General features: G+C 72.4%; 109 protein-coding genes and 1 pseudogene (1 of these 110 cut by a window edge). 64 read left to right on the top strand and 46 right to left on the bottom strand.

All coding sequences use genetic code 11. The features are described from left to right. Positions 1-348: the 3' portion of an NAD(P)H-dependent oxidoreductase gene (locus OG937_37715; GenBank protein WUD77038.1), read on the top strand. The gene continues 309 nt to the left of window position 1, outside the view; the window shows 348 of its 657 coding nt (coding positions 310-657); its start codon lies beyond the left edge, outside the window; its stop codon occupies positions 346-348. A gap of 44 nt (positions 349-392) precedes the next feature. On the opposite strand, the gene OG937_37710 is transcribed toward OG937_37715, so the two are convergent. The 3 genes from OG937_37710 to OG937_37700 form a co-directional block, all read right to left on the bottom strand. After that, positions 393-1,628, bottom strand: coding sequence for an epoxide hydrolase 1 (locus OG937_37710; protein ID WUD77037.1), 1,236 nt, complete (start codon positions 1,626-1,628; stop codon positions 393-395). Positions 1,629-1,712: 84 nt separating this feature from the next. Continuing rightward, on the bottom strand, positions 1,713-2,171 hold the full coding sequence (locus tag OG937_37705; protein ID WUD77036.1) for a nuclear transport factor 2 family protein: 459 nt from the start codon (positions 2,169-2,171) through the stop codon (positions 1,713-1,715). Positions 2,172-2,220: 49 nt separating this feature from the next. Next, on the bottom strand, positions 2,221-2,595 hold the full coding sequence (locus OG937_37700; GenBank protein ID WUD77035.1) for a nuclear transport factor 2 family protein: 375 nt from the start codon (positions 2,593-2,595) through the stop codon (positions 2,221-2,223). 168 nt (positions 2,596-2,763) lie between these two features. Between OG937_37700 and OG937_37695 the strand changes: the two genes are divergently transcribed. Beyond that, positions 2,764-3,381, top strand: a complete 618-nt coding sequence (locus OG937_37695) for a TetR/AcrR family transcriptional regulator (GenBank protein ID WUD77034.1) — start codon at positions 2,764-2,766, stop codon at positions 3,379-3,381. Positions 3,382-3,434: 53 nt separating this feature from the next. Here OG937_37695 and OG937_37690 read toward each other — a convergent pair whose 3' ends face one another. Continuing rightward, on the bottom strand, positions 3,435-4,541 hold the full coding sequence (locus tag OG937_37690) for a histidine kinase (protein ID WUD77033.1): 1,107 nt from the start codon (positions 4,539-4,541) through the stop codon (positions 3,435-3,437). Positions 4,542-4,729: 188 nt separating this feature from the next. Further along, complete coding sequence (locus tag OG937_37685; GenBank protein WUD77032.1) at positions 4,730-5,572, bottom strand: helix-turn-helix transcriptional regulator; 843 nt, start codon at positions 5,570-5,572, stop codon at positions 4,730-4,732. Positions 5,573-5,674: 102 nt separating this feature from the next. Between OG937_37685 and OG937_37680 the strand changes: the two genes are divergently transcribed. The 5 genes from OG937_37680 to OG937_37660 all read left to right on the top strand — a co-directional run bounded on the left by OG937_37680 (position 5,675) and on the right by OG937_37660 (position 9,869). Continuing rightward, entirely contained in the window at positions 5,675-6,478 is an 804-nt protein-coding gene (locus OG937_37680) for an SDR family oxidoreductase (GenBank protein WUD77031.1), read from the top strand. 121 nt (positions 6,479-6,599) lie between these two features. Continuing rightward, complete coding sequence (locus OG937_37675; protein ID WUD77030.1) at positions 6,600-7,091, top strand: FBP domain-containing protein; 492 nt, start codon at positions 6,600-6,602, stop codon at positions 7,089-7,091. A gap of 286 nt (positions 7,092-7,377) precedes the next feature. Further along, on the top strand, positions 7,378-7,974 hold the full coding sequence (locus OG937_37670; GenBank protein ID WUD77029.1) for a WHG domain-containing protein: 597 nt from the start codon (positions 7,378-7,380) through the stop codon (positions 7,972-7,974). Then, the gene (locus OG937_37665; GenBank protein ID WUD77028.1) at positions 7,971-8,813 is read left to right on the top strand and encodes an alpha/beta hydrolase; all 843 of its coding nucleotides are present in this window, start codon (positions 7,971-7,973) and stop codon (positions 8,811-8,813) included. The genes OG937_37670 and OG937_37665 overlap by 4 nt, the downstream gene beginning before the upstream one ends. A 123-nt stretch (positions 8,814-8,936) precedes the next feature. After that, positions 8,937-9,869 (top strand): hypothetical protein, encoded by a 933-nt coding sequence (locus OG937_37660; protein WUD77027.1) that lies wholly within the window; start codon positions 8,937-8,939, stop codon positions 9,867-9,869. 72 nt (positions 9,870-9,941) lie between these two features. On the opposite strand, the gene OG937_37655 is transcribed toward OG937_37660, so the two are convergent. Further along, positions 9,942-10,490 (bottom strand): YciI family protein, encoded by a 549-nt coding sequence (locus OG937_37655; protein WUD77026.1) that lies wholly within the window; start codon positions 10,488-10,490, stop codon positions 9,942-9,944. Positions 10,491-10,606: 116 nt separating this feature from the next. Here OG937_37655 and OG937_37650 point away from each other — a divergent pair, with 116 nt between their 5' ends. Beyond that, positions 10,607-11,500 (top strand): polysaccharide deacetylase family protein, encoded by an 894-nt coding sequence (locus tag OG937_37650; GenBank protein ID WUD77025.1) that lies wholly within the window; start codon positions 10,607-10,609, stop codon positions 11,498-11,500. A gap of 81 nt (positions 11,501-11,581) precedes the next feature. On the opposite strand, the gene OG937_37645 is transcribed toward OG937_37650, so the two are convergent. Beyond that, positions 11,582-12,913: an FAD-dependent monooxygenase gene (locus tag OG937_37645; GenBank protein WUD77024.1), complete on the bottom strand. Its 1,332-nt coding sequence runs from the start codon at positions 12,911-12,913 to the stop codon at positions 11,582-11,584. Positions 12,914-13,491: 578 nt separating this feature from the next. Between OG937_37645 and OG937_37640 the strand changes: the two genes are divergently transcribed. From OG937_37640 to OG937_37630, 3 genes are all read left to right on the top strand, one after another. Continuing rightward, positions 13,492-13,983: a cupin domain-containing protein gene (locus tag OG937_37640; GenBank protein ID WUD77023.1), complete on the top strand. Its 492-nt coding sequence runs from the start codon at positions 13,492-13,494 to the stop codon at positions 13,981-13,983. A 449-nt stretch (positions 13,984-14,432) separates the two neighbouring features. Beyond that, a complete protein-coding gene (locus tag OG937_37635) occupies positions 14,433-15,092 on the top strand; it encodes a hemerythrin domain-containing protein (GenBank protein ID WUD77022.1) in 660 nt (219 codons plus the stop codon). A 485-nt stretch (positions 15,093-15,577) separates the two neighbouring features. Beyond that, positions 15,578-16,579: a helix-turn-helix domain-containing protein gene (locus tag OG937_37630; GenBank protein ID WUD77021.1), complete on the top strand. Its 1,002-nt coding sequence runs from the start codon at positions 15,578-15,580 to the stop codon at positions 16,577-16,579. Here the strand turns inward: OG937_37630 and OG937_37625 are convergent, their stop codons facing one another. From OG937_37625 to OG937_37615, 3 genes are all read right to left on the bottom strand, one after another. After that, entirely contained in the window at positions 16,580-17,653 is a 1,074-nt protein-coding gene (locus OG937_37625; GenBank protein ID WUD77020.1) for a serine/threonine-protein phosphatase, read from the bottom strand. It abuts the gene before it with no gap. A 214-nt stretch (positions 17,654-17,867) separates the two neighbouring features. Next, a complete protein-coding gene (locus OG937_37620; GenBank protein WUD77019.1) occupies positions 17,868-20,654 on the bottom strand; it encodes an AAA family ATPase in 2,787 nt (928 codons plus the stop codon). A gap of 168 nt (positions 20,655-20,822) precedes the next feature. Further along, entirely contained in the window at positions 20,823-21,536 is a 714-nt protein-coding gene (locus OG937_37615) for a hypothetical protein (GenBank protein WUD77018.1), read from the bottom strand. A gap of 476 nt (positions 21,537-22,012) precedes the next feature. On the opposite strand from OG937_37615, the gene OG937_37610 reads away from it, so the two are divergent. After that, positions 22,013-22,705, top strand: coding sequence for a hypothetical protein (locus OG937_37610; protein ID WUD77017.1), 693 nt, complete (start codon positions 22,013-22,015; stop codon positions 22,703-22,705). Positions 22,706-22,804: 99 nt separating this feature from the next. Here OG937_37610 and OG937_37605 read toward each other — a convergent pair whose 3' ends face one another. Together OG937_37605 and OG937_37600 are read right to left on the bottom strand one after the other, a co-directional pair. Next, positions 22,805-23,257 (bottom strand): MarR family transcriptional regulator, encoded by a 453-nt coding sequence (locus OG937_37605; GenBank protein WUD77016.1) that lies wholly within the window; start codon positions 23,255-23,257, stop codon positions 22,805-22,807. After that, on the bottom strand, positions 23,254-23,736 hold the full coding sequence (locus OG937_37600; GenBank protein WUD77015.1) for a MarR family transcriptional regulator: 483 nt from the start codon (positions 23,734-23,736) through the stop codon (positions 23,254-23,256). The genes OG937_37605 and OG937_37600 overlap by 4 nt, the downstream gene beginning before the upstream one ends. Positions 23,737-23,968: 232 nt before the next feature. Here OG937_37600 and OG937_37595 point away from each other — a divergent pair, with 232 nt between their 5' ends. Genes OG937_37595 through OG937_37585 form a run of 3 tightly spaced genes read left to right on the top strand, consistent with a single transcriptional unit; the run spans position 23,969 to position 29,046 of the window. Further along, positions 23,969-24,910: an ABC transporter ATP-binding protein gene (locus OG937_37595; GenBank protein ID WUD77014.1), complete on the top strand. Its 942-nt coding sequence runs from the start codon at positions 23,969-23,971 to the stop codon at positions 24,908-24,910. Further along, entirely contained in the window at positions 24,907-26,265 is a 1,359-nt protein-coding gene (locus OG937_37590) for an ABC transporter permease (protein ID WUD77013.1), read from the top strand. Before OG937_37595 ends, OG937_37590 begins: the two co-directional genes overlap by 4 nt. Before the next feature lie 6 nt (positions 26,266-26,271). Beyond that, positions 26,272-29,046: a phosphoesterase gene (locus tag OG937_37585; protein WUD77012.1), complete on the top strand. Its 2,775-nt coding sequence runs from the start codon at positions 26,272-26,274 to the stop codon at positions 29,044-29,046. 77 nt (positions 29,047-29,123) lie between these two features. On the opposite strand, the gene OG937_37580 is transcribed toward OG937_37585, so the two are convergent. After that, positions 29,124-29,825 (bottom strand): alpha/beta fold hydrolase, encoded by a 702-nt coding sequence (locus tag OG937_37580; protein ID WUD77011.1) that lies wholly within the window; start codon positions 29,823-29,825, stop codon positions 29,124-29,126. A 144-nt stretch (positions 29,826-29,969) separates the two neighbouring features. Here OG937_37580 and OG937_37575 point away from each other — a divergent pair, with 144 nt between their 5' ends. The 3 genes from OG937_37575 to OG937_37565 all read left to right on the top strand — a co-directional run bounded on the left by OG937_37575 (position 29,970) and on the right by OG937_37565 (position 32,763). After that, positions 29,970-30,482, top strand: coding sequence for a cupin domain-containing protein (locus tag OG937_37575; GenBank protein WUD77010.1), 513 nt, complete (start codon positions 29,970-29,972; stop codon positions 30,480-30,482). Positions 30,483-30,776: 294 nt separating this feature from the next. Further along, complete coding sequence (locus OG937_37570) at positions 30,777-31,658, top strand: IS982 family transposase (protein ID WUD79012.1); 882 nt, start codon at positions 30,777-30,779, stop codon at positions 31,656-31,658. A 166-nt stretch (positions 31,659-31,824) separates the two neighbouring features. After that, positions 31,825-32,763, top strand: a complete 939-nt coding sequence (locus OG937_37565; protein WUD79011.1) for a GNAT family N-acetyltransferase — start codon at positions 31,825-31,827, stop codon at positions 32,761-32,763. A gap of 231 nt (positions 32,764-32,994) precedes the next feature. On the opposite strand, the gene OG937_37560 is transcribed toward OG937_37565, so the two are convergent. From OG937_37560 to OG937_37550, 3 genes are all read right to left on the bottom strand, one after another. Then, positions 32,995-33,471 carry a DUF3558 domain-containing protein gene (locus OG937_37560; GenBank protein ID WUD77009.1) on the bottom strand — a complete coding sequence of 159 codons (477 nt, stop codon included), beginning with the start codon at positions 33,469-33,471 and terminating at the stop codon, positions 32,995-32,997. Between the two features lie 203 nt (positions 33,472-33,674). Further along, entirely contained in the window at positions 33,675-34,775 is a 1,101-nt protein-coding gene (locus OG937_37555; GenBank protein ID WUD77008.1) for a PLP-dependent cysteine synthase family protein, read from the bottom strand. 518 nt (positions 34,776-35,293) lie between these two features. Continuing rightward, a complete protein-coding gene (locus tag OG937_37550) occupies positions 35,294-35,653 on the bottom strand; it encodes a metalloregulator ArsR/SmtB family transcription factor (GenBank protein WUD77007.1) in 360 nt (119 codons plus the stop codon). A 61-nt stretch (positions 35,654-35,714) separates the two neighbouring features. On the opposite strand from OG937_37550, the gene OG937_37545 reads away from it, so the two are divergent. Both OG937_37545 and OG937_37540 read left to right on the top strand, forming a co-directional pair. Beyond that, complete coding sequence (locus OG937_37545; protein ID WUD77006.1) at positions 35,715-36,827, top strand: cation diffusion facilitator family transporter; 1,113 nt, start codon at positions 35,715-35,717, stop codon at positions 36,825-36,827. 277 nt (positions 36,828-37,104) lie between these two features. Then, positions 37,105-37,839, top strand: coding sequence for a hypothetical protein (locus OG937_37540; protein ID WUD77005.1), 735 nt, complete (start codon positions 37,105-37,107; stop codon positions 37,837-37,839). 19 nt (positions 37,840-37,858) lie between these two features. On the opposite strand, the gene OG937_37535 is transcribed toward OG937_37540, so the two are convergent. Then, positions 37,859-38,800 carry an SDR family oxidoreductase gene (locus tag OG937_37535; GenBank protein ID WUD77004.1) on the bottom strand — a complete coding sequence of 314 codons (942 nt, stop codon included), beginning with the start codon at positions 38,798-38,800 and terminating at the stop codon, positions 37,859-37,861. 195 nt (positions 38,801-38,995) lie between these two features. On the opposite strand from OG937_37535, the gene OG937_37530 reads away from it, so the two are divergent. Then, complete coding sequence (locus OG937_37530; protein ID WUD77003.1) at positions 38,996-39,667, top strand: DUF402 domain-containing protein; 672 nt, start codon at positions 38,996-38,998, stop codon at positions 39,665-39,667. A gap of 21 nt (positions 39,668-39,688) precedes the next feature. Here the strand turns inward: OG937_37530 and OG937_37525 are convergent, their stop codons facing one another. Beyond that, positions 39,689-40,633: a helix-turn-helix domain-containing protein gene (locus OG937_37525; protein WUD77002.1), complete on the bottom strand. Its 945-nt coding sequence runs from the start codon at positions 40,631-40,633 to the stop codon at positions 39,689-39,691. 232 nt (positions 40,634-40,865) lie between these two features. Here OG937_37525 and OG937_37520 point away from each other — a divergent pair, with 232 nt between their 5' ends. Then, positions 40,866-42,065: an MFS transporter gene (locus OG937_37520; protein WUD77001.1), complete on the top strand. Its 1,200-nt coding sequence runs from the start codon at positions 40,866-40,868 to the stop codon at positions 42,063-42,065. A gap of 60 nt (positions 42,066-42,125) precedes the next feature. Here the strand turns inward: OG937_37520 and OG937_37515 are convergent, their stop codons facing one another. Further along, entirely contained in the window at positions 42,126-42,785 is a 660-nt protein-coding gene (locus OG937_37515; GenBank protein WUD77000.1) for a hemerythrin domain-containing protein, read from the bottom strand. 465 nt (positions 42,786-43,250) lie between these two features. Between OG937_37515 and OG937_37510 the strand changes: the two genes are divergently transcribed. Next, on the top strand, positions 43,251-46,301 hold the full coding sequence (locus OG937_37510) for an AAA family ATPase (GenBank protein WUD76999.1): 3,051 nt from the start codon (positions 43,251-43,253) through the stop codon (positions 46,299-46,301). Positions 46,302-46,416: 115 nt separating this feature from the next. Next, positions 46,417-46,992, top strand: coding sequence for a TetR/AcrR family transcriptional regulator (locus OG937_37505; protein ID WUD76998.1), 576 nt, complete (start codon positions 46,417-46,419; stop codon positions 46,990-46,992). Between the two features lie 21 nt (positions 46,993-47,013). On the opposite strand, the gene OG937_37500 is transcribed toward OG937_37505, so the two are convergent. After that, a complete protein-coding gene (locus tag OG937_37500) occupies positions 47,014-47,715 on the bottom strand; it encodes an alpha/beta hydrolase (protein ID WUD76997.1) in 702 nt (233 codons plus the stop codon). Positions 47,716-47,764: 49 nt separating this feature from the next. Then, entirely contained in the window at positions 47,765-48,310 is a 546-nt protein-coding gene (locus tag OG937_37495; protein ID WUD76996.1) for an MOSC domain-containing protein, read from the bottom strand. Between the two features lie 164 nt (positions 48,311-48,474). Here OG937_37495 and OG937_37490 point away from each other — a divergent pair, with 164 nt between their 5' ends. Beyond that, positions 48,475-49,290 (top strand): class I SAM-dependent methyltransferase, encoded by an 816-nt coding sequence (locus OG937_37490; protein WUD79010.1) that lies wholly within the window; start codon positions 48,475-48,477, stop codon positions 49,288-49,290. Positions 49,291-49,620: 330 nt separating this feature from the next. Continuing rightward, a complete protein-coding gene (locus OG937_37485) occupies positions 49,621-50,877 on the top strand; it encodes an MFS transporter (protein WUD76995.1) in 1,257 nt (418 codons plus the stop codon). A gap of 28 nt (positions 50,878-50,905) precedes the next feature. Here OG937_37485 and OG937_37480 read toward each other — a convergent pair whose 3' ends face one another. Next, positions 50,906-51,793: a LysR family transcriptional regulator gene (locus OG937_37480; protein ID WUD76994.1), complete on the bottom strand. Its 888-nt coding sequence runs from the start codon at positions 51,791-51,793 to the stop codon at positions 50,906-50,908. 275 nt (positions 51,794-52,068) lie between these two features. Between OG937_37480 and OG937_37475 the strand changes: the two genes are divergently transcribed. The 4 genes from OG937_37475 to ligA all read left to right on the top strand — a co-directional run bounded on the left by OG937_37475 (position 52,069) and on the right by ligA (position 56,520). Next, a complete protein-coding gene (locus OG937_37475; protein WUD76993.1) occupies positions 52,069-52,908 on the top strand; it encodes an alpha/beta hydrolase in 840 nt (279 codons plus the stop codon). 62 nt (positions 52,909-52,970) lie between these two features. Then, entirely contained in the window at positions 52,971-53,975 is a 1,005-nt protein-coding gene (locus OG937_37470) for a nitronate monooxygenase (GenBank protein WUD76992.1), read from the top strand. Between the two features lie 19 nt (positions 53,976-53,994). Beyond that, positions 53,995-54,420: a hypothetical protein gene (locus OG937_37465; protein WUD76991.1), complete on the top strand. Its 426-nt coding sequence runs from the start codon at positions 53,995-53,997 to the stop codon at positions 54,418-54,420. 66 nt (positions 54,421-54,486) lie between these two features. After that, positions 54,487-56,520, top strand: a complete 2,034-nt coding sequence (ligA, locus tag OG937_37460) for an NAD-dependent DNA ligase LigA (protein ID WUD76990.1) — start codon at positions 54,487-54,489, stop codon at positions 56,518-56,520. A gap of 44 nt (positions 56,521-56,564) precedes the next feature. Here the strand turns inward: ligA and OG937_37455 are convergent, their stop codons facing one another. Further along, positions 56,565-57,962 (bottom strand): D-alanyl-D-alanine carboxypeptidase, encoded by a 1,398-nt coding sequence (locus OG937_37455; GenBank protein WUD76989.1) that lies wholly within the window; start codon positions 57,960-57,962, stop codon positions 56,565-56,567. A gap of 255 nt (positions 57,963-58,217) precedes the next feature. Between OG937_37455 and OG937_37450 the strand changes: the two genes are divergently transcribed. The 5 genes from OG937_37450 to OG937_37430 all read left to right on the top strand — a co-directional run bounded on the left by OG937_37450 (position 58,218) and on the right by OG937_37430 (position 62,197). Then, positions 58,218-58,937, top strand: a complete 720-nt coding sequence (locus tag OG937_37450; protein ID WUD76988.1) for an SDR family oxidoreductase — start codon at positions 58,218-58,220, stop codon at positions 58,935-58,937. A 44-nt stretch (positions 58,938-58,981) separates the two neighbouring features. Beyond that, a complete protein-coding gene (locus OG937_37445; protein WUD76987.1) occupies positions 58,982-59,734 on the top strand; it encodes an SDR family oxidoreductase in 753 nt (250 codons plus the stop codon). Positions 59,735-59,753: 19 nt separating this feature from the next. Beyond that, on the top strand, positions 59,754-60,602 hold the full coding sequence (locus OG937_37440; protein ID WUD76986.1) for an oxidoreductase: 849 nt from the start codon (positions 59,754-59,756) through the stop codon (positions 60,600-60,602). 75 nt (positions 60,603-60,677) lie between these two features. Continuing rightward, complete coding sequence (locus tag OG937_37435; protein WUD76985.1) at positions 60,678-61,001, top strand: PadR family transcriptional regulator; 324 nt, start codon at positions 60,678-60,680, stop codon at positions 60,999-61,001. Then, on the top strand, positions 60,998-62,197 hold the full coding sequence (locus OG937_37430; GenBank protein WUD76984.1) for a hypothetical protein: 1,200 nt from the start codon (positions 60,998-61,000) through the stop codon (positions 62,195-62,197). Before OG937_37435 ends, OG937_37430 begins: the two co-directional genes overlap by 4 nt. Positions 62,198-62,312: 115 nt before the next feature. On the opposite strand, the gene OG937_37425 is transcribed toward OG937_37430, so the two are convergent. From OG937_37425 to OG937_37405, 5 genes are all read right to left on the bottom strand, one after another. Then, the gene (locus tag OG937_37425; protein WUD76983.1) at positions 62,313-62,879 is read right to left on the bottom strand and encodes a DUF4352 domain-containing protein; all 567 of its coding nucleotides are present in this window, start codon (positions 62,877-62,879) and stop codon (positions 62,313-62,315) included. Between the two features lie 105 nt (positions 62,880-62,984). After that, the gene (locus OG937_37420; protein ID WUD76982.1) at positions 62,985-63,767 is read right to left on the bottom strand and encodes a phosphatase PAP2 family protein; all 783 of its coding nucleotides are present in this window, start codon (positions 63,765-63,767) and stop codon (positions 62,985-62,987) included. A 28-nt stretch (positions 63,768-63,795) separates the two neighbouring features. Then, on the bottom strand, positions 63,796-64,749 hold the full coding sequence (locus tag OG937_37415; GenBank protein WUD76981.1) for a YihY/virulence factor BrkB family protein: 954 nt from the start codon (positions 64,747-64,749) through the stop codon (positions 63,796-63,798). Between the two features lie 42 nt (positions 64,750-64,791). Further along, positions 64,792-66,495: a diacylglycerol kinase family protein gene (locus OG937_37410; protein ID WUD76980.1), complete on the bottom strand. Its 1,704-nt coding sequence runs from the start codon at positions 66,493-66,495 to the stop codon at positions 64,792-64,794. 70 nt (positions 66,496-66,565) lie between these two features. Next, complete coding sequence (locus OG937_37405; GenBank protein ID WUD76979.1) at positions 66,566-67,141, bottom strand: universal stress protein; 576 nt, start codon at positions 67,139-67,141, stop codon at positions 66,566-66,568. Positions 67,142-67,466: 325 nt separating this feature from the next. Here OG937_37405 and OG937_37400 point away from each other — a divergent pair, with 325 nt between their 5' ends. Both OG937_37400 and OG937_37395 read left to right on the top strand, forming a co-directional pair. Next, positions 67,467-69,023 carry an MFS transporter gene (locus OG937_37400; GenBank protein WUD76978.1) on the top strand — a complete coding sequence of 519 codons (1,557 nt, stop codon included), beginning with the start codon at positions 67,467-67,469 and terminating at the stop codon, positions 69,021-69,023. Between the two features lie 200 nt (positions 69,024-69,223). Beyond that, positions 69,224-69,973, top strand: a complete 750-nt coding sequence (locus OG937_37395) for a hypothetical protein (GenBank protein WUD76977.1) — start codon at positions 69,224-69,226, stop codon at positions 69,971-69,973. A gap of 68 nt (positions 69,974-70,041) precedes the next feature. On the opposite strand, the gene OG937_37390 is transcribed toward OG937_37395, so the two are convergent. Beyond that, positions 70,042-70,893 carry an NmrA/HSCARG family protein gene (locus tag OG937_37390; GenBank protein WUD76976.1) on the bottom strand — a complete coding sequence of 284 codons (852 nt, stop codon included), beginning with the start codon at positions 70,891-70,893 and terminating at the stop codon, positions 70,042-70,044. A gap of 244 nt (positions 70,894-71,137) precedes the next feature. After that, a complete protein-coding gene (sigJ, locus tag OG937_37385; GenBank protein ID WUD76975.1) occupies positions 71,138-72,076 on the bottom strand; it encodes an RNA polymerase sigma factor SigJ in 939 nt (312 codons plus the stop codon). A gap of 356 nt (positions 72,077-72,432) precedes the next feature. On the opposite strand from sigJ (OG937_37385), the pseudogene OG937_37380 reads away from it, so the two are divergent. Further along, positions 72,433-73,945, top strand: a pseudogene (locus OG937_37380) (cytochrome b). Between the two features lie 230 nt (positions 73,946-74,175). Here OG937_37380 and OG937_37375 read toward each other — a convergent pair. The 3 genes from OG937_37375 to OG937_37365 form a co-directional block, all read right to left on the bottom strand. Beyond that, complete coding sequence (locus OG937_37375) at positions 74,176-75,093, bottom strand: hypothetical protein (GenBank protein WUD76974.1); 918 nt, start codon at positions 75,091-75,093, stop codon at positions 74,176-74,178. A 95-nt stretch (positions 75,094-75,188) separates the two neighbouring features. Then, entirely contained in the window at positions 75,189-76,118 is a 930-nt protein-coding gene (sigJ, locus tag OG937_37370; protein ID WUD76973.1) for an RNA polymerase sigma factor SigJ, read from the bottom strand. Between the two features lie 118 nt (positions 76,119-76,236). Continuing rightward, positions 76,237-76,503: a WhiB family transcriptional regulator gene (locus OG937_37365; GenBank protein ID WUD76972.1), complete on the bottom strand. Its 267-nt coding sequence runs from the start codon at positions 76,501-76,503 to the stop codon at positions 76,237-76,239. Positions 76,504-76,974: 471 nt separating this feature from the next. Here OG937_37365 and OG937_37360 point away from each other — a divergent pair, with 471 nt between their 5' ends. From OG937_37360 to OG937_37350, 3 genes are all read left to right on the top strand, one after another. Further along, positions 76,975-79,515, top strand: coding sequence for a SpoIIE family protein phosphatase (locus OG937_37360; GenBank protein ID WUD76971.1), 2,541 nt, complete (start codon positions 76,975-76,977; stop codon positions 79,513-79,515). A gap of 441 nt (positions 79,516-79,956) precedes the next feature. Further along, a complete protein-coding gene (locus tag OG937_37355; GenBank protein ID WUD76970.1) occupies positions 79,957-81,438 on the top strand; it encodes an aldehyde dehydrogenase family protein in 1,482 nt (493 codons plus the stop codon). Positions 81,439-81,493: 55 nt separating this feature from the next. Further along, entirely contained in the window at positions 81,494-83,011 is a 1,518-nt protein-coding gene (locus OG937_37350) for an FAD-dependent oxidoreductase (GenBank protein WUD76969.1), read from the top strand. Positions 83,012-83,112: 101 nt separating this feature from the next. Here the strand turns inward: OG937_37350 and OG937_37345 are convergent, their stop codons facing one another. Beyond that, entirely contained in the window at positions 83,113-84,765 is a 1,653-nt protein-coding gene (locus OG937_37345) for a thiamine pyrophosphate-binding protein (protein ID WUD76968.1), read from the bottom strand. A gap of 286 nt (positions 84,766-85,051) precedes the next feature. Here OG937_37345 and OG937_37340 point away from each other — a divergent pair, with 286 nt between their 5' ends. From OG937_37340 to OG937_37325, 4 genes are all read left to right on the top strand, one after another. Then, positions 85,052-85,192 carry a hypothetical protein gene (locus OG937_37340; protein ID WUD76967.1) on the top strand — a complete coding sequence of 47 codons (141 nt, stop codon included), beginning with the start codon at positions 85,052-85,054 and terminating at the stop codon, positions 85,190-85,192. Positions 85,193-85,255: 63 nt separating this feature from the next. Beyond that, positions 85,256-85,561, top strand: a complete 306-nt coding sequence (locus OG937_37335) for a hypothetical protein (GenBank protein WUD76966.1) — start codon at positions 85,256-85,258, stop codon at positions 85,559-85,561. 53 nt (positions 85,562-85,614) lie between these two features. Then, complete coding sequence (locus tag OG937_37330; protein WUD76965.1) at positions 85,615-85,833, top strand: hypothetical protein; 219 nt, start codon at positions 85,615-85,617, stop codon at positions 85,831-85,833. Positions 85,834-86,213: 380 nt separating this feature from the next. Continuing rightward, on the top strand, positions 86,214-87,356 hold the full coding sequence (locus OG937_37325) for a glycosyltransferase (protein WUD76964.1): 1,143 nt from the start codon (positions 86,214-86,216) through the stop codon (positions 87,354-87,356). An 82-nt stretch (positions 87,357-87,438) separates the two neighbouring features. Here OG937_37325 and OG937_37320 read toward each other — a convergent pair whose 3' ends face one another. Continuing rightward, on the bottom strand, positions 87,439-87,993 hold the full coding sequence (locus OG937_37320; GenBank protein ID WUD76963.1) for a DoxX family protein: 555 nt from the start codon (positions 87,991-87,993) through the stop codon (positions 87,439-87,441). Positions 87,994-88,196: 203 nt separating this feature from the next. On the opposite strand from OG937_37320, the gene OG937_37315 reads away from it, so the two are divergent. Next, positions 88,197-88,721, top strand: coding sequence for an ATP-binding protein (locus tag OG937_37315; GenBank protein ID WUD76962.1), 525 nt, complete (start codon positions 88,197-88,199; stop codon positions 88,719-88,721). Between the two features lie 110 nt (positions 88,722-88,831). On the opposite strand, the gene OG937_37310 is transcribed toward OG937_37315, so the two are convergent. Continuing rightward, complete coding sequence (locus OG937_37310; GenBank protein ID WUD79009.1) at positions 88,832-89,221, bottom strand: hypothetical protein; 390 nt, start codon at positions 89,219-89,221, stop codon at positions 88,832-88,834. Positions 89,222-89,409: 188 nt separating this feature from the next. On the opposite strand from OG937_37310, the gene OG937_37305 reads away from it, so the two are divergent. The 6 genes from OG937_37305 to OG937_37280 all read left to right on the top strand — a co-directional run bounded on the left by OG937_37305 (position 89,410) and on the right by OG937_37280 (position 94,504). After that, positions 89,410-90,378: an alpha/beta hydrolase gene (locus OG937_37305; protein WUD76961.1), complete on the top strand. Its 969-nt coding sequence runs from the start codon at positions 89,410-89,412 to the stop codon at positions 90,376-90,378. A 177-nt stretch (positions 90,379-90,555) separates the two neighbouring features. Beyond that, entirely contained in the window at positions 90,556-91,686 is a 1,131-nt protein-coding gene (locus tag OG937_37300; GenBank protein ID WUD76960.1) for a serine/threonine-protein phosphatase, read from the top strand. A gap of 105 nt (positions 91,687-91,791) precedes the next feature. Next, complete coding sequence (locus OG937_37295; protein ID WUD76959.1) at positions 91,792-92,085, top strand: metalloregulator ArsR/SmtB family transcription factor; 294 nt, start codon at positions 91,792-91,794, stop codon at positions 92,083-92,085. Then, positions 92,082-92,480 carry a VOC family protein gene (locus OG937_37290; GenBank protein ID WUD76958.1) on the top strand — a complete coding sequence of 133 codons (399 nt, stop codon included), beginning with the start codon at positions 92,082-92,084 and terminating at the stop codon, positions 92,478-92,480. Before OG937_37295 ends, OG937_37290 begins: the two co-directional genes overlap by 4 nt. Before the next feature lie 80 nt (positions 92,481-92,560). Continuing rightward, on the top strand, positions 92,561-93,520 hold the full coding sequence (locus tag OG937_37285; protein WUD76957.1) for an SDR family NAD(P)-dependent oxidoreductase: 960 nt from the start codon (positions 92,561-92,563) through the stop codon (positions 93,518-93,520). A gap of 498 nt (positions 93,521-94,018) precedes the next feature. Beyond that, entirely contained in the window at positions 94,019-94,504 is a 486-nt protein-coding gene (locus tag OG937_37280; GenBank protein WUD76956.1) for a hypothetical protein, read from the top strand. Positions 94,505-94,964: 460 nt separating this feature from the next. Here the strand turns inward: OG937_37280 and OG937_37275 are convergent, their stop codons facing one another. Both OG937_37275 and OG937_37270 read right to left on the bottom strand, forming a co-directional pair. Next, entirely contained in the window at positions 94,965-95,510 is a 546-nt protein-coding gene (locus OG937_37275; protein ID WUD76955.1) for a hypothetical protein, read from the bottom strand. A gap of 307 nt (positions 95,511-95,817) precedes the next feature. Continuing rightward, positions 95,818-95,970, bottom strand: a complete 153-nt coding sequence (locus OG937_37270) for a hypothetical protein (GenBank protein WUD76954.1) — start codon at positions 95,968-95,970, stop codon at positions 95,818-95,820. Between the two features lie 253 nt (positions 95,971-96,223). Here OG937_37270 and OG937_37265 point away from each other — a divergent pair, with 253 nt between their 5' ends. Then, complete coding sequence (locus OG937_37265; protein WUD76953.1) at positions 96,224-97,498, top strand: helix-turn-helix domain-containing protein; 1,275 nt, start codon at positions 96,224-96,226, stop codon at positions 97,496-97,498. Between the two features lie 29 nt (positions 97,499-97,527). On the opposite strand, the gene OG937_37260 is transcribed toward OG937_37265, so the two are convergent. Beyond that, a complete protein-coding gene (locus tag OG937_37260; protein ID WUD76952.1) occupies positions 97,528-98,667 on the bottom strand; it encodes a VanZ family protein in 1,140 nt (379 codons plus the stop codon). Positions 98,668-98,913: 246 nt separating this feature from the next. Between OG937_37260 and OG937_37255 the strand changes: the two genes are divergently transcribed. The 4 genes from OG937_37255 to OG937_37240 all read left to right on the top strand — a co-directional run bounded on the left by OG937_37255 (position 98,914) and on the right by OG937_37240 (position 100,451). Next, the gene (locus OG937_37255; GenBank protein WUD76951.1) at positions 98,914-99,060 is read left to right on the top strand and encodes a hypothetical protein; all 147 of its coding nucleotides are present in this window, start codon (positions 98,914-98,916) and stop codon (positions 99,058-99,060) included. 189 nt (positions 99,061-99,249) lie between these two features. Continuing rightward, complete coding sequence (locus tag OG937_37250) at positions 99,250-99,669, top strand: hypothetical protein (GenBank protein ID WUD76950.1); 420 nt, start codon at positions 99,250-99,252, stop codon at positions 99,667-99,669. Between the two features lie 16 nt (positions 99,670-99,685). Then, complete coding sequence (locus OG937_37245; protein WUD76949.1) at positions 99,686-99,979, top strand: hypothetical protein; 294 nt, start codon at positions 99,686-99,688, stop codon at positions 99,977-99,979. A gap of 82 nt (positions 99,980-100,061) precedes the next feature. Continuing rightward, entirely contained in the window at positions 100,062-100,451 is a 390-nt protein-coding gene (locus OG937_37240; GenBank protein WUD76948.1) for a hypothetical protein, read from the top strand. A gap of 4 nt (positions 100,452-100,455) precedes the next feature. On the opposite strand, the gene OG937_37235 is transcribed toward OG937_37240, so the two are convergent. Then, the gene (locus OG937_37235; protein ID WUD76947.1) at positions 100,456-100,656 is read right to left on the bottom strand and encodes a hypothetical protein; all 201 of its coding nucleotides are present in this window, start codon (positions 100,654-100,656) and stop codon (positions 100,456-100,458) included. A gap of 133 nt (positions 100,657-100,789) precedes the next feature. Here OG937_37235 and OG937_37230 point away from each other — a divergent pair, with 133 nt between their 5' ends. From OG937_37230 to OG937_37220, 3 genes are read left to right on the top strand one after another with little or no spacing between them, the layout of a single operon-like run. Continuing rightward, a complete protein-coding gene (locus OG937_37230; protein ID WUD76946.1) occupies positions 100,790-100,999 on the top strand; it encodes a ferredoxin in 210 nt (69 codons plus the stop codon). Further along, on the top strand, positions 100,989-102,356 hold the full coding sequence (locus OG937_37225; protein WUD76945.1) for an FAD-dependent oxidoreductase: 1,368 nt from the start codon (positions 100,989-100,991) through the stop codon (positions 102,354-102,356). The genes OG937_37230 and OG937_37225 overlap by 11 nt, the downstream gene beginning before the upstream one ends. Positions 102,357-102,390: 34 nt before the next feature. Then, the gene (locus OG937_37220) at positions 102,391-103,596 is read left to right on the top strand and encodes a cytochrome P450 (protein WUD76944.1); all 1,206 of its coding nucleotides are present in this window, start codon (positions 102,391-102,393) and stop codon (positions 103,594-103,596) included. A gap of 15 nt (positions 103,597-103,611) precedes the next feature. Here the strand turns inward: OG937_37220 and OG937_37215 are convergent, their stop codons facing one another. Then, the gene (locus OG937_37215; protein WUD76943.1) at positions 103,612-104,160 is read right to left on the bottom strand and encodes an ABATE domain-containing protein; all 549 of its coding nucleotides are present in this window, start codon (positions 104,158-104,160) and stop codon (positions 103,612-103,614) included. 113 nt (positions 104,161-104,273) lie between these two features. Here OG937_37215 and OG937_37210 point away from each other — a divergent pair, with 113 nt between their 5' ends. Together OG937_37210 and OG937_37205 are read left to right on the top strand one after the other, a co-directional pair. After that, complete coding sequence (locus OG937_37210) at positions 104,274-104,699, top strand: hypothetical protein (GenBank protein WUD76942.1); 426 nt, start codon at positions 104,274-104,276, stop codon at positions 104,697-104,699. A gap of 159 nt (positions 104,700-104,858) precedes the next feature. Then, entirely contained in the window at positions 104,859-106,430 is a 1,572-nt protein-coding gene (locus OG937_37205; GenBank protein ID WUD76941.1) for a hypothetical protein, read from the top strand. A gap of 39 nt (positions 106,431-106,469) precedes the next feature. On the opposite strand, the gene OG937_37200 is transcribed toward OG937_37205, so the two are convergent. Then, complete coding sequence (locus OG937_37200; protein WUD79008.1) at positions 106,470-107,234, bottom strand: TIGR04222 domain-containing membrane protein; 765 nt, start codon at positions 107,232-107,234, stop codon at positions 106,470-106,472. A gap of 314 nt (positions 107,235-107,548) precedes the next feature. Here OG937_37200 and OG937_37195 point away from each other — a divergent pair, with 314 nt between their 5' ends. Then, complete coding sequence (locus OG937_37195; GenBank protein WUD76940.1) at positions 107,549-108,205, top strand: lytic transglycosylase domain-containing protein; 657 nt, start codon at positions 107,549-107,551, stop codon at positions 108,203-108,205. 119 nt (positions 108,206-108,324) lie between these two features. On the opposite strand, the gene OG937_37190 is transcribed toward OG937_37195, so the two are convergent. Beyond that, positions 108,325-108,834 (bottom strand): LLM class flavin-dependent oxidoreductase, encoded by a 510-nt coding sequence (locus tag OG937_37190; protein ID WUD79007.1) that lies wholly within the window; start codon positions 108,832-108,834, stop codon positions 108,325-108,327. Between the two features lie 31 nt (positions 108,835-108,865). On the opposite strand from OG937_37190, the gene OG937_37185 reads away from it, so the two are divergent. Continuing rightward, positions 108,866-109,336: a cupin domain-containing protein gene (locus tag OG937_37185; protein WUD76939.1), complete on the top strand. Its 471-nt coding sequence runs from the start codon at positions 108,866-108,868 to the stop codon at positions 109,334-109,336. 22 nt (positions 109,337-109,358) lie between these two features. Here OG937_37185 and OG937_37180 read toward each other — a convergent pair whose 3' ends face one another. From OG937_37180 to OG937_37170, 3 genes are all read right to left on the bottom strand, one after another. Further along, positions 109,359-109,592 (bottom strand): hypothetical protein, encoded by a 234-nt coding sequence (locus OG937_37180; GenBank protein WUD76938.1) that lies wholly within the window; start codon positions 109,590-109,592, stop codon positions 109,359-109,361. Between the two features lie 28 nt (positions 109,593-109,620). After that, positions 109,621-110,391, bottom strand: coding sequence for a hypothetical protein (locus tag OG937_37175; protein ID WUD76937.1), 771 nt, complete (start codon positions 110,389-110,391; stop codon positions 109,621-109,623). A gap of 112 nt (positions 110,392-110,503) precedes the next feature. Then, positions 110,504-112,714 (bottom strand): AAA family ATPase, encoded by a 2,211-nt coding sequence (locus OG937_37170; protein WUD79006.1) that lies wholly within the window; start codon positions 112,712-112,714, stop codon positions 110,504-110,506. Between the last annotated feature and the right edge of the window lie 577 nt (positions 112,715-113,291).

Genomic DNA, 113,291 nt, shown 5'->3' with positions numbered 1-113,291 from the left:
CTGGACCACATCATGATCGTCGGCAGGACGATCGGGCTGCCCGGCCCCGCTCCCAGCGCCGGGCGCCCCGCCGTCGTCGTCTCCGCCCGGGGCGGCGGCTACGGTCCCGGCGCGCCCCAGCACGGCAAGGACTTCCTGATCCCCGCGCTGGAGACCATCCTCGGCGATCCGCGGCTGATGGCCCTGGACGTCCGCCCCATCACGCCCGAACTGACCTATGCGCCCACGGTGCCGTCGCTCGGGCACCTGCTCCCCGAGCACCGCGCCTCACTGGAGGATGCGCACGCGCGGGCGCGCCGTCAGGCGGTGGAGGTCGCCGCGCTCACCGCCACCCGGTCGACCACCTGACCGGGTCCGTCCAGGACGCGCTGCCCGTGAAGGGGCAGCGGGGGTCAGCGCACCTTGCGGAAGGTCTCGCGGACGTCGTCGATGTAGGCCCCGGGATTCTCGTAGTGGCCGAAGTGACCTCCCTTCGGGTGGGCGTTGACGTTGACCACGTTGAACGAGTCGTAGGATGGGCCGTGCACGAAGGCGGCGATGCGCTCCTCGACCGTGCGGACACCGGGCGGGTAGACGTCACCGAGCAGGAAGGTGAAGCCCGCCGGTGCCTCGACCACCGGCCGGCGGTCGTGCGACGGCGCCCAGGGGTGGCGGACGGTGTTGCGGTACATGCGGATCGAGGTGCCGATGGACTGGGTCACCCAGAAGACGGTGGCCTGGGTCAGGACGAAGTCCCGGGAGAAGACGGCGTCGAAGTCCTCGTTCTTGTCGCTCCACTTCTTCCACCGCTGCAGCAGCCAGGCGAGCATGCCGACCGGGGAGTCGTTCAGACCGTGCGACAGGGTCGACGCGTCCAGCATGTGCACGGCGACGTGGGAGGCATAGGTGGAGTGGAACTTCATGATGTCCGCCCGCAGTTCGGGTGAGGCGTCCGCGGGGATGGGCTGGCCCATGGTCAGGTCCCAGTAGCGGTCGTGCTGGAAGAGTCCCGGCGGCAGGTCGTGGCCGAAGTGCAGGGCGATGAGGCTGTCGGCGTACTTGTGACCCAGGGCGCTGGTCACCAGAGCGCCGTAGTCGGAGCCCAGCGAGCCGTACTTCTCGTAGCCGAGCACCTCGGTCATGAGGGTGTGGAGGACGTCGGCGATCTTCCAGTAGTTCAGGTCGCCCCGCGTGAGGGGGGTGGACCAGGCGAAGCCGGGAAGGGTCGGCATGATGACGTCGAAGGCGTCGGCCGGGTCCCCGCCGTGGGCGGCGGGGTCCGCCAGGGGGTCGAGGAGCGGGTAGCTGAACTCACCGGGCCACGGCCAGCCGTGCAGGACCAGCAACGGGGTCGGGCTCGGGCCCTTGCCGGGCTTGCGGACGAAGTGGACGGGAGTGCCGTCGATCTCCACCGTGAACTGCTCGTGCCCGTTCAGCCGCTTCTCGGCCGCGCGCCAGTCGAAACCGTCCGCCCAGTACTCGACCAGCGGCTTGAGGTAGGCGGTGCTGACACCGTAGTACTCCTCCTCGTTGTCCAGGTCGTCGAAGAAGCGGGTCTTCCTCAGGCGGTCGGTGAGGTCGTCCAGGACGTCCTGCGCCACGTCGATGGTGAAGCGTTCCGGCGACGGAACCGTGTTCTTGTCGGTCATGGGTGCGCTGCTTTCTCGGGAAGGTGGGGCAGGTGCTGAAGGGGGGAAGGGGGGAAGGTGCGGTGCCCCGGGAGGGGGACACCGTCAGTAGCTGAAGTCCAGGCGCAGCCGGGTCTGTTCGAGTTCGGCGATGTACCAGGTGTCGCCGGTCCTGGCGAAGCGGGCGTGGTAGTGGCCGTAACCGTGCATGCCCTTGAACGGGAAGTCCGGGTTGACCTCGGCGTCCTCGGGCCGGGTGATGAGGTCCTCCATCGACCAGGTGCCGCGGGCGCCGGTCCCCGACTCGACGTCGATCTCGTCGGAGAAGAGGTGGTGGACCAGGACGTCGTCGGGACCGCTGCTCCCGCCGATCGTGGCGGCGATCTCCTCACGACCGGTCATCCGCAGCCACACCGAACCGTCGGGCTTGCGTGGGGTGAACGTGCCGTCGGGAGTGAACAGGCCGGCCAGGTCCTGCCACCGCTTCTGGTCGGCGTAGCGGACGTACCGCGCCATCAGGCGGCGCAGTTCTTCGATCGTCGTCAGGCGTTCGACGTCGTTCATGTGGTGCTCCTCACGGGTTCGGGACGGTCACTCGGCAGCGGTCGGTGGCTCAACTGAGGAGCGAGCGGGCGTAGTCGGGGTTGGTGTAGTCGCGCCAGGCGGCGATCCTGCCGTCGCGGACCTCGTAGACGGCCATGTTCATCACGGGGGCCAGTGGCCCGCCGGGAAGGGCGAGGCCGTGGACCTGCTCGGCGATGACGATGTCGCCGTTGACGGCCTGGTGGACCGTCTCGAACCTGACCTGCTCGAAGGTGCCGAAGACGTTCCGCCACATCTCCAGCAGGGCGTCCCGGCCCCGGATCTCGTCGTCGCCGTAGTTGCGGAAGACGACGTCGGTGTGGAGGAACGGCAGCAGGCGGTCGGTGTCCTTGGTGTTGAACGCCTCGACGAAGGTGCGGACCAGAGTGTCGTTGTCGACGGACATGGAATTCCCTCGCTTCCCGCCGCGCGCGCTGGGGCGCGCGGCACCCGGGAGCAGATTGGACCGCTTGGTCCATCTGCTGTCTGCCGCCAGCATGGGCGGCACAAATTGGACCCGCAAGTCCAAAAAGCGAGATGTGGACCACCCGGTCCAGCGACCTATAGTGACGCCATGCTGACCAAGAAGGGCGCGGCGACCAAGGCACGCATCATCGACGCCGCCGCGCAGCTCGTCGCCGTCAAGGGCGCGGCCGAGACCTGTCTCGACGACATCCGCGCCGCCACCGGCACGAGCAAGAGCCAGCTGTTCCACTACTTCCCGGAGGGCAAGACCCAGCTCCTGCTCGCCGTCGCTGAGGACTGTTCACAGCGCGCCCTGGAGGACCAGCGCCCCCTGCTCGACCAGCTCGACAGCTGGGAGTCCTGGGAGCAGTGGCAGGAGCTGATGCTCCGGCTCCACACCCCCGACAACGACTACTGCCCGCTGACAGCGCTCACCCGCCAGTCCCCGCGGACCGTCCCGGGCATCCAGGCGCTCATCGCCGACCACCTCGAACGCTGGCACGCAGCCCTCGCCAAAGGCTTGACGGCCATGCGGACCGACGGGCTGCTCCGCGAGGACGCCGATGTCGACGAGCTCGCCACAGCGGTCCTCGCCGCCGTCCAGGGCGGAGCGGTGATGGGGCAGATCACCGGCTCCACGGTCCCCCTGCGCACCGCCCTCAAAGTGGTGCTCGACCACCTGCGGACCTGGGCACCCCCGGATCCGGCCCTTCCCGCCATGCGGTAGCGACGGCACGCGTGGCGCGCCGGCGGGGTACCAGGCTCTGGAACGCCGCCCGGCTACCAGCCAGGTTCGCCCGGTGAAGGCGTGGCCGTCTCGACCGGCAGATCCAGACGCAACTGGTAGCCACCGTCAGGGGTGGGACCGCAGACGAGGGAGCCGCCGAGCAGCGCCGCACGCTGGCGCAGGCCCGTCAGGCCGTAACGGGCGCTCGGCAAGGGGAAGGTCGGCCGGTCGGGGGCGCTGTTGGTGACCATGACATGGGCGGTCGCATCGGCGTGCCAGACCCGAATGGTCGTGGCGGCACCCGGGGCGTGTTTGCGAACGTTGGTCAGCCCTTCCTGGACGGTGCGGTAGATGGCGCGCTGCGCGGAAGGGGCGAGGTCGCCGGGAAGGTCGACGGTCAGCTCGGCGTCGATGCCGCTGCCGCCGACCAGGCGCTCCAGATCGGCCACGGACGGCTGCGGGGTGAGCTCGGTGAGGCGACCACCGGAAGCACGCAGCACGCCGACCATGTACCTCAGCTCGTCCAGGGTCTGCACACTCAGCCGGCGGATCGTGCCAGCGGCGTCCTTGGCCTGGGCGTCACCCGTACCGACCTGGAGGGCGCCGGCCCGCACCGCGATCAGGCCGACCTGGTGGGAGACCACGTCGTGCATCTCCCGGGCGAGCTGGGCTCGCTCGGCGGCCAGAACGGTCTGGGCGATCAGCAGCCGTTCGTGCTCGCGAGCCTCGGAGACTTCCACGATGCGTCGCGACAGGTCCCGGCGGGCTTGGACCAGTTGCCCGAGGAAGGCCGCCGCGGCCGCGGTCGCCGCCGTGTAGGTCAAGGTGACCAGGTCCTCCGCCGACAGGTTCGGCGCCAGGTCGCACAGCGTGAAGGCCACCACGCCGAGCGCCAGGATGAGGCGCCTGCGCGACACGGATGCGAGGGTGTACAGCGCTGCGAGCGATGCGAAGATCGCGTCGGAGAAGAAGACGGCCGGCAGGGTCACGAGGAACGTCGGCAGCGGCAGGCCGTGCCGCAGCAGGAGCGCGAAGGCCCCGCTCACCGCGCATGCGAGTTGCAAGGGTTCGTCGATGTGGACATGGACCCAGACGTCGAAGAGCGCGACGAGGACCAGAGCGCCGTCAAGGACGACGGACGGCGGGCGTCGGAGATTCACCTGACCTCCTGGTCCCTCGACGGCCGCATGCCGCGCCCGTGTTCTCCCGGCGTCACGCGGGCCTGGACGTGCAGGGCGCCGGGCACCGAGGACAGGTGCCCGGTACGTGCGGGGCGCCGTCAAGTCCCCTCTGGACAACAGGAGCGTTACTGATCGTAACAGGAGGAAGCGGAACTCCCGGGGCCCGGTCAGAGATGCGGCGCGGCGTTCCAGCTGGCCAGGAGCGGCAGGACCCGGGCGGTGGAGGAGTCGGGGTCGGCGGTGTAGACGACGAGGCGCTGGTCGGGCTCGTGGGGCGCGCGGACGATCTCGATGTCGAAGGACATCGGGCCCGCCGTGGGGTGCTGGATGCGCTTGGTCACCGACGCGTAGTCGCGGACGGCGTGGTCGTCCCACCAGCGGGCGACGTCGGCGTCGGTGGTGCGCAACTCGTCGACGAGCGCGGTGAGGCGGTTGTCGTGCGGGCGGCGGGCGGTCTCCCGGCGCATCGTGGCGACGGTGGCCGAGGCGAAGTCCTGCCAGTTCACGATCCGTTCGCGGGCGACCGGGTCCTGGAACATGTAGCGGACGAACGACGTCCCCGGCTCCAGCGGACGGCCCAGCACCTCCACGAGCAGGGCGTTGCGGGCCAGCACCTCGCCGCGGTGGCCGAGCAGCAGGACCGGGACGTGGTCGAGCGTGCGCATCAGCCGCAGCAGCCCGGGATCGGGGCGCTGCACCGACTGCGGGGTCGCGGCGCGCCGCCGCACGGTGGGTGCGGCGAGGTCGCGGAGATGCGCGTGCTCGACCTCGTCCAGGCGTAGCGCCCGGGCCAGCGCGTCGAGCACCTCGTCGGAGATGTTGGCCTGGCGTCCCTGTTCGAGCCGGCTGTAGTAGTCCGGGCTCAGGCCGGCGAGCACGGCCAGCTCCTCGCGCCGCAGCCCCGGCACCCGCCGGGCCCCGGGGAACGCTTCGATGCCCGCCTGGGAGGGGGTGATGCGGTCCCGGCGGGAGCGGAGGAACGCCCCGAGCGCGGCGCGGTCGCGTGGCATGGCTCCAGGGTAGGCGGCACGCCGTCGCCCTGGGTGGTCCTGCCATGCCCAGGTACGTCCTGACCTGGCCCGATGCCGGCGGGCCGCCGTAGACAGGGACCCATGACCACTTCTCTTCACACCACAGACAGCACACCCTCCACCCCCGGTTCCCGGCTGGCCGGCCGCACCGCCGTGATCACCGGCTCGACCAGCGGGATCGGTGCGGCGATAGCCCGCACGTTCGCCGGCGAGGGTGCCCACGTCGTCGTCAGCGGCCGGCAGGGATCCCGCGGCAAGGAGGTCGTCGAGGACATCCGGCGGGCCGGCGGCCGGGCCGACTTCGTCGCGGCGGACCTGGCAGGCAGCTACGAGCAGCTGCGGGCCTTCGCCGCGGAGGCCACCGACGTGCTCGGCGGACGCGTCGACATCCTGGTCAACAGCGCGGGCATCTACCCGGCGACGGCGACCGAGGACCTGCCGGACGCCGACCTGGACGCCATGCTCGCTGTCAACGTCCGCGCCCCGCATGTGCTGGTCGCCGCGATGGCGCCGGCCATGGCCGAGCGGGGCAACGGTGTCATCGTCACCATCGGCTCCTGGATGGCCCAGGTCGGCAGCCCCTACGCGGCGATGTACACCGCGACCAAGGCGGCGGACGAGCAGCTCACCCGCAGCTGGGCCGCGGAGTACGGCCCGCGCGGCGTGCGGGTGAACGCCGTCGCGCCCGGGGCGACCCTCACGCCGGGCAACGAGGCGGCCCGTGCGGAGCTCGACGCGATGACCGCCGCCACCCCGGCAGGCGTGGTGATCCGGCCCGACGACATCGCCAAGGGCGTTCTGTACGTCGCCAGCGACGACGCGGCCATGGTCCACGGCATCACGCTCTACGTGGACGGCGGAATCTCCGCCACCCGCCCGAACTGACCCCTCCGGCGCCCCGCCGCCTTCCCGGCGGCGGGGGTGCGGGAACCAAAGCCTTCTTACCATCCAGTGATGATTATTAAGAACTTGCCTAATTGCTTTAGGCAAACTAGCCTGCCGCCTCATGAAGCCGTTGACCGAGCAAGAGATCCGCAGCGCGTTCGTGAACTGCACCAAGGGCGAGGCCAAGCGCCTGTTCGTCCCCCGTGACCTGGCCGAGCAGCCGTGGGAAGACCTGGACTTCCTCGGCTGGCGGGACCCCCAGGCCCCCGACCGGTCCTACCTCGCCACCGAGCTGGACGGCCGCACGGTGGCCCTCGCCCTGCGCACCTCGGGCCCGGCCTCCTGGCAGGCACGGCTCAGCATGTGCTCGATGTGCCTGACCACCCACTCCGGGGGCGTCTCGCTCATGGTCGCCGCGAAAGCCGGCAAGGCCGGGCAGCAGGGCAACACCGTGGGCGCCTACATGTGCAGCGACCTCGCCTGCCCGTTGTACGTGCGGGGCATGAAGGACGCGGGCATCGGCGCGCGGCTCCACGAGACGCTCACCCTGGAGGAGAAGATCCAGCGGACCGTCGCGAACCTCGCCGCGTTCATCGCCAAGGTCACCATGTGAGCGAGGCGGCCTCACGGACCATTCCCTGGGTGAGCTCCCACCTCTTCGTGTTCGAGCCCGCGGGGGACGGCTGGCGCCTCGCCGAGGACCTGACCACGGCCGAGCGGGACAACGGCTGACATCCCGGGCGGCAGAGCCTCCCCGCCAAGGACCCCGCCCGCACCACCTCGGGGCAGAGAACCCGTGCTGCCACGCCGGGAAGCTGCTCGGGCATGCGGATAACCCTTCGCGCAACCTAGGACCCCTAGGTTAAAGTGAGGGCTCCTAGGAGCAAGCGGGAGGGTTCATGGTGCGAGCCGGACTGACGGCGGAACGGGTGACGGTCGCGGGCGCCGAGCTGGCGGACGAGGTCGGACTCGACCAGGTGACCATGTCCCAGGTCGCCCGGCGGCTCGGCGTCAGGGACGCCAGCCTCTACACGCACGTGCGCAACCTTGAGGACCTGCGCGGACGGATCGCGCTCCTGGCCGCCGACGAGAAGACCATCCGCATCGCCGAGGCCACCGCGGGCCGGGCCGGCAAGGACGCGCTCATCGCGTTCGCCAACGCCTGGCGCGAGTACGCCCACCAGCACCCCGGCCGCTACACCGCGACGCAGACCCCCCTGCAGATCGACCCCGAACTGGCCGCCAAAGCCCGCGGACCACGACGCGCCGTCGAGCTGACCTACGGCATGCTCCGCGCCTACGGACTCGCAGAGCCCGACCTCACCGACGCCGTACGGCTGCTGCGCAGCACCTTCCACGGGTTCGTCGCCCTGGAGGCCGCCGGCGGCTTCGCCCACCGGCGCTCACCGCAGCAGTCCTGGCTCCGCGCCCTCGACGCCCTGCACCACCTCCTGGAGCACTGGCCCCCGTCCCGAGAAGGAGAAGCAGCCCCATGACGACCGACCTCTCCACCGGCAGCCTGCGCGTGAACGGCGCGACCCTGCACTACGAAGTCCGCGGCCGGGGCCCCCTCCTGCTCCTGATCGCGGGAGGAACCGGCGGCGCCGCGACCTTCGACGACATCGCCGACGACCTGGCCGCCGCGTACACGGTCGCGACCTACGACCCGCGCGGCATGTCCCGCAGCACCCTCGACGACCCCGACGCGGAACAGCACGTCGCCGAACACGCCGACGACGCACTCCACCTCCTCGACCTGCTCTCGCCCGACGAACCCGCCCGCGTCTTCGGCGCCAGCTCGGGCGCGATCACCGCCCTCCACCTGCTCACCACCCACCCCGAACGCGTCGCACGCCTCGTCGCACACGAACCGCCGGTCGTGGACGTCCTCCCCGACGCCCCCGAACACCGCGCACTCGTCGCCCGCGTGCGGGACACCTTCCGCGCCCAAGGGCTCAAGGCGGCGATGGCCGCGTTCGCCGAGGGCATGAGGAAGGACGACGACACCACCGACCCGAAGCCCGAGGTCAAGCTGCCGCCACGAGCGGCGGCGCGGGTCGAGCGGACCATGGGCAACCTGCCCCTCTTCGTCGGCCGCATCGTGCCCGCCTTCATGTCCTACGCCCCCGACACCGGCCGCCTCAAGGCGCTGTCGGACCGGGTCGTGCTCGCCGCCGGCCAGGACTCGCGCGGCGAGCTCCCCCACCGCGCGGCGGCCTCCCTGGCCGAGCACCTCGGCACGGAACTCCGGTACTTCCCCGGCAGCCACATCGGCCTGACGACACACCCCACCGAGTTCGGTAAGCACCTCCGCGAGGCCCTCGGCACCCAGTAGACCCGCGTCCCCGACCCGATTGGGCGCCGTGCGGCTGCGGGAAGGCCGGGGCGGTTGTTCGATGGGCGGCAACGGTCCCCGGCGCGCCCCGTGCGGGGCCGACGGCCGGGCAGGTGGTGCACCGTGGCAGGCAAGGACGCTCCCGCCGACCTCGACTCGGTCGCCGACGAGCTGTACCGGCTGCCGCCCGCGCAGTTCACCGCCGCCCGCAACGCGTACGCGCAGGCCGCCAGGAAGGCCGGCGACCGGCCCCTCGCCGACCGGATCGCGGCCCTGCGCAAGCCCACCACCTCGGCCTGGGCCGCCAATCTGCTGGCCCGCGAACGCCGGGACGAGATCGGGCCGCTCCTCCAACTCGGCGAAGCACTGCGGCAGGCCCACCGCAGCCTGGACGGAGAACAACTCCGCCGGCTCAACCGGCAGCAGCGGGAGCTCGTGCAGGCACTGTCCGGGCAAGCCGGACGACTGGCCGCGGAAGCCGGACAGCCCCTCGCCGGCCAAGCCGTGCAGGAAGTGGAGGAGACCCTGCACGCCGCACTGGCCGACCCCGACGCCGGCGCGGCGTTCGCGGAGGGCCGCCTGACCAAGCCACTGTCGGCGACCGTGGACATCACCGGCCAGGCCACCACCGCCCAGGGCACGCACCGCACACCACCCGCCCCCGTACGGGCGAAGAAGAAGCCGGCACGGACCGCCGAGGACACGGAGCGGGCCCGCCGCGATGCGGAGCGACAGCGCCGACGCGAGGAAGCCGAGCAGGCCGGACAGCAGGCCCGCCGGGCGGAGCAGGAAGCCGAGGCCCGGGCAGCGGCCGCCCGGGAAGGCCTGGACGCGGCGGACCGGCACCGCGACGAGGCCCAGGCCCGCCTCGACGGACTGCTCGGGCAGGTCAAGGACGCGGAGCAGACCGTACGGGCAGCCCGCGACGGCCAGGGCCAGGCCCGACGGCTGCTGCGTGAGGCCGACAAGGCCGCCCGCGACGCCCGCCGCCGGGCCCATGAAGCGGCCGCCCACGCCGACCGGCTGATCGCACGCCTCGACGATCCGGACCCCTGACCGGAACCCTGGAGGGTCACGCCCGGCCCTCGCGCTCCAGGCCTGACGGCCCGGAGCCCCCGCCCCCTCACATCACGACCTGCCGCCGAACTGCCAGTTGTGGACCTCGATCCCGGCGTACGCGTCGGGGGTCAGGACAGCGCGCGCGGCGTCCCCGTCCGGTGCCCGGACCAGTGCCGCCGTCCCGAGCCACGTGCTGCCGTCGTCGGACAGCAGGGGCCCGTACGCGATCAGGTCGTCCCGCGTGGGCGGCACGACGAGGTCGGCTCCCCGGCCCGTCCCGAGGCCGAGCACCAGGTACCGGTTGCCGCCGGTACGGCCACCGGGGAAGTCCCACATGGTGCGCCCCAGCAGGTTGCGCCACCGGCGCACCAGCACGTCCCGGTACACGCCCGCCTGGTAGCCGGGCTCGTCGAAGGCGAACGCGCGGGCAGCGGCAGCGTTCGGCAGGTCGACTATGTGCACGCTGCCGGTGGGCTCGCCGTCCTCGGCGGTGAGGGTCGGGCCGCGGGCGATCATCTCCTTCTCGTACTGGTCCATGTACGACCAGTGCTGCTCCAGCAGCTCTTGACGCAGCGTCAGCGAATCGGGCCGGTCACGGTGGTAGCAGAAGAACTCCATGCGCACACTCTCCCCCAGCGCAGGCCCGACCCGCTCGAACGCACCGGCGCCGTCCGGCCACGCCAAGGCGGTGATATTCCGGTGCGTGACGTCCGGCCGCCGCTCAGACTGCGGGCATGGACGAAACCACCGGGTCCGCAGCCGTCACGCCGGCACAGTCGTCGAGCGAGTTGCTGGGGTATCCGCCCGATGCCCGGCTCCTGATCGTCAACTGCGATGACTTCGGGATGTACCCGGCGATCAACGCCGCCGTGATCGAGTCGCTCGAAGAAGGCATCGCCAGTTCGTGCAGCCTGATGGTCCCGTGTCCCGCGGCGCCGCAGGCCATGCAACTGCTCGGCCGACGCCCCCACATCCCGTTCGGCATCCACCTCACCCTGGTGTGCGACCTCCCCGGCCTCCCATGGGAGCCACTGACCGCCAAGGAACGGATCCCCTCACTGCTGGACCCCACGGGCGCGCTGTTCGCGCCGACGGCCGCCGGACGGACGGCGTTGCTCGGCCAGGCTCGGCTCGATGAGGTGGCGCTCGAGTTCCGCGCCCAGATCGATGCCGTCGCCGACGCCGGGCTCACGCCGACCCACCTGGACTTCCATTGCCTCGCCGATGGCGGCCGCGAGGACATCCTCGACCTGACCGTGGCGCTGGCTGCCGAGTACGGACTCGCGGTCCGGGTGTGGCTCGAACCCAGGCGCAGCACGATGCGGCAACGCGGACTGCCGGTCCCTGACCACGACTTCCTCGACAGCTTCTCCCTCGACATCGAGGGAAAGGCGACCCGGTACGCCGACATGCTGCGTGCCCTGCCCGCCGGGCTCAGCGAATGGGCCGTGCATCCCGGTCTGGGCGATGAGCGGTCGCAGGCCGTCGACGGTGGCTGGCTCGTACGCCGCACGGACTACGCGTTCCTCACCTCGCCGCAGGCCCGTGCTGTTCTGCGTCAGGAGGGCATCCGCGTGATCGACTACCGATCGGTCCAGCGGGCCTGGTGCACGGACCCCGCGCGGTGAACGGGGTCCACGACGGCCGCGGCACAGTGGTCACACCGGCCACAGAACCGTCGACACCGTCGTGGACGTACCGTGCACGGCTCAGGAGTTCGCGGACTCCCGGACGTTCACGGCGATGGCCCGCTCGAGGAGGGCGGGGTCGGCGAGCGACATCGGATGGGCCAGGCCGTAGAAGACCGCCGTGCTCGCTTCGGCGATCGTCACGTCCGTGAGCGAGGCCTGTGCGAGCTGAGCCATGGCCCAGCGCTGGCGCTGCACCTCCTCGGGCACCTCGGCCCCCTCGATCGCGTCGCGGAGGGCGGCGTCCGAGCCGGCCGAGACGGCCCACATGGCGTCGACGGCCACTTCCTGCAGGGCGAAGAACTCGGTGGCCGGTTCGCCGGGTTCGATGCCACCGCCCAGGTATTCGGACAGGCAGGAGGCGTGGAGGGCGGCGGACATCATGCCCTGCGCATAGGTGGCGTTCAGGGAGGCCACCGCGTCGCCGACGCCGACCAGGCCGGCGGGGTAGCGCGACAGCCCCGTGAAATCACGGCGCCGGCTGTCCGACTGGTGGAAGGTCAGGACGTCCCGGGTGACGGCGCCGCTGGTCACCTCCCCGAAGGGATACGGCAGCTTCCCGCACAGCGCGCGGAACTCCTCGATCGACCGGGGAGGCCGGCCCTCCGCGTAGGTGGTGAGCCCCACGAGCCACTGGTCGTCCTCGACGGGCTTGGCCAGGGCCACGGCCAGGCCGCCCGGCCCGGGCGGCAGCGTGAACCGGGCGCCCGTGAAGGACGGCTCCTCCGTGTGCGGGCCGGTCCGCTCGAAGAGCGCCGTCGCGTAGTGGGCCCCGGTCTGCATGCGCTGCAGCCGGGGCCTGTCGAAGCCCGCCTGCTCGACCCAGTCCGAGGACTTGGTGGCGCGCCCCATCGCGTCCACCACGAAGTCGACGGGCAGCACGCCGGCGACACCGTCGACGACGTACCGCACGGCGTCCACCGCACCGCTGTCGTCGTACTCCAGGCCCGTCGCCTGTGCCGCCACGGTCTCCACGTTGGGCAGGGCCAGGACCCGGCTACGGATGCGCGACTCGAGGAAGGGGCGGGTGCAGAAAAGGAACTCGGTGTCTCCGGTGCGGAGTTGCTCCCTGCCGTCGACGTACATGGTCATACGCCGGGGCCCGAGCAGGACGCCGCCCAGTTCCCGCGCCTCCCGCGTGAATCCCGGCAGCCACCGCTCCAGTTGTACGAGCCCGCCGGCCTGCAACCCGTGCACCTGACGATCGTGGGGAACGCCCGCACGGGGGTGTCCCTGCGTATTCGTCTCGTCCCGCTCGACGATCACAACGGTCCGGGCGTGGTCCGCGAGGACCCGGGCCGCCAGAAGGCCGGCGACACTGCCACCCAACACACACGCTGTGTCGAACAGCATGGGGGGATGCTCGGGCACGTCCGACCTGACGATCCTGTCGTACACGGTCATGGGCGAGACAGCCACACACTCTCCTTGGCCCCGATGGCTGCGCGCACCACCCTTGGGCTTCTCTCAGTGGGCGGCCTGCGCTCGGCCGACCGATCCTGCGCGAGCTACGATCGCGACCATCCGCCTGGGCACAGACACTCCGTCAAATACCTTTTAGTGAGGGTCTGTTGCCTTCGAACTTCGGATGGCGCGTCGGAGCGTACGGCAACCTGCTTGATGCAGCAAGCATATGTGCGGCCCCCACGAGCGGTGAGCCCGCCGAGGGGCCCTGACACACCCCCCTCGGCGGGGTGGCCGACGCTTGAGCCGACGCGCCCCGCAACGATGGCAAAGCGTGGGACGGCCCAGCTGGGCTCAGCCGCCTTCTACTTGACGAGTCAAGCTGACTCATGGTTACTTGACGCCGCAACGACTGCGCGCCCCTCGCCGCCCCTTCCCCCCCCTCTCGTTACGGCCGGGACTCCCGGCGACCCACGCATGCGGCGTCCCCGCATGCGCGATCCCACGACTTCGCACAGGAGCGAGAATTGGCAACCCCCGAGCAGTACAAGAGCGGTGCACTGTACGTCCGTTCCACCGAGGGACCCGTCAAGTGGGTGGCCGGTGACGAGTACACCATCAAGGTCAACAGCAAGGAGACCGGCGGCCGGCTCGGCTTCGTCGTCGCCACCGTGCCCTCGGGCAACGGACCGATAGCGCATCTCCACGAGCACAACGACGAGGCGTTCTACGTCCTCGAGGGCGAGCTGGAGTTCCTGGACGGCGAGAACACCTTCGTCGCCTCGGCGGGAGACTTCGTCTTCGTTCCGCGTGGTGTACGGCACCGGTTCAAGAACATCAGCGACCGCGAGGCCAAGATGGCCTTCTTCTTCACCCCGGGCGGCCCCGAGAACTTCTTCCTCGACTTCGGGGACGACCCGCTGCCCGGGCACTCGCCGCGCCTGTGGACCCCGGAGGATTTCACTCCGGAAATGATCGCGGTCAACGAGGCCATGGGGAACGTCATCCTCCCCGAATGACGGGTCCGGCCCCACGGCCGGAATACGACAGCCGTCCGACGGTCACCACCCAAGCCCCTCTGCCTCCCGAAGGGGACCGTGCCCGCCGGCGAATCTCGGCTCGCACCGCGCGGCCCCCGCACCGCCTCACCAGCGGGGACGAGGTCAGACGACCCATGCGGCGGCCGCGACGCAGGGGCATTTGACGCATGCGGCAGCCCCGGCACCGGTGCCACAGTGGTCTGGGCAGCGGACGAGGCCTCTGACCTGCGCTTACCCCTGCCCCGATCACCCTGCGCACTCCGTGGCACCCGGCGGCACCCGCCGGGTGCCACCGCAGACGGACCCGTATGCCACCGGACCGCCGGCCCGCGCGCAGGGCCACGCCCGACACGGGCCGCGTCGTCCCCTCCCGGGATGCCAGGCGGCCGCACAAGGAAGAGACAATGGCTCCACTCGTCAATGAACCCATGGCCGATACGCGCGACATGTACATGGCCCACACTGCGCTGCGCCGGGAGTTCAGGCTGCTTCCCGACCTCATCCGGTCCGTCGCACCGGGCGACGCCCGGCGCGCGGAGGTCATCGGTGCCCACGCGGCGCTGGTGTGCCGGGTCCTGCACACGCACCACGAGGGCGAGGACCTGCTGCTGTGGCCCAAGCTGGCCGAGCGCGCCGGTGTGGAGGCGGAGGCACTCGTGCCGACGATGGAGCAGCAGCACCACGCCATCGACGCACTGCACGGCGAGGTGACCGGACTGCTCGGGGGATGGCGCTCCACCGGGCGGGGAGGCGAGGAGCTCGCGGACGCGTTCGAGCGGCTGTTGACCGTGCTCGTCCGGCACATGGCGCTGGAGGAGAAGGAGATCCTGCCGCTGGCCGCGAAGCACGTGACCGCGGCGGAATGGCACCAACTCGGCGAGCACGGGATGGCGAGCACGCCGAAGAAGGATCTGCCGCTCGTCTTCGGCATGGCGATGTACGAGGGCGACCCGGAGACCATCAAGGCGGTGCTGGCGACGGCCCCGCTGCCCGTCCGGCTGATCGTCCCCGTCCTGGGACGCCGCCGGTACGCGTCCCACGCCCGGCAGGTCCACGGAACGGTCAGGCCTGCGCGCGTCGGTTCCTGACACACCCGCCGGTTCCCCGGCCGGGACCGGGGCGCCAGGGCCGAGGCACCGACCTCGGCCCTGGCGCCGGCCCGGAGGAACGGCCCGTGCACAAGCGGGCGGATGCGGGCGGATGCGCGCGGATGCGTTCGCTTTCCCTGCCGGACCCCTCTCCCACCGAATACGACGACACAATCCCGCCCTATTCCGATTCCACTCGGCATCCGGTTCGCACATGTGAATCAATTGTGAGATTTCTCTCAATACACATTCCGCGTGCATATTGCCTTATGTGATAAATATCCCAGCAGCGGGAATTCATGTTTGCGGATGTCCCCACAATATCTGCGGGTGTCCCGCACTCCCCGCCGGAAGGGCCGCCGATGGCCTGGGCAGGACCCTACGGTGGCCGCGATGGGGGTTCCCCGAGTGGGCCGCGCGTGACGCGGAATGCGCCGCCCGGGCCCCGGGGAACCGGGCAACTCCTCACAGTTCGCGAGGACATCGTGATCGAAGCATTCTGCACAGACATCCAACCGCCCGCCGAGCGGGCCGAGTACTGGAGGGACGCCGTACGCAGGGCGTTCACCCGGCTGGAGATCCGCACCGAGGGGACGGCCGAGCTCCACGGGGCGATACGCCAGGCCTCCGTCGCCGGCGTCCAGGCCGGCTTCCTCGAAGCGAGCCCGCAACGGATGGCACGTACCGCGCCGCTCATCGCCGCCGACGGCGACGGCTCGCTCATCGTGAGCCTGCAACACGCCGGCGGCAGCGTCGCGGCCCAGGACGGCCGGGAGACGCTGGTGGCCGCCGGTGAATTCGTCATCCTCGACAGCCGCAGGCCGTACGTCCTGGACTTCGCCGGCCCCGTCCAGCAGCACGTGGCCACGGTCCCGCGCCAGCTGCTGGACCTCCCCGACTCGCTCCTGCGCCTGGCCACCGGCCGGACCTATTCCCCCGGCCACGGGATCGGCGGGATCCTCGCCTCATACGTCGACGGGCTCGTGACGACGACGGAACACTGCATCTGCGCACAGGACGCGAAGCGGTTCCTGCGGCAGGGCATCGTCGACGTGCTCACCGCCCTGGTCGCCCTGGAGGGCTCCTCAGGGGAGCAGGCCGCGGTGGAGCGGGCCCTGCTGCAGCGCGTCCGTGCGTACGTCCGCGCCCACCTGGACGATCCCGCGCTCTCCCCGGCGTCGGTCGCGATCGCGCACCACATCTCCGTCCGCTACCTGTACCAGCTCTTCCAGGACGAGCCCATGACCGTCGGCCGCTGGATCCAGCGCCTGAGGCTGGAAGCCTGCCGCAGGGACCTCGTACGGCCGGAGCTCGCGGGACAGACGGTGGCGGCGATCGCGCACCGGTGGGGCTTCGCCAGCCACGCGCACTTCAGCCGCACCTTCCGGGCGGTCTACGGTCTCTCCCCGGCGGAGTGGCGGCAGGCCGGCGCCCTGCAGGTCGCACCCCTCCAGGCAGCCGGCCTCCCCCAGCAGACCGACAGGTGATCAGTCCTGCCGCAGCTGCCCCGCGTCCTCGCCAAGGGCCTCACCGGCGGGCCGGGGCAGCGCGGCGGCGGCCGGCTCCTCCATCCGGGTCAGCGCGACCATCGCGAGATCGTCCTCCGGGAGCGCACCGGCGTGGTCGACGAGGTCCCGGAGGATCTCCCCGAGCGCTTCCGGCAGGCATTCGTGGTGGGCCGGGCCCTGCCGGACCCAGCGCCACGCCGTCGCGCGGTCCATCAGCGGGTAGCAGTGCCCCGCGGCGTCGCGGGCCTCGACGAGCCCGTCGGTGTAGAGCAACAGCGTGTCTCCGGGGGCCAGTTCGAAGCGTTCCTCGATGGCCCCGCATTCCCGCAGAGCACGCAGTCCCAGCGGGGGTGACGGGCAGCCCGCCACAAGGGCGACGCTCCCCCCGCGGGCCCGTACGGGCGGCGGATGGCCGTGGTTGACCATGCGGGCGAACCCCTCGCCGTCTCTTACCTCCAACAGCAGCGCGGTCACGAAGCGTTCGTCCGTGTCGCGGACGGCGCCCTCGACTTCGGCCAGGTGGCGCAGGAAGCTCTCCTCCAGCCGCGCCGACAGCTCCGCCAGGGTCGCCGCACGCGGGGCCCATTCGCGGAAGGCCCCGAGCACGGCCGCGACGTCCTCGAACGTGGGCAGGCCCTTGCCGCACACGTCACCGATGATCAGGCGGGTCGTCCCGCCTTTGCGCGCGACGGCGTAGAGGTCCCCGCCGACCTGTCCCCGCCCGCCGCAGGCCCGGTAGACGGAGGCGAGCCCCAGCGCCCCGACCCGCTCGGGGAGCGGTCGCAGCAGGGTCCGCCGCACCGTGTCCGACACGGCGCGCGCCCGCGCCGCCCCGTGGCGGTACCGGTCCTTCATGCGGGCCATCACCACCGCCACGACCCCCGCGGTGACCAGCGGAGCGAGTCCGCACGCGAGACTCGGATGGGCGTACAGCGGCAGGACCACGCACACCGCGCACACCGCGAGCATCCACGCCACGCCGCCCACGACGGCCAAGTGCCGTGTCGGCCGCCCGCCGTCGGGCTCCTCCTCGAACTGTTCGATGTCCGGCATCGGCATCACTCCCTTGGAGTTCGTGCGCGGGGCCGGGAGCCGACGGATCCGCGAACGGTGCCGGACCCGCGCATTGACGTCCCACTCGTGATGGGACAACTCGACCGTAGGAGGGGTCCCCGCCGGGCTCCTTGCCCCGTTGTGCACGGCCCCTTGCCCACCCGTGCAGTCCCCACCCACCTGGGCGTCGAGTCGGGCCCCCGCACGTCCGCGGCTAGCGCTTGGCAAGGCCCGTCAGGGCGTCGCGGAGCGCCGCACGGGAGGTGATGCCGAGCTTGGGGAAGACCCGGCCCAGATGGCCCCCCACGGTGCGGGGGGACAGGTAGAGCCGCTCGGCGATCTGCTTGTTGGTCAGGCCGGAAGCCGCGAGATGGGCGATCTCGACCTCCTGCGGGGTGAGGCCGACGGACTCCGGCCCGTCGGCCCGCTTGACCATCCATCCGGTCGCCTGCAGCGCGCGCCTCGCCCGGTCCGCCCACGGCCGTGCGCCGAGTTGCTCGAAGGTCGCCAGAGCCGCGCTCAGTGACGCCCTGGCGTCGGTGGTCGACCGCGCCTTGCGCAGGCGTTCGCCGTAGGCCAGGGTCACGCGTGCCAGGTCGAAGGGCCACTGCTGGAGGCCGGGGTGCGACAGGGCCCGCTCGAAGTGCTCGATCGCCTCCTCGTCCGCGCCGGCAGCCATCGCCGCCGAAGCGTCGACGAGCATGGCCCTGCGCGGGGAGAGCGCCGCGATCCCGGCCTGCCGGACGGCGGTCACGTGGGCGGCCGCCTCCGCCGGCCGCTGGGTGCGCACGGCCGCCTCCACCACGTCCCCGGCCACCAGCAGCGCCACCGGGGTGTACGGGGCCAGTTCACCGGGCGGGCTGATGGCCGCCGCGTGCCGGTAGGCACGCTCGAAATCGCCCTCCGCCTGCGCGACGAGCACCCGGATGTGGTCCGCCAGGGTCACCAGATGGTGCGCGCCACGGGACGTCCCCCACAGGGCCATCGCGTCGGCCGCCTCCTGCGCGAGGCCCGCTTCGCCGCGGGCCGCGGCGACGACCGCCTTGTAGTAGCGGAAGTACCAGGAGACCGCCTCGAAGGCGTGCTCCTTGCACAGGCGCAGTCCCTCGTCGGCAAGCTCCGTCGTGTCGTCCCACCGGCCCGCGAGGAACGCGTCCGTGCACAGGAGCGGCAGGGTGACGATCTGCCGGCGGCCCTGGGGCAGGACGCGTGATATGGCGTCACGCACTCCGGAGAGCCGGTCGGCGGCGATGCTCGCGGCGCCGATCCGCGTGATCCTCGACGGGGCCGTCTCCTGGGAAAGGCCCGCGATGAGTTCCTCCAGGTCCCCCAGTGCCGCCAGGGCGGTGCGTGCGGGATCGCCCTGGGTGGCGACGTTCACCCCCAGCAGGCGCGGCGCGTCGGGCCCGAGCCGGTCCAGGATCCGGTGGAGGGGCGCCCACAGCTCTTCGCGGCCGCCCAGGCAGCACAGCATGAACAACAGGTAGAGGGCCTCCTCGAGGGCCGGGTCGCAGGCGCGGTAGGGATGGTCGCCGTTCTCGATCGCGCCGAGGAGCACCTGGTGGGCCGTGTCGATGTCCCCCTCGCCGTCGAGCAGCCGGTGGACCGCGACCGCCGCCGAGTAGAGGGACGCGCGGTCGTCGGAGCCAAAGCGCCGGGCGTCGTCAAGAAGGCGGGACGCCATGGTCAGCTCACCGGAGGCGTCCGCCCGTATGTACGCGGCGGTGGCCAGCCGGCGGCCGCGGTCGGCCGCGCCGGGGCTCAGGTGCGCGGCCTTGGTGAGGGCCCGGATCGCGGCCATGGCGTCGCCGCGCCGCAGGACCTGGTGGGCGGTGCCCTCCAGCAACGCGGCGACGTGTTCGTCCTGTTCCACGCACGCCTCCCCCAGGTGCCATGCGCGCTGGTCGGGGCGGTCGTGCAGCACTTCGGCGAGTTCGCGGTGCACGGCACGGCGCTCCGCGGAGGTGGACGCGTCGATCACCGCGACACGGAACAGCGGGTGCCGGAAGCTCACGCGGTGGTCGAACTCCTCGATCCGCACGAGGCCGTCGCGCTCGGCGGCCTCCAGGTCCACCAGGTCGGCCCCGACGCCGAGCCTGTGCGCGGCGGTCTGCACGACGGCCAGGTCCCCCGTCCCCTCCAGCGCGGACACCAGCAGCAGACGACGTGTCGCCGCGGGCAGCTCCGCCACGCACGGGCCGAAGACCTCGCGCAGGCGCCGCGTGAGCGGCAGCGCGGCGGGCGGCCGCTCCAGCCCGGCGCGCTGCGGCCCGGTCAGGGCCGCCGGCAACTCGACCAGGGCCAGCGGGTTGCCCTGCGCCACGGCGACGACGCACTCCACGACCGGCCCGGCGAGGTCCGGATGGGACGAGCCGGCCAGGAGCCGCGACGCGCTCTCGTCCAGCGGCAGGACCTCGTGTCCGGCGCGCACGCCCTCCTCGACAGGGCTGCGACGACCCTTGCGGACGGCCGCCAGGAACCTGACGCGGCTTCCCGGGAGCCGGCGTGCGGCGAATCCCAGCACGGCCGCGCTCGCCGGGTCCACCGCATCGAGGTCGTCGACGACCAGCAGTACCGGCGTCGCGGTGGCCGCGCTGCGGAGCAGTACCAGGGCCGCGTTGGAGACGAGGAACCGCTCGGGCGCGGGTCCCTCGCCGAAGCCCAGGGCCACCCGCAGTGCCTCGCGGTGCGCCCCGTCCAGGGCCTGGGGATCCTCCTCCCACAGCGGGAAGAGCAGCTGGTTGAGTGCCGCGTACTCCACGTCGCTCTCGGACCGCGTGCCCGCCGCCCGCAGCACCCTGGCGCCGACTGCCAGTGCTCTCTGGGCGAGATGGCCGAGCAGCGCCGTCTTGCCCACCCCGGGCTCGCCGGACAGCAGCACCGCGCCACCGGAATCGACCGAGCCGAGCAGACCCTCGATCCGGTCCACGTCCCCCGCGCGACCGACCAGCCCCTGGCGCGTTCCACCGCCGACGTCGGCGGTGTACACGGAGGTTTGCATCGGAGTTTCCGGCTCTCTGGTTCCGGGGCTGGACGCAATGATTCTCACACGGCACGGGTGGCGTATTCGTGCGGGCCGTCGTGATATCCGACTCATGACCGCAGGAGAATTCACCTGCGGTATTCCCGATGGACGACTCCCGGACCACTTCTGTCAAGGGAGTGCAGGTCAACGACCTGGGAGCCACCGACTCAGGGCGTTGATGAGCCTTTCCAGCGCGGGCAGCTTGCTGGAGCGGTCCGTCATCACCGTGCGGCCGTTGAATTGCAGGGTGTACTGGAACATGTCGTTTGCCGCCATGTTCATGGTGAAGTCCGGGACGTCTTCCAGCGCCGGGTCACCGAGCAGGATCCGCAATTCCTTGAACTGGGCGGCGCCGACCCGACGCAGTACGGGCTGGCCCTTTGCGCCGGTGAAGACGGTGCCGTCACCCCGGAGCATCACCTGCTGGTGGACGCCTGCGAAGCCACCACTGACCGTCATCACCACCAGCTTCTGATCCGGTCCGCGGACGGGCACCGGTGTCGCGGTACGGCTCGGCGAGGGCGACGGGGAGGTCGAGGCGGACACGGAGGCGGACGCCGACGCGGACGGTGGGCCGGACGACGAAGACGTGGCGGAAGCGGTCGCGGTGACCACCGCGACGTCCGCCGGCTCCCCCGCCGTCTCGCCGATGGTGAGGGTGCAGCCTGTCGAGCCCACCACCCCGGCGGCGAGAACCACCCCGGCCAGCACCGCCCCGCCCAGTGTCCTCACGGCTCTCTCCCCCACCAGTCGATCGCCCCAACTCAGGCCTGGATACCACGGAATCGCGCCGTCCGGCCCCGGCCCGCCGCCCTCGCGCTCCCCGGCGTGCCCGAGGCCCGTCACCCGGTCGGCCACTGAGGGTGCGTCAGGTGCAACCCGGGGTGATTCTTGCCGCGGGAGAGCGGTGCAGTCCGCCCTCGATGCCCCATGCTGGAGGTGATGCTGTGATCCGCCGAGTCGGCTTGGCGGCGCCGGCCGGACGCCGTCCGAGGTGCGTGCGCGTGTGGACGGTAGCCGCGGCCGTGGCTCTGACGTCCGGCGCCGTGACGGGAATGGCGCATGCGGGCAGCGGAGAGCGCGCCGCGACTCCCGTGCTCACGTCTCCGGTCGCCGCCCCGCAGAGCTCCGCTTTCCCGTGCTTCTTCGTCCCGGCCGTGCCCGGCTACTGCCCGCCGCGATCGGGCCGCCCCGGACCGCCCGGCCCGCCGGGACCCCCGGGTCCGGCCGGGCCTGCGGGTCTGACGGGTCCGAGCGGGCCGACCGGAGCTGCCGGGCCGTCAGGCGCGCCGGGCCCCGCAGGGCCCGCGGGACCGTCAGGCGACCCCGGCTCCGTGGGGCCCACCGGGCCGCAGGGTCCCGTCGGCCCGCAGGGAGACCCGGGATCCCTGGGTCCCGTCGGCCTGCAGGGCCCCGCGGGCCCGCCCGGGCCCAGCGCCGTTCACGGTCTGCGGCAATTCAGCGCCAGCGGAACCTTCGTCCCGCCCGACGGGGTCACCACCGTCTTCGTCCAGCTGTGGGGCGCCGGTGGTGGCGGCGCCGGAGTGAGGACGAACGGCAGCAACGGCACCGGTGGGGGCGGCGGCGGCTTCGTCTGGTGCACCGTCCAGGTACAGCCGGGGCAACCTCACACGGTCACCATCGGCGAGGGCGGAGCCGGCGGCCCCGCCAATACCGCGGGCACCCAGGGCGGACTCTCGCTCCTGTTCGCCCCTCCCAACAACTTCGCAGTCGCGCTCGCCACGGGCGGCTCCGGTGGACCCGCTTCCTCCATCGGAAGTGGCGCGCCGGGCATCGGTTTCTGCGGTCCGCCCCTCAACCCGGAAGCCGTCTCCCGCTCAGGCGAACCGGGCCTGAACACCGGCCAGGGAGGCCCCGCGGCGAACGGCATCGTCACGCCGCCCGTGGGGTTTGCGTTCATCGGGCAGCCACCGATCGGGGATTCGGGCTCGGGAGGCGACGGCGGAACCACAACAAGCCCCGCGGGGAAGCCCGGTGGGGCCGGATACATGGTCATCTGGTGGTGAGTGGGCCCCACCCGTGGAAGGCCCGGCGTGCCGCATGGCGCGCCGGGCCCCGGCTCAGGAGGCCGCAGCCCCCGGAACGGCGACGAGCGGGAGAGGACCTCAAGCCCCGGCCAACGCGGCGTTCGCACGCTCGGTGATCAGGGTCAGCACGCGACCCGCGACAGCGAGGTCCTCGGCCGGGATGCCGGCGTACAGCCGGGCGGAGATCTCGGCGGTCTCCGTGGTGGTGCTCTCGTACAACTCCCGTCCGGCGTCCGTGAGCCGTATCCGGGACGCCTCGGCCGGGTCTTCCTCCAACAGCATTGCGGCGGTCAGCTCCTCGATCACGCCGCGCACGACCGACTCGTCGGTCTTGAGCGAGCCGATGACGTCACCGACGAGCTCGTCCCGGCCGATGACCCCGCCCGCGGCCACGACGACCCGGAGCGTCACACTCTGGTGGAACGTGGCGCCGTGGCGGGCCAGAACGCCCTCCAGGAGGGCGCGCGCGGCATAGTGCGCAAGGGCGATGACCCGGCCGTTGGCCGTGGGTGCGGGTGTGGTGGTGGTCATGACTGCTCCTCGTCGTTCTCGGTGTACGGATCAAGAGGTGCGTCGATCAAGGTCGCCAGCTCGCGGGTGAACTGCCGCGTGCGCGGGCTGTCCTGTCCCCCGAGCGGCTCCAGCAACTGGTCCAGCAGGCCCTGGACCACGCCGATCGCGCGGCGCGTGACGTCGCGCCCCTGCTCGGTCAGCGACAGCTGCATGGCGCGAGGGTCGCCCGGGTCCCGGGTCCGGTCGACGAGTCCGGCGGTCTCCAGGGCGCGGGCGAGCTTGGAGACGTACAGCGGTTCGAGGCCGGTGTGGTCCGCGAGCCGGCGCTGGCTGGGCCGCAGCCCGGAGCGCGACATGCCGTACAGGGAAGCCATCACCGCGTACTGGGCGTGGGTCAGGCCCAGTGGTGCGACCGCCCGGTCGACGGCCACCCGCCATTTCATCGACAGGCGCCAGACCAGGTACCCCGGCGTGGCGCTCTCAGTTGCTGGACTCACGCCAAATACTGTACATGGCTACTATGTACATGGCTACTAAATCCCGGCTTCCGAACCCGCCCAGCCCGCGCCCTACGCCCGGTTCTGCCCGAGTCCGGCTCGGTGACGCCTACTTCGTGCACCCGGACTTGCCGATGTCTTGACGATACGTTCCATGGCCATTCAACCGAGCGTCCCTGGCGGGGGTGTGCGCCCTCCCTAAGGTCCTTGAGCGTTGCGGAAGAAGGGACCCATGGACACACTCCTCGCAGTCCGTGCTCGCGGAATCGCCAAGTGCTTCGGGGACGTCGTCGCACTCGACGGCGTCGACCTCGACGTGACGCAGGGACAGATCCACGGCCTGGTCGGACCGAACGGCGCAGGCAAGACCACGTTGCTCGGCCTCCTGCTGGGCCTCGCGGTCGCCGACAGCGGCGGCCTCGAGATCCTGGGCACACCGGTCGGGCGGGCGCTCGCCGCGCCCGACGGCGTCGCCGGCTTCGTGGACGGGCCCGGCCTCTATCCGTCGCTCACCGCCCGGCAGAACCTCGCCGCGCTGGCCGCCCTCCGCGGACAGGACGCGCGCGCGGCCGGGATCGACGACGTACTCGCCCAGGTGGGACTCACTGACGTCGCGGACGACCGGGCCCGCGGGTTCTCGCTCGGCATGCGTCAGCGGCTCGGGCTCGCCGCCGCCCTGCTCACCAAGCCCCGCCTGCTCGTGCTCGACGAACCGTCCAACGGCCTGGACCCGGCGGGCAAGAAGCACGTGCACGGGGTCCTGACCCGGCTCGCCGGCGAGGGGACCGCCGTCGTGCTGTCGAGCCACCGGATGGACGACCTGGAGGCACTGTGCTCCGAGGTCACCATCCTGGCCACCGGACGGGTCGTCTTCTCGGGCCCGCTGGGCAAGCTGGCCGCCGAGAACCGTGAACTCGACTACCGGCTGCTCACCTCCGACCCGGAGGCCGCCCGTGAACTGGCCCTCGGCACGGCCGGAATCCGCGTCGTCGACGACGCCGGCGTACGGAACGACGCCGACCTCCTGGTCGTGCGCGCTCTGGTGCCGGCCCTCGACGAACTCGTGGTGGGGATCGTTCGCGCGGGCATCGCACTGCGCGAGCTCGCACCTGTCGTCTCGCCGCTCGAGGCGGCGTTCCTCGCCCTCACCCAGCAGCAGGAGGCCGGCCGATGACCGCGACCATCGTCGCCGACAACGTTGTCCCCGTCCGTCGCGTCCCGGTTTCGCGCGGCTACCGCTTCGAGCTGGTCAAGCTGGTCTCGCAATGGCGGATCCGCCTGCTGGTCCTGGCCTGCTGGATCGCGCCGGCGCTCTTCGTCGCCGCGGTGAGCCAGCAGAGCACACTCCCCGTCGACACCCTCTTCGGCCGCTGGATGCACGCGACGGGGTGGGCCGGACCGCTGGTGATGCTCGGTTTCGCGGGCACCTGGGCCCTCCCGCTGCTGACCTCGGTCGTCGCCGGCGACGTGTTCGCCTCTGAGGACCGGCTCGGCACCTGGCGCCACCTGCTGGTGGCGGTCCGCTCACCCCGGCGGATCTTCGTGGCGAAGGCGCTGGCCAGCCTCACCGTCCTGCTGCTGCTCGTGACCGGGATGGCCTGCTCCAGCGCGGTCGGCGGGGTCGTGGCGGTTGGCAACCAGCCGCTGGTCGGCCTCGACGGCCACCTGCTGACGCCGTCCGACGCCGCCGGACAGGTCCTGCTCGCCTGGCTCTGCGCACTCGCCCCGACGCTGGCCCTGGCCGGGATCGGCCTGCTCGGTTCCATCGCGCTCGGGCGGTCCCCGATGGGCCTGCTGCTGCCCGCGCTGGTCGCGCTCGCGATGCAGCTCGCGCAGATGATGCCGCTCCCCGTCGCCGTGCGCCTGGCTCTGCCCGGCTACGCCTTCATCTCCTGGAACGGGCTGTTCACCGGCCCCCAGCAGCTCACACCGCTCCTGATCGGCATCGCGGTCAGCCTGCTGTGGGCCGTGACCACGACGGTCCTGGCCTACCTCCTCTTCCTGCGGCGCGACTTCACCAACCTGACCGACGACGGCTCGGCGCGCCGCGCGCTCCTCGCCGGCGCCCTGCCGCTGGCCGGGCTGCTCGCCACGACAGTCGCCGTCGTCACCGCGACGACCACGGCCACGGGTTCCGGGGTCGAGCAGGACAAGGTGCAGCGCTCGGTCGCCACGGCCTTCGCCCACCTGTACCGCATGCAGACCGACCAGCTCCACCGTCCCGCCGTCACCGAAGCGCAGCTCAAGGCCACGGCGGCGTGCACCAAGGGCGGCGTCACGGCCGATGCCGAAGGGCCCGGCAACGACTGGCGCTGCGTCGTCTCCTGGCACCTCCCCGGCGTCACCGCCACGGGCCAGGCCATCTACCAGCTCGACGTCACTCCGGACGGGCGGTACGTCGCCGACGGCGACGGGCCGAAGGAAGTCAACGGCTACTTCCTGGTGCGGACCCCGGTGGGGGACGCGCCGAACCCGCTCTGGCAGTTCGACGGCAACGTCGAACTGCTTGCCACCTCCGCGAAGGGATAACTCACCATGCAGGTCACACGTCGCCGCCGCGTGGGCGCCGAGAGGGACACCCGTGCCCTCCCCGGCCGATGGTTCGGCAGCCGCAGAAGCCTCACGCTGGCAGCCGCGACCGCTGTCGTCCTCGCCACCGGTACCGGGATCGGGTTCGCCCAGACCACCCAGTTCGGCCACGACCAGGTCGGCCAGGTCACCGACCGGGGGCAGGTCGTCTCGAGCGACCAGTACATCGCCCCGTACGGTGAGCGCCTCGTCATCGACAACGGCAAGATCATGTCGTCCTCGGTCAGCCCGGACGGCACCCACCTCGCGGCCTCCGTCACCGACGGGGGCGTGGCGCTCGCCGTCGTGGACCTGAAGAACTGGAAGGTCCAGCAGCTCGTCGGCAACTCCGCGTCCGCGGACCTGCGCATCGGCAGCAACAGCGTGGGCCAGGAAGGCCCCACGTACTCCCCCGACGGTTCGCAGCTTTGGCTGGGCCAGACCGACGGCTACACCCGCTTCACCGTGAACCCCGACGGCAGCCTCGCCAACCCGACGTCGGTCTCCATCCCGGCGGACGGCTCCAAGCACGCCCTGGTGGGCGAGCCGGTGTTCTCCTCCGACGGCTCCACCGTGTACGCCGCGGTCAACGGCCAGAACCGCGTGGTCGCCATCGACACGGCGACCGCGACCGTCAAGCAGAGCTGGGCCGTGGGCAACGCCCCGCGCGACATGGTCGTGGTCGGCTCCAAGCTGTACGTCAGCAACGAGGGCGGGCGCCCGGCGAAGCCCGGCGAGACCACCATCAACTCGTACGGCACGCAGGTACCGGCCGACCCCAAGACCGGTGCCACCACCACCGGAACGGTCAGCGTCATCGACCTGGCCGACCCGGCGGCCGCCGTCGCGAGCATCGACGTGGGTCTACACCCGACCGCGCTGTACGCCAAGAAGGGGGCGCTGTTCGTCACGGACACCGCCACCAACGACGTGTCGGTCATCGACACCCGCAAGAACAAGGTCGTGCAGACCATCGCCACCCAGCCGTGGCCGGAGGCGTCGGTGGGCTACGAGCCCAACGCCGTCACGCTCACCGACGACGGCCACCTGCTGGTGACACTGGGCCGCGCCAACGCGGTCGCCGTCTACCGGTACGACTCCCCCCAGGAGCCGGTCGGCTACGTCGGCCTCCTCCCGACGGACTACTTCCCCGCGGAGATCGCCACCGTGGGCAACCAGGTCGTGGTCTCCAACACCCGCGGCATCGACGCCCGCCGGCCCACCAGCAGTGCCGGGCACGGCACGCACGACACCACCTCGAGCGTCCAGCGGTTCACGCTGCCGAGCGAGAAGGTCATCAAGTCCCAGACGGCCAAGGTCTTCCAGCAGAACGGCTGGACCAACGGCTCGGTCAAGCTCGCGAAGGACAAGGGCAAGGACAAGGGCCACGCGAAGCCGGTGGCCGTCCCGCAGCGACTCGGCGACCCGTCGACGATCAAGCACGTCTTCATGATCGTCAAGGAGAACCGGACCTACGACCAGGTCTTCGGCGACGTCCCGCAGGGCAACGGCGACCCGTCCCTCGCCGAGTTCGGCGAGAACGTGACGCCGAACCAGCACGCGCTGGCCCGGCAGTTCGGGCTGTACGACAACACGTACGACATCGGCACGAACTCCGCCGAGGGCCACAACTGGCTGATGCAGGCCGACAACCCTGAGTACACCGAGTCCTCCGCCGGAGAGTACGCGCGCAGCTACGACACCGAGGACGACGCCCTCGGCCATCAGCGCACCGGCTTCATCTGGACCGGCGCGCAGGCGCAGGGCAAGAGCGTGCGGGACTTCGGCGAGTTCCACCAGTTCCTCACCAAGCCGTCGGGCGCGACCTGGCAGAACCTGTACTGCGACACCAAGAACATGCAGGCCACCGGGCAGGACACCGCCTACAACCTGGTGTCGTCCTCGCCGATCCCGTCTCTGAACAGCGTCTCGGTGCCCGGCTTCCCGAAGTTCGACACCAGCGTCCCGGACGTCTACCGGGCGGAGATATGGAAGCAGGACTTCGAGAAGAACGGTCCGGCGAACCTGAACATGTTCTGGCTCTCCAGCGACCACACCGGCGGGCCCGCGGGCCCCGCCGCCCAGGTCGCGGACAACGACCTCGCGGTCGGCCGGATCGTCGACGAGATCTCGCACAGCAAGTACTGGAAGGACTCCGCGATCTTCGTGGTCGAGGACGACTCCCAGGCCGGCCTCGACCACGTCGACGGCCACCGCGCCCCGATCCAGATCATCAGCCCCTGGGCCCGGCACGACACCGTCGACAGCCGCTACTACTCGCAGATCACGATGATCCGCACCATCGAGCAGATCCTCGGGGTCCACCCGATGAACCAGAAGGACAGCGCGGCCACCCCGATGTTCGGGGCGTTCACCAAGAAGGCCGACTACACGCCCTTCACGGCGCTGCCCAACCGCACCCCGCTCACCGACGGCCTCAAGACCCCGCCCGCCTGCGGCCTGGACACCCCGGCGCCGCAGGACCCGAGCGCCGCGGCCGTCCCGACGACGAAGGTGCCCGCGGGCAAGAAGGCCCTCGCCGCGAAGTGGGAGGACTGGCAGTCCAAGCAGCGGCTGACCGGCCCCAACGCCAGGCCGGACTTCGCCAACCCCGCGCAGATGAACCACCTCACGTGGTACGAGACGCACCAGTGGACGACGCCGTACCCCGGCGAGGACAAGATCTTCGCGCCGGACGACGTCCCGGGGGCCTACATCCCGTCGGTGGAGAACGACGGCTGACGCCCGCTGATCACATATACGGGCCTCTGGTCGGCGGTGCCGTCGGCCAGAGGCCCTGAGCGTCGAACTGCCTCGCTTCAGGCGGTCGCTCCGAGGGCGATCCTCGCGAGCAGGGCCGCACAGGCCTCGGGCATGGACAGGAACGGCGAGTGGTCACTGGGCAGCCGGTGCACCGCGTCGGCGCGGCCGGCCATGCCCTCCTGACAGGCCGGCGACAGCGCCCGGTCCCGCTCGCACACGACGTACGTGGACGGGAGCGCGTGCCGGCCGGCGCGGGTCAGCGGCTCGGCGAAAGACTTCGCGCTCTGGGGCACCAGCCTTGCGGCCGCCGCCTCCGCCTCCCGCCGCGGCACGTCGCCGTAGAACGTGCGGATCGGGTCGTCCGGGGGCGGGCGGAAGCCCCGCGGCTCGGCCGCGACGGGAGCCCCGTGGTAGCCCAGGACGCTCTCGCCGACCTCCAGCCGGTACGCGGCCAGGTAGACGACATGGGCGACCCGGGGCGCCTCCGCGACGGCCTGGGTGACGGGCGCACCACCGTAGGAGTGCACGACCACGACCACCGGGCCCTCGATGCCCGCCAGCTCCCGGAGCACCTCGCGCGCGTCGTCATGGATTCCGGCGTCCTCCCGCCCTGTGCTGGGCAGATCGACGACGCGCGTCGCCCAACCAACGGGCCCGAGCACGGACCGCACGTCGTCCCAGCACCACGACCCGTGCCACGCCCCGTGGACGAGGAGCAAGGTGGGCGCGTTCGAGCGGCTGTCCGCGACGGCACACATCACCTTCGATACTCGGGCAGTTCCCTCGGGGACACCAACCCCACCGGTGCGCATCACGGCCGGGACCCGTACGAGATAATTGACTCGTCAAGGATTTGATACGCTCCGGAGGACGCCGGGCGGTCACCTGACAACGGAGGCACGATGAGTTTCCTGCTGGACGAGAACGACCCCGACGACCCGACCTGGAACAGGCGCGGCGCGCTCTACGTGCCGTCGGGCCAGGGGCCGACCGTGTGGGCCGCGGACGACGTCTACACGGTCAAGGCCACGGGCGCGCAGACGAACGGGAACATCGGCTTCATCGAGGCCACCGTTCCGGCCGGTGGCGGCCCGGTGCCCCATGCGCACACGCAAGAGGACGAGACGTTCTACGTCCTCGACGGCGAGCTGGAGTTCGTGGACGGCGACCACGAGTTCACCGCCGTGGCAGGGGACTTCATCCACGTGCCCAAGGGCATCCGGCACGGCTTCAAGAACAAGCGCATCCACGCGGCGCGCCTGCTCTTCATCTACACGCCGCCCGGCCTCGAACAGCTGATGCTGGACCACAGCACACCCGCCCGCCCCGGCGAGGCACCGCCGCCGGTCGACGACGACATGGGCGCCCGCGCCGAGCAGGTCATCCGGCGCTCCAAGACGATCATGCTCCCGTAGACCCCGCAGCACCGTAGACCCCGCAGCACCGTGGACCGCGCAGCCCCGTAGGCCCGTAGCCCCGTAGGCCTCGGCGCGCGTGAAGACGGCGTCCAGCTCGCTCGTCATCGTCGCGTCCACGAGATCGACGGGAGGGTTGTCGAATGTCACGCGCCAGTAGGTGGCCGAGTGCTCGGTCAGCGTGAACCGCGTCGGTGCGTCCATGGGTCCGACGCTAGACGAGTAAGTCCTATGTCCCGGGCCGGTGATCGGGCGTGAAGAGAGGGTGTTCAAGATCATGTTGTGACGTAAGACCTGAACACCCTCTTGACCGCACTGTACGTGAAGATCGATGACGAGTTGGGAGGGCCGCGGTGGACGGGCAGACCGCCGGTGCTGACCGACTCCGAGCTGGTGTGTGTTGCGGTCGCCCAGGCGCTGCTCGGCTTCACCTCCGAGGCGCACTGGCTGCGCTACGCCCGCAAGCATCTGGCCGGCATGTTTCCCTATCTGCCGCAGCAGTCCGGCTACAACAAACGGCTGCGTGCCGCCCTTGGCCTGGTCAAGCGGGTCATTCGGATGCTCGCGAAGTCCAGCGACTTCTGGCTGGACGACTGCTGGATCGCGGACTCTACCCCGGTGCCCTGCGGCATGTCCCGGCCCACGGTCAAGCGCTCGGATCTGGCCGGATGGGCGGGCTACGGCTACTGCGCCAGCCACTCGCGGTTCTACTGGGGGCTGAAGCTGTACCTGGTGTGCACCCCGGCTGGGATGCCGATCCTATGGGCGCTGGCCAATCCGAAGATCGGCGAACGGGAGGTGCTGGCCGCGATGCTCGAAGTCGACGCCGGCGTGGCTGCCGAGCATGACGGCATCCTCCTGATCTGCGACAAGGGATTCGCCGGGAAGGATTTCGAAACGCTGCTGGGCCAGTACGGCATCACCATGCTGCGTCCGTCCCGCAAGGACGAGAAGGCCCGCTACGGCGAGCCCATGCTCAAAAAGGTCCGGCAGCTGATCGAGTCGGTCAACGACACCCTCAAGGGTCAGCTCGACCTGGAAGACCACGGCGGACGCAGCTTCGAGGGCGTCGCGATCCGGGTCGCCCAGCGCGTCCTGGCGATGGCCGCCGCGATCTGGCACAACAACCACACCGCAGCCCCCGTCACCCGGTCACTGATCGCCTACGACCACTGACCGGGCCACCGACGGAATCCGTTGAGCTGCGGAAACACGGCTCGGGTGGTGTGGCGTTCCCTTGTCCCTGCGTGAATGTTCCCGGTGAACTGTGGCAAAGAACCGAGCGCGGAGGGAAGCGGCAAATGCTTTGACCCGGTCCCGCCCAGCCGTGATCATGGGCCGGATGCGATTCCTTCCCGCCACCGCTGACCCCACCACCCTTGACCGTGCCGCCGCGTACCCCGCCGACGGCCCGGTTGCCGCCCTGACCGCCGAGAGGTTCAGCGGAGAGCTCGACGCCAACCGGTTCCGCCCGGAGTGGATCTGGCTTGCCGAGGACGAGGACGGGCAAGTCCTCGCCCGCGCGCTGTGGTGGGGCCGCGCCGACAGCGAGCGGCCTATAGCCCTCGACTGTCTCCAGGTCCGCTCCACAGTCGCCGATCCGGTCGCCGTCGCCACCAGGCTCCTCGACGCCGGGCATGCCGCCTTCGGCACGCGCCCGCTGTACAACCTCTCTCTCCCAGCGAACTGGAGCACCCGCCCGGAACTCACCGAGGCGGTCGCCTGGCGTCGTGAAGTGGGCTTGCGCACAGGGTTGAGCCGGGAAATTCAGCGCCTACGTTACGAATGGACTCCCGCGGCAGGACTGCCCGAAGCCGGCGGTCGGCTGGTGTTCCGCGAGGGAAGCGACCAGGAGTTCCTGGATGCCTTCATCCGGGTGTCGGCAGGCAGCCTCGACCAAGCCACCCTTGACGAGCTGCGCACCAAGGACACCAGACAGTTGGCCGAGGAGGACATGCGGTTCTACCTCGACTGCCCGGGCGAGCGCTCCTGGTGGAGGCTCGCGGAGCTGCCCGATGGCACGCTCGCCGGTCTGGCCGTCCCGTCAGCGACCCCGTACAACCGCAACGTGGGCTATCTCGGAGTCGTACCCGAGCAGCGCGGTCAGGGGCTGATCAACGAGATCCTCGCCAAAATCACCCGTTTCCATGCAACCGAAGGCGCCGAGCGGATCACCGCGACGACGGATACGACGAATGTCCCGATGGCCGCGGCCTTCGACCGCGCCGGCTACGAGGTGACGGAGATCCGTATGGTCCTGGAGGCTCCGGGGGCCGCATGACCAGCCGCGCTCGCGTTACCTGTCAACGGAATCGGCATTCCGTCACCTCGGAGGCAGTATTTCGTCAGTGGGCCTGACCGGGCTTCGGACTTACTCGTCTAGTGTCCGGCGCACGAGCGGCAACCCGGCCGCGTCCGGCGCCCCCCAGGCCCTGGAGCTGCCTCCAGGACCCACGGGGGCGTTGCGCGGGGGCATTGGTGCCGACGCGTCAGGCGCGCGGCCGCCGCCCCGTCACACTCTCCTACGGACGAGGTCGATGAGCTTGGCCTCGGACTTCTTGTCGGCGTCCCGCTTGAGGGTGACGACCTGGATGGTGCACAGGCGGTCGTCGACGGTGAACGCGGTCATCATCGAGTTGTCGACGTCCTCCGAACCGGCCGTCTTCGCGGAGCCGATGCTCAGTGTGACGGAGTGGTAGGTGTCGGGGTTCTCCCAGTTGCAGACGCTCTCCCCCACACCGGCGTCGGGGTGCCCGCCGTCGTTCTCGCCGATGAGCGGGGTGACCTCCTCGGGCTTGAGCAGGGTGCAGGCGTCGACCTTCTTGCCGTCCTCCGACGAACCTCCGTCCGCGGCCGCTCCCTTCCCCGTGGCCGCGGAAGCAGGGCCGGACTGCGCGGGGGCCGCCTTCGCGCCGGTGTCCGACGAGCCGCAGGCGGTCGCTGTCGCGGCGAGGAGCACCAGGCCGACGATTGCCAGAGATGAACGCATCACTGTTGGGTCCTCCGATGGTGGCGCGGCGGGCCGGGGGGGCACTCCGGCCTTCGTGTCTCGGCCCCGGAAGACGTCACCTCGCGCTCGCCCAGTTGCGGGCTCCTGTCACAGGGCGGCAACCGATTGTCATCGCCGTGCGACGGCCGTGTTCGCCGTGCCGGCGGCACGGCGAACACGGCCGCCCCTGCGGCGGCCCCGTCTCACACGGACTCGGGCGCCTCCACGGGGTGCGCCGGCGGGGCGATGAGCGACGCCACCGGGTTCGTCACCGTGCGGCAGCGGGTCCAGCCCGCCGCCTCACCGTCGGTGGGTGAGGCGATCTCCGTGGGCTCCGTGGCGGGGGCGGTGCCGAGCAGCCCGCGGTCCCGGCAGTAGTCGTCGTCGTAGATCGTGGAGAGGTAGCGGTGCGGCCCGTCGGGGAAGACGGCCACGATGCGTGCCTCGGCGGAGTAGGTGCGGGCCGCCCATCCGGCGACGAGGGCGACGGCACCGACGCTCCAGCCGCCCGACGCGTAGTGGGAGCGGGCCAGGGCACGGCAGGTGTGCACGGCCTCGGCCGCGGCGACCCAGTGCACCTCGGTGAACTGCTCGTACGCCACGTTGCGCGAGTGGATGCTGCTGCCCAGGCCCCGGACGAGACGGGGCCTGACGGGCCGGCCGAAGGTGATCGAGCCGACGGTGTCCACCCCGATCACGTGCAGGTCCGGGTTGACGGCGCGCAGCGGGCGGCTGATGCCCGCCGAGTGGCCGCCGGTGCCGACGCTGGTGACCAGGACGTCGACCCGGCCCAGTCGCTCGATCAGTTCCGCCGCCAGGGGCGTGTAGGCGTCGGCGTTGTCGGGGTTGTCGTACGGGTCGGCGCACCACGCCCCGGGTTCTGCCGCCAGGAGTTCGGTCACGCGCCGGCGGCAGGCCTCCTGCCAGCCCTCGTAGGGGTGGGCGTCGCGGACGATGTCGAGGCGGGCACCGCGTGAGCGCAGCAGGCGCTTCATGTCCGGCTCCAGGTCCGGATCGGTCACGAGTGTGACCGGGTGGCCGAAGACCCGTCCGGCGAGCACCAGTCCGAGGCCGAAGGCGCCGCTGGTGGACGCCACGACGGTCGCGCCGGGAAGGAGATCGCCGCGCTCGCGTGCGCAGCCGACCATGTGGAGGGCGGAGCGGTCCTCGATGGCTCCGGGGTTGGCGCCTTCCAGCTTCGCCCAGAAGCCGCGTCCGGGAGAGGTGAGGGGGTGGGAGATCCACAGCAGGGGCGTGTCGCCGACCGCGGAGGCGAGGTCGCGGCCGGTGGTGGGCTCGTTCATGGTGTCCGCTTTCTGGAATCGGGAAGAGTGCCGTGCACGGCTCACCCACCGCCGGTGCGCACACGGGCGGGGGTGAGGGACCGTCAACCGGTCCGGGGGCGTCTTCTAGATGCGCCAGAGGCAGAGGACGGACGGCTCCGCAGTCGCTATGCGGGCGTCTGGGGCCGGGTCGCTTCCCGGTGTGTTGCGCGAGGCGGGCACCTGTCCGGGCGCCGCTTCGGCGGCGCCGGTCTGCGCGGGGCCGGTCCCGTGCTCGCGTGGTCCGGTGCGGGACCCCGGGAGCTCGGCGGAGCCCGGGGAGCAGTCCTCACCGGGGTGGTGGGGAGTGACGGGGTGCGGTCGCTCCTCCGCGTTCTTCAGATGAACGTGCGCGTGCGGGCAGCTGTGGGCGTGCGCGGGCGAGCCGGCCACGGTGAAGCAGAATGCGGCCAGCAGCGCAACGAGGAACGTCGGGCACGTTCCGCGGTGGCGGCCTCGCACAGGCCGCACATTACGCCATGAAACATCCCGGAACGCGCTCAGGCGTGCGGCGGTTTGCCGCTCAGATGGTGATCCGCGAGGTTGAGCACCTCGTCGACGAGCCTGCGCAGATGGCCGTCGGAGAGCGCGTAGATCACCCGGCGGCCCTCCTTTCGGGAGGAGACCAGGCCCGCGATCCGGAGTTTGGCCAGGTGCTGGCTGACGGCGGGACGGGCGGCGCCGACTCGCGCGGTCAGCGTGGAGACGTCGGCCTCGCCCGCGGTCAGCGAGTGCAGCAGGGCGAGGCGGGTGCGGTCCGCGAGGAGGCTCAGGAGCTCGGCCCCGCGGACGTAGTGCTCGGTGCCCGGCGCTCGCGGGTGCGCACCATGCGCAGGTGACAGGTGCGTGCGTGCGTTCATATGCACATAATGGGGGGAAGGCTCAGCCCGTGTCCACCCACGACTCCCCGGAGGCGGTCCCATGAACGGCCGGCACACGCACACCCAGCACGACCACGGCCACGGGCAGGAACACGGGCACGACCACGGGCACACGTACGGCCACGGCCACGGCCACGGCCGCTCCGAAGGTCACGGCACCCGGAGCCGGGCACGCCTGCGCCACCGGCTGGGACACCTCCTGCACCCGCACTCGCACGAGTCCGCCGACAAGGTGGACGGGGCCCTGGAGTCCTCCGCCGAAGGCATGCGGGCCCTGTGGATCTCGCTCGCGGTCCTCGGCGTCACCGCGATCGCCCAGGCCGTGGTCGTCGTCCTGTCCGGCTCGGTGGCCCTCCTGGGCGACACCGTGCACAACGCGGCCGACGCCCTCACCGCCCTCCCGCTCGGCGTCGCGTTCGTCCTCGGGCGGCGGGCCGCCACGCGGCGCTTCACCTACGGCTACGGCCGGGCCGAGGACCTCGCCGGGATCGTCATCGTCCTCACCATCACCGCGTCCGCCGGCTTCGCCGCCTGGACCGCCGTCGACCGCCTCCTGCACCCGCGGGACGTCGCCTATCTGCCCGCCGTGGCCGTCGCGGCGGTGCTCGGCTTCATCGGCAACGAATGGGTGGCCCGCTACCGCATCCGCGTCGGGCGCAAGATCGGCTCGGCCGCGCTCGTCGCCGACGGCCTCCACGCCCGCACCGACGGCTTCACCTCGCTGGCCGTGCTGCTCGGCGCCGCGGGCGCGGCGATGGGCTGGCGGCTGGCGGACCCGATCGTGGGCCTGGCCATCACGGCGGCCATCCTGCTGGTGCTCCGCGACGCCGCGCGCGAGGTCTTCCGCCGCGTCATGGACGCCGTCGACCCGGCGCTCGTGGACGACGCCGAACGCGCCCTGCGCGAGGTGCCGGGGGTCCGGGGGGTGGGCGAGCTGCGCCTGCGCTGGATCGGGCACCGGCTGCGCGCCGAGGTCGCCGTGGTCGTCGACGGGAACCTCACCGTGCGTCAGGCCCACCACACGGCTGTCGCGGCCGAGCACGCGCTGCTGCACGCGGTCCCCCGCCTGACCGCCGCCCTGGTCCACGCGGACCCCGCACCCGTGCCGGGGGTGGCCGACCCGCACGCCGAACTGGCCCATCACGCCGCCTGACAGGCACTGCCCGGCCCGCGGGCGCGCCCGGGCGACCCGATCGCACCGCCTCCCGGACGACACCCACGGACCGACCCGATGCGGCGTCAGCCCGCAGGACCCGAGGTGCCGGACACGTCCGGAAATGCCGCCGTCGCGCGCGCATTCGCCGTGACATTGCTGGGCATATCTTCCGATATGCATCAGATTCGACACCTTCGACTGGTTCCTCCACCCCGTGCGCATGAGTGCGGCGGCGGCTGTCACTGGGTGAGGTGGGCGCGTGGGCATAGTGGGGATGACCTTGACCGTCGTGATCCTCGTGCTCGCTGGAGCGGGGCGGCGGCTCCGCCGATACCCCGGCGGCTGGAGATTCGCGCTCTCCGGCCGTCATGAAGCCGACAGGGACGCCCTGGACCGCGCCCGGCGGACCGTCCGCAAGCTGCGGCGCGGGGCGCGGCGCGAACTGGCAAGGGCGCAGGCGCAGGTGGCACGGGCCGATCGTGCCGCTCGGCGTCGCATCGGCGACGCCGAGCGGCACCTCGCGCGGCTGCGCCGGCCCGGCAAGGGCGCCTTCGTCGCGGCGCTCGGGAAAGTGTCCCTGCACGCGCACGTGATGGTCATATCCGGGCGGGAGACGAAGGTCCTGCAGCTGGACGGCCTGCAGGTGCGGTTCGAACACAGCCCGACGGGCCATCACCTCTACCTCAGGCGGCCGGACGAGGTGCATCTGGAGTCCTACCCGCCCGGGGAGCACGGCGAGGACGGCGTGCGCCGCTTCAGCGTCCGCGTCGAGAACGCGGTCGCCAAGGAGAGCGGGTTCCGCACGGAGCTCGCCACGTCCGTCAAGAAGGCGGAGGACGCCCTCAAGGCCGCGCGCGCCGATACCGGCCCCGCTCAGGACGCCCGCAGGTGGCTGGGCATGCTGACCGCCCGCCAGAGCCGCGACCCGGCACTCGCCGATGCCCTCGCGGGCCTCGAGGCCGCCCGGGACCGGTGGCAGGGGCTCACGGGACGACGCCCTCCGCGGTAGGCGGGTGGAACGGATGCCCTCACCGCGGCGGGTGCTCCGGCCGCTGCGGCTCGACGGGCGACGTGAAGGCGTCCCAGTCGGCGCGGCCACCGGCCCCCATGACGGCGGTGGCGGAACCCAGCTCCGCACCTGAACGGGCACGCAGCTCGCGCCGGGCCATCCACGAGACCACCGGCGGGAACAGCGGCCGCAGCGGCTGGCACCAGCGCAGCCACGGTGGCGCGTACACATGGTGCGCGCGCCGTGCGATGCCCGTGGCGAGCCAGTCGGCGACCTGGGCGGGCGAGTGGACGCGGCGGGCGAACGACGGCTGGTTCTTCCGCAGGGCGCGCAGTACGGGGTGGTCGTCCAGGTCGACGATCATGTCGGTGCCGGTCCAGTGGAGGTAGGCGATGCCGACGGTGACGCCGTCGGGCTCGACCTCACCGCGCAGGGCCTGCGCGAAGGACTCGGCACCGGCCTTGGAGGCACAGTAGGCGCTCATCAGCGGGGCGGCGGAGAAGGCGGCGGTCGAGGCGATCTGCAGGAAGTATCCGCGGGTCCGCGTGAGCTGGGGCAGGAAGGCCCTGGCCGTGTTCGCGGCCCCCACCAGGTTGACGTCGATGACCCGCTGCCAGAGTTCGGCTTCGGTGTGGGCGAACGGTCCGCCGGCGGCGATGCCCGCGTTGGCCACCACCACGCTGGCGGGGCCGAGTTCCTCGTCCACCCGCCGGGCCGCGTCTTCGAGTGCCGGGCGGTCGGTGACGTCCGCCTCGACGAAGATGTTCGGATGGGACAGGGAAGCCGCCGCCTGACGCAGGGTCGCCTCCTCACGGCCCAGCAGCGCGACCCGCATGCCGGCTGACGACAGGTGCCGGGCGAGCGCCTCACCGACTCCCCGGGCCGCGCCGGTGACGACGGCCACGCGCCCTTCCAGCGGGGCCGTCGCCCTGCGGCTGCGTACGCTGGTACCGGTCGTCATCAGGGGCACACCGTTCGATCCTGGTCCGGAGGCGGGGGGCACCACCGAGTGAAGCCGAGCTTCGGGCCCCGGGCCGCGTGCCGCGTCGGACGGCCGCGGGGCGGCCACTCGAACGGAGGCCTGGCCACGTGCGACGTGCGCACACGGCGCCGGGCACACACTGTCCCCCCGGCGGACGAATCGAGGGAGAAGGCGATGAGTACCCACCGCGCCGGCCGGACGGCCGTGCGCCGCGACGTGCACCGCAGCGGCCGTGTCTGGAGCGAGCACGCGCTCCGTGTCCTCGCCGACACCGGCACGGCCCTGGTGACCGCCTGTGCTCCCGGCGCCCAGACCCGCTGGCCCGTCGCGTACGCGCGGGCCCGCGCCACCGGCGACCGCACCGTGCGCACCGACGCGATCGACGGCCTCGCCACGGGTCGGTGGGAGCTCACGCCCGGGCGGTGGCAGGAGACCGAGCTGCGGATGTGGAAGCCGCCCACCGCCTGGTTCAGCGTCAACGCCTTCTACACCGAGGCCGGGCTGCGGAACTGGTACGTGAACTTCGAGCGCCCCACGATCCGGACCGCCGACGGGTTCGACACCTTCGACCTCATCGTGGACCTGCTCGTCGCCCCCGACCTGAGCAGCTGGGAGTGGAAGGACGAGGACGAGTACGCCCACGTCCGCAGGCTCGGCGTCGTCACCGACACCGAACACCGGGCCGTCGACGCGGCCCGCGGACAAGCGCTGGCGATGCTCGAGGAGCGTTCCGGACCGTTCGGCGAGGCCGCCGCGTGGGCGGCATGGCGATGGGAACCGGCCTGGCCCACACCGCGCCTGCCGCTCGCCGTACCCCAACGCCCAAGCAAGGAAGGTCACTTGTAAGGAGCGCTCGCGGGGACGGGATCAACCCCGCGCGGCCGCCGACCAGTCCCGGGAGGCGTCCGCGCCCCAGCTCGCCAGCAGACGCAGCGCCTCCTCCGACGCCGAACCCGGCTCGGCGTGGTAAGTCGACAGTGACTGCTCCTCGTCGCCGGGGAGCGCGAGGGTCTCGTAGCGGAGGGTGAGCGCGCCCGCCAGCGGGTGCAGCAGCCGCATCCCGCCGTGCGACTTCCGCCTGACGTCGTGGGCCGCCCACAGCGACCGGAAGTCCGCACTCCTCATGGAGAGCTCCCCGACCAGCGCCGCCAGTACCGGGTCGTCCACGTGCCGGCCCGCGTCCATCCGCAGCTGGCCCACCACGTCGGCGGCCTTGGACTCCCAGTCGGCGAAGAGCCGCCTGGCCGCCGGGTCGAGGAAGGTGATCCTGGCCCAGTTCCGGTCCTCAGCGGCACGCTCCGCCCAGTCGCCGAAGAGCGCGGACGCCGTGCGGTTCCACGCCAGCACATCGGTGCGGCGGCCCCACACGTACGCGGGGACGCCCTCCAGAGCCGACAGCAGCTCCTGGAGCTCCGGCCGCACCTGCCGGCGCTCGGGCGCGGGCCGCCGCTTCCGCCGCTTCGGCTTCGCCAGGTGCAGCAGGTGGGCGTGCTCCGCCTCGGAGAGCCTGAGCGCCCGTGAGATCGCGCCCAGCACCTCCACGGACACGTTGCGGCCGTTGCCCTGCTCCAGGCGCGTGTAGTAGGCCACGGACACCCCGGCGAGCTGTGCCAGCTCCTCCCGTCGCAGGCCCGGCACCCGGCGCCGCCCGTACTCGGCGAGCCCCACGTCGGCCGGCTTCAGCCGGGCCCTGCGGGTGCGCAGGAACTCGTTGAGCTCCGAGCGCGCGTCGAGGTGCCGCCCGGCGCCGGGTCCCGGACCGGGATCCGACCCGTCTCCCGGGCCGGTGCGGAGGTCGGGGTGGCTGGCCATGCGCTCCAGTATCCCGCCGGATTCCGGGCGGAGCCTGTCCCTGCCGGTGGTAGTCACGCGGGACGTAGGCAGAGCGGGGCCCTGGGTGACGCCGTACGGCCGGAGCAGCCTGAACGAGCGCCCGGAGACACCCACCCGGGGTCACGCCATCCGAGCCCGCTCCAGATCGCGTGCCGTTCGACCCGTCCGCCCGTACGGCGCCGGGTCACACACAGCCCATGGACCACGAAGAATGACGGAAACGACCACCACAGGTCCGTCCACCCCAGCGCGCGGACGGGACCGCCTCCCCGGGAAGGCCCTCTTCGGCCTCTTCCTCAGCGGGTTCGTCGGCATCCTCACCGAATGCCTGCCCGCCGGCCTGCTGCCGGAGATCAGCGGCACGCTCCACACGAGCGTCTCGCTCACCGGCCAGACCGTGACCATCTACGCCCTCGCCACCGCGATCGGGGCGATCCCGCTGACCCGGGCGACGGCGAGGTGGCCCCGCAAGAACGTGCTGCAGCTCGCGCTCGGCACCGTTGCCGTCGCCAACGCGCTCACGGCGCTGTCCGACGACTACGCGCCGACCCTCGTGATCCGCTTCGTCGCCGGCCTCGGCACCGGGCTCGTCTGGCCCCTCCTCGGCGGTTACGCCGCCCGGCTCGCCCCCGAGGGACGCCAGGGCCGCGCCATCGCCATCGCCCTTGCCGGAACCCCGGTGTCGCTGGCGCTGGGCGTCCCATTGGGCACCTGGCTGGGCGCCCTCGGCGGGTGGCAGCTCGCCTTCCACGCGTCCGCCGCCCTGACCGCGCTGACCATGGTGTGGATCCTGGCGACGCTGCCGAACCTGCCCGGCCGGTCGGCCGACGAACGCTTCACGGTCCCGCAGGTCCTGCGCCTGCCGGGGCTGCGCACCATCCTGTTCGCCCTCGCCACGTACATGGTCGCCCACAACATCCTCTACACCTACGTCACCGACCTCCTCGGGTACCTGGGCATGGGCGGCCAGGCGGGCTGGGTGCTGTTCGCCTTCGGCGTCACGTCGATCCTGAGCGTCCTCGTCGTCGGCACCCACATCGACCGGCACCTGCGCAGGCTCGTCGTGGGCAGCACCGCGCTGTTCGCGCTCACCGTGCTCGTGCTCGCCGCGTGCTCCGGCGTGCCCGTGCTGGTCTACGTCGCCGTCGCGGCGTGGGGCTTCGCCTTCGGCAGTTCCCCGAGCCTGTTCATCGGCGCCGCGATCAACGCGACGGGGGCCGCCGCCGACGTCGCGCAGTCGATCACGATCACGGTCTTCTCCTCGTCCATCGCCCTGGGCGGCCTCATCGGTGGCCTCCTGGTCGCGGACCTGGGGACCGCGTCGATCACCTGGGCGTCGCTGGCCCTCCTGGTCGCCGCCGCCGCGGCCGTGACCGGGGGCAGGAGGCACGCCTTCCCCGCGGGCGCCTGAGGCAGGGCGGTCGTCACCTGGCGGGGCGTACCGCGTACGCCCCGCCGGACGGTGACCGGGTCAGGCCCCGACGCGGGGCGGGGTCGGCGTCCCGTACACGCGCTTGGCGTGCGAGGCGTACAGGCGCGGGGCCAGGACCGGCATGATCAGCCGGGGCACCAGCGGGGCGTGCGAGAGGACCGCCTTGATCACCTCGGGGTCGCCCTCGTACATCACCATGCCGAAGGCCAGCGGCAGGTCCTTCTTCGGGCTGTTGGCCATGCCGTGCTCACCGAGCTCCGCCCACTCCGCCGCGGTGATGTACTCCTCGGCCAGCGGGAGGATCTCCTTCTCCTCCAGGGCCATGTGCTCCAGGAGCCGGCTCAGCAGTTCTTCGAGGGCCGCGGCGAGGGCCTCGCCGCCCTGGGCGGTGGAGCGCCACCCCGCCAGCAGTGCGGCCACCTCGGTGAGGGCGGTGTCGATGCCGTGGTGCTGCTCCTCCATCGTGGGCACGATGGCCGCGGTCCGCTCACCGCCGCGCTCCAGGAGGCGCGGCCACACCACCTTGTCCTCGCCCTCGTGGTGCAGGTGCAGGATCAGGCACACCTTGTCGGCATGGTCCGCCACGATCCCGGCGCGCCGGGTGTCACCGGCCTCCACGTCCCGGACGAGTTGCGGGAGCAGGCGGAACTCCCGGCGCATCATCGTGTGCGCCATGAACATGTCGCGCACATCGGCCATGGTTTCGCTGACTGTCGGTACTGCTGCCACTGCTGAAGCCTCGATTGGTGGGGGAGATCACGAAAGGGAGCTTCGGATGCTGTCAGCGGCAGCGGCCCGCGCGCATCGGGAGAATTCCCGATCCCGCGGCGGAGTCCGCGCCGCACGGCCGCCCGGCAGGCGCCGGAGGGCGGTCGGGAGTTCTCCCGATGCGCGGGAGAGCCCGGCTCCGCCAGCATCGGAAGGGCTCCACCCCGGCAGTCCGTCGGAGCCGCGGATGCGCGGGGACCCCCGCCCGCGATCGCAGCGCCCCGTGGTCGAGCCAGTCGGGGGGCTCGCCACGGGGGGTCGCTCCCCGCCCCACGGGCGGGGAAGGACCCGCACGTTGCTACCCTTCGGCAAGAATTGCCCGCACGACCACGACGGGGGCACGCCGCCCCCGGTACCCGGTGGTCACCACCCACAGGTCCCCACAGGTCCCCTCGGATGAGCGCCCCCCTCTCGACACAGACCCGCGTCAGCCCCGTCTTCGTGGGCCGCGAGGCCGAGCTGGCCGAGCTCCTGCGGGCCGCCGGGGCCGCGGACGGCGGCGACCCCCAGGCCGTCCTCGTCCGGGGCGAGGCCGGGGTGGGCAAGACGAGGCTGGTCGGGGAGCTCCTGCGGTCGCTGGAGCCGGGGGCGGCCGTCGCGGCGGTCGGTGGCTGCGTCGAGCTCGGCGGCGACGGCCTGCCCTTCGCCGCGTTCTCCGAGGCCCTGCGCGTGCTGTGGCAGGGACTGCCCGACGAGGTGCGCGCGGCGAGCGCGGGCCATGAGGACCTCCTCGCGCGGATCCTGCCCGACCCGGGCGGCGTGACGCCCGTCGACCACCGGGACGACGACGTGACGCGGCTGTTCGAGCTCACCACCCGCGTCCTGGAACGCCTCGCCTCGGACCGCCTGGTCGTACTCGTCATCGAGGACCTGCACTGGGCCGACGCCTCCACCCGCAACCTGCTGGGCTACCTGTTCCGCACCAGGCGCCGCGGCAGGCTGCTGCTCATGGGGACCTACCGGTCCGACGACGTCGGCCCCCGGCACCCGCTGCGCCCGCTGCTCGCGGAGCTGGGCCGGCTCAGGTCCGTACGCCGTGTGGCGCTCCCCCGGTTCACCCGGGGCGAGGTCGGCGGACAGCTCACCGGCATCCTCGGGGCGCCACCGGACCCGGCCGTCCTCGACGACGTCTTCGCCCGCTCGGACGGCAACGCCTTCTTCGTCGAGGAGCTCGCCGGCGCCGGCCGGGACCACCCGGGCCCGGGGCTCCATGACTTCCACGACCTCCACGACGTGCTGCTGACCCGGCTGGAAGCGTTGCCGGAGACCAGCCGTCGCATCCTGCGCACGGCCGCCGAGGGCGGGAAGGTGACCGGGTACGCGCTGCTGCGGGAGGTGGCGGGGCTGCCCGAGGACGAGCTGATCGAGGGGCTGCGCGCGGCCGTCCTCGCCCACGTCCTCGTCCCCGAACCGGGCGGCTCGGACTACCGGTTCCGGCACTCGCTGGTGCGCGAGACCGTCAGCGAGACCCTGCTGCCGGGCGAACGCGCGCTGATCAACCGCCGGTACGCGCAGGCGCTGGAGGCCGACCCCGCGCTCGTGCCCGCCGTGGAACTGTCCTGCCGTCTGGCCCGGCACTGGCACGCCGCGCAGGACTCCGTGAAGGCCCTGCGGATGAGCGTCGCGGCGGCCGAGGAGGCACGGCACTGCTACGCCTACGCCGAGCAGCTGTGGCACCTGGAACGGGCGCTCCAGCTGTGGGACCGGGTCCCGGACGAGGCCCGCGCGGCCCTGCCCGCCCCGCGCTGCCCGCAGACGTACCCACGCGGTGGTGCCGGGCACGCGGGGCCCGGGCTCGAGGGGAACGGACGCCTCCGCCTGGAGCTGCTCGCGACCGCCACCGTCGCCGCGCTGCACAGCGGCAGCCTCGACGTGGCACTGCGTCTGGCCGACACCGCGCTGGAGGGCCTTCCGCCGGAGGACGAGCCGCACCGGCTGCGCGCGGCGTGGTTCCGCACCCAGCGGTCCCGGCTGATCCAGGGACTGAACCGCGGCGACGGATGGCAGGACCTCGAGACGGCACGGAAACTGGTCGACGGCCTGGCCCCGTCGCCGGTGCACGCCGACGTCCTGGTCCACATCGCCAACTGGAGCGCCGTCCACCGCCCCGGTACGGACCACCGGGCCGCCACCGACGAGGCCGTGCGGTACGCGGCCGCCGTGGGCGCCGAGGCACTGGAACTGCACGCCCGCATGACCAGGTGCCTGCTGGACGCCGGGACCGACCGCGACGGCGCCGGCGTCGCCGAGCTGTACGAGGTCAGACGGCGGGCGGAGGAACTGGGCGAACTCGGCATCGCCGGGCGGGCGAACCAGAACCTGCCGTCGATCCTGGAGGGCATGGGCCGTTCCGAGGAGGCCGTCGCGGCCGCCGACCACGGCATCGCGCTGTGCCGGTCGCTCGGGCTGGCCGACCACGAGGCGTGGGTGCACTCCAACCGGGCGATCAGCCTCTTCTCCGTGGGCCGCTGGGCGGAGTCCGAGGCGGCCCTCGACGAGGCCGCCTCGGTCGCCCGGTCGCACCTGCCGCGCTGGACGTTCGCGGCCCGCCGCGCGTACCACCTGCTCCACCGCGGTGACGCGGACGGCGCCGCCCGGCAGTTGGCGCTCGCCGAGCGACTGCGCGGCACCGAGCGGCTGCGGGCCGAACTCCTCATCGCCCTCAGCCACTGCACGATGGAGATCGCGGCCGCTCAGGGCCGTCTCGCGGACGCCCGGGCCGAGTTCCTGCGGGCCGACGCCGCGGGCCTGACCACCGGACCCGTCCGCTGGTCGCTGCCACTGCTGCGCACCGCGGCGGCGGTCGAGGCCGAGGCCCGTCGGTCCGCCTCCCTCGGCGGGGCCTCGCCCGAGGTCCTCGCCGCGATACGCCGCGCCGCCGGCCGGCTCGACGTCGTCTTCCCCGTCTGGGCGGCGTACGAGCGGCTGCTCCGCGCGGAGTTGGGACGCGCCGACGGGGCCGACGACCCGGCCCTGTGGTCAAAGGCCGTGACCTCCTGCACGGCGGTCGACCGTCCCCACGAGACGGCGGCGGCGCTCCTCGGCGAGGGACGCGCCCTGCTCACCACCCACCGGCAGCGCGCCGCGGCACTCGACCGGCTCGGCAGGGCACGGCGCATCGCCACCGACCTCGGGGCGGGCCTGCTCCTCGCGGACGTCGAAGCGGTGACGCGCCGGGCCGGCACGGGCCCGGCGGACGAACAGGGCCCGCCCGCGACCGCCGCCACCGCGACGGAACCGTCACCCTTCGGCCTCACCCCGCGCGAGTCGGAGGTGCTGGGGCTGGTCGCGAGGGGGTACAGCAACCGCCGGATCTCCGAAGAGCTCTACATCTCGCAGAAGACGACGAGCACGCACGTCTCCAGCATCCTGGCCAAACTGGGTGCCTCCAGCCGCACCGAGGCCGCGGCGATGGCGCACCGCAACGGGCTCCCGTCCTCCCCCTGACGGATTCGGGGATTCGGGGATTCGGTGATTCGGGAATTCTCCCGATGCCCGGGACGACTCCGGCCTGCCAGCATCGGGCCCGACGTCACAACATGCTTCGGCCAGGAGTCCGTACGTGAGGCACTACCACGAACCGCCGCTCAGGGAGCGGGTGGACGCCGCGCGCAACCGCGCCGCGATACTCAAGGCAGCCGCCCGTCTCTTCGCCGAACACGGCGCGGACGGCGTCTCCATGGACCGGGTCGCCGTCGCGGCGGGCGTCGGCAAGGGCACCGTGTACCGCCGCTTCGGCGACAGGTCCGGACTGGCCTCCGCGCTCCTGGCCGCCCGCGAACGCGAACTGCGGGAAGCCGTCCTCGACGGACCGCCCCCACTCGGCCCCGGAGCCCCGGCCGAGGACCGCCTCGCGGCGTTCGTCACCGCCTACTTCGACCACGTCGCCGGGCACCTGGACCTCCTCCGCGCCTCCCAGACCGCGCACCCCGGCGCGCGCCACCGCACCGCCGCCTACCGCTTCTGGCACGACCACCTGACGACCCTGCTCGCCACCACCCCCGACCCTCCCACCACCGCCCACACCCTCCTCGCCGCCCTGTCCGCGGACCACGTCGGCGCCCTCCTCCCGGAACTCGGCGCCCACAGGATGCGCACGAGCCTGATCCGCCTGGCCGGCTCGGCCCCTCGTCCGTAGCTCCACCGTGCATCGCCACCGTCAACCAGTGGCCGCGTTCCCCTGGGCCGGCGGGGCCGGTGCGTCGAAGGTGCCCATCAGTTCCAGGAGGAGTTCGACGACCAGCTCCGGCCGACCCACGAAGGGGGAATGCCCCGTCTGCCACTCGCGGACGGAGTCGCAGCGTGCGGCCATGGCGCGTTGGAGTCCGGGGTCGACAGCGCGGTCCTTCGCGCAGACGACGTAGGTGGACGGGGTGTGCTTCCAGCTGTGGCGCTCCGGTACTCCCCGCCCGCAGCCGGCCGCCTGGGCTCGCAGCAGCGCCACGGCCCAAGCGGCCAGGTGCTCGGGGCAGTCCGCGTACAGGGCGTCCACGGCCCGGCTCGGGTCAAGGCGCGTGCAACCATCGGCCTGCGGCTCGATGGCAGCCTGCAATGCGCGGGAGGCACCGCCCAAGCCCGCGGCGCTCTCCCCCACGTCCGGCACGAAGGCCGCCAGGTACACCAGGCGCGCGGCTCCGCGCAGGCCGGTGATCACCGAGCCTCCGTAGGAGTGGCCCAGGACCAAGGGGGGCTCCGCCAGACTGTCCACGGCGGCCTGCACGGCCGCCGTGTCGGCAGCCAGGGACCCCCTGTGGAGGGCGGGGACAACCACGTCCACACCCACCGCCCGCAGGCCCTCGGCGACCCGGATGAAGTGGCGGGGCTGGTGGTACAGACCGTGGACCAGAACCGCACTGGGCACTTGGGGCGCCTCCCGAGGTCGCAAGTGATCGACGCGATGCCTGCGCTGGCTAGACGCGCTCCAGGGGGCGGTGCGGGGTGGACGGGAGTTCGACCTCGACGGGGTCCTGGGGGCGGACGATCCCGCCGCGGCGGACCACGCCCATGACGCCGGACTTGAAGGTGAACTCCCCCGACACCGGGTCCAGGGCGAACATCTCGCCGAGCAGGCCCTTGCGGAAGTCGTTGATCTTCGAGCAGGGGTTGCGCAGCCCCGTCACCTCCACCACGGCCTCGTCGCCGAGGTGCAGCAGGGTGCCGGTGGGCAGGCCCAGCAGATCCACGCCGCGGGTGGTGATGTTCTCGCCGAGCCGGCCGGCCGAGACGTCGAAGCCCTTAAGCGCGAGCTCGTCGAAGAGTTCCTCGTGCATCAGGTGGACCTGGCGCAGGTTCGGCAGGTCGGGCTCGTAGGTCATCCGGAACTGGTGGCGGATCGTCTCGCCGGCGTGGACGTCCCCTTCGACGCCGAGCCCGGCGAGCAGCGTGACGGACTCACGATTGGGCTTGCTGAAGGCGTACGTCGCGTGGCGGCTCACCGCCGTGACCCGGCCGGCCATGTCCCATCCCCACCTGTCTTCGCTCCGCGTGGCAGGCCGATCCTAGCCTCGAGCTTTCACGAGGTGGGCTGCCCGTAGGCGATCAACCCCCACCGCTGGCCCTGGGCCAAGGTGATTAGGCTGGCGCGGTGACTGATGAGCAGGAGCGGGTCCAGCCGTCGGGAGTGTGGGCCACGGCGGTGGGGGTGGCCAGGGTGCGTGCGCTGGAGAGCGAGCGGGAGAACGCGCTGTTCCGCGACCCACTGGCGCAGGCCTTCGCCACCGCCGGCGGCCTGTGGCCCTCCTCGCCGCCGCTGCCCGGTGACGAGGCCGCGCGACGCCGCCGGCTGGCCGTGTCGTTCTCCATCGTCATCAGGACGAAGTTCCTCGACGACCTGTTGCAGCAGGCCTCCGCGTCCGGGGTCCGGCAGGTCGTGCTGCTCGGTGCCGGCATGGACAGCCGGGCCTTCCGGATGGACTGGCCCGAGGGCACCCGGCTGTTCGAGGTCGACACCGCCGCGCCACTGGACTTCAAGGCTTCGGTGCTGCGCCGGGAGCGGGCCGTCGCACGCTGCGAGCGGATCACCGTCGCGGTGGATCTGCGTGAGGACTGGCCAGGCGCGCTCACCGCCGCAGGGCACGACCCGGCCGTGCCGACCGTGTGGATCGCCGAAGGACTGCTGATCTATCTGCCCGAGGACGCGGTGGAGCTGCTGCTGGCCCGGATCAGCGCGCAGTCGGCGGCAGGCAGTCGGATGGGGCTGACGTTGGGCTCGCGCGGCGTGATCGAGCGCTTCGGCGCGGACGCCGCGCCGGGATCGGCGGCGTCCATGTGGGTCTCGGAGATGCCCGACGACCCGGTGGACTGGCTGGCCGGGCACGGCTGGGAGGCCGGCAGCCACACCCTGCGCGAGCGTGCTGCCGCCTACGGCCGCCCGATCAGCACCCCGCCGCAGCGCGAGGAGCGGCCCGGCGGACTGATCTCGGCGGTCCGCCGGTAGAGCGCCTTCAGGTTCCCTGACGACCGACGGACCGTCACGACGTCACCGAGGTGGGCGACGGAGGGCGGCTCGCCCTCACCGCGCATGGGGCAGTGGAATCAGGCGGCTCCCGGCAGTTGTGGCACTAGCACCCGTTCCGTGGTCCACCGGGTCGGCGTGCGCTCGCCTTCATCTCCATTGGAGATGACCGGCATCGTGATTCATCTCGCGCATCGAGGAAGCATCCGAACCGTGCCGACGCTGGAGCATGCAGCCGAGCAGCCAAAAGCCGCTCGGCCACCGTCCAGCCCACCGGGACCGCCTCGGCGGTTCCCGTTACGAAGGGGTTCCGTGACCGCTTCCCCCGCTCCCCAGTCCCCGCAGGGGCCCACGCCCGCCGCGTCCGCCCACAGCGTGCCGGGATGGCTGGTGGGGCTGCTCGCCGTGGCGTCGGGCATGTCCATCGCCAACCTGTACTACGCCCAGCCGCTGCTGTCCTCGCTCAGCCGGGTCTTCCACGTCGACACGGCCACGGCCGGCGCGCTGATCACCGTGACGCAGATCGGCTTCGTGGCCGGCATGCTCTTCCTCGTGCCGCTCGGCGACCGGCTGGAGAAACGCCGGCTGGTCATCGCCCTGCTCATCGTCGCCACCGTCGCCCTCGCGGTGGCCGGTTTCGCGACGAGCTTCGCGATGCTGTTCGCCGCGTCGCTGGTCAGCGGTGCCTCGTCGGTGGTCGCCCAGATCCTCGTCCCGTTCGCCGCGAGCCTCGCGCCCGACCATTCCCGCGGCCGCATCGTCGGCCGCGTCATGAGCGGCCTGCTCGTCGGCATCCTGCTCTCCCGCACGGTCAGCAGCCTGGTCTCCGACCTCGCGGGCTGGCGCTACGTGTACCTGGGTTCCGCGGTCCTGATGGCCCTCCTCGCCCTGGCCCTGCGGGCGGCACTGCCGCAGCAGGCCCCCACCACGTCGCTCGCCTACCGCCAGGTGCTGCGCTCCACGTCCCGGCTGGTGCGCACCCACCCCGCGCTGCTGCGCCGGGGGCTGTACCAGGCGGCGATGTACGCCGCGTTCAGCGCCTTCTGGACCACCGTCTCCTTCCTCCTCACCGGGCCGCGGTTCCACTACTCGCCGATCGGCGTCGGGGTGTTCGCGCTCGTGGGCGTCGCCGGTGCCGCGGTGGCACCGCTGGCCGGCCGCTGGGCGGACCGCGAGCTCGTGCGTCCCGTGACGGGGATCGCCCTTGCCGTGGCTGCGCCGGCCTTCGCCCTGGCGGGATTCGGGCAGCACCGGATCGTCCTGATCGCCCTTGCCGGGATCCTGATCGACATGGCCGTGCAGACCACCCTCGTCCTCGGCCAGCACACGATCTACCAACTCGACGCCGGCGCCCGGTCACGGCTCAACAGCGCCTTCATGGCCGTCTTCTTCGCGGGTGGCGCACTCGGCTCCCAGCTCGGGTCGCTCGCCTACCACGCCGGCGGCTGGACGGCGGTGAGCGTCCTCGGTGCCGCCCTGCCGCTGATCTCCCTCGCCTACTGGGCGACCGAGCGCCGCCCCGGCCGCAAGGACACCGCGGCCACGACCGCGGCGGCCGTGATCCGGTGACGCCCCTGGCCGGCTGGCCCCGACGTGCTCATCCCGCCGTCTCCGCCGCCGTCCGGGGGGTGATGTGCCGCAGCAGCGCCTCGACCGCGGGCGACATGTCTCCCCGGCGGCGGACCACCATGACCTTCCAGGCGGGGGCGTGCTGCACGAACCGGCGTACGGAGAGGTCCGGGAACCGGGCCGCGATCGACGCCGGCATGATGCACACCCCGAGGTCGTGCCGGACCAGCTCGGACGCCGCCACGATGTCGTTGACCTCGAACACCGTGGACCGCTCCACTGCGGCGGCCCGGAAGGCCCGGTCCACCGAGTAGCGAATGGCCCAGCCGGGCAGGAAGTCCACGAAGGGCATGCCGGAGATCTCGTCGAGGCGCACCAGGTCGTCCTCGGCGAAGGTGCGCGTCGGCGAGGACACCAGCAGCATCTCCTCTCGCGACAGCAGACGGGTCACCAGCCCCCGTTGCTGCTGCCGGTCGAGCGCCACCACGCCGAGGTCCACCGTGCCCTCGCTCAGCGCCTGCCGGACGTTGGCCACCGGTGCCTGCTGCAGACGTACGCTCACCCCGGGGTGCTCCGCGCGCAGCCCCGCCAGGGCACGGTGCAGCCCGGCCCAGACGCCCTGCATGATGGCGACCGTCACGCGTCCGCGCACCTCACCCCGTACGGCGTCGACCACCGCTCGCGCCTCCTCGGCCGCGCGGAGCGCCGCACGGGCGGCGGGCACGAACGCCTCCCCCGCCGGGGTCAGCGACACGCGGTGCGTGGTCCGGTCGAACAAGGCGCTGCCCAGTTCCTTCTCCAGCGCCCGCACCGTGCCGGACACCGCGGACTGCACCACGTGCAGCCGCTGCGCCGCCGCCGTGAACCCGCCCTCCTCGGCGACCGCGACCACCACTTCCATCTGCCGCAGATCCATGCGAACCGCCGCCGTCCCTTTCCCGTGGCCCGAACCAGGCGGTCATCTCCACCGGTGATGACCCACGCCGTCCAGCATCGCATCCGGTGACCGGAGCGCACGGCGACGTCACGGCCGTCCCGGTCGCCGCGAGCACGGCACTCACCGCGAAGCGGCCGATCCACAGGGTGACCGGCTACGGGGAATCGCCCCTCCGGGAACAGCATCGCCTCACGTGAAGTTGCACAAACCACCACATAGCAGCACGGACGGCACCCACTCCGAGGCGAATGCCCATGCGAGCGGAGCAACACATCGTGACACCGGACGCGGACATCGCCTTCTGGGACGAAGGGGACGGCGAGGCGGTACTGCTCGTCCACGCCTCCTTCGGCGCCGACTGGTTCGCACCGCTCGCCGGGCTGCTCCCCGGCTTGCGGGTCGTACGCACCCATCGCGCCGGGTACGGCCGGAGCCGGGACCTGAGCGGTCGGCTGGGCGTCACCGACCATGCCCGGCACCTCGCGGAGGTGCTCCGCGCCCGGGGGATCGGGCCGGCGCACGTGGTCGGCCACTCGACCGGCGGCACCATCACCCTGCAACTGGCCGCCGCGCACCCGGAGCTCGTCTGGTCGATGGTGCTGCTGGAACCGGCGTTCCCGTACGCCCCCGACGAGCCGGAGAGCGACGCCATGCGCCGGGCCGTCGCCGCCGCGGAGGAGGGCGACCTGGCGCGGGCCTACGGCTTCTTCCCCGGGAGCGTGTGCGCCCCCGGCTACCTGGACGTCATGACCCGCGCGCTCGGCACGGAGGGCTTCAGGAAGTCGGTGTTCAGCGGCAGGTACTTCTTCGAGCACGAGCGAGCGGCGTTCGCCGCGTGGGACGCCGACGCCGCCGGCCTCGAAGACCTGCCGCAGCCGGTGCTCCTGGTGGCGGGCGGCGAGGGGGAGCGCCTCAACAGCCCCTACCGGGCGCGGAACCGCGCGCTGGCCGGGCGGCTCGCCCGGGCCCGGCAGGTGACGCTGCCGGGCGTCAGCCACGCGATGCCCCTGGAGGACCCCTCCCTCGTCGCGTGGACCGTCCTCGACTTCATCCGGCGTCACCCCGTCGAGGCGGCGCATCGGCCGTCGGGGTGACGCTCCGCCCGCGTGACGCGTCGCAGTGGCGACAGCGCGACGGCGGGCGCTTGCATCAGCACATGGCGACCGTACCCATCCCGCTGCGCACCCCGTTCACCGACCTCGTCGGCTGCGACGTGCCGATCCAGCTGGCCGGCATGGGCTGGGTGAGCGGGCTGGACCTCGCCGACGCGGTGTCCGCGGCGGGGGCGCTCGGCATGGTGGGCTACCCGATGGTGCCACCGCCCGTGCTCACCGACCTGCTCGACGCGGTGCGGCGGCGCACCTCCCGCCCGGTGGGGGTCAACTTCATCCTGCCGCTGCTCGAGGACGAGGCGTGCGTCGACGTCGCCGCGGAGCGGATGCCGGTCGTCGAGTTCTTCTACGCGGATCCCGTACCCCGCCTGGTCACCCGTGCCAAGCGCGGCGGGGCGCTGGCCGCCTGGCAGGTGGGTTCGGTCGAGGAGGCCCGGGCCGCGGCCGACGCGGGGTGCGACTTCGTCGTCGTCCAGGGCAGGGAGGCGGGCGGTCACGTGCGCGGGGTAAGGCCCCTGCTCCCGCTCCTCGACGAGGTCCTCGACGCGGTCGACGTCCCCGTCGTCGCGGCGGGCGGCATCGGCACCGCGCGGTCCCTCGCCGCGGTGCTGGCCGCCGGGGCGCACGCGGCCCGTATCGGCACGCGGTTCGTCGCCACGCACGAGTCCGACGCGCACCCGCGGTACAAGGAGGCCCTGATCAGGGCGGGCGCCGGCGACACCGTACTGACGACGCAGTTCTCGACCGGATGGCCGGACGCGCCGCACCGCGTCCTGTCGGAGTGCGTCGAGCGCGCACGCGCCCTGGACACCGACATCGCCGGCGAGGCGGTGCTGGGCGGCGTGCCCGTACCCGTCCCGGCGTCCAGCCCGGTCTGCCCGCTCCGGACCACGACCGGGCACCTGGACGCGATGGCCCTCTACGCGGGCGAGGCGGTCGGCACGGTCTCCCGCATCGAGTCGGCCCTCGACGTCGTCCGCGAACTCGCCGACGGGGCCGCCCGACTGCTGTGCAAGGCGTCCGGCGGCATCGGCAAGGAGTCCGCCTGAGCACCCGTACGATGCGTGCGTGCGCTACTTGGCGGAGTCCTTCGCTGTCGGGGCCTTGGGACGGGGCCGTTCGGTGGAACAGTTCCTCGGGCCGATCGGTGCGCCCGAGCGCCCTGGCGTCAGGGTCGTCGAGGTCCGGCCGACGAAAGCGGCGTACGAGGTCCACGTCCACGACCTCGAGGACGTCGGGCACGAGACCTTCATGGACCTGGTCGAGTTTCCGCCGCTCGACCCGGAAGCAGAGGAGGAGGCGTTCGGCCGCCTCGTCGGCACCGCCGACGATCCGCTGGCCGCGCTGGTGATCGCTGAGGAGCGGACGGGAGCGCTGCGGGAGCGCTGGGTCAACCAAGGCATCGTGGAGGACGAGTACCGGGACTTCGTGGAGGCGGGCCGGCCCACGGTCACCCGCCCGGACGGGGAGACGTGGCCCGCCGTCAGCCGCTGACGGGCCCGGCCCGGCCGGGCCCGCTTCACCGCCTCACTGTCAGACCCGTGCACCAAGATGCGGCACATGACGACAGTGATCGCTGCCCCGCTGATGTCCCGTGAGGACTACCGCTCCGCCGTCGACACGGCCCTGCAGGCGTGCGCCGCCTACTACGCCGACGGGACGAGCCCGCTGGACGACGCCGCGTACGACCTGCTGGCCGGCCGCATCCGCGACTACGAGCTGGAGCATCCCGAGGACGTCCGGGAGGACTCCCCCACGGGCAAGGTGGGCGGTGGTGCCGCCCCGGCGGGCGATGTCGCCCACACCGTTCCCATGTTGTCCCTCGACAATGTGTTCAGCCCCGAGGAACTGGTGAAGTGGGACGCGTCCGTGGCCCGCCGTCTGGGGGCGCCGGTTCAGGGCGGCTACGTCACCGAGCCCAAGCTGGACGGCGCGGCCATCGCCGCCCGGTACGTGGACGGGCGCCTGACACAACTCGTCACCCGGGGCGACGGCACCTCCGGCGAGGACGTCTCCCACGCGATCGGGTCGATCGTGGGCCTGCCCCTGGAGCTGAACACGCCGTCCACCTTCGAGGTGCGCGGGGAAGTCCTGCTCACCCGGGAGCAGTTCGCGGCGGCCAACGCCATCCGCACGGCCCACGGGGCGAAGGTCTTCTCCAACCCGCGCAACGGCACGGCCGGGACGCTGCGCGCCAAGGACCGCCCCTACGTGATCGAGACGACCTTCTACGCGTACGGCGTGGTCGGCCTGCCCGGTGACACGCACACCGAGATGATGGACGCGGTCGCCGCCGCCGGGGTGCAGACCACGGCCGCGACGCCGGCCGGGCCGCGTGTCTGCGGCACGGTGGAGGAGGTGCAGCGCCGCGTCGACGAGATCGCCGGGCTGCGCGCGGAGCTGCCGTTCGGCATCGACGGCGTCGTCATCAAGGCCGACGCGGTCGCCGAGCAGGAGAAGGCCGGGTTCGCCACCCGCCACCCGCACTGGGCGACGGCGTACAAACTCGCCGCCGCCGTCCGGCAGTCGAAGCTCCTCGCGGTGGAGTGGAACGTCGGACGCACCGGCATCATCGCGCCGCGGGCCGTGCTGGAGCCGGTCGAGGTCGACGGCAGCGTCGTCCGGTACGCGACGCTGCACAACCCGAAGTTCATCCGCGACAGCGGCATGATGATCGGGGACACCGTCATGGTGTGGAAGGCCGGCGACATCATCCCCCGCATCGAGGCACCCGTGGTGGAACTGCGCACGGGCGACGAGACACCCGTGGTGTTCCCCGAGTCGTGCCCGACGTGCGGCGGCGAGATCGACACCTCCGGCGAACGGTGGGAGTGCGCGGGCGGCACCGGCGGCGGATGCGGGCTGCTCGCCGCGCTGCGGTACGCCGTGGGCCGCGACCAGCTCGACATCGACGGTCTCGGGGTCACCTACCTGGAGGCCCTCGTCGACGGCGGCGCGGTCGCCGACGTGGCCGACCTGTTCGGCCTCACGCGCGGGCAACTGGTCGAGGCGACCCGCAGCGAGAAGCGCGCCGACACCGTGGTGGCGCAGATCGAGGCGGCAAGGGCCAAGCCCCTCAACCGGGTGTTCTGCGCGCTCGGTATCGTCCGCACCGGCCGTACGCTGTCGCGGGAGATCGCCCGTCACTTCGGCACGATGGACGCGATACGCGCTGCCGACGCCGACGCCCTGGCCGCGGTGCACAAGCTTCCGGCGGCCAACGCCCCCAAGATCGCGGCCCACATCGCGGCCATGGGACCCGTCATCGACAAGCTCGTCGCCGCGGGCGTCACCATGACCGAGCCCGTGGCGCCGGTCGCCGCCGCCACACCTGGCGAGGCGAAGCCCCTGGACGGTCAGGTCGTCGTCATCACGGGCGGCATGAACGGGCCCCTCGCCGGCAGGAACCGCAACGAGATGAACGAGCTCGTCAGCAACGCCGGCGGCAGCTCCTCCGGCAGCGTGTCGAAGAAGACCACCATCCTCGTCGCGGGCCAGGGGGCGGGGTCCAAGCTCGCCAAGGCGCAGGAACTGGGCACGAGAGTGCTCACCGAGCAGGAGTTCGCCGACCTGGTCGCCGACCACCTCGCCTAGGGATCCGGGGTGCCCGCCATGGACGAGGGGATCGCCGGCCCGCGTCAGCCGAGGCGGGTGAGCTTCGAGCCGATCGACGGCGACGACAGGTGGCGGCCGAGGGCGACGGGCACTTCGACGGCGCTGTCCTCGTCCCCGACGGTGAGGGTGCCGATGGGGGCGCCGGCCGGCGCCGCGTGCGGGACGCCGTTCTTGGGGGCGTGCAGGGAGAGCCGGACCTTCAGTCCGCTCCAGCCGATCGCCCGGACGTCCTCGGCCGCCATGACCTCGGTGCGGCCGCCGAGGCCGTCGTCCACGTAGCCGACGACCTCACCCTTCCTGAGCACCGTGTCCGAGGCGAGGGCGCCCAGCGCGGCCTGGAGGAGGGTGTTGCTGCGGCCCAGCACCGTGTCGAGGATGTCGGCCTTGTGCTGCCCCAGCATCGCTCCGATGACGAGCTGCTGCGTACCGCCGAACTCACGGACCGCCGCGAAGAGGAGGTTGCCGCCCGCCTTGGTGCTGCTGCCGGTCTTGATGCCGACGACGCCGCCGGAGCCGACGAGCTGGTTGACGTTCCTCTGGACGTCACCGTTCAGGTCCGTGTACCGGGTCTTGGCGGCGAGTTCCGCGAAGACCTCGTCCTTCATCGCCGCGTGCGCCAGCTTGACCTGGTCGCTCGCGGTGCTGACGGTGGTCGCCTCCAGGCCGCTCGGGTCGGTGTACGTCGTGTCGTCCATCCCGAGTTCCCTGGCGGCGGCGTTCATCTTCCTCACGAACGCCTCCTCCGTCCCCGCGTCCCAACGGGCGAGCAGGCGGGCGATGTTGTTGGCCGAGGGCAGCATGACGGCCTCCAGCGCCTCGTACTCGCTGAGCTTCTGCCCGGCGGTGACCTTGACGACGGACTCCCCCTCCGTCTGCCCGCTGCCGAACTGGTCCTCGGCCTTGCGGTCGACCTCGACGGTCTTGCCCTCGCCGCCGTCCCCGATCGGGTGGTCGCGCAGGATGACGTAGGCCGTCATCACCTTCGCGACGCTCGCGATCGGCACCGGCCGCTGCACGCCGAACGTGCCGATCCGGCCCAGCCCTTCGGCTTCCAGGACCGCTTGGCCCTCGGCGGGCCACGGCAGCGACGGTCCGTCGCCGCCGAACGTGTACGAGGGCGCCGCGGTCAGCTTCAGCGCGGGCGCCGGCAGCGGGCGCAGCGCCTGAACCACGCAGAAGACCAGCGCCAGCAGCACGACCACCGGAAGCCAGAGCCTCACCGGGCTCACGGGGGTGCGCTCCTCCGCGGCCGCCGGTGGCGGAGGAGGGGGTGGCGGAGGAGGGTTCGTCAGCTCGTCCAGCAGCGTCCGGCGCTCGCCGCTGAGCACGGAGGGCTCCGCCGCACCGTTCGTCTCGTCCGGGTCCGCCGTCTGCCCCGACGACTCCTGCTGATCCGCCCCGCCGGGAGACTCGCCCGCCACGCCGACCTCCTCCACGACACTCCGCTGCCGAACCCCAGTTTCCGGACCGTGGCGGCCACGGCATCATGAGCGCCGCCAAAGGAGTGCCCGCCCTTCCGGTGGTGACGGCAACCCGGGCGATATACGTTCGAAGAGGTGCGTTCGAAGAGGTGCGTTCGAAGAGGTCGAGGAGGCAGGACGGACGGCCACGGGCTGCCGTGGCGGGCCGTGAGTGCGCGCCCCAGCCCCAAGACCGCACGCCGGGAAGGTGCCTCCATGAAGGTCCAAGGGTCCGTCGCCCTCGTCACCGGAGCCAACCGCGGGCTCGGTGAGCAGTTCGTGCGGGCGCTCTTCGAGGCCGGGGCGGCCAAGGTCTACGCGGGAGCCCGCGACCCCGCGAAGGTCGGCGTCCCCGGCGCCGTCCCGATCGCGGTGGACATCACCGACCAGGAGTCGGTCCGTGCCGCGGCCGAGCAGGCCGGGGACGTGACGTTCCTGATCAACAACGCGGGCTCGACGACCCGCGCGAACGTCCTCACCGCCGACCTCGACGCGTTCCGTACGGAATTCGAGACGCACGTCCTCGGCACACTCGCCATGAGCAGGGCGTTCGCCCCGGTCCTCGGGCGCAACGGGGGCGGCGCGATCGTCAACGTGCTCTCCGTGCTGTCCTGGGTCTCCATCCCGCGCACCGCCGGGTACGCCGCCGCCAAGTCCGCCGAATGGTCGATCACCAACGCCCTGCGGGTGGCGCTCGCCGAGCAGGGCACGCAGGTCACCGCGCTCCACGTCAGCTACCTCGCGACGGAGATGGCCGCGGCCGTGAGCGGTCCGAAGGCCGATCCCGCCGCGGTGGCCCGCGCCACCCTCGACGGCGTGGAGGCCGGAGCGGACGAGGTGCTCGCCGACGACGTCACCCGGCAGGTCCAGGCGGCCCTGCCCGGCGGCCCCGGCACGCTGTACCCGCAGCTGCGCGGCGGCGAGCCGCTGGTCTGACCCCCACACGACGGGACGGACGGCTACGGCAACCGGAGGTGCCCATGACGGGCAGCAAGGCGCACCACGACCCCCCTGACCTCGCCGGCCAGACCGTCGTGGTGATCGGGGCCAGCGCGGGCATCGGCTTCGAGACCGCGCGCCGCGTACGGGCCGGTGGCGGCGAGGTGGTGCTGGTCGGACGCGACCCCGAGCGGCTGCGGCAGGCCGCGGACGAGCTCCGGCCCCTGAGCACGGCGGCCTTCGACGCCACCGACACCGACCGTCTCAAGGAGTTCTTCCAGGGCCTGCCCGGCACGGTCGACCACGTGCTGCTCACGGCCGGCAGCCCCTTCTACATGCCGCTCGCCGACATGGACCTCGGGGAGGCACGCCGCCACTTCAGCGAACGTCTGGCCATGACCTTAGCGGTGGCGCTCTACAGCGCCGACAAGGTCCGCCCCGGCGGCACGCTGCTGTTCATCGGCGGCACCGGCGGCCGGCGTCCCGGCGTCGGCCTGGCCGTGACCTCCGCGCTCACCGCAGCCCTTCCCGCCCTCACCGCGAACCTGGCGCTCGAGCTGGCGCCGATCCGCGTGAACCTCGTCGCCGCCGGCTTCGTGGACACCTCCCTGTCGGCGTCGCTCCTGGGTGACCAACTCGAGGCCCGGCGCGAGGAACTGCGCGCCAAGCTGCCCATCCGGCGGGTCGTCGGCCCGGCGGACGTCGCCGCCCTGGCCACCCACATCATGTGCAACGACGCGCTCACCGGCGGGACGTACGACATCGACGGCGGCCAGAACCTCATCGCGCACTGACTCCAGGAGGCTGGCTGTCATGATCACATGGTTCATCACCGGCGCGGCCCGTGGATTCGGCCTGGAGGTCGCACGTCAGGCGCTGGAACGCGGTGACCGCGTCGTGGCGACGGCACGCGACCCCCGGGACGTGGAGAAGGCGCTCTCCGCGTACGGCGACCGGGTGCTCGCGGTCGCGCTGGACGTGACCGACGAGCCGCAGGCCCGTGCGGCGGTCGACGCGGCCGTGTACGCCTTCGGCAGGATCGACGTCCTGGTCAACAACGCGGGCCGCGGTGTCCTGGGAGCGGTCGAGGAGACCTCCGACGCGGCGTTCCGGTCGGTGTACGAGACGAACGTCTTCGGTCTGGCCAACCTTACCCGCGCCGTCCTCCCGGTGATGCGCCGGCAGCGGTCGGGCCGCATCCTCAACCTCAGTTCCATCGGCGGTTTCCGAGGCGCGCCCGGCTTCGGCGTCTACTGCTCCACCAAGTTCGCGGTGGAGGGGCTCTCCGAAGCCCTCCACGACGAACTGGCCCCGCTGGGCATCCACGTCGTCATCGTCGAACCGGGCTATTTCCGCACCGACTTCCTCGACGCGTCCAGCCTGCACACCGAGGGTCAGGTGATCGCCGACTACGCCGCCACCGCGGGCGCGGTGCGCGACGCCGTCCCCGGCCTCAACCACGGCCAGCCGGGTGACCCGATCAAGGGCGCCCGGGCCATGATCGAGCTCGCCGACTCCGACCACCCCCCGATGCGGGCCCAATTGGGCAGCGACTGCGCCGCCGCGATGGACGGCAAGATCGTCCAGCTCCGCAAGGAGGCGGACACCTGGCGGGCCCTGGCCCTGTCCACCGACCACGACGACACCAAGTCCGCGGTCTGAGCCGTAGGTTGCGCTCCGTCGCCGCTTCGCGACGATCGCTTGCCCAGTCAACTCTAGCTATATAGAGTTATCCGCATGACGCGGTCCCGACGCCCCTCGGCGCAGACCATCGCGGTGGTGCTGGCGCTGGCCGAAACCCCGACCGACTGGCGGTACGGCTACGAACTGTGCCGCATGCTCGACATCCGGGCCGGGTCGATGTACCCGATCCTGATACGGCTGGCCGACCGCGGGCAGCTGGAGACCACATGGGAGTCCGACGCACCGGCCGGACGGCCCCCGCGGCACCTGTACCGCCTCACGGGCGCCGGCCTGGCGCTGGCCGCCGAACTCGCCGAGCAGGAACGCGACACCGTCACGGAACGGTCCGGGCTGCGTCTGGGGTGGGAGGGCGCATGAACCGCACGGGTTGGCTGGGCGCGGCGCTGGTGTGCGCCGCCGTCGACAGGGCCTACGTCCTGCTGCTGAGCCGCAGCAGCCCGCCGGCGCCGGAGGAGGACCTCCTGTCGTACGCCGTGACCTCGGTCGTCCTGGCGGCGCCCGCGGCATTGGCCGGTGCGCTGCTCTGGGCCGCCTGGTGGCGCACGTCCGGTGTCCGGTTGGCCGCCATGGACGCCCCCGCGCGGCTGCTGACGGCGGCGGTCGCGACGCTGCCGGCCGCCCGCCGCGACTGGGGTGCGGCGATGACCGCCGAGCTGGCGCAGGTGCCGGACCCCCGGGAGCGCTGGTCGTTCGCGACCGGGTGTGCCCGTACCGCGCTTTTCCCGCCGCGCGGGCACCGCGCGGCGGTGCTCGCGGCGGCGGCGCTGGCCACGGCGCTGGTCGCCGGCACCGGACCGGTGGTCGGTCGCGCACTTCCCGAACTGCGGCTCTTCGCGGTGACGTTCGTCGGCCTGGCCGGCGCCCTGGCCACCGTCGCCGTCTCCCGTGCCCGGCGACTGCGCCGCCCGGCGCCCGGTCTGCCCACCGCGGTCGCGGGCCTGCTGGGCGTGGCCGCGTGCGTCGCCGTCAGGGCCTACTCCCTGGGCACGGACGCGTCCGTCGTGCTGGCTCCCTCAGCCGCCGTCACCCTGGCGGTGCTGCTGGCCGCGGGCCTGTGGCTCGCGCTCGTTCCGCCGCGGGCACTGACCACCAGCCGCCGTGCCCGGCGCACCGGCCTCGGCGTCGGGGTGGCGGTCGCCGGCGGACTCCTCCTCTCCGCCCACCTCAACAACATCGTCTCCGGCGACAGCCTCGGCCTCTACCTGCTCGCCGTCCCGGTCCTGGCCCTCTTCCTGGCCTCGCTGTTCGTCGCGGCCGCCGACCGCTCGTTCCGGGCCGGACTGCAGGCCGCGGTGTGGGCGGTCGCGGCCACCTGCCTCCCGGCCTTCACCGTCTACGTCACGGAGGCGTTCCGCTACCAGCGGGCCGGGGTGCACCCCATCGACGGCGACCCGGTCTCCGGCCCGATCGGCCTGGGCCTGCACGAGGCCATCGGCTGGGTGCTCCTCTACGTACCGCTGGCGGCCCTCCCCCTCGCGGTCTTCGGGGCAGCCCTCGGCGCCGCCGTCAGCAACCCCCGCACCGGCGCCACGCCGCCGAACTGGCGGCGGTGACAGCGGCGACGGTGCGCGGTGTTCGGCGCACCACCGTTGCCGTGGTTGCTCGGTCTGCCGGTCTTGGGAATCCTTCGCCGCACAGCGCGTCCGACCCGCGTCACCTCACCAACGCCTACTTCGCCGGCACCGCCCACTCCTCGACCACGGGCTCGCCACTGCTGTCCGGCGCGTACACCACCCGATCCGGCCGCTTCCCCTCCCGCACCGCGAACACGATGTTGCCCCGCACGCAGGCTCCACCCTTGACCTGGGTGTCCGTGCGCGGAAACAGCGGCCGCGGGAACCCGGGCGCGTCCCTGTCCATGGGCTTCACCCGTGCCCCGTCCGCGTAGGCCACGGACCAGGGGGACCGCGACACGGTGAACACGTCGCCGACCGTGTTGCAGACCTTCACCTCGGCGACCGCCCACTCGTACGCGGGGTGCTCAGGCTTGGTGCCGCCGACGGTCGCCGGCTGGGTGTAGGAGACGACGGTGGTGTTGCCTACGTACGGTCCGTCGACCCACGTCCATCGGGTGCCGAGCGTCCACCGGCCGCCCTCGCTCCTGAGCGGCGAGGGACCGGCCGTGGCGGCTCGTGACGTGGGCGCGGGGGCGGGTCCGTCGCTGCCGCTCCCGCAGGCCGTCGTGACGCCGGCCATGAGTAATAGGGCTGCGGCCATGGTGATGCGGTTGTGCATGGATGTCCCCCTCCAGGCGTGCTGCCAGAGGCATCATCCGCTGCTGCGGGGGGAATTGCTCGGGCTCGTGACCGAACGGTGACGCGCGCCGGCGGCACCCGGGCCTCAGGGCCGCCAGGCGTCGCGTGGTGGTTCGGAGGCGGCCTCCGTGAGTTCCGGCTCCAGGCCTTGTGAGGGGGCGGTGCGGGGGCGTCCGGTCTCGGCGCGCCAGGTCTCGAAGACGAGGGTGGTGGCGGTGACCACGACCAGGCCCAGCAGCCAGCCGCCCAGGACGTCGCTGACCCAGTGGACGCCGAGGGCCACCCGGGTGCAGCCGACGCCGAGCACCGTGATCCCGGCGAGGGCCCACGGCAGCGGGCGCCACGCCTTGGGCACCAGGGGGAGCAGGGCGAGCAGCAGGACGGCGCAGGAGGTGGTGGCCGTCATGGCGTGGCCGGACGGGAAGGAGAAGCCTGGGGCCTGGGCGACCGGGTCCGGCAGATGGGGGCGGGCGCGTTCGACGGTGTTCTTGGCGAGCAGCCCCGTCGTGGCTCCGGCGACCGCGGTGACCCCGGCCCAGGCCGCCAGGCGCCAGGCCCGGCGGGTCAGCAGCCACACCACCAGTACGGCCACCAGCGCGCGCAGCGTCGCCGGGTCCCAGACGACGTCGGTGAGGAAGCGGAGCACGCGCACCAGGCCCGGATGCTGCAGGGCGGCGCGGTGCAGGTGGTCGGCGGCGCCCTGGTCCAGGCGGCGCAGCGGGGGCCATCCGGATTCCACCAGCAGTGCGGCGAGGGCGAAGGGCACCGCCATGACGGCTGTGGCGGCCGCCGCGGCCGCCAGCCGGGCGCCCAGACGTGCGTCGGGTCCTGGATGCGAGAGGTGCGAGGGGTGGTGCGGGATGCGCATGGGCGGGGCCTCCTTCGCCGGTCGGGTGTCACACGCCCGGGTCGTCGGCGGCGGGCTGCCGGACCCCGGCGCGTACCGCCTCCAATTGCGCGGCGAACGCCAGGCCGAGGAAGAGCGCGACCGAGGTGAGATAGGACCACAGCAGGAGCGCGACGAAGGCGCTGAGCGGCCCGTACATGCTCGTGAAGGATCCGCTCGCCCCGACGTACAGGCTCAGCGCCCAGGTCGACACGCTCCACAGCACCAGGTACACCGTCGCCCCGAAGGCGAGCCAGGTGTAGCCGGGCTGGGCGCGGCGGGGTGAACGGCGGAAGATCGCGCTGGTGGCGAGCACCGCGAGGAGTATCCCGAGCGGCCGGCGCAGGACGTCCCAGGCGTGCGTGGTGGCGGCGTCCAGGTGGTAGACCTGCGCCAGGGCCCGCGTCAGATGCCCTCCCAGGACGGTGAGGACGAAGCTGAGGCCCAGCGGCATGCCCGCCAGCACGGCCATCACCAGCCCGCGGCTGTACTTGTGGAGGAACGGGCGGTCGCGCTCCACGCCGTAGATGCGGTTGGCGCCGCGTTCGACCTGGCACAGGCCGGTGGTGACGTTGGCGACGGAGAACAGCAGCCCCAGCCACAGGGCCGCCTGCCCGCCGCCGTCGCCCTGCCGATGGCTCTGCCGCAGGGCGTCGTCGATCACCTCCTGGCTGGGTCCGCTGACCATCCGGCGGACGGTCAGTTCGGCTACGCGGCCGATGTCGTCGGTGTGCAGGACGCTCGACAGGCCGATCACGGCGATGGCGAAGGGGACGATCGACAGGACCGTCTGCAGGGCCAGCGCGCGGGAGTGGCTGAAGCCGTCGGCGTAGCGGAACCGCACGAAGGAGTCGCGCAGCAGGCTCCAGCCGCCGTACCGGCGCAGCGCGGCCCAGGCCTCGTCGCCGGACAGTTCGTCACCTTGGACGTCGCGTCGTTGCGGGACGCGGGTGGCTGTGCCCATCGTTCTCCTGACCGGTACGGCCGCGGGGTGGCGGCGGGGGTCTCAGCCGCCGGAGGTGACGGCGCGGTCGTCGTGCCATGGGGCACGCGCGGTGGCGGGTACGGCGGTGGGGGCGGGCAGGCGGACGGCCAGCGCCCCCGGGTGGACCTCGACGGTGAGCCGGGTGCCGTCGGCGACGACGTCCCCGTCGAGTTCCCGTGCCTGGGGCGTGGCGAAGCCGATGTCGATCCGCCGGGCCTGGAAGTACTCCAGCGCCCCGCGGGCCACGGGCGCGCCGGTCGCGCTGTCGCCGCCGCGCCGCCCCGGGCGGCGCGGCAGCATGCGTACCGCCAGGTGCCCCGCGGTGGCCGCCCATCCCGTCAGGCCGCGGGGGTTGAGGAGCACGAGGTCCAGGCATCCGCTGTCGGGGCGTGCCCGGGGCAGCAGCGGCAGGCCGCCCTGGAGGACGCCGACGTTGCCGATGAGGACCATCCGCGCCCTGCGCGGCAGTTCCGGGCCGCCGTCCAGACGGATCGCCAGGTGCATGCGCGGGTCGGTGAGATGACCGAACCCCGACAGGACGTAGGCGCTCCAGCCCAGGCGCGCCTTGAGCCGGACGGAGGCGTCACGGACCATGGCGGCGTCGAAGCCGGCGCCCGCCATGACGGTGAAGCAGGTCGCGGGCAGCCCGTCGCCGTGCACCCGCCCCACGTCGATGCGGGTGGTCCGCCCGGTCAGTGCCTGCTCCAGGGCCACGGCAGGGTCCATGGGCAGGTGGAGGTTGCGGGCGAGCAGGTTGCCGGTGCCGCAGGGCACGATGGCCATGGCGGTGTCCGTGCCCAGCAGGGGCCCGGCGCAGGCGCGCACGGTGCCGTCACCACCGCACACGACGACCAGCGCGGTGCCGGGTACCGCGGCCAGTGCCGCGAGTTCACCGCTGGGGTGCTCCGCCGTGGTGAGGGTCCACCGCTGGTCGGTGTAGCCGTGGCGGTCCAGGACGGCACGCACCTCGTCGGCCAGTTCGCCGGGACAGGCATGAGGGTGCCGGACGACGACGGCCCGGCGTCCGGCGCCGCCACGGGAGCGGGGGCCGGGCGTCCGTCCCCGCCGTCCGCCGGCCGGCGGCAGGGCGCGGGCCATCACGAACAGGGTGCCGGCGCCGTTGAGGAGACCTCCGATGACGTCACTGGGGTGGTGCATGCCCGCGTACAGCCGCGACACCGCCACCGCGGCCGGGACGCACAGCAGCAGGACGACCGCCGGCAGCCGCCACGGACGGCGCTGCCCGCGCGCCACGAGCACGGCCAGACCCCCGTACAGGGCGAGTGCGGCCCCCGCGTGCCCGGAGGGGAAACTCGAAGTCGGCGGCGCGAGCTCCAGGTGCGGCACCTCCGGGCGGGGCCGTTCCACGCACACGGTGACGAGGACGAAGACCGCCGACTGGGCCGCCACCGCGCCGGCCAGGAGGTACGCCTCGGCCCTCCGCGCGGTACGCGGCAGTACGAGCAGCGCCACCACGCACAGCAGCGCCACGGCGATCACGCCCTGCGTACCCGCGACCAGTGACAGCCCCTGCGCCACGGTGACGCCCGCGCCGGTGCGGTGCGCGGACAGGGACCGGACGACGCCGTCCTCCGCCGACAGCGGCCACCGGTCCGCCAGGGGGCCGGTCACCAGCGCTCCGAGCGCCACCAGCAGCCCCCACTGCGCGGGCAGCAGCAGCAACCACCGCAGCCGTGGCGGGACTGCGCCGCTATCGATCCTCATGGCTGCCGTCTTACCCGTCCGGCCCAGGTGACGCGTGACCGACGACGTCGACGGCCCGGCTCAGGTCACCTCAGGGCACCTCGGAAGCCGGGCCGCGGCCGAACTGATCACCCATCAGCGCCCGGCGCATCTCCCGCGCCACGTCGTCGCGCCCCGCCTTCCGGAGCCCCGTCCTGCGCGTCATCGCCTCCAGGTCGAGCTGGAGCGGGGACGGCGGCACGGTGAGGACCGGGCACGAGGCGTGGGCGAGGCAGTGGCGGGCGACCGGGGAGTGCCACGGACCCAGCCCCCGCCTCCGTCCCGCGCCGACGACCAGCAGGTCGCCGTCCCGCTGGGCGATCTTGACGAGGGTCTCGCCCGGGCGGCCCGAGATCGCGAGACCGTCGATGTGGAGATCGTCGGCGGTGGCGGCGAAGACGTCGTTCAGTGTGGCGGTCAGGAGCCGCGCCGCCGCGTTCCGGGCCGACGTCGACGCCGGCCCGGAACTCCAGGGCGGCGCGCCCGCCTCGGCCCGGGTCCACACCAGTACGGCGAGCAGCCTTCGCCCGGTGAGGCGGGCCTCGGCGCCCGCGCGCTGCAGCGCGACCAGGCTGTTGAGGGAGCCGCTGACGCCGACCACGACCCGCTGTTGTGCCGGCGCTTCCATCGAAACTCCGTCCTCCTGGCCGGATCGCACCTGTCCACGGAGACGACGACGTGTCGGAGCGGTGTGTGATGTAGCGCCGCTCACACGCGTCGACCTGTGACAGCCGTCACCTCACGCCCGGCTGAAGTGCCTCGTCATTCCGGTGAGGTACGGCCCCAGGGCGTGTGCCTTTCGTCCGCGCGACTCCTCCCGGGCCCGGGGCTCCCGAGGAGACGCGCGTCCCACTTCGCTTCGACGGAAGGAAAGAGATGCCCGACCCTCTTGACGCGGACCACGGGTCCGCGGACGTCAGGATCGGCATGACCGCGCAGCCGGGAGCCGGCCGATGACGACCCGGCTGCAACAGGCCACGCCCGGCGCACCCGGTGCCGCCCGTCGAAGCGGCCACCCGGGGCTCGCGCTGTTCATCATCGCCGCGTGCCAGCTGATGATCGTGCTCGACAGCACCATCGTGAACGTCGCCCTGCCGAACATCCAGCGCTCGCTCGGCTTCTCCACGACCGACCTCTCCTGGGTGCTGAGCGCCTACACGCTGACCTTCGGCGGACTGCTGCTGCTCGGCGGCCGGGCGGGCGACATCCTCGGGCGCCGGCGCGTGTTCACCACGGGCATCGCGCTCTTCACCGTGGCGTCCCTGCTGGGAGGCCTCGCGCAGGAGCCCTGGCAGCTCCTGGCGGCGCGCGCCCTGCAGGGCGTCGGCGGCGCCATCGCCTCCCCCACGTCGCTCGCGCTCATCACCACGAACTTCGCCGAGGGGCCCGAACGCAACCGGGCGATGGGCGTGTTCGCGGGCGTCTCGGGCGCCGGTGCGGCCGTCGGGCTGCTGGCGGGCGGCATGCTCACCGAGTGGCTCGACTGGCGCTGGGTGCTGTTCGTGAACGTCCCGATCGGGCTCCTCGTCGCGGTGCTCGCCCCCGTCTACATCAACGAGTCCCGGCGGCACCCCGGACACTTCGACGTCGCCGGCGCCGCGACGTCGACCCTCGGGATGGCGTCGCTCGTCTACGGCTTCATCCGGGCCTCCGGCGACGGATGGAGCGACCCGCTCACCGTCTCCGCCTTCGTGGCGGCCGCGGTGCTCCTCGCGGCGTTCGTGCTCGTCGAGTCCCGTGCCGCGCAGCCCATCATCCCGCTGCGCATGTTCGGGGACCGCAACCGCGTCGGCTCGTACGTCGTCATCCTGTGCCTGGCGGGCGCGATGTACGGGATGTTCTTCTTCATCGTGCAGTTCTTCCAGATCGTGCTCGGCTACAGCCCGATCCGCTCCGGTCTGGCGTCGCTGACCTTCACCGCGGCGCTGGTCGTCGCGGTCGGGATCACCCAGCGGCTGCTGCCCGTCCTCGGCCCCAAGCCGTTCGTGGTGATCGGCTCGGCCCTGTCGATCGTCGGGCTGGGCTGGCTGACGTTCATCAGTCCCGGCACCACGTACGTGGGCGGCGTGATGGGGCCGCTGTTCCTCTTCGGCGCCGGCATCGGCCTCAACTTCGTGACGCTCACCCTCACCAGCGTCTCGGGCGTCGCGCAGCACGAGGCCGGAGCCGCCTCCGGCGTGCTCAACGCCTCACAGCAGGTCGGAGGTTCGCTGGGGCTGTCCATCATGGTGACCGTCTTCGGAACCGCGAGCCGCGACGAGGCGGAACACCAGCTGCCGTCCTTCCTGGCACAGGCCACCGCCGCGGACAAGGGCCGGCTGGCCCGGACCGGCCAGCTGCCCGGCCGCTGGGGGCACGAGGTGCTGACCGAGGGCATCTCCTCGGCGTTCCTGACCTCCGCGGCCATGGCGGCCGTCGCTCTGCTGGTCGCACTGCTGCTGATCCGGGTCCGCAGGAGCGACCTGGAGAACCTCGGCGGCAAGGCGGCGGCCGCGGGCACGGGGCTGTAGCGGAAGGGCGCGATCGCCCGGGACCGGCCGTACGGGGCGGCCCCGGGCGGTCGACGCGACCGGGCCTTCGATCGGAAGACGATTCGGATGCACGCCGGCCTGTCTCGGACTGGACGGAGCTGGACACAGCCAGCCCGTACGGATAGGGAAGGACCCACGTCGCGACAGCGGCGGGAACGAGGGAAGGCGGAGCAGGGGCCGTGACACGCGGGCACGAGGTTCACGAGGCAACCCGCGGCCCGCAGCCGCTGTCGACACGTGCCCTGACCCGCGAGGCCGAGCAGGCACGGCGACTCCTAGCGGCCGGGGAGTGGCGCCCCGCCCCGGCGGACTCCGCAGCGGCCGCGGCCGTCCTGGACCGTCTTGCGGCGCCGCTCCCGGCCCGGCGGCAAGCGACCGCCCGGACCCGCGCCACGGACCGCGACCGGCGGCTCCAACGGGTCCTGCGCACCACCCTCCACCACCTCGACGCAGGCGCCGTCAGCCCGCGCGCGGCCGCCCTCCTCGCCGCCGTCGCCCGGGCCTTCGTGCCCTGGTACGCCACCCCGAACCCACCAGTGGCAGCGGCCGCGCCCGGATACGGGCCCCCTGCGGGGACGGCAGGCGGCCGGACCCTGCCGGCGACCGACGCGGGCGAGGCCCTGCTCCCCGAACTGATCGAACTGTTCGCCGCGCTGGCCTCGGCGGGCCCGCCCGGGACCGCCCCGCGCACGCCACCGGTCCGGCCCTGGCAGGTCCGGTACGCGGGCCGCTTCCGACGTCACGGCAGACCCGCCGCCGGGGTGTGGACGGCCGAGACCGTCGGCTGCCCGGTGTGTGGAGGCCGGGACGGCCCGTGGACGGTGACCTGCGACTGGCGCCTGATCCGGCTGGGCTGCCCGTGCGGGGTGACGACCCACGAGCACGGCCTCGCCTTCTCCGAAGTCTGGCTCCTCCTACCGGACGTGTGACCGGGTGGGGCGTCGTGGCCGGGCCGTGCACCCGGCGCCGCTCGGTTCCCGCCGCCGGTGCGTCCGGGTCAGTGGGCGGGGGCGAAGGCGGCCTGCGCCCAGTCGGCGAAGCCGGTCCAGGCGATCTCCGGATGCGCCGCGTGCAGCGCGGGGACGTCGACGCGGTAGCCGGGGCCGTTGAGGAAGGCCCACATCGCGTGCATGTCCGGGTTCGCGATGGCCTCCAGCGGTACGCGCTCGTACCGGACGTCCCGGCCCAGGGCCGCGCGCAGGGCGTCCGCCATCTGCGCGGGCGTGGGTGCGTCGCTGGCGAGCTCGATACGGCGCCCCAGGTAGGGCGCGGGGTTGAGCAGCACCTCGGCCGCGAATGCGCCGTGGTCGGCACGGGCGAGCTGCTGCAGCGGCCTGTCGGAGGGCAGCGGCAGGTCGAGCACGCCGCCGCGGATGCGCTCCGCGCCGCCGAGGGCGTTGTCGTAGAAGTACGTCGGCCCCAGGATCGTGTGGGGCACATCGCCGGAGGCCAGCTCGGCCTCGATGCGGGCCTTGCTGTCGAAGTGGGGCACGCCGCTCCCCTGGTCGGCCCCGGCCACCGAGCTGAACACCAGATGCGGTACCCGCGTCTCGCCGGCGGCGGTCAGGATGGCCCGCCCCTGGGCCACCTCGGCCTCCACGCCGGCCTCGAAGGGCGTGGTGAACGCGAAGACCCCCGCCACCCCGTCCATCGCCGCGGCAAGGGAACCGCCGTCGTTCAGGGACCCCGCCACCACGGTGACGCCCCGATCGGCCAGCCGCCGCGCGGTCTCCCGCTCGGGGTCCCGCACCATCGCCCGCACCCTGGCCCCGCGGTCCAGCAACGCGTCGGTCACGGCCCTGCCCTGTCCGCCGGTTGCGGCAAGCACCAGGATCGGCTCATCAACCATCGGGAAACTCCTTTTTCATGGCCGCAGGGCAATGAACGCCAATGCGCAGTATCCGGCCGCGGCACATGCACACGCGCGGCAACACGGACGCATCGGGCCCATCCACGGGGTGAACTTCAGGCCGGGATGTGTGCGATCAACGGGCGCCCGGCGTTGGCCTTTCCACGGCCGTTCTCCGTGGTCACGAACGTCCTTCGTCCTCATGACCCATCACCCGGGGAATGTGTGACACCCCCGGATCGCGCTAAACGCCGTCCCTGTTGCGCCAGGCGTGCAGTTTGTCCGGGTGCATCATGAGCCAGATCCGGCCGATACGGTCCTCCTCGGTGAGGTCGATCCCGACGACCGCCGCCGTCACGCCGTCCATGCGCCCGACGAGGCCCGGGCGGCCGCTGACGTCCTCGACACGGAAGGAGACTCCCGGCTCCTTCCGCAGGACGCCGAGGAAGAGGCGCGCGATCCTGTCGGCTCCGACCACGGGCCGCAGGGCGGTCCTGACCCTTCCTCCACCGTCGGCGGTCGCGGTCGCGGTCGCGTCGAGGAGTTCCACGAGCGTGTCGAGATCGCCGGTCTCACAGGCGTGCTTGAACGCCGACACGACGTCTCGGTGCCGTGAGCTGCGGATCGCCGGGGGCCCGGCCGCTCTGAGGCGGCGACGGGCGGACGTGGCGAGCTGACGGCAGGCCGCGGGGGAACGCCCCACCGTCTCCGCGATCTCCGTGAAGGGGACCCCGAAGATGTCGTGCAGGATGAACGCGACGCGCTCCGCCGGGGTGACGGAGTCCAGGACGACCAGCACCCCCATGGTGACGGATTCGTCCAGGCTGATCTGGTCCGCCGGATCGGCACCGGCCGCGGCCGGGCCCACCGCGTCCCCCGCGGATCCGGGCAGCGGTTCGGGCAGCCACTCCCCCACGTACCTCTCGCGTCGCACCCGCGCCGAGGACAGGTGGTCCAGGCAGATCCGGCCGGCCACCCGCACCAACCACGCCATGGGCGACCTGATGGCGCGCTGGTCGTCCTCCGAGAGGGCGTACCAGCGCATGTAGGTCTCCTGGACGACGTCCTCGGCGTCGTACGACGACCCGAGCATGCGGAAGGCCAGGTTCAGCAGCACCCGGCGTTCGCCGAAGACGGCGCCCAGCGAGTGGTCGGCGGCTTCGGGCGGGGGTGCGTCAGACATGCCGCCGCCCCCGGGTCCGGCCGTCACGTGCGGGGCGGCTCGCGACCGCCTCGTGGACGGTGTCCTTCGCTTGTCCGATCGGCATGCCTCTACGACGAGACCGCGCCCGGGTATGTGAGGCGCCCCCGGCGTCGCCGCCCGGGCCGCGGGCCCGTGTCCTTCGTCACCTCACATCCGCGGGACCCCGGCCGTCGTGAGGTTCGACCCATCCGACGCGTGAAGCGCGCACGCAGTCCCGAGAGAAGCCCAAGGTGACGATCACCCACACCAGAGACCGACAACAGGCGCCCCGGGGGGAGCGGCTGGCCGACTGGGCGGACGGACGGCTCGGCATCCACACCCTCGCCAGGGCCCACATGCGCAAGATCTTCCCCGACCACTGGTCGTTCATGCTGGGCGAGATCTGTCTCCACAGCTTCGTCGTGCTGGTCCTGACGGGCGTCTACCTGACGCTCTTCTTCCACCCCTCGATGAACACGGTGGTCTACGACGGCAGCTACGCCCCGCTCAACGGCGTCACCATGTCGGAGGCCTACTCCTCCACGCTGGACATCTCGTTCGACGTACGCGGGGGCCTGCTCGTGCGCCAGATGCACCACTGGGCGGCCATCGTCTTCGTCGCGGCCATGTTCGTCCACATGATGCGCCACTTCTTCACGGGCTCCTACCGCAAGCCCCGGGAGGTGAACTGGCTCTTCGGCTGGGCGCTGCTCGTGGTCGGCATGTTCGAGGGCTTCATCGGCTACTCGCTGCCGGACGACCTGCTGTCGGGCACGGGACTGCGCTTCCTTCAGGGGGCGATCCTGTCGGTCCCGGTCGTGGGAACGTACCTGTCCCCGTTCCTCTTCGGCGGTGAGTTCCCGGGCGGGGAGATCGTCCCGCGCTTCTACTCCGCGCACATCCTGCTGCTGCCCGGGATCTTCGTCGCGCTGATCACGGCCCACCTGATCCTGCTCTTCCACCACAAGCACACCCAATGGCCCGGCCCCGGACGGAAGGAGGGCAACGCCGTGGGCATGCCGCTGCTGCCGGTCTACGTCGCCAAGGCGGGCGGCTTCCTCTTCCTCGTGGTGGGCGTGCCGGCCGCCCTCTCCGCCGTCGCGGCCGTCAACCCCGTGTGGAACTACGGGCCCTACCGTCCGGACCAGGTCTCGACCGGCGCCCAGCCGGACTGGTACATGGGGTTCGCCGAGGGCCTCGTCCGCGTCATGCCGGGGTGGGAGGTCCACTTCGCGGGCCACACCCTGGTGCTCGGTGTGCTCATACCCCTGCTGGTCTTCCCCGCCGTCCTGGTGGTCATCGGCGTGTACCCGTTCGTCGAGGCCTGGGTCACCGGGGACCGGCGCGAGCACCACCTGCTGGACCGCACCCCGCAACCGCCCGGTGCGCACGGGGCTCGGCGTCGCCTGGCTGAGCCTCTACTTCTGCCTGCTGGCCGGCGGCGGCAACGACCTCTTCGCGACCCGCTTCCACCTGTCCATCAACACGGTCACCTGGGCCGTCCGCGTCGCCGTGTTCGTCGTCCCGGTCGTCTCCTTCACCGTCACCAAACGCATCTGCCTGGGCCTGCAGCGGCGCGACAAGGACGAGCTCCTCCACGGCGCCGCGACGGGGGTGATCCGCCGGCTGCCCCACGGCGAATACGTCGAGATCCACCGGCCCCTCGACGCCGCGCGGCGTCACGTCCTGGGCTCCCACGAGCAGTACCGGCCCCTGGAGCCCGGCCCCGACGAGGACGCGAACGGGCTCCCGCGCCGGCGGACCCGCCGCGAACGCCTGAGGCTGCGCCTGTCGCACGCCTTCTACGGGCCTTCGTCACAGGTGGCCAAGCCCACCGAGGAGGAGATGCGGCACAGCATCGAGCGATGACCGGCGAAGCCGGGGGGCATGCCTGGCGGATGGTCGGCGCCCGACGGCCCGCCGGAACCCGGGTTCCGGCGGGCCGTCGTGAGGTCGGACCTCTGGATTCAGCGCGGACGGATCAGCACAGGCGGGGATCCGTACCTCCCCGTCCTGGCGCAGATGCCCGTTGTCGACCTATCGGGCGGCTGTCATCCTCGCCTCGTTCCTCATGTGGGCGTGATCCTTGACGCCGGTCCCTAACCGACCAGGCGGCGGCGCCAGTCCAGGGGGGTGACGGTGATGGCCCGGTCGGGGTCACTGTCCCACGCGGTGTGGAGGCCGACTGCTTCGAGGGCAGCCACGACCTCGTGGCCGATGGCTGCAGTGGTCTCGGACGAGCTGTCGAAGCCGCCGTAGAGGAGCATCAGTCCGTGGCCGGCTGCGGCGGAGTCCGTGCACTGGGTGTGGAAGTAGACGAAACCGCGGGCGTCCGGTCGGCCTTCGCCGCCGATCTCGGACTGGCCGCAGCCGCGGCAGCAGGTGAAGTTCTCACGGGCGGTGACGCCGGCCTCCTGCAGGGCGGTGAACGCGCGGGTGAGCCGCTCAGGGTCGGTCTCGCCCTGCCATGCGGTCTGCTCCGCGACCCGCTCCAGCCACAACCGGTCGGCCAGCGCCACCGCCTGCTCGCGTGAGACGGGCCGACGGTCCTTGGTGACCAGGTACTCCTCGGCAACCTCGGCCAGTTCGGCGCGGGAGGCGTAGCCGCCGACCAGCACCTCGCGGACGCGCTTCTCCAACTCCACGCGCTCGTTTTCGCCGAGGTCGAGCGGCGGCACTTCGGGGGCGGGGCCCATGTCCAGCAGCGACCAGGCCAGACCACCGTCCCAACCGGCCTCCTGGCGGGCCCAGCCGGTAATCGCCGCGATCACGGCTTCGGGCCCGCCGGCCATCGCCTGGAAGTGTCGGTCGGCGGCACCGTCCCGGTGCTCCAGCGTGTAGTCACCACCGGCCTTGTGCCAGACCTGGGCGAAGACGTCAGGCAGGTCGGGTACCCGCTGGACCACCAGGAACCGGTCACCGTCACCACCGATGTGCCGGACCAGCCCAGCCAGCTCCTCGGCGGACACACGGACGTGCCGCTCCCGGTTCTCCGCCTTCACCACGATCTCGAGCATGCGCAGACTCTGACACACCCCTCTGGCTGCGGACCTCCCGGGAGCCGACCAGCCCTGATCCCGGTTGGTCGTTGGCCGAGGTTCGACGACAGTCCCTAGTGCCAGGCGGCCAGCTTGTCCGGGTTCAGCGTGATCCACACGTCGGTGATCCGCGATCCGGCGACGTTCAGGGTGACGACGGCGACCACCGCTCCGTCCACCCGGCAGACCAGCGCGGGGCGGTGACCGGCGTTCTCCAGGGTCATGAGGGCCGTGGCCAGACGGCCCTCCTTGCGGGACGCGCCGATGAGGTAGCGGGCGGTCCTGTCCGCTCCGTGGATGGGCTTGAGAGCGGCACGGACGTGTCCACCGCCGTCCGCCCGGGCGGTGACCTGCGGGTCCAACAGGGCGATCAGGCGGTCGAGTTCGCCGGTCTGGCACGCCCGCTTGAACTCGCGGACCAGCCGCCGGTACTCCTGCTGATCCGCCTCGTGCCTGCGCGCGGAGGTGATGCCGCGGCGGGCCGCCACGGCCAGTGCGCGGCAACTCTCGGCGCTGCGGCCGACGATGGCGGCGATCTCGACGAAGGACACCTTGAAGACGTCGTGCAGCACGAAGCTCACGCGTTGCGCCGGCGTGAGGGCCTCAAGGAGGACGAGCATCCCCATGGTGACGGAATCGTCCAGGGCGACCCGGTCCGCGGGATCGTCCATGCGCCCGGACGTCCGTACGCTGCTCCACGCCGAGCTGTCCGGCAGCGGTTCGGGCAGCCACTCGCCCGTGTACCTCTCCCTGCGCACCCGGGCGGAGCCGAGGTGGTCCAGGCAGATCCGGCCGGCCACGCGGACCAGCCAGGCCGTGGGGGACCTGATGCCGGCGCGCGCCGAGGGGGACATCGCGTACCAGCGGGCGTAGGTCTCCTGGACGGCGTCCTCGGCGTCGTGCGTCGATCCGAGCATCCTGAAGGCCAGCGCCATCAGCATGGGCCGGTCCTTCAGCGCCGGGTTCGGGCGGGTGCCCGGTCGCCCCGCGTCCTTGCCCCGCATGAGCATGAGTTCCTCTGGACGAGGAGACACCTGTGCGGCGGCGCAGGGCCTCCATGAGTGTCGTGCTTCCATCGTGCAGACGGTGCCGGAAACCGGCGAGCCGTCGTGTGGGGCGGCCTCAGGCGGCGGTTCCGCTCGCCCCTCTGAGTCGCTCACGGGTGGCGCGGTGCCGCATCGCACGCCGTTCGCTCTCCGTGGTGCCGCCCCAGACGCCTTCCATGGGGCCGGTCTCCACCGCCCACTCCAGGCACCGGGCGGTGACGGGGCACCGCCGGCACACGGCCTTGGCCTCGTCGATCTGCGCCATGCCCAGGCCGCTGCCGCTGATCGGGAAGAAGAGTTCCGGATCCTCCTCGCTGCAGGCGGCGGCGTCGCGCCAATTCATGGAAGCCTCCTCATAGGTGGTCATGCCGGCTCACCGTTCGCGGCCGTCCCGCGGCCCAGGACCCGGCCCCGACCGGACGGTAAGTGCCATGTCTGGATGCTATGGACGAGCGCGCCGTGACGTCCAAGACGGATATCGGAAGGCGTCGATAGACACAGCCTATGGTCGCGATCCGCACATCCCGTGAAGGCGTGCGCCTCCACATAGGTACGACGACGCAGGCCGCCGGAATGTGACGTACGGGCCCCGGCCGGGCTCGTCGACGCGGAATTGCAGGGCGCATTGGAGGTCGGGGCCACGACGCGGCCGCAGAATTGTCCTGCGGATATGTCATGAAATTGGACCACACTCCTGCGCGTCCGGCTGCGTAGCCTTGCGGGCATGGACGTGTACGGACCACCACCCGCGAATCACGAACTCCCCACGGCCGGCTGACGCACCGCACCTCGGGGGTCGGAGAAGGAATGATCGATGGCCAGTACCTCTGACACGGCGATATCCGAAGCGCACGGGGCCTCCGCGCCGGGCGGCGCGGCGACGGCCCTCCTCGACGCGGAGGGAACCGTGGCCGGTTGGTCGCAGGCCGCCCAGCGGCTCGTCGGCTACTCGGCCGCGGAAATGGTCGGCCGGCCCGCCCGCGCGCTGCTCGTCGACGACGACGCCCGCACGCAAGCCCTCGCGACGGAGCAGATCTGCCACCGGGGCCGCTGGTCCGGCGTCGTGCGGGTCCGCCACCGCGACGGCCACGGCATCGACGTGCGCCTGACGGCACAGTCGCTGGCCGGCCAGGACGGCCGCACCCACTGGCTCGTCTCGGCGGCCGAGAAGTCCTCCTCTCCGTCGTGGGAGACGGACGGCCCGGCGCCGGTGGAGCCGCCCCCGGCCGGAGTCGCCGTACCCGGCCGTCTGCCGATCGGCATCGCGATACGCGACACCCAGGTCCGTTGCATCTGGGTGAACGACACCCAGGGCTTCGAGAACGGCGTCCCGCCCCCGCAACTGCCGGGGAGCCCGCCGCAGGCCGTCCCCGGCTCGCAGGCGGAATCGCTCGAGGCGGTCATGCACCGGATGCTGGAGAGCGGCGACCTGGTGATCAACGGGGGCTACCAGGCTTCCGTGCCAACGCAGACGCAGGCGCAGACCCAGGCGCAGACCCAGGCGCAGGCCCAGCGGGAGTCCCCCGCGGCCACCTCCCTCTTCCGCCTCGACGACGCGCAGGGCCGCGCGCTGGGCGTGTGCACCGTGGACGCGGACGCCACCGACAGCCGCCGCGCACAGGAGCGTCTGAGGATCCTGGACGAGGCGGGCAAGCGCATCGGCACCACCCTGGACGTCATGCGGACGGGGCAGGAACTGGCCGACCTCGCCGTGCCGACCCTCGCGGACTACGCCACCGTCGACCTCGCGGAGTCCGTCCTGCTGGGCGACGAGCCGCCCGTCCGCCGCGGCTCCGAGGACGGCGGACGGACCCCTGCCGTCCGCCGCGCCGGCCTGGCCTCGGTCCAACCGGGTGCGCCCGAGTCGCTGTTCGCCCGGGGGGAGCCGGTCTCCGCACCGCCGGCATCGCCGTTCACGGGCGTCCTGCGCTCCGGCAAGGCCCGCCTGGAGCCGGTGCTGAACGCCTCGCCCGGTACATGGCTGGACCACAACGACGCGGCACGCGCCGCCAAGGTCCGCGAGCACCGCATGCACTCGCTGATGCTCGTCCCCATCCGCGCGCGGGGCGCCGTGCTCGGTGTGGCGACGTTCATGCGGACCAGGGACCCCCGGCCGTTCGTGGACGAGGACCTGTTCCTGGCCGAGGAGCTCGTCCGCAGGGCCGCCATCTCCCTGGACCAGGCCCGCCAGTACGCGCGCGAGCACTCCGCCGCCCTCGCCCTGCAGCGCCAACTGCTCCCCCGCCACGCCACGGGCGGCTCCGCTGCGGACGTGGCCTGGCGCTACCTGCCCGCCGACAGCCACCACGGCGTCGGGGGCGACTGGTTCGACGTCATCCCGCTGTCCGGCGCCCGCGTGGCGCTGGTCGTCGGCGACGTCGTCGGACACGGCATCAACGCGGCGGCGACCATGGGTCAACTGCGCACCGCCGTGCACACCCTCGCCGACCTGGACGTGCCGGCGGACGAGCTGCTGGCCGCGCTCGACAAGCAGGTCACCCATCTCACCGAGGCGGAGGCCGGCCCGGGCGGGCCCCCGGCCGGCACGACCATGACGGCCACGTGCCTGTACGCCGTCTACGACCCGGTCACACGGCTCTGCACGCTGGCGCGGGCCGGACATCCCCCGCCCGCGATCGTCGACCCGCACGGCGGCGTCACCTTCCTCGACCTGCCCGTGGGGGCCCCGCTCGGCCTGGGTCTGGTCCCCTTCGAGTCCGTCACCCTGGAGCTGCCCGAGGGCAGCGTGCTGGCCCTCTACACCGACGGCCTGATCGAGGACCGCGAGCACGACATCGACGTCGGCATGGACCGCCTGGCTGCGACCCTCGCGCGACCCGGCCTCCCGCTCGAGGACCTGTGCTCGTCCGCGGTGGGCTCGCTCCCCGACGGCACACCGAACGACGACGTCACCCTGCTCCTCGCGCGGACCCGTTCCCTCAGCCCGGGCCACGTCGCGTCATGGCGCTTCCCCGGCGACGCGGCCGTCGTCAGCCGTGCCCGGTCGCTCGTCACCCGCCAACTGGCCCGCTGGGGGCTGGACGACCTGGCCGAGTCCACGGAGCTGATCGTCAGCGAACTGGTCACCAACGCCGTCATCCACGGCGGCGGAGGCTGCGACGACGACCGGACGATCGGGCTGCGCCTGATCCGGCACGCGGTCCTGACCTGCGAGGTCTCGGACACCAGCCACAGTCACCCGCTGCTGCACCGCCCCACCGCCACCGACGAACACGGCCGCGGGCTCTTCCTCGTCGCGCAGTTGTCGCGCGCTTGGGGAGCCCGCCACGTCCCGGAGGGCAAAGTCGTCTGGGTCGACCAGCAACTGCCGCCCGGGGCCGGTCCCTCACCGTGATCAAGGGCGCGACGTCACTCGCGTCCGATTTATACAAAAATGTTAGCACCTATTGCACCTTGCGGCTTATCAGCGCTACGCTGCACGGACATCCTCCAATAGCACCGGCCGGGGGCTTCCGGACGCCGCGGAGGCCACCGCCTCCGACGCCCACCGACACGTGAGGTGTCCCCCGAGGCCCGCCGCATGCGCCGAGGCCGGTGGCGAGCGGTCGCCAACTCCCGCTCCGCGAGCCGGAGCAGGACGGACGCCCCGCCACGGAACCTCGGCGACACCGCCGACGTGCACGACGCCACCCCGTGCGTCGCTGACCGGGCCCCGCATCCAGCAGGCCCGTCCGATCGGCATCACCCTTCGCTCTGGCACCACCAGTCCCAGCGCCACCTCCACGCGCCGTGCTGCGCACGAAGCACCGCGCCCCGCACAGCAGGAGAACCACCCGTGACCCTCACCGGCGAGAACACCGTGCAGCAACTACTGATCGACGGCATCTGGCAACAGGCAGCCGGCACACACACCTTCACCGCACGCGACCCGTTCACCGGCGACATCGCCTCCCAGGCCGCAGCCGCCCTCTCGGCGGACGTCCTGCGGGCGGCCGATGCAGCCGACCGTGCCTTCCCCGCCTGGGCGGCGCTGCCGCCCAACGAGCGCCGCCGCATCCTGTGGGCGGCCGCCGACGCACTCGAAGCGCGAGCCGAGGAGATCTCCGAGGCGATCACCGTCGAGATGGGCGGCCCCGCCCCATGGGGCCGCTACAACACCTCGGCCCTCGCGGAGAAGTTCCGTTACGCCGCGAGCGCGGTCCACGACGGCCTCACCGGCGAGCTCATCCCCTCCGAGGCACCCGGCCGCACCTCCATCGCGATCCGCAAACCGGTCGGCGTGGTCGCCTGCATCGTCCCGTGGAACGCCCCGGCGCTGCTCGTCGGCAACTCGGTCCCGTACGCGCTGGCCGTGGGCAACACCGTCGTGATGAAGGCGTCGGAACAGACCCCGCGCACCCACGGGCTGGTCGCCGAGTGCCTCACCGAGGCCGGACTGCCCCACGGGGTGTACAACCTCCTCACCAACGCGCCCGAGGACGGCCCCGAAGTGGTCGACGCGCTGATCGCCCATCCGGCCGTACGGCGGGTGCACTTCACCGGTTCGAGCCGGGTGGGCCGGATCATCGCGCAGCGGGCCGCCGCGCACATGAAGCAGGCGATCCTCGAACTCGGCGGCAAGGCGCCCGCCCTGGTCCTCGCCGACGCCGACCTCGACCGCGCGGTCAGCGCCACGGCCTTCGGCGCCTTCGCCAACTCCGGCCAGGCGTGCCTGTCCACGGAACGCATCCTGGTCGACCGCAGCATCGCCGAGGAGTTCACCCGGCGCCTGGCCGCCGTCGCCGCCACCGTCACCTGCGGTGACCCGCGCGACCCGCACACCGCGCTCGGCCCGGTCGTCGGACCGGACAGCATCGAGCGGCTGTCCGACCTGGTCCTGGACGCGGTCACGGCCGGCGCACGGCTCCTGGCCGGCGGGACGTCGGACGGTCCGTGCTTCGCGCCCACCGTGCTGGCCGACGTCACCCCGGACATGCGCGTCTACCGCGAGGAGTCCTTCGGCCCCGTCGTCGGCGTCATCGCCGTCGACGGACCCGAGGAGGCCCTGCGCGTGGCCAACGACAACGACTACGGGCTCACCTCGGCCGTCTTCACCCGGGACATCCCCCTCGCCCTCGACCTCGCCAAGCGCATCAACGCCGGCATGTGCCACATCAACGGCAGCACGCTCGACGACGAGGCGCAGATGCCCTTCGGCGGCGTCAAGAACAGTGGCTACGGCAAGTCCGGTGGGCGCGCCGGCCTGGAGGAGTTCACCGAACTCCAGTGGATCACCATCGAAGGCTCCCGGCCGCCGCGCTACCCCATCGCCGAATGACATGCACCTCTGGGCACGACACACAATCGACTCACCAGGAACGGACAGGAAATCGATGACCGACAGCTACGACTACGTCGTCGTCGGCGGCGGGACGGCCGGCTGCGTGATCGCGGCACGGCTGTCCGAGCCCGAAGGCTCACGCGTCCTGCTGCTGGAAGCGGGCACGGCGCAGACCTCGGCCGACATGACCTCGCCCCCGGCCTGGCCGGCCCTGCTGCAGACGTCGGCGAACTGGGGGGACACCACCGTCCGGCAGCGGGCGAGCGGCACCACCGTCGTCCTCGCCCGCGGGCGCACGCTCGGCGGCGGGTCCGCCATCAACGCGATGAACTTCCTCCGCGGCCACCGCTCCAGCTACGACGCCTGGGCGGAAGCCGGCCTGGAGGGCTGGGGGTTCGACGGGCTGCTGCCCTACTTCAAGCGCAGCGAGAACCTCTCCGGACGGGATCCGGCCCTGCGCGGGGTCGGCGGCCCCCTGACCGTCGGACTCCCCGAACCCCCGAACCCGGTCGTGGCGGCCATGCTCGACGCGGCGGCCGAGACCGGTCACCGGCGCGCGAGCGACATCGGCGGCGGAGCGGAGGAGGGATTCGGCTGGTCCGACCTGAACGTCGTCGACGGCAGGCGGCAGAGCGCCGCCGACGCCTACCTGGCCCCCGTCCTGCACCGTCCCAACCTGACCGTGGTGACCGGTACCCAGGTGCTCCGGCTGCACATCAGCGGCGGGCGGTGCAGCGGGGTGGAGTACGGCGCCAGGGACGGCACCGTATCGCTCGTCCGGTGCTCGGGCGAGGTGGTCCTCACCGCGGGCGCCATCGGATCGGCGCACCTGCTGATGCTCTCCGGAGTCGGCCCCGAGGGGCACCTGCGCCGCACCGGCATCGACGTCGTGGTGGACCTCCCGGGCGTCGGGGAGAACCTGCACGACCACCCGATCGCCAACCTCATCTACCGGGCGGCCCGCCCGGTCCCGGAGGGCGCCAACAACCACGGCGAGGCGTACGGCCTGGTGCGCAGCGGGCCCGGCCTCGACGGCCCGGACCTCCAGGTGCTCTTCGTCGACGCGGCGGGCCACATACCCGTCCCCGACGCGCCCGCGGCGGGGCAGGGTTACACCATCTCCGTCTCCTCGATACGGCCCCGCAGCCGCGGGAGCGTCCGCCTCGCGAGCGCCGACCCGGACGTCCTGCCGCTCGTGGACCCCGACTACTACGGCGACGAGCGGGACCTGGCCGCCGTGGTCCGGGGGCTTCGCCTGGCGCGGGAGATCGGTCAGGCGGACGCGCTCGCGGAGTGGCGCGGGCACGAGGTCCGGCCGGGGCCCCAGGTCACGGACGACGCCGGCCTGCGGGACTACGCGCTCAGGACCCTGTGTTCGTACATGCACCCCGTCGGCACCTGCCGGATGGGCGACGACGACGGCTCCGTCGTCGACCCCGCCCTGCGCGTGCACGGTGTCGACGGCCTGCGGGTCGCCGACGCCTCCGTCATCCCCTCGATCCCCTCCGCGAACACCAACGCCACCGTCTACGCGATCGCGGAACGCGCCGCCGAGTTGCTGCGGTCCTGAACGGTGGTCCGGAAAGGTCCTGACGGCGCCGCAGGCGGATGCCATGTCGGTCGGGACCGAACTCGGCCCCCACCGCGGTGCGGTGGGGGCCGGACCGCTGCTCAGGCGGAGTAGAGGCTCTCGATGTTGTCGTGGAGCTGGTTGGCCAGCGGCGGAGCGGTGTAGGTGTCGGTCATGACCTCGATGTAGCAGCCGGTGCCGGCCTTCGCCGCCGCGTCCATGGCCTGGTCGAGCTCGGCGAGGGTCGAGACGCGGGCGGTGAACCAGTCCTCGCAGCCCAGGGCCTTCGGCAATTCGGAGTAGCGCCAGTTGGCGAGGTCGTTGTAGGCGATGTCCGGGTGCTTGCACAGCAGACGCTCGATCAGGTAGCCGTGGTTGTTCAGCACGAACACCACCGGGCGCAGCCCGTACCGCCCGAACTGGCTGATCTCCTGCGCCGTGAGCTGGTGCGAGCCCTCGCCGGTGATGAGGACGACGCGCCGGTCGTCCTGCGCGGCGACGGCCGCGCCGACGGCGGCGGGGGTGGCCCAGCCGATCGAGCCCCACAGGGTCTGGTTGTGGAAGGTGGCACCGCTGGGCAGCTGGGCGAACGCCAGTCCCATGGAGACCGTTCCGGTCTCGGCGACCAGGATGTCGTCCGGCTTGAGGAAGTTCTCCCAGCGGGGGTAGAGGTTCTCGGCGGTGATGGAGTCGCCGCCGCTGCCTCCTGCCGGGGCCATGCGGGTCACCCGGGCCTCGATGTGCGGCCACTGCTTGCGGGGCAGCTTCTCGGTGAGCGCGACGAGCAGGTCCTTCATCTCCACGCTCTGGTAGGTCATGCCGTCGACGCTCACGTGGTGGTGGCGGATGTCGATCGTGCGACCGGGGTCGAGGTTGGCGGTGAACGCGCCGCTGTTGAAGTCGTGCATCAGCGCACCGACCAGGACGACGACGTCGCTGCCCTCGACGAAGCGGCGGACGCCCTCGTTCATGAGCTTGCCGTCGTACATGCCGCAGTAGCCGGGCTGTTCCTCGTTGAGGACGCCCTTGTCGGCCATCATCGTGGCGAAGGGCATCCCGGTGGCGTCCAGGAACCGCTGCAGTTCCGGTCCGAGGCCGGAACGGGCGGCGAGCACCCCGGGCAGGGCACAGGCGCTCTCGGCTCGGCCGAGCATGTCGGCGACGGCCCGCACGGCGGCGTCCAGCTGCGCGGGGTCGCTGGCCGGTGCGGGGATCGGCTGGGCCGATCCGACCACGGGCATCTCCGCGAGGTCGGCGGGGAACGCCATGTAGACCGGGCGGCGGTGGTAGGCCGCCGCCGCGATAAGGCGCTCGGTCTCGGACGCGACGTTCTGCGGCGTCATGATCGCGCTCGCGCACACCACGGCATCGGACATCTTCAGGAAGAGGTCGAACTCACCGTTGCCCAGGGTGTGGTGGACGACCGAGTGGTGCGCCTGCACGGGCATCTTGGGCATGCCGACCAGGTGGAACACCGGCAGGTGGTCGGTGTACGCACCGGCGATGGCGTTGATCGCGCTGAGTTCGCCGACCCCGTAGGTGGTGCTCACCGCGCCCACACCGTGCACGCGGGCGTAGCCGTCGGCGCTGTAGCCCGCGTTGAGCTCGTTGCAGCTGCCGATCCACTGGATGTCCGGGTGCTGGGAGATGGCGTCGTTGACGGGGAAGGCGTAGTCGCCCGGGACGCCGAAGACATGACGCACGCCGATGTCCCGCAGTCGGTTCAGGACATGCTGGATGACGGTGGTGGACATGGGGAGGTTCCTTTCCTGGTGACGGCACCACCGCCCCAGGGCGCCGGTCTCCGGTGGAGTCGGTGCCGGCCTCGCCGGGCGGCGCGGAGTGCGGCGGGCACCACGGGGAATGGCCACCGCCAGTGCCACAGGTGAAGCAAGCCGGGCTTTTCGCCCCCGCAACATGCTGTCCGCATCCCCCACAGCCCGCAACCGGAGCCATCCGGCCCACGAGCTGCGCGAACGGAGCGCAGGGGCCCGCCGAACACGCGGTCCGACCTGCGGATCGGCCGATACCCTCGACCCCGTGGCCGGATGGGGACCGGCCCACCTCCTCGGAGACCCCGAGGGCCTGATCGACTCCGCCACGACGGTGGGCGCGCTGATGCCGGCCGTGGCAACCGTGGAGAAGACCCGCCAGTGGCGGCAACACCTCCGCACGAGGTAGCGCCCCACCCCTGCCCCGTGCAGCGCGCAGCCGGGCGAACCCGACGCCGCTCGAGGAGCCGCCGTGCACGAGTTCGCAGCGGTTCTCGCGGGTGCGCCCATGTCACCCCGCGGTGAGGCCGTCATCATGCTGCTCATGGGCCTGGGTATGACCGTGTTCGGCCTGTTCGGAATCAGGCACACCCGCTTCTGGGTGGCGTACGACGAGCAAGCACAGCAGGACGCCCATGACGCCTACGGATGGGTGCCCGCACCGACCTCGGCCACACGCAAGGCCTCGCGCATCAAGACGAAGATCGTCGGCTCGGTCTTCGCGATCGCCGGCCCGACGCTCGCGATCATCGGGACCCTTCGCCTCGTCGAGCAGTAGGCGGATCCGGATCCGGCTCCGCCGGACGCACGCGCCGACCGTATGATCCGCGCATGATCGACCAGACGGCCCTCAGAAGATGGGGCAGGGCAATCGACTGGGCGGGACTGATCCCGTCAGGGCTCCTGCTCTTCACCGGCGTACGGGAGTACCGCGACGGCGGGTCCATCGGATGGCCCGTCGCCGGGGCGTTGCTCGTCCTGGCGAGCTGCTGGACGGTCTACCGCGGGATGTCCCGCCGACGCGGCGAGGCCGGCAGGCCGATGCCCTGATCGACGGTCTCGGGTTCCCGCCGGGTGCCGATCAAGTCGAGGAGGACCGTCGCGCCGTGGTCGGGGCTCCCTCTTCGGCGTAGTGGGCGACCAGACGGTGACCGGGGCGTGCCGTCCGGTTGCATCGCTGGCAGCCGAGAGTGAGGTCACCGGCCTCGACGCCATCCCGGCCCCCGTCGGCGCCCGCCACTGACCGGACCGCTCCGGCACCGGCCGACCCGGGGGCACCTGCTTGCTTCGGCAAGTAGCCCCTATATACTTGTGCCGACAATCAATTCCGGGTCCAGGGCAGCACGCCGGACCGGGGAGGCGCACCGCGACGACGGTCCGCCCACCGCGGCCACGCACGTGGCACAAGCACACAGGTGATCTCGATACCCATGCGCATCCTCATGTTCCACACCCCCCTGACCGGTCACTTCCTGCCCCTGCTGCCGCTCGCCCGGGCGTTGCGCACCCAGGGGCACACCGTTGCCTTCGTCTCCGCCGCCGCCATGGCCGGCCCGGTCGAGGCGCAGGGTTTTGAGCTGATCCCCGCCGGTCCGACCGTCGACGTGGCGATCGCCGAAGTGTCCCGCCGCAGCGGTGTCGACATGGCGTCGAATCCTTCGCCGGCGCTGGTCGCCGAGTTCTTCGCCGGGGCACGCGTCGACCTCTCCGTGGACGAGGCCCTCGCGGGGGCGCGCGCGTGGGAGCCGGACCTGGTCGTGTCGGAGCACTGCGACTTCGTGGGGCCGCTGGTCGCCGCCGTGCTCAAGGTGCCGTCCGCGGTGATGGGCATCGACCCGGCGCTGGAGCCCGAGGTTCTGGACGCCCTGGCCGCGACGGCGCAGTCCCGTTACCTCGACCGCGGTCTGCAGGCGCCGGCCCACGCGCCGTCCGGCCGCTGGCTGTTGGACCTCTGCCCGCCCGGCCTGCAGCGCGGCGGCACGCTGCCGTCCCTCGAACGGATGGCGCTGCGGCCGGAGCCCCACCAGGGCCCCGAGGGCACGCCGCGCGCGGCCAGGGTCCCCGGTACCGGCCGGCCCCGGGTGCTCGTCAGCCTCAGCACCGTCTCCGGCAGGGCCTCCTCGCTCGGTCCGCTGCTCCGGTCGCTGAGCGTCCTGGACGTCGACCTGGTCGCCACGACGGGAGGCGCTCCGGTCGACGACCTCGGGCTGGAGCCTGGCAGGGTCGAGCTGGTGTCCTTCGTGCCGGCGGCGGAGTTGCTGGACGGCGTGTGGGTCGTCGTGCACCACGGCGGTTCCGGCAACACGTTCGGGGCGGCGGCGCGCGGGATCCCGGCCGTCGTCGTCCCGGGTGCGGCGGGCCAGCAGCGTCAGGCGTTCCGGCTCCAGGCCGCGGGAGCGGGCGTGGCGATGCCGATCGGCGAGCAGGGGCCCGAAGCGGTCACCGCCGCGGTCAGCCGTGTGCTCGCCGAGCCCGCGTTCACCGCGGCGGCGGAGCGCCTGCGTGACGAGATCGCCGCGATGCCCTCGGCCTCGGAGGTCGCCGAGCGACTCACCGCCGCCGCGGCGGCATGACGCGTAGCGCGTGAGGGCCCGTCGGCCGGCTGACGGGCCCCCACACCGTCCGGACCCGCCGCCACCGCGCTACCGTCCCCGGTCACTTGCGGAACAGCAGCACGATCACGCCGAGCACGACGCCGAGGACCACCGCGGAGACGCCGTGGCCCACCCGGTGCGCGCGCACGCCCGGAAGGTGACGGTCGAGCGCGAAGCGGCCGGGCCCGACGACGGCCAGCGTGGTGGCCAGCGCGGCGATGAGCAGCTCGTACTCCACCCCCGTCGGGGCGAAGAACCCGCCGCCCCATTTCACGCCGACGGCATTGACCATGACACCCACCACCGCTGCCCCGGCGAGCGGGGTCAGCAGCCCGAGGGCGAGGCCCACGCCCCCGAGCACCTCGCTGAGCCCCGCCAGCACGGCCATCGCCTTCCCCGCCGGATAGCCGCCGGAGGTGAAGACGCGTCCTGCGCCGTCGAGGCCCACCCCGGAGAACCAGCCGAACAGCTTCTGGGCTCCGTGGCTCGCCATCGTCAGCCCGAGCACCAGCCGCAGGAGCAGCAGCCCGGCGTCATGGACGTACGGCGGGACGCCGAACTCGGCGGTGGCGTGGGAGCCGGAGCGGGACAGTGTGCTGAGGGGGGAAGCGGACATGTCTGAGGCCCTTCGTGGGGATGCCGTGTGCGGCCTGCGAGCCGGACGTCGCGACGGGCGGCCCACCGCACGGCCGATCACGGCAGCAGCGTGACGCCCTGCGGCGCCGTCCGGCACGCGGCACGCCGGACGTTAGGTCCATGGGGGTCGCATGCCGTGCCACCGATGGCCCCACCCCGCCCCTCCCCTGGCAGGATCTCCGGGTGACCTCCTTGTTCCTGATGGTCGGCCTGCCCGGGGCCGGGAAGACCACCGTGGCCCGGCGGCTCGCCGAGGAGCACGGCGCGCTGCGTCTGACGCCGGACGAGTGGATGATCCCGCTGTTCGGCGATTCCGAGGCGGACGGGAAGCGCGACGTGCTGGAAGGGCTGCTGCTGCGGCTCGCGCTGGAGGCGCTGGCGGTCGGGACCGATGTGGTCCTGGACTTCGGGTGCTGGTCGCGTGACGAGAGGTCGGCGATCCGCCGCCTGGCGGAAGCCGCGGGCGGGTCCTGCCGCCTGGTGTACGTACCGGTGGACCACGAGACCCAACGGGCCCGCGTCGCCCGGCGCCAGGCCACGACACCGGAACGGACCTTCCCGATGAGCGAGGCGGACCTCCTGCGCTGGCGGGCGCTGTTCGAGGAGCCCGACGCCGCCGAACTCGCAGGCGAGGACGTGGGCGACCCTCCCGCCGGGTGGCCGGGATGGCGCGAGTGGGCCGCCGGCCGGTGGCCCTCGTTCGGGTGACGGCCGCCCCAGGGGCCTCGCGGGCTCAGGCCCGGGGGCGGGACGCCTTCGACGCCTCCGGAGCCACGCCGTCGAGGAAGGGCCGCTCGAGGGGGGGCGGGCGGCCGCCGTCAGGTCAGGGCGGGCATGAAGCCGCCGCGCGCCACGCCGGCGGACAGCAGCACCGGCCAGTCCAGCGCGTCCGGCAGCTGATCCACCGACAGGACGACTGCCCCACCGGCCTGTGCGACGTCCAGGCACCAGTCGGCCATCCCGCTCGACGCCGCATCACCGTCAGACCCGCCCAACACCGGTGCGGCCAGGGCGGGTACGACGCATCCGTGGTCGCCGGGCCCGTCCACGACGCACAGGGTGAGCCGGGGGACGACGCTCCAGCCCTCGCACAGGGGCACCGCCCCGTCGGGCACGACCAGGGGTGGCAGAGCGTCGTGGACGGGTGCGTCGGCCAGCAGGAGCACAGGCGTGGCACCACGGACGAAGAGCGTCTTCTCGGGATCCATCAGCACGCGACCACTCTCGCAGCCCGTTCGCCCGGGCCGCGGGCGGGGGCCGGCACATCGTCGGCGGGCGCCCGCACGAGCTCACGAAATCTTTGACTACGCAAGGATTTGCTGCGTAGACTCCACCCCTGACTTCGGCAACGCTAGTCAGGCATGCCGTTGCGCACCGTACGCAAGAGGAGTTGACGTTGGCTTTCCCGTTCGACCCGGAACTGACCCTGAGGATGTCCCGGCTCGCCCAGGCGGAGGGACACGCGGAAGTCGCGCGGATGCGGGCGGAAGCGGCCCTGATGGAAGCCGATCCCTACACCCCGCCGGTCCCGGTCGACTTCCGCGAGGTCACCGTTCCGGGTCCGCAGGGCGCCCCGGACGTCCGGGTGCACGTCCGCAGGCCCGCGGGCCGTGAAGGGAGGCTGCCCGGCCTGCTGTACGTGCACGGCGGCGGCTTCGTGATCGGGCTCGTGGACTTCTTCCACAACGAGACCACCCGCATCGCCGCCGAGGTGGGCGCGGTGGTGGTGTCGGTGGACTACCGCCTCGCACCGGAACACCCCTACCCGGCCGCCCTGGAGGACTGTTACGCCGCCCTGCGCTGGCTGGCCGGGCGCGCCGACGAACTGGGCGTCGACCCCGACCGCATCGGGGTCGCCGGTGAGAGCGCCGGCGGGAACCTCGCGGCCGCGGTCGCCCTGTACGCACGCGACCACGGCGGCCCCGCCCTGAGCATGCAGTACCTCGGCGCCCCCATCCTGGACGACCGCCTCGCCACCGCCTCCATGCAGGCCTTCACCCACACCCCCGGGTTCAACCGCCGCAACGCCCAACGGAGCTGGGACCACTACCTCGGCGGCAAGGGGGTGCGCGGCGGCGACGGCGTCAGCCCGTACGCCGCCCCGGCCAGGACGGAGGACCTGGCCGGACTGCCGCCCACGTACATCGCGGCCACCGAGTTCGACCCGCTGCGCGACGAGGACCTGGCCTACGCCCAGCGGCTGATCACCGCGGGCGTCCCCACCGAGATGCACCACTTCCCGGGCGCCTTCCACGGCGCGGCCCAGCTGGCCCCGCGGACCGAGGTGAGCCGCCGCATGATCGCCGAGCAGCTCGACGCCCTCCGCCGCGGTCTGCGAACCGGCGAGGCCGGCGGCACTGCCTGACCACCGTTCCACCGCCGGACCACCACCGGCCCACTGCGAGCCCCCTGCTCCAGCCGGGTGACACCCGGCGCATGGCGATGTCCGCGGTGGGCGAGCCGGGTGACGTGGGGCGCGGGGCGGACGGGCGGGCGGTTAGCCTGAGCTGGCCGGAAGCCCGGTCGACCTCGGGAGCAGCACGTGGCAAGGCTGGGAGCGCGGAGCTGGGCGGGAACGGAGAGCCGCCTGCTGCCGGCCGTCCTGCTGCTCGTCGCCGTGGTGATCGACCTCGCCACTCCACGCACCGTCAGCGCCGCGGCCCTCTACGCGGCCGCGGTCCTGGTGGCGGCCGCGCTGCTGTCGCTGCGCGGGACGGTTCTCATCGGATTGACCGCCCTCGGCCTCGACGCGGCCATGTTCTGGGTCTTCGGCTACCGCCGGAGTGCGATCGCGTTCAGCGAGCTGTTCATGGTCGCGACGGTGGCCGGGATCGCCGTCCTCCTGAACCGGCTCCTGTACCACCGCGATGAGCAGCTCCAGTCCGTACGCGACATCGCCGCCGCCGTCCAGCGCGCCGTCCTGCCCAGACCACCGGAGCGGATCGGCCCGCTGCGCTTCGCCGCCCGGTACGAGGCCGCCCAGACGGACGCGCAGATCGGCGGGGACCTCTACGCCGTGGTCGACACCCCCTTCGGCGTCCGCTGCGTCATCGGCGACGTACGCGGCAAGGGAATGGAAGCGGTCAGGGCGGTCGCCGTCGGCATCGGGACCTTTTGCGAGGCGGCCCTGCAGGAGCCCAGCCTGACCGCCCTCGCGCAACGGCTGGAGCGGGCCGTCACCCTCGAGTCCCGGCAGTCGGGGACCCTGACCGAGTTCGAGGGGTTCATCACCGGCGTGCTGGCGGAGTTCCCCCGGCACGGGAACGAGGTCCGGCTGGTCAACCGCGGCCACCCGCCGCCGCTGCTCTTCCTGGGCGACACCGTGCGGTACGTCGAGCCCACCCGGCCGGGCCTGCCCCTGGGCCTCGCCTCCCTCGACGACGGCCGCGTCACCGTCGACAGCGTCGACACGGTGACGTTCCCCGAAGGGGCCAGTCTGCTGCTCTACACCGACGGACTCACCGAAGCCCGCGACGCGTCGGGCACCTTCTACGACCCCGTCGCCCGATGCACGGGCCGCCACCACCCCGACCCCGACGCCCTCGTGGACGCCCTGCTCGCCGACCACCACCGCCACACCGGCGGCCGCAGGACCGACGACACGGCGCTGCTGGCCATCACACACACCCCGGCGGACGGGCCTTCCACGGCCGACCGGATCCAGGACAGCTGAGCCCCCCGCGACACCGGCACACGACATGAACCGCTGCAGGACGCGGACGGCAGCCCCGGAACCCGGGCTTGATAGGCAAGCGGCCACTTGCCTATCGTTGCGGTCATGGAAGAGGATGTCTTCAAGGCGCTGGCCGACCCCACCCGCCGACGCATCCTTGACGAGCTGGTGGAACGGGACGGCCAGACCCTGTTCGAGATCTGCGGGCGGCTGGCGATGAAGCACGGCCTGGGGCTGTCCCGCCAGGCGGTCAGCCAGCACCTGGCCGTGCTCGAATCGGCGGGCCTGGTGCTCACGCGGCGCCAGGGCCGCTACAAATACCACGACCTGAACACCGAACCCCTGGAGCACATCGTGACCCGGTGGCTCAGGCCCGACGCATCGGAGAGCACCCCATGAGGATCCACCTGTCCAGCGTCTTCGTCGACGACCAGGAGAAGGCCCTGCGCTTCTACACCGACGTGCTGGGCTTCGTGAAGAAGCACGACGTCCCGATCGGTACGGACCGGTGGCTGACCGTGGTCTCGCCGGAGGACCCCGACGGGACGCAATTGCTGCTCGAGCCCTCCGGCCATCCCGCGGTGAAGCCGTACAAGACGGCGCTGGCCGAGGACGGCATCCCGGCGACCTCCTTCGCCGTGGACGACGTGCACGCGGAGTTCGCCCGGCTGCGCGGGCTCGGGGTGCACTTCACGCAGGAACCGGTGCAGATGGGCCCCGTCACGACCGCCGTCCTGGACGACACCTGCGGCAACCTGATCCAGATCGTGCACAGCGCGGACGCCGGGAGCTGAGGCGCGAGCTCAGGCGGGGGAGGGCCCCGCCCCCGCGTGTCCTTGACTTCGAGAGCACTCCAATTCGTAGCGTTCCGGACATGAGCACTACGGCACAGCACAAGATCGGTTCCGGTTTCGGCGCGCGGAGCACCGCCGAGGACGTCCTCGGCGGCATCGACCTCACCGGAAGGCTCGCGATCGTCACCGGCGGCTACTCGGGTCTCGGCCTGGAGACGACGCGTGCGCTGACCAAGGCGGGCGCCCACGTCGTCGTCCCCGCCCGCCGTCCCGCCTCCGCGCAGGAGGCGCTGGCCGGAGTCGAACGTGTCGAGGTCGACCAACTCGACCTGGGCGACCTCGGCAGCGTCCGGGCTTTCGCCGAGCGGTTCCTCGCCTCCGGCCGCGCGGTCGACATCGTCATCGACAACGCCGGGATCATGGCGTGCCCGGAGACCAGGGTGGGACCGGGCTGGGAGGCGCAGTTCGCCACGAACCACCTCGGGCACTTCGCTCTCGTCAACCGCCTGTGGCCGGCGATCGAGCCGGGCGGCGCCCGCGTCGTCTCGGTCTCCTCCCGCGGCCACCACCTGTCCGGCATCCGCTGGGACGACGTCCAGTGGCAGCGGGGCTACGACAAGTGGCTGGCCTACGGCCAGGCCAAGACCGCGAACGTCCTGTTCGCCGTCCACCTCGACACGCTCGGCCGTGACGCCGGCGTACGGGCCTTCTCCCTCCACCCCGGCAGCATCCTCACACCGCTGCAACGGCACCTGCCCAAGGAGGAGATGATCGAGCGCGGCTGGATCGACGAGCACGGCAACCTGGCGGCTCCCGAAAGCTTCAAGACCCCGCAGCAGGGCGCGGCCACCCAGGTGTGGGCCGCGACCTCACCACAACTGGACGGTCTGGGCGGCGTCTACCTGGAGGACTGCGACATCGCCGAACCCTCCGGCGGCGATTCGGCCGGGGTCAAGGACTGGGCGGTCGACCCGGAGCAGGCGGCCCGCCTGTGGGCCCTGTCGGCGGATCTGACGGGCGTGAACGCCTTCACCGCCTAGGATCCGGCTGATCCGGAAGCCCAAGGCCCTGCCGGGCGGCGAACGGCAGCGGTGGACCTTCGATCCCTTCGTGGTCGCGGGTCCACCACGCTTCGGAACGCCCCCGCCGAGGCGCCCGCGGACCAGACCGGAGGCAGTCCGGTCGATCATGCGGAAGACTCCGGCATCTGGCCCGACGTGACATGTCTCAGCGCCCCACGCGCCCTGATCGCCTGGTCAGGCGCAGGGCCGCCTCACAGCGGCCGTAGTACGTTTCCACGTCCTTCGCGCCGGCGGCCTTCGCCCAGTGCGGGCGGGCCGCGTCGATCTCCCTCTGGAGGGCCGCGACGTGGCGCTCCGCGCCGGCGGGCCATCCATGGCCGCGCAGGATGCGTGCCTGCTCGTCAAGGGCGACCGTGACGCTCTGCGCCCACTCCTCCGATTCGCCGCGTCCTGTACGACCGCGGCCGGACGTGCCAGCATGATCCGGCCGATCGGGAACCACACACGGGGGTTGATGTGTTCCATCGCGTTCGGCGGCGTGCCCTGCTGGGCTGCGTCGCGTCCGTCCTCATGCTCAGCGGCTGCACGGAGGGCTCCAAAGCTCCCCGACAGCAGGGAGTCACGCCGGCTACGGCCTCCCCTTCCGCTTCCGCCTCCCCCGCCGCCTACTGGGACGATCCGGCGGAGCAACTGGCGGACGCCGAGCTGTGGGTGTCGACGGGGCGGCACAGCGGTGCACTGGAGTTGGCGCTGCCGGCGAAGCCTGAGGGCGGGACGGTCTACGTGGCCACGGAGTGCCAGGGCACGGGCACGCTCACGGTCGACGCCGGCCGCTACGGCACGTCCACGGAGCACTGTTCGGACCGGCCGGACGGCAGCCTCAACGGTGCCGCGATGCCGTCCGCCGAGGCCGCGACCCGCCTCAAGGTGACCGCGGGGACCGGGGTCACCTGGGCGGTCGCGGTCGGCTGGGACGAGCGCGCTCAGGGGCCACAGGAGTAGCGGCGCCGCCGTCGGCGGCCGAAGCCATGCTGTGACTGGGAAGGTTCACCGGGTCGCGGCGCTGGTCACGCCCGGGCCCGTAGCCTGCGCCGAGCTCGCCCAGGACGACGGCCTCACCGCGTATCGGGCAGGGCGAGCTCAACAAGCGGGCCGTCGGTCGACGTTCGATTCTTGTCCGAGCTGCCTTCCGGGCCGGCGTCCCGGGGCGCTGAGGGGAAGCCGTCCTCACCGCCCGGCCGTGCCCACCGCACGAGCCTCCTGCGCGGTGGGCACGCAGGACCCCGCCGGAGTTGCACTGCCCGGCGGGGCCCATGGTGTGCGTCGGCGGTGAAGACGACGCCGGTGCGTACCAGCCACGGAAGCCGACCTCAAGCGCAGGACCGGGGTGACGCGGCGTCACAGCGGATCGCGGTCACCCTCCTTGGCCCTGTGACCGGCAGTCGCGCTCCGCCGTCAGCCGTCAGCGTGCACTCGTGGTGTCGATGTCGACGATGTGGTTGTACCGCTCCATCAGCACGAAGAGCTTGGTCTTCTGCACCGTCTCCCCGCTGCCGAAGGTCAGGGTGACGATGACCTCATGGCCGTTTCCCACGGTGCCGTTGTCGGTCACCCTCCACTGCGCCGGGACGTTTTGGGCGTGCAGGACGCCGTCCGCCCCGTTCTTCTCCTCCCAGGCCGCCAGCCGCAGGGCGAAGTCGGGCGTCAGGTAGTGCTTGCGGAGGGCCGTGGCCAGCGTGACGTCCGGGTCCGTGTAGTCGCCCTTCGCGTCGATGTACGCGCCGTAGAAGTCGGCGACCCGGGTCACCGCTTGACCGGGCGTGCCGCTGACCGACTGCGGTGCGGCGGTGGACGCCTTCGCGGGGGCATGGACGGACGCCTGTGCCGACTCGGACGGCTTGCCGCTGACGCCGTGTGGGGTCCCGGCGGAGGCCTGGATGGTGGCGCCGAGGCCGAGAGCAACGGCGAGGACGCCGGCGGTGAGGGCGGTGCGAGTCCTGCTGTTCATGTCGGTTCTCCCTTTCGAGTGATCGAGTGGTCGAGTGGTCGGGCTGTGCCGTGGTCGTCGGTGCCGGCCGCGTACGGCCGGGTCCTGCCGCGATGCGGGCCGCGCAGGACGTGATGTGCTTGTTCAGCCATGAGGTCGGCTGCTTCGCCGAACCGGTGGCGTGCAGGACCACGGTGATCTGGCGGGCGTTCGTGTCGAGGTCGGTGCCGAAGTCGCGGTACCGGGTGGCCGCGTGGCCCTGCAGCGCCCGCAGACAGGTGTCCCGGTCCGTCTCCTCCGGTACGCCGACGGTGGCCTTGCCGGCCGTTCAGGACGAGGTGCGGTGCGGCGGCAGGTCGGCGGCTGCGGCCGCGAGGAAGCCGGGCGCCTTGGGAGCGGCCGCGGCAGGGCCGGCGAGCGCCACGGCCGGACCCGTGACAGCGACTGCGAGGAGCGCGCCTGCTCGGGTGTTCTTGGGCATGGGTGTCCCCCGTGAATGCGGTGAATGCCGTGAGTGCATGAGTGCAGGGCATAGGTTTCGGACGTCGCCCGACGCCGGCTGGCCGGTCCGGCCCCGGCCGGTGCGACACGAAGAGCATCGGCGGCCGCCGGAGTCCTGCGCAACGACTGCCGCCCTAATGGCGACGGTGGAACCATCCCGGCCCATCTGACGTGCAGGGATATGAGTGCCTGGGATGCAGGATCGGCGGCCGGACGACGGGAGAACGGTGTCGATGCGCGACGATGTCGAGGAGTTCGCGGCGCTGGTGCGCCGGCTGAAGGACCGCACGAACCGGAGCTACGCCTCTCTGGCCCGCCGCCTCAACATGAACACCTCCACGTTGCACCGGTACTGCGCGGGCGAGGCGGTGCCGCAGGACTTCGCGCCCCTGGAGCGGCTCGCGGCTTTCTGCGGGGCGGGACCGCAGGAGCGGCTCGAGCTGCACCGTCTGTGGCTGTCGGCGACGGCGGCTCGGCAGGAGGCGCGTACGGCCGGTTCGGCGGAGGCGGCGGCACCAGCGCCCGACGGGGACGGGGTGCTCGTCGAGGAGAACAGCTCCGCGGAGCAGCCCGGGGACGGCCCCGACCCGGATGAGCCCGCTCCCTCCCCCGCTCCCCGCCCCTGGTACCGCCGCCGACGGCTCCTGGCGTCCATCGCCGTCGCCTGCGCGCTGGTCGCCGCTTTGCGCAGCACGTCCGCCCTGTCGGGCGAGCGCTCCTCCGAGGCGGACGCCTCCCGCACCGCGGGCTCACGGACGACCGCCCCCGGCGCACCCCACCGTTCGGCGACGTCGGCCACCGCATCCCCCTCCCCTTCCCGGAGCTCCGCCCCGTCCGCCGCCGGCAGCGGTCCCACCGCGGCCGCGAAGCAGACCACCGGCCTGCCCCTCGCGTGGAGCGCCGACTCCCTGGTCTGGGACAAGGGCTGCGGCCACGACTACGTCATCGCCAAGCCGCCCGCACAGGTACCTGCGCCGCCGGTGGAGCAGGATGCCCGGGCGTGGGCGGCGACGCAGGGCGCGGTGCACGGGCGGCAGACGAGGGTGCAGATCTCGGTGCAAGGGCGGTCGTCCACGGCCGTGGTCCTTGAGGCGCTCCACGTCCGCATCGTCAGCCGCGGCAACCCGGCCGCCGGGAGTGCGTACGCCATGGGCCAGGGCTGCGGGAGCGACCTCACGCCCCGCCGCTTCACCGTGGACCTCGACGTCGGCCGCCCCATCACCCGCCCGAAGGACGGTGCCGACAGTGGACACGTCATCCCGGCCGCGCACTTCCCGTACCGCGTCTCCGCCGAGGACCCGGAGGTGCTGCTGGTCGACGCGACTACACGGACCCACGACGCCCGCTGGTACCTCGAACTCGACTGGTCCTCCCAGGGCCGCACCGGCACGATCCGCATCGACGACCACGGCCGCCCGTTCCGCACCACCGGCATCACGGCGATGCCGCACTACTGGTACGGCACGAACGACGCAGGCCGGCGTGCCTGGGTCCCCTATGACGGCTAGCGCTGTGACCACATGGGTTCCCCGAGTCGTCAGCCGCAGTAGTCGCCGGACTTCGTATCCGGGCCGGTGCCGGCGGTCGCGGCGAGGCGGACGCCGAGGAGACGCCCGGCGGAGTTCACCGTCACCTGAAGCGACGTCACGGCCTGCATGTGGTCGTCGCGGTAGGGGTACGTCACGGTCCAGGTCTCGCCCGCGCCGTCATCGACGCGGTCCACGGCGGGCCGCTTCGTGTCGGCCGTGGGGTAGTGCAGGGCCACGTACCGGTCCGCGGCCCGCTCGGCGGCGGCCGCGTCGTGCACGGACCACGAAGAGCCCGGAATGGGCTTCCCGACCGCCGCGGCCTCGGTCCGGGGGCCCGTCGACACGTCGACGCGGAACCGGTCCGGGTCGGGCCAGCTCATGAAGGCGACCCCGCTCGGTTCCAGCTCCGCCCACACCTCCTCGTTCACGCCGTCGATCCCGCACGGCGTGTTGTCCTGGACCCGGACGATCCTGACGTCGTCGCCCAGCGCCTTGCGCACCGCCTGCCCGATCACCGCCTGCTGTTCCGCGGACGCCTCCCTGCTCGGCTCGGCGTGGTCGACGACCCGCACGTCGACGACGGTCGTCAGCACAAGGGCCACGGCCAGGAATCCCGCCCCGGTCGCGGCCTGGAGCCCGCGGTGGCGCGTGGGCCAGGGCGACAGCCCCGAACCGGCAAGGCGCAGCGACAGGACCCCGATGCCCGCGCCCACGACGGCGCCCGCCACGTTGGTGGTGAAGTCACTGGTGTCGCAGTAACGGCCGATGACGGGAAGGCAGGCCTGGACGGTCTCGATCCCGCACGCCAGGAGGACGGACAGCAGCACAGGAGGGACCGGACGCCGGGCCGCCCGCACACCGAAGAAGCCGATCGGCACGAACAGGGCGACGTTCATCCACCCCTGGGTCGTCCCGAACGACTCCCACACGTCCTTGCTCACCGTGCATTTCACCGCGCCTGTACCGACGGGTCTGAGCCAAAGCGTCAGGAACAAGGCGGCCGTCGTCGTGGCCGCCCATGCCCCGTAGGTCCAGGGCCGGTCGGAACGGCCACGCAGGGCGACCGCGACGACCCCCAGCACGGCCGCGGAGACGAGGGTGACGAGGAGGAGGTACAGCAAGTGCCCTCCGAAGACGAGAGCGAACATGCCGTGCCTTTCGAGCGCGAGGAGATCAGCCGACGGCACGCGAATCGCGGCGCGTCGGCGATCACCATGGCGCCCACACGTCATGGGCCCTGGTTCAACTCATGACCAAGCTGTAACAGCGCCAGGTCGGCGCCAGTCGCTGAAGGGCGGGGGCTTCGCCCCTGGGTGCGCAACCTTTCCCGGACCGACCTCGGCGATTTGCCGCCGCATTCCGCACCGACGCCCCACGCATGGAAACCTGCGGTCGTGAACGACGACGAACCCCCGGTCGAGACGCTGGACGACGACATGCGCCCCTGCGTCTTCTGCGGGCACCCGGTTCCTGAGGAATCCCTTGACGAGTACGACTGCCCCGTGTGCGGCGACCCGGAAGGGCGCGACGTACTGCTGTGAGGTCCCGGCAAGAAGGACGCGCCGGCACGGGGCCGAGTGGGCTGAGCAATCACGACCGCACGCCACGAGGGCGTGAAATGAGGATGCGGCAGAGTGAGTCAGCCGACTACAACGACGACATGACCGTCTTCCTCTGTTCCGTGCGGTACCACTATCACGCCGGACCTGGTCCGGTTGTCGGCGGTCCCCGTGCCGACCGAGGACGAGCACGACCGGAACAAGGACACCCGGCGGGCGCCATCAACGCTGCCGCGCGGCGGCTACGCGATCGATCCCGAGCCGTGGGGACCTCCGTATGTCCTGCAGGACGACCAGGAGAACCCCCGGCGGGCACAGGCCCGCGGACCCATGATCGGTACCGCGGAAGGGTTCGTCGTCTCGGCAGGCTGCCGGAACACGGTCGTGATGAACCCGGAGGATGCCCCGGGGCTGCAGCCGCTGCCTGGCCGGAGGAACAGCAGCGGCTGCTGCGGCCCGGCGGGGAACCAGGGCCTGAACCGGGCCTGCCCCTGCGGTGCTCCAGTCGCGACGCTCGCGGCGGACTGCTCCGGCCCGTTCGAACTTCACCTCGATCCCGTCCGGGCCTACGCGTACTCCCCGGGAACGTGAGGCGATGATGGTCGGCATGGCACCCGAGTCGAAGCCCGCGCCGCCCCCCGCGTCGACGCACCAGACCGCGCTCACCGATGGCATGGCCTCGGTCTTCACATGGGACGAGAACGCGCGCATCGAGGTGCGCGACCTCGGACGCGAGATCGTCATCGAGGCGAACGCCGACGGGCTCAGAACCCTCGCACGCCATTTGCTCACGCTCGCAGACAACGGCACCCCTGACGGTGCGCACCTGCACCTTGAGGCCGGGGTGGGGCTGGTGGAGGGATCCGTGGGTCTGGTCCTGGAGCGATGCGACGACGAGTGACGTCCGCGCGGGCTGATCCAGGGCGCTCGTTGTCACATGCCGGAAACATACGCGGCGGCGATCCACCAGTAGGGTCCCCGGCATGCTCCTTTTCCATTTCACGCGGCCGGGGCTGTGGCCGCTGATTTTGGCGGACGCGGAGATCAGGGCGACCTGGCCGGAGGAGCTGGACGACGTACCGGAACTGGCGCGGACCGTGCACCTGACCGCCGATCCGAGTCCGGGGTCGCTGCCGGGGGCCTTCCGGGACCGCACCGTGCGGTTCACGGTGGAGGTTCCCGCGCCGGAGGCGCAGCGGTGGCATGCCTGGGCGGGTACGAAGCTTCCCGCGGGGTCCGCGGAGGCGCTCGCGGCGTCCCGGTTCGACGGGCGTCCGGACGAGTGGTTCGTGCTGGAGCGGGCCATCCCGTCGGCGGAGTGGGTGTCGGTGATCGACCTCGGTGTGATGACGCCGCTCTGGCCGCGTTTGTAGGCCGTCACCAGGTCGTGGGGCCGGCGCCGCGCCACTCGACGAGGTCGCTGTCGTACAGGTCGCCCAGGCGCATGCGGAGCCCCGCGCGGCGGGCCAGCGCGAGGACGTCCCGGGGTCCGTAGGCGAGGCCGAGGATCCTGCCGTCGCACCGCACGCGGCGGCCGCCGGTGCCCGAGGGCGGGTACACGATCACTCGGCATCGCACCGGCTCAGCGTGGCCCCGCAGGGGCGGGAACGCATCCTGGCGGAATGTCCGGGCGGAGTATCCGGGCGAGCGCCGCGGCCCCGCAGGGCTTACGAATGGAGGGACATCAAAGCGCTGGAGAGAGTGGCTGGGCATGCGTGTTGTCGTGGACCTCACCCGTTGCCAAGGCTATGCGCAGTGCGTGTTCCTTGCGCCGGACGTGTTCGAACTGCACGGCGAGGAGGCGCTGCTGTACGACCCGACGGTTCCGGGCGACCAGTACGAACGCGTGCGCCAGGCCGCCGCGGCGTGCCCGGTGCAGGCGATCCTGGTGGGCGAGGGGGTGAGCGCCGGTGTCCGCTGACCTCCTGGAGGGCCGGATCGTCATCGTCGGAGCGTCGCTGGCGGGCCTGCGGGCCGCGGAGACGCTGCGCGAGAAGGGCTTCACCGGTTCGCTGACCGTCGTCGGGGACGAGCCCCACCCGCCGTACGACCGGCCGCCGCTGTCCAAGGGGGTGCTGCTCGGCAAGGTGTCGGCGGACGCCACCGGGCTGCCGATGCGCCGCGATCCTGACGCGGAGTGGCGGCTGGGGGTGCCCGCCACCGGGCTGGATCCGGTGGGGAAGCGGGTCCTGCTGGGCGACGGCTCGTCGCTGCCGTTCGACCGGCTGCTGATCACGACCGGGACGCGGGCGCGGCCCTGGCCGGTTCCGGAGGAGGCCGCCCTCGACGGGGTGTTCACGCTGCGCACCAGCGACGACGCCGCGCGGCTGGCCGAGCGGCTGGCCGCCGGGCCGCGCCGGGTGCTGGTGATCGGCGCGGGCTTCACCGGTTCGGAGATCGCGTCGGTCTGCCGCGAGCGCGGTCTGGAGGTCACGGTCACCGAACGCGGCCCGGCGCCGCTGGTGGGGGCGCTCGGCGGGACCTTGTCGAAGCTCGCGTCCGCCATGCAGCGGGCCCACGGTGTGGACCTGCGCTGCGGCGTGACCGTCACCTCGCTGCGCGGCAACGGCAGGTTCACCGGCGCGGACCTGTCGGACGGCACCCGTGTCGACGCGGACGTGTGCATCGTCGCGATGGGCGCGGTCCGCAACGTCGAGTGGCTGGCGGAGTCCGGGCTGGCCGCGGGCCCGCGCGGGATCGCCTGCGACGCCGGGTGCCGGGCGTTCACCATGTACGGGATCGTCACGGACGACGTCTTCGTGGCCGGTGACGTCTCGCGCTTCCCGCACCCGCTGTACGAGTACCAGTTGCTCTCCCTCGAGCACTGGCGCAACGCGGTGGACCAAGCCGAGGTCGCCGCCCACAACATGGTCAGTCCGGGTCCCCTGCGGCGTCCGCACCTGGCGGTCCCGACGTTCTGGTCGAGCCAGTTCGGCTACAACATCAAGTCGGTGGGCGTCCCCACCTTCTCCGACCAGGTGGTCATCGCGCAGGGCTCGCTGGAGGAGCGCCGCCTGGTCATGGCGTACGGCTACCGCGGCCGGTTGACCGCCGCGGTCACGGTCAACATGGCCAAGTCGCTGGAGTACTACGAGCGCCTCATCGAGACGGCCGCCCCGTTCCCGCCCCCGCTGGGCGCGTCGGACCGCCGTACGGCGGCCGAGGTCGTCCTCCCCTCCGATGTGCCGGACCCGAGCCGGCTCTCGCACGGTCCCACCGTCGCGCTCACCGGGTACCTGCCGGACCGGCGGCTGGTCCTGGCGAGGCCCGCCGGGTGACCCACCCCCGCCCATCCACGAGGAGCCACCACGCATGACCGCCGAGACCCTGCTGGAACGGATCACCGATTACGCCAGCCGCCCCGACCCGTACCCGCTGTACGCGGAGCTCCGCGAGGCCGGGCCCGTGGTGCGGCAGACGGACGGCAGCTACCTGGTCGGCACGTACCACGAGATCGTCGGCCTGCTCCACGACCCGAGGCTCAGCGCGGACCCCCGCAACCGCACCACACCGGCTGCCCCGGCGACGGAGGAGACCCAGCACCTGCCGTTCCTGCGGCTGGACGACCCCGAGCACCACCGGTTGCGCACGCTGGCCATGCGGCCCTTCGGCCCGCCCCACAACCCCGGCCGGGTCGACGCGATGCGCGGGGAGATCACCCGGATCACCGGGGAACTGGTCGAGGCGCTCCGGGGCCGCGACCACGTCGACATCGTCGACGACCTCGCCTACCCCCTGCCGGTCACGGTCATCTGCCGGATCCTCGGTGTGCCGCGCGAGGACGAGCCGCGGTTCCGGGAGTGGACCGACCTGCTCGTCGCCTCCGCCGACATCAGCCCCGGCGAGGACACCGCCGCGCGGGCCGAGGCGGGCCGCAAGGGCCGGATGGAGATGGGCGCGTACCTGCTCGGCCTCGCGGAGCAGCGCCGCGGCCGGCCCACCGGCGACCTGCTCTCGGACTTCGTCAACGAACCGGATCCGGAGCTGCGGCTCACCGACGAGGAGCTGGCGATGACCGCGATCCTGCTCCTCATCGCGGGGCACGAGACGACGGTCAACCTGATCACCAACGGTGTGCTCACGCTGCTGCGCCACCCCGACCAGCTGGAGCGGCTGCGCCGGGAGCCGGAACTGCTGCCGGAGACGGTGGAGGAACTGCTGCGGTACGAGCCGCCGGTGCACTTGCGCGAGCGCATCCCCCTCGCCGACGTGGACATCGCGGGCACCGTCGTGCCGAAGGGCACGTCCGTGATCCTCGCGCTCGCCTCGGGCAGCCGTGACCCCCTGCGGTTCCAGGACCCCGAACGGTTCGACCCCGGCCGCAAGGACAACGAGCACTTCGGCTTCGGCAGCGGCGTCCACCTCTGCTTCGGCGCACCGCTCGCGCGCATCGAGGCCCAGGCGGCGCTCGGCGCGCTGCTGCCCGGTCTGGGTACGGCGACCCTGCTGCAGGACCCGCCTCCCTACCGGCGCAACGCCATGCTGCGCGGGCCCCGTCACCTCACCGTCAGGTTCTGATGCCCCTCGACCGCCTCAGGCCTCGGTGGTGCGGTGGCGGGCCCGGAAGGCGGCTGCCTTGACGCGGTTCCCGCAGGTCCTCATCGCGCACCACTCACGCCGGCGGCCCCGGGAGCGGTCGAGGTAGACCTGGGTGCACTCCGGGCGGGCACACTCGCGCAGCAGCGCCCCGTCCTCGCCGCCGATGATCTCGACGGCCTCGCGGGCGACGGCGGCGAGGCCTTGTGACGCCGAACCGGAGCGGCTCGTGCCGTCGGGGCCGAGCTGCGTCACCACGGGTGCCTGGGCCGCGTGGCGGTTGACCGCGGCGACCGCTCCGGCGGGCAGCGGTTCGCCGTCGAGCCGCGCCACGACCAGGGCGTAGATCGACTCCCGCAGGTCCACGGCCGCCGCGACGTCAGACGCGTCGGAGCCGGGCTCGCGGTCGAGCATCCGGGACTCGACGAACCAGGAGTCGAGGAGCTCGGGCGACGCGAGCTTCTCCGTGGGCATCGCATTGCGTCGTGCGCGCAGCGTGCCCAGGAAGTCGAGGGCGAGCGTCCCACAGGGAAAGGCATGGTTCACATCACCATCCTAACCGGTGATCTGCGATTCGTCACTGGCTTGACAGGTGACTTCGCCCCGTGAAACGGTCGTCACCGTTCAGAACGGTTACTCATGATGTGGGGGACGCCGCAATGGCTGTCGTACGTTTCCACCTGCTCTCCTCGCTCAGCCCGTCCGAGGCGCTGGCGGTGCTCACCGACTTCGGTCCCGCACGGGCCCGGAACTGGCCCACCATCGACGCCGAGCACCTCACCGTGCACGCGATCGGCGACACCTGGGCCGAGGTGACCGAGGGCACCGCGTCCGCCTGGGAGCGGGCGCGCTACGACTGGGACGCCGGGACGGGGAGGGTCGCCATCGTCACGCACGACTCGAAGGTGTTCGGCCCCGGCGGCGGCTGGATCTTCCAGCTGACCCCCGAGGGGGACGGCACACGGATCGACGTCGAGCTCACCCGCACCCCCGGCACACTCAAGGGCAAGGTGCTCGCCACACTGCTCCCCGTCGCCGCCGCGTCCCTGCGCAAGTCCTACCGGGAGCCCTTCAAGGCGGTGTGATCACGCCGGCTCCGGCCCGGCGGCGGTTCCGGTCCGGACCGGCCCATTGCGGGCGGTTGGCCCGATTCCACCCCTCGAACTCACTGTCGAGATCCGGCTACCGTCCGTACACTGACAAGTTGCAGGCATGCGGGCAGTGTTGACCGGGGGGGAGCCGCCATGTCCGAGCAACCGCACGGCACCGCGTACGGATACGGATACGGATTCGTCATCCCGCCCATGCCCTCCACCCCGCCGCCCGCGCCGCCGGACGGGCTGCGCGCGGCGGCGGTGGGGCTGCTCAACCTCAGTGGCCTCGGCCTCGGTTACGCGCTGACCCGCCGCTGGGTGCTCATGGTCGTGTGCTGGTTCGCGACCGGCCTCCTGCTGCTGGTGGCACTGCCCGCGGACCCAGACGGCGTGCCCATGGGCCTGGTGGTCGTCTACCTCGCCCTCCTCCTGGCAGCGGCCGTCCACGGCGCCGTGGTCGGCCTGCGCACCCGGCTGGTGTGGCCCGCGGCCGCTCCCCTGGCGATCGCCCTCGGACTGGTGCTGCTGGCCGTACCGGTCAGCGGCGTCGTGCTGTACGACATGGCCCGCGACGAGGCCAACGAGCAGGCGCTCCTTGACCGGCTCGACCAGGCCGACCGGCTCGTGCGGGCCGGCGGGAGCAGACCCTTCGACGCGGCCCAGTCCGACTACCGCAAGGCCCTGCGCGAGTACCGGGACATCAGATCCGGCCACCCCGACTCCCGGGCCGCAGGTCGGGTACCCGACCGCCTGAAGACCTACTACACCACCGTCGGCGCCGCCTACGAGCAGCAGGACTACTGTGCGGCGATACCGGCACTGACGTACCTGCGCACGGTCCCGGACACCGTGGACAAGCCGACGCTCGGCGCGCTCGCCCAGTGGCCCGACGACCGCCTGGCCGCCTCCCTCTACGAGTGCGGGGCGCAGCGACTGGGCGACGAGGACGCCGGCTGGACGGAGAACTTCGGCGACCTCCTGGGCACCTTCCCCGATTCCGAGCAGGCCGCGAAGGTCGCACCCGCCGTCGACTCGGCCGTGGACAAGGCCGCGAAGGACGTGAGCGGCTCCGACCCCTGCCCCGCCGTCGACCGGCTGCGCACCCTCGGCACCCAGGCCGGGGGCCTGAACGCGGGCGCCGGGGACGTCGGCGACGCCGTCGCCGCCTCCGCCGCCCGGGCCGGGAGGAGCGCCGACTCGGGGGTGTACGCCTGCGGGGTCGACCAGTACAGGGACGGCGACTTCGGCGAGGCGCGGAAGACGATGAACACGTTCGTCGCCGACAACAAGAGCGCGAAGAACCGGGCGCTGGCCAAGAAGTTCGCCATCGCGGCGGAGGTCGCGGACGAGATCCCCGCGGCGGGCAAGCGCCTGCCCACGCTGGCCTCCGGCGGCAGCATCTCGGTCACGATCAAGAACGACAGCCCCAACCCGATCACGGTGCTCTACACCGGGCCGGTGACCGGCAGCCTCACGCTCAAGGCCTGCCGCAGCTGCACCTCGTACTCCCTCCTGACGCCCACCCTGTCGGGGTTCAAGCCCTGCCAGGACAGCGGCACGAACTACCCCCAGCGCACCATCCGCCTGCCCGTCGGCACCACGTACTTCCTGCACAAGTCGACGTCGTCCGACGGATCGAGCCCGGCGTCCGACAAGGCCACCCTCAAGCCCGGCTACATCTACACCGAGTGCGCCTACACGACGAAGTCCTTCGGCTTCTGACCGGCCACCGCCCGCCCTCGTCCGCCCTCGTCCGCGTCGTCAGTCCGAACCGCCGCCTCCGCCGCCGCAACCGAAGCCGCCGGAGTGGTCGGTGTGGCCGGAGTGGCCGGAGTGGCCGGCACCGCCGTCGGCGCCGTGGCCCGCGTCGCCGTCGGGGTAGTCGGCGCGCCAGCGCAGGAACTCGTGCCTGCCGAACGGGAACAGGCCCTCGTCCGCGACCGCTCCCCGGCCGATCAGTCCCGCCTCAGCGGTGAAGGCCGGGACGAGCGCGGTCAGCGCCGGGTCGCCGTAGAGGGCGACCGCGAGCAGGATGTCCTCCTCCGCGAGCCCTGCGGGACCCTGCGGCATCGGCGTACCGCGCCGCAGGTCCGCCAGATACCGGCGGGCGGCCCGGGTCGGACTGACCCGCACCAGGCGCAGCAGCCCCACCCCGGCCAGTTCGGCCCGCATCCGGGACAGCGCCTTGCGCACGACCGCGCGCCCGAGCAGTTCCCTGATCCCGGCCGGCCGGTACAGCCCGACGCGTATCGCCTTCTCCAGCGGGTGGCGGTGCGGCGGCGGATCCGCCTGCTCCGGGGAGACCTCCCGGCGCAGGGTGCCCGGCCGGCCGGACTCCACGGCGCCGCGCAGGTGCAGCGCCACCACGGCGACCGTCACGGCGGCTCGCGGGCCCCCGCGCAGCAGCGCGATCTCGTGCGGTTCCAGCCGGACCGCCGTTCCCTCGTCCATGGCACCACCCCCGTGTGTGTGCCGGGTACGTGCCCATCGGCGGGGGTGGTCGAAGCCTGCCGGGGCGGGGTTCAGAGGGCGATTTGAGGGTGCCGTAGCGGGCGTACGGCCGGTGGTGTAGGCGCGGCCGGCGGCCCTCCACCGGTACGAGGCGGGACGGCCGGGGCTGATGATGCGTGTGTAAGGAAATGTGCCGGGGGAATTGCCTTGGGGCGCTCCCCTACGGCAGGCTGTCGCTCCAGTCAGGCCCTGTCATCCGCACACCCGTACGTACACGCGTACGGGGCACCGGAGTTGGCCGGTGGTCGCCCGTGGGCGGTCCGAGCCGGCGGGAGGGGCACGATCGCGTCCGGGAGATCACCGAACGGGCCACGCTGGAAGGAAACCGTGTGAGCCGGATCTCGGTCCGGGGGATCGCGGTGGCTTCGGCCACGGCGGTCACCTCCGTGGGCGCCGTCGTCGGTGTCGCCTCGAGCAGCCAGGCGAGTGAGCAGCCCTTCGCCGCCTCCGAAGTCGACACCGTCCTGTCGGACATACCCGCCGGCCAGCGGGTCCAGCAGGCGTCCCTGACGCAGCAGGTGCAGGCGCAGTCCGACGCCGCCGACATCGGCACCAGGAAGTCCGCGGAGCAGGCCGCCCGCAAGCAGGCCGCCAAGGACGCCACCGCCCGCAAGGCGGCGGAGGAGAAGGCGGAGGCCGACCGCAAGGCCAAGGCCGCCGCCCGCGCCGCGCTGGTCGTGAAGGCCTCGTACACCGTCGCCGAGGTCCAGGCCATGGCCCAGGCGATCATCGGCGACGCCTCGCAGTACCAGTGCTTCTCCAACATCGTCACCCACGAGAGCGGCTGGAACTACACCGCGACCAACTCCTCCTCCGGCGCCTACGGCCTCGTCCAGGCCCTGCCCGGCTCCAAGATGGCCTCCGCGGGCGCCGACTGGCGCACCAACCCCGGCACCCAGATCAGGTGGGGCCTCAAGTACATGGACAGCCGCTACGGCAGCCCCTGCGGCGCCTGGTCGTTCTGGCAGGCCAACAACTGGTACTAGGTTCCGCCGTGGCGACCATGGCCCTGTCGGTGACGATCTACCCCCGGTTCATTGTTCCGCCAGGTCAGCGCACCGATGCTCCGGTCCGGTGGGCGCCGGCGCCCGCTGCGCGCCGGTCCTCACGGTGCGAGGACGCCGAGGCGGTCGGCCGCCTCGATCACCTCACCGAGCAGCCCGAGCCATTGGTCCACGTCGGCGGCCTGCAGGCCCACGTCGAGCCCGAGGCCCTGGCCGCCGGCGAGGTACACCTGGGTCACACCGCTCTCGCGGGCGGCCGCGAGGTCTTCGGCGATCTGCCGGGGTGATCCGCCGAGGAAGGGCCGGCCCTCCCCGATCGGCTCACGGGTGACCGGGGTCGGCCAGGGCACCTGGTTGACCACCATGAGGTCCCCGGGGTCGCGGCCCGCCTCCCGGGCGGCGTCATGGAGCGTGGACACGATGCCGCGCAGTTCCTCCGCCGAGGAGGCGATCGGGATCACGCCGTCCGCGATCCGTCCGGCGCGCTTCACGGCGGCCGGCGCGTTCGCGGCCAGCAGCACCGGGATGCGGCCTGGACCGGCTTGGGGTTCACCTGAGACGGCGCGATCCGGTAGAACTCGCCCTCGTGCCCGACCGGGTCCGGGCCCCACGCGGACCGCATCGCCGGCCACCACCGCGGTCTTGTCGTCGAGCAACGGGGAGATCAGCGGACCGATCGAGCGCGCCGAGAGCAGCCCCACCGCTGTCGTCCTCGGCAAACTGGCCGCCGCGTTCCAGGTCTCCGTCTCCGCCCTGCTCACCCCGGCCGAGGCCACCGGGGTGCACCGGGTGGCCGACGCCACGGAATGGCGCGATCCCGTCACCGGATACCGCAGGCGCCAGATCACCGGGCCGAACTTCCCCGCCGACATCGCAGAGGTCCACCTGCCCCCCGGGGCCCGCGTGCCGTATCCGGCAGCGTCCCTGGCCTTCCAACGAGAGGCCGTCTGGGTGCTCGACGGCAGGCTGACCTTCCACGAAGGCGATGTGGTGCACGAACTCAACCCGGGCGACTCGATCGAAGTCGACGAACCCGTCCCGTGCGTGTTCGCCAACACCAGCGATGCCGAGTGCCGCTACGCGATCATCCTCACCCGGGTCGAAAGGCCGTGAGCCTTTCCCCGTGGCCGGACGGTCAGGTCGCGGGCGGGATGCGGGCCGTCGTCATCGCCCTGGCGGTCATCGCCGTCGCCACGCGGGCCTCCAGGGTCGGCAGGCTGGGGTCGGTGAAGCGCCGGCTGCCTTCGGAGGTGGTCACCGCGCCGCCGATGACCGGCCAGTTGTCGTCGTACGGGTCGTCGCCGGTCGCGGGGAACTGACAGGCCACAGGCCACAGTTCGACGCTGACGGCGTGATCGCTCAACAGCACCGCCGCACGGTGTCACAGCGCAGCCGGGTTACCGCCGCATGCGTGCCGCAAGCTCCGTGACCGCCAGGAGCCGGTCCTCGGTGAGGCGACGCACGTCCCAGATGAGCTCGGCCACGCCGGCAGTGCTCGACGTCGCGGCCGGGGACACGTCGGGCAGTGCGACGCCGGTCAACGCCGCCAGGTCGTCGGAGGGCACGTCGAGGACGGCGCAGAAGTCGGCGAGGAGACCGGCGGTCAGCGGGACGGTGCCGCGGCCCACCCCGCCGTACGTGACCGCGGACCAGCAGCGGCCCGTGACCAGGAAGAACGTCTTGGCCGTGGCCATCCACCCGAGGTTGCGGTTGCGTGCCAGGCCCATGAGGACGGCGCCGGGGCCGTCCGGGTACCGCTCGTGCGGCGGCGGCGCGGGGAAGGGCACCGCGCGCTCCTGCGGCGGCAGTGAGGCCACGTACCGGCGCAGGACGGTTCGCTGCCGGAACGGGAGGGCGACGGCGTGCCGGACGAGATTCGGAACGTGACGTCCGGCCTTCGGGTCGACCGGAGCGAGGTCGCCGGGTACGTCGACGCCTGCGATGACGAAGAGGTCCGGCGTGTGCAGCCCGAGCGTGGGCGCGAGCCGCCGGAGCATGGACGGGGTGGGCGGTCCGGACTCGCCGACGGCGCCCGCCGGCCGCCGGTGCGCCGTCAGCCGTTCCAGCAGCACCGCGAAGGGCTCACCTGCCACCGTGCTCCCCGCCTGCTCGGGGGCCGCGGGCAGGCCGCCCGCGGCGGGGAGGTCGGGATGGAGGTCGGGGTCCACGCGCCCAGTGTGGCGTCACCGCGCCGCGCGAGGAACACCGGGACGGCCCGGACGACTCCGGACGACCCCGGCCGGTGCGCGCCGGGCCGGGGTCGTGAGGTGGGGGTGGCGGTCAGCGCAGCGACGCGGGCAGGTCCTCGCGGTGGACGATGCCCATGCGCTGGGTGGCGCGGGTCAGGGCCACGTACAGGTCGCTGGTGCCGAACCGTGCCGGTTCCACGACCAGGACGTGGTCGAATTCGAGCCCCTTGGCCTCGCGGGGGCCGAGCAGCACCACGGGCAGGGTGAGGTCGGGCTCGGCGCCGGCCGTGACCCCGTCGAGCGGGGCGGCGATCTCCTCGTGCAGCGCGCGCGGCGCGATCACCGCGAGGCGCCCCTCGTCGGGGGTCAGTTCCGCGACCGCCCGCGCCACCGCGCCGGCCAGGTCCGCGCCGGCGTGCCGCGTCCACGGCTTCTCGCCGGTGGAACGCACCGACCGGGGCGGCTCGAAGGCGGGGTCCTCGATGCGTACGACCTGCGCGGCCAGGTCCATGATCTCCGCGGGCGTACGGTAGTTGACGCCCAGCCGCACGTGCTCGAAGCGATCGCCGACGTACGGCTCGAGGATCTTCTCCCAGGAGCCGACGCCCGCCTCCTCCGAGGTCTGCGCCGGATCGCCGACCAGGGTCAGCGAGCGGGTCGGGGACCGTCGCATCAGCAGGCGCCACGCCATCGGCGACAGCTCCTGCGCCTCGTCGACGATGATGTGCCCGAACGCCCACGTACGGTCGGCGGCGGCCCGCTCGGCGGCGCTGCGGTGGTCGGCCTCCTCCTGCCGGTCGGCCATCCGCTCGGCGTCGATGATGTCGTGGGCGGCCAGGACCTCGGACTCCGCGTCCTCGAACTCGTACGACTCCGAACCGCGCGACACCTCCAGGACGCCCTGCGCGTAGGCGATCTGCTCCTGGCGTTCGGCCTCGGCCGCGGCCCGCGCGGCGCTGTCGTCGACGCCGAGGAGTTCGGCCGCCTCGTCCAGGAGCGGCACGTCGGCCGGGGTCCACTCGCCCTCGCCCGGGGCGCGGCGGATCGCCCGGGCGTCCTCGTCCGGCAGGTACGCCGGCTCGGCGAGGTAGCCGGTGAGGAACTCCTGCGGGGTGAGCATCGGCCACAGCTCGGCCACGGCGGCCCGCACCCCCGCGCTGGCGGCGACGCCCTTGCCGAGCTGAGCGAGGTCGTCCGGGCCGAGGAAGTTGGGGCCGCCGTACGGGTCCGCGCCGATGCGGTCGGCGAGCTGCGCGGTGAGGGCGTCGATGACGTGGAACGCGAAGTACGGCCGGGCGAGGTTGTGCGGCAGGCGCGTCTCGCGGGCGGCGTCCCGGGCCTGGTAGGCGATCTCCCAGTCCAGGACGAGTTCGCCGTCGTCGTGCGGGATGACGATCGGCGCACCGGGCTCGGGCAGCACCTGGCGGTCGCGCAGGGCGAGGGCGAGCGCCTCGGCCATGTCCGCGGCGCCCTTGACGGCCGCCGCGCGCGGGGTGTCGGTGCCGCGGGCGTGGACGCCGGGGAAGAGTTCGGCCTGCGTGGCGAGCATGACGCCGGTCTCGCCGAGGGCGGGCAGCACCTCGCCGATGTAGCGGAGGAAGGCCGGGTTGGGGCCCACGATCAGGACCGCGCGCTTGGCCAGCAGCTCACGGTGCTCGTACAGCAGGAAGGCCGCCCGGTGCAGCGCGACCGCGGTCTTGCCGGTGCCGGGGCCGCCCTCGACGACGAGGACGCCGCGGTGCGGGGCGCGGATGATGCGGTCCTGGTCGGCCTGGATGGTCCGCACGATGTCGGCCATGCGGCCGGTGCGGGCCGAGTTGAGGGCGGCGAGCAGCACGGCGTCGCCGGTGCGGTCCTCGAAGCCGCTGCGGTCGTCGTCCTCGAGGTCGAGGATCTCGTCGTGCAGCTCGGTGACCCGGCGGCCCTCGGTGGTGATGTGCCTGCGCCGGCGCAGACCCATGGGCGTGTGCCCGGTGGCGACGTAGAACGGCCGGGCGACCGGTGCGCGCCAGTCGATCAGGAGCGGGGTGTGGTCGGTGTCGTCCTCACGGATCCCGATGCGGCCGATGTGGTGCGCGGCACCGTCCTGGAGGTCGATCCGGCCGAAGCACAGCGAGCCGTCGACCGCGTTGAGGGCCGCCAGCAGACCGGAACGCTCGGCGACGAGGACGTCACGTTCGAGACGGGCCTGCATGCCGTTGCCCACCGGGGTCAGCGCGTCCTCGACGCGCCGGGTGGCGACCCCGCGCAGCGTGTCGACCCGCTCGTAGAGCCGGTCGATGAATTCCTGCTCCTTCTGCAGTTCGACTCTTTCGCGAGTTGACACATTCGCTCCCTGTCGGATATGGTGATTCCAGTGGCCCCCGGTGAGGGGCCGTTTCTGTGCGCGCACAGAAACACTCAATATACGTGAGGAAATCCCCGTACCGCAATTGCGTACGGGGATTTCCTGCGTTCGGGGCGGGGCCTGGGCCTCGGCGCTGCGGCGGTGCCGGGGCGGTACCGGGACGATGCCGGGACGCCCCTCCGGCGGGCTCCGGCGCGGGCGCGAAAAAGAAAAGGAAAGGAGCTCGCCCACTCCAATCCGTTCCCAACGTATAGCGCACCGGGGGGCTTGCGGCAAGCCCCTGGGAGTGCCGCAGAATCGCCCGCCGTAACCGGAATTCAGGGCGTGGGGAGGCATGAAGTGCGTGCGCTGTTGTCGACGTACGGGCCACGGGGGGACGTCGAACCGCTGGTGGCGACCGGGACGCCGCCGGCCGGGGCCGGCGCGGTGACCGGCACCCGGGAGCTGTGGGATCCGGACGGGCGGGCTCACCCCGCCCCGGGACCGGGGCGGGGTGCCCCTATGATCAACGCCCGCTGGACGAACGATCGAA

The organism is Streptomyces sp. NBC_00510, assembly GCA_036013505.1.
Lineage (GTDB): Bacteria > Actinomycetota > Actinomycetes > Streptomycetales > Streptomycetaceae > Actinacidiphila.
This window is presented reverse-complemented; position numbering and strand designations above follow the sequence as displayed.

What these genes read in the sequence shown, in the direction of transcription:
- OG937_37620 (WUD77019.1), bottom strand. Translation starts at nt 20,654, where the DNA reads ATGCAAACCTCCGTGTACACCGCCGACGTCGGCGGTGGAACGCGCCAG.
- OG937_37390 (WUD76976.1), bottom strand. Translation starts at nt 70,893, where the DNA reads ATGGTTGATGAGCCGATCCTGGTGCTTGCCGCAACCGGCGGACAGGGC.
- OG937_37685 (WUD77032.1), bottom strand. Translation starts at nt 5,572, where the DNA reads ATGCCACGCGACCGCGCCGCGCTCGGGGCGTTCCTCCGCTCCCGCCGG.
- OG937_37400 (WUD76978.1), top strand. Translation starts at nt 67,467, where the DNA reads ATGACGACCCGGCTGCAACAGGCCACGCCCGGCGCACCCGGTGCCGCC.
- OG937_37625 (WUD77020.1), bottom strand. Translation starts at nt 17,653, where the DNA reads ATGCCGGACATCGAACAGTTCGAGGAGGAGCCCGACGGCGGGCGGCCG.
- OG937_37270 (WUD76954.1), bottom strand. Translation starts at nt 95,970, where the DNA reads ATGCCCAAGAACACCCGAGCAGGCGCGCTCCTCGCAGTCGCTGTCACG.
- OG937_37205 (WUD76941.1), top strand. Translation starts at nt 104,859, where the DNA reads ATGTCCGAGCAACCGCACGGCACCGCGTACGGATACGGATACGGATTC.
- OG937_37580 (WUD77011.1), bottom strand. Translation starts at nt 29,825, where the DNA reads ATGTGTGCCGTCGCGGACAGCCGCTCGAACGCGCCCACCTTGCTCCTC.
- OG937_37655 (WUD77026.1), bottom strand. Translation starts at nt 10,490, where the DNA reads ATGGAGTTCTTCTGCTACCACCGTGACCGGCCCGATTCGCTGACGCTG.
- OG937_37345 (WUD76968.1), bottom strand. Translation starts at nt 84,765, where the DNA reads ATGTCCACCACCGTCATCCAGCATGTCCTGAACCGACTGCGGGACATC.
- OG937_37365 (WUD76972.1), bottom strand. Translation starts at nt 76,503, where the DNA reads ATGAATTGGCGCGACGCCGCCGCCTGCAGCGAGGAGGATCCGGAACTC.
- OG937_37410 (WUD76980.1), bottom strand. Translation starts at nt 66,495, where the DNA reads ATGAGGATCGATAGCGGCGCAGTCCCGCCACGGCTGCGGTGGTTGCTG.
- sigJ (WUD76975.1), bottom strand. Translation starts at nt 72,076, where the DNA reads ATGTCTGACGCACCCCCGCCCGAAGCCGCCGACCACTCGCTGGGCGCC.
- OG937_37700 (WUD77035.1), bottom strand. Translation starts at nt 2,595, where the DNA reads ATGTCCGTCGACAACGACACTCTGGTCCGCACCTTCGTCGAGGCGTTC.
- OG937_37495 (WUD76996.1), bottom strand. Translation starts at nt 48,310, where the DNA reads ATGGCCGGCCGGGTCACGGCGGTGAGCCGCCACGCGACGTACGCCTTC.
- sigJ (WUD76973.1), bottom strand. Translation starts at nt 76,118, where the DNA reads ATGCGGGGCAAGGACGCGGGGCGACCGGGCACCCGCCCGAACCCGGCG.
- OG937_37575 (WUD77010.1), top strand. Translation starts at nt 29,970, where the DNA reads ATGAGTTTCCTGCTGGACGAGAACGACCCCGACGACCCGACCTGGAAC.
- OG937_37705 (WUD77036.1), bottom strand. Translation starts at nt 2,171, where the DNA reads ATGAACGACGTCGAACGCCTGACGACGATCGAAGAACTGCGCCGCCTG.
- OG937_37425 (WUD76983.1), bottom strand. Translation starts at nt 62,879, where the DNA reads ATGCACAACCGCATCACCATGGCCGCAGCCCTATTACTCATGGCCGGC.
- OG937_37290 (WUD76958.1), top strand. Translation starts at nt 92,082, where the DNA reads ATGAGGATCCACCTGTCCAGCGTCTTCGTCGACGACCAGGAGAAGGCC.
- OG937_37310 (WUD79009.1), bottom strand. Translation starts at nt 89,221, where the DNA reads ATGGATCCCGAGAAGACGCTCTTCGTCCGTGGTGCCACGCCTGTGCTC.
- OG937_37550 (WUD77007.1), bottom strand. Translation starts at nt 35,653, where the DNA reads ATGAACGCACGCACGCACCTGTCACCTGCGCATGGTGCGCACCCGCGA.
- OG937_37240 (WUD76948.1), top strand. Translation starts at nt 100,062, where the DNA reads ATGCTCCTTTTCCATTTCACGCGGCCGGGGCTGTGGCCGCTGATTTTG.
- OG937_37220 (WUD76944.1), top strand. Translation starts at nt 102,391, where the DNA reads ATGACCGCCGAGACCCTGCTGGAACGGATCACCGATTACGCCAGCCGC.
- OG937_37595 (WUD77014.1), top strand. Translation starts at nt 23,969, where the DNA reads ATGGACACACTCCTCGCAGTCCGTGCTCGCGGAATCGCCAAGTGCTTC.
- OG937_37445 (WUD76987.1), top strand. Translation starts at nt 58,982, where the DNA reads ATGACGGGCAGCAAGGCGCACCACGACCCCCCTGACCTCGCCGGCCAG.
- OG937_37325 (WUD76964.1), top strand. Translation starts at nt 86,214, where the DNA reads ATGCGCATCCTCATGTTCCACACCCCCCTGACCGGTCACTTCCTGCCC.
- OG937_37265 (WUD76953.1), top strand. Translation starts at nt 96,224, where the DNA reads ATGCGCGACGATGTCGAGGAGTTCGCGGCGCTGGTGCGCCGGCTGAAG.
- OG937_37675 (WUD77030.1), top strand. Translation starts at nt 6,600, where the DNA reads ATGAAGCCGTTGACCGAGCAAGAGATCCGCAGCGCGTTCGTGAACTGC.
- OG937_37590 (WUD77013.1), top strand. Translation starts at nt 24,907, where the DNA reads ATGACCGCGACCATCGTCGCCGACAACGTTGTCCCCGTCCGTCGCGTC.
- OG937_37415 (WUD76981.1), bottom strand. Translation starts at nt 64,749, where the DNA reads ATGGGCACAGCCACCCGCGTCCCGCAACGACGCGACGTCCAAGGTGAC.
- OG937_37520 (WUD77001.1), top strand. Translation starts at nt 40,866, where the DNA reads ATGACGGAAACGACCACCACAGGTCCGTCCACCCCAGCGCGCGGACGG.
- OG937_37245 (WUD76949.1), top strand. Translation starts at nt 99,686, where the DNA reads ATGGCACCCGAGTCGAAGCCCGCGCCGCCCCCCGCGTCGACGCACCAG.
- OG937_37480 (WUD76994.1), bottom strand. Translation starts at nt 51,793, where the DNA reads ATGGATCTGCGGCAGATGGAAGTGGTGGTCGCGGTCGCCGAGGAGGGC.
- OG937_37650 (WUD77025.1), top strand. Translation starts at nt 10,607, where the DNA reads ATGGACGAAACCACCGGGTCCGCAGCCGTCACGCCGGCACAGTCGTCG.
- OG937_37530 (WUD77003.1), top strand. Translation starts at nt 38,996, where the DNA reads ATGAGTACCCACCGCGCCGGCCGGACGGCCGTGCGCCGCGACGTGCAC.
- OG937_37260 (WUD76952.1), bottom strand. Translation starts at nt 98,667, where the DNA reads ATGTTCGCTCTCGTCTTCGGAGGGCACTTGCTGTACCTCCTCCTCGTC.
- OG937_37450 (WUD76988.1), top strand. Translation starts at nt 58,218, where the DNA reads ATGAAGGTCCAAGGGTCCGTCGCCCTCGTCACCGGAGCCAACCGCGGG.
- OG937_37360 (WUD76971.1), top strand. Translation starts at nt 76,975, where the DNA reads ATGGCCAGTACCTCTGACACGGCGATATCCGAAGCGCACGGGGCCTCC.
- OG937_37330 (WUD76965.1), top strand. Translation starts at nt 85,615, where the DNA reads ATGATCGACCAGACGGCCCTCAGAAGATGGGGCAGGGCAATCGACTGG.
- OG937_37510 (WUD76999.1), top strand. Translation starts at nt 43,251, where the DNA reads ATGAGCGCCCCCCTCTCGACACAGACCCGCGTCAGCCCCGTCTTCGTG.
- OG937_37540 (WUD77005.1), top strand. Translation starts at nt 37,105, where the DNA reads ATGACCTTGACCGTCGTGATCCTCGTGCTCGCTGGAGCGGGGCGGCGG.
- OG937_37535 (WUD77004.1), bottom strand. Translation starts at nt 38,800, where the DNA reads ATGACGACCGGTACCAGCGTACGCAGCCGCAGGGCGACGGCCCCGCTG.
- OG937_37560 (WUD77009.1), bottom strand. Translation starts at nt 33,471, where the DNA reads ATGCGTTCATCTCTGGCAATCGTCGGCCTGGTGCTCCTCGCCGCGACA.
- OG937_37670 (WUD77029.1), top strand. Translation starts at nt 7,378, where the DNA reads ATGGTGCGAGCCGGACTGACGGCGGAACGGGTGACGGTCGCGGGCGCC.
- OG937_37275 (WUD76955.1), bottom strand. Translation starts at nt 95,510, where the DNA reads ATGAACAGCAGGACTCGCACCGCCCTCACCGCCGGCGTCCTCGCCGTT.
- OG937_37470 (WUD76992.1), top strand. Translation starts at nt 52,971, where the DNA reads ATGGCGACCGTACCCATCCCGCTGCGCACCCCGTTCACCGACCTCGTC.
- OG937_37210 (WUD76942.1), top strand. Translation starts at nt 104,274, where the DNA reads ATGGCTGTCGTACGTTTCCACCTGCTCTCCTCGCTCAGCCCGTCCGAG.
- OG937_37475 (WUD76993.1), top strand. Translation starts at nt 52,069, where the DNA reads ATGCGAGCGGAGCAACACATCGTGACACCGGACGCGGACATCGCCTTC.
- OG937_37375 (WUD76974.1), bottom strand. Translation starts at nt 75,093, where the DNA reads ATGCTCGAGATCGTGGTGAAGGCGGAGAACCGGGAGCGGCACGTCCGT.
- OG937_37230 (WUD76946.1), top strand. Translation starts at nt 100,790, where the DNA reads ATGCGTGTTGTCGTGGACCTCACCCGTTGCCAAGGCTATGCGCAGTGC.
- OG937_37285 (WUD76957.1), top strand. Translation starts at nt 92,561, where the DNA reads ATGAGCACTACGGCACAGCACAAGATCGGTTCCGGTTTCGGCGCGCGG.
- OG937_37295 (WUD76959.1), top strand. Translation starts at nt 91,792, where the DNA reads ATGGAAGAGGATGTCTTCAAGGCGCTGGCCGACCCCACCCGCCGACGC.
- OG937_37605 (WUD77016.1), bottom strand. Translation starts at nt 23,257, where the DNA reads ATGACCACCACCACACCCGCACCCACGGCCAACGGCCGGGTCATCGCC.
- ligA (WUD76990.1), top strand. Translation starts at nt 54,487, where the DNA reads ATGACGACAGTGATCGCTGCCCCGCTGATGTCCCGTGAGGACTACCGC.
- OG937_37435 (WUD76985.1), top strand. Translation starts at nt 60,678, where the DNA reads ATGACGCGGTCCCGACGCCCCTCGGCGCAGACCATCGCGGTGGTGCTG.
- OG937_37515 (WUD77000.1), bottom strand. Translation starts at nt 42,785, where the DNA reads ATGGCCGATGTGCGCGACATGTTCATGGCGCACACGATGATGCGCCGG.
- OG937_37695 (WUD77034.1), top strand. Translation starts at nt 2,764, where the DNA reads ATGCTGACCAAGAAGGGCGCGGCGACCAAGGCACGCATCATCGACGCC.
- OG937_37420 (WUD76982.1), bottom strand. Translation starts at nt 63,767, where the DNA reads ATGCGCATCCCGCACCACCCCTCGCACCTCTCGCATCCAGGACCCGAC.
- OG937_37565 (WUD79011.1), top strand. Translation starts at nt 31,825, where the DNA reads ATGCGATTCCTTCCCGCCACCGCTGACCCCACCACCCTTGACCGTGCC.
- OG937_37350 (WUD76969.1), top strand. Translation starts at nt 81,494, where the DNA reads ATGACCGACAGCTACGACTACGTCGTCGTCGGCGGCGGGACGGCCGGC.
- OG937_37545 (WUD77006.1), top strand. Translation starts at nt 35,715, where the DNA reads ATGAACGGCCGGCACACGCACACCCAGCACGACCACGGCCACGGGCAG.
- OG937_37430 (WUD76984.1), top strand. Translation starts at nt 60,998, where the DNA reads ATGAACCGCACGGGTTGGCTGGGCGCGGCGCTGGTGTGCGCCGCCGTC.
- OG937_37525 (WUD77002.1), bottom strand. Translation starts at nt 40,633, where the DNA reads ATGGCCAGCCACCCCGACCTCCGCACCGGCCCGGGAGACGGGTCGGAT.
- OG937_37635 (WUD77022.1), top strand. Translation starts at nt 14,433, where the DNA reads ATGGCCGATACGCGCGACATGTACATGGCCCACACTGCGCTGCGCCGG.
- OG937_37440 (WUD76986.1), top strand. Translation starts at nt 59,754, where the DNA reads ATGATCACATGGTTCATCACCGGCGCGGCCCGTGGATTCGGCCTGGAG.
- OG937_37710 (WUD77037.1), bottom strand. Translation starts at nt 1,628, where the DNA reads ATGACCGACAAGAACACGGTTCCGTCGCCGGAACGCTTCACCATCGAC.
- OG937_37665 (WUD77028.1), top strand. Translation starts at nt 7,971, where the DNA reads ATGACGACCGACCTCTCCACCGGCAGCCTGCGCGTGAACGGCGCGACC.
- OG937_37320 (WUD76963.1), bottom strand. Translation starts at nt 87,993, where the DNA reads ATGTCCGCTTCCCCCCTCAGCACACTGTCCCGCTCCGGCTCCCACGCC.
- OG937_37645 (WUD77024.1), bottom strand. Translation starts at nt 12,913, where the DNA reads ATGCTGTTCGACACAGCGTGTGTGTTGGGTGGCAGTGTCGCCGGCCTT.
- OG937_37585 (WUD77012.1), top strand. Translation starts at nt 26,272, where the DNA reads ATGCAGGTCACACGTCGCCGCCGCGTGGGCGCCGAGAGGGACACCCGT.
- OG937_37555 (WUD77008.1), bottom strand. Translation starts at nt 34,775, where the DNA reads ATGAACGAGCCCACCACCGGCCGCGACCTCGCCTCCGCGGTCGGCGAC.
- OG937_37405 (WUD76979.1), bottom strand. Translation starts at nt 67,141, where the DNA reads ATGGAAGCGCCGGCACAACAGCGGGTCGTGGTCGGCGTCAGCGGCTCC.
- OG937_37680 (WUD77031.1), top strand. Translation starts at nt 5,675, where the DNA reads ATGACCACTTCTCTTCACACCACAGACAGCACACCCTCCACCCCCGGT.